General features: G+C 57.7%; 81 protein-coding genes, 1 tRNA gene and 4 pseudogenes (1 of these 86 only partly in view). 38 read left to right on the plus strand and 48 right to left on the minus strand.

Annotated features, from left to right (window positions below):
* Both CWM58_RS23400 and CWM58_RS23405 read right to left on the minus strand, forming a co-directional pair.
* A protein-coding gene (locus CWM58_RS23400) for a lytic transglycosylase F (RefSeq protein WP_100681902.1) crosses the window boundary here: on the minus strand, positions 1–989 show its 5' portion. The gene continues 589 nt to the left of window position 1, outside the view; the window shows 989 of its 1578 coding nt (coding positions 1–989); its start codon is at positions 987–989; the stop codon falls past the left edge of the window.
* A gap of 293 nt (positions 990–1282) precedes the next feature.
* Positions 1283–2449 carry an SMP-30/gluconolactonase/LRE family protein gene (locus tag CWM58_RS23405; protein WP_100681903.1) on the minus strand — a complete coding sequence of 389 codons (1167 nt, stop codon included), beginning with the start codon at positions 2447–2449 and terminating at the stop codon, positions 1283–1285.
* A 130-nt stretch (positions 2450–2579) separates the two neighbouring features.
* Between CWM58_RS23405 and CWM58_RS23410 the strand changes: the two genes are divergently transcribed.
* Both CWM58_RS23410 and iraM read left to right on the plus strand, forming a co-directional pair.
* Positions 2580–3527 (plus strand): LysR family transcriptional regulator, encoded by a 948-nt coding sequence (locus CWM58_RS23410; RefSeq protein ID WP_100681904.1) that lies wholly within the window; start codon positions 2580–2582, stop codon positions 3525–3527.
* A 270-nt stretch (positions 3528–3797) separates the two neighbouring features.
* The gene (gene iraM, locus CWM58_RS23415) at positions 3798–4151 is read left to right on the plus strand and encodes an anti-adapter protein IraM (RefSeq protein WP_061156114.1); all 354 of its coding nucleotides are present in this window, start codon (positions 3798–3800) and stop codon (positions 4149–4151) included.
* Positions 4152–4189: 38 nt separating this feature from the next.
* Here the strand turns inward: iraM and CWM58_RS23420 are convergent, their stop codons facing one another.
* From CWM58_RS23420 to CWM58_RS23430, 3 genes are read right to left on the minus strand one after another with little or no spacing between them, the layout of a single operon-like run.
* Complete coding sequence (locus tag CWM58_RS23420) at positions 4190–4951, minus strand: inositol monophosphatase family protein (RefSeq protein ID WP_012969157.1); 762 nt, start codon at positions 4949–4951, stop codon at positions 4190–4192.
* A gap of 10 nt (positions 4952–4961) precedes the next feature.
* A complete protein-coding gene (locus tag CWM58_RS23425) occupies positions 4962–5975 on the minus strand; it encodes a LacI family DNA-binding transcriptional regulator (RefSeq protein WP_100681905.1) in 1014 nt (337 codons plus the stop codon).
* Positions 5972–6742, minus strand: a complete 771-nt coding sequence (locus CWM58_RS23430; protein ID WP_012543176.1) for an MBL fold metallo-hydrolase — start codon at positions 6740–6742, stop codon at positions 5972–5974. Before CWM58_RS23430 ends, CWM58_RS23425 begins: the two co-directional genes overlap by 4 nt.
* A gap of 162 nt (positions 6743–6904) precedes the next feature.
* Here CWM58_RS23430 and CWM58_RS23435 point away from each other — a divergent pair, with 162 nt between their 5' ends.
* Genes CWM58_RS23435 through CWM58_RS23450 form a run of 4 tightly spaced genes read left to right on the plus strand, consistent with a single transcriptional unit; the run spans position 6905 to position 10853 of the window.
* Complete coding sequence (locus tag CWM58_RS23435; RefSeq protein ID WP_100681947.1) at positions 6905–7936, plus strand: ABC transporter ATP-binding protein; 1032 nt, start codon at positions 6905–6907, stop codon at positions 7934–7936.
* A 29-nt stretch (positions 7937–7965) separates the two neighbouring features.
* Positions 7966–9105 (plus strand): extracellular solute-binding protein, encoded by a 1140-nt coding sequence (locus CWM58_RS23440; protein WP_100681906.1) that lies wholly within the window; start codon positions 7966–7968, stop codon positions 9103–9105.
* Positions 9106–9165: 60 nt separating this feature from the next.
* Entirely contained in the window at positions 9166–9999 is an 834-nt protein-coding gene (locus tag CWM58_RS23445; RefSeq protein WP_008807277.1) for an ABC transporter permease, read from the plus strand.
* On the plus strand, positions 9996–10853 hold the full coding sequence (locus CWM58_RS23450) for an ABC transporter permease (RefSeq protein WP_100681907.1): 858 nt from the start codon (positions 9996–9998) through the stop codon (positions 10851–10853). The genes CWM58_RS23445 and CWM58_RS23450 overlap by 4 nt, the downstream gene beginning before the upstream one ends.
* Positions 10854–10899: 46 nt before the next feature.
* Here the strand turns inward: CWM58_RS23450 and CWM58_RS23455 are convergent, their stop codons facing one another.
* Complete coding sequence (locus tag CWM58_RS23455; protein WP_100681908.1) at positions 10900–11178, minus strand: YjcB family protein; 279 nt, start codon at positions 11176–11178, stop codon at positions 10900–10902.
* Between the two features lie 507 nt (positions 11179–11685).
* Between CWM58_RS23455 and CWM58_RS23460 the strand changes: the two genes are divergently transcribed.
* Positions 11686–13290, plus strand: a complete 1605-nt coding sequence (locus CWM58_RS23460) for an EAL domain-containing protein (RefSeq protein WP_100681909.1) — start codon at positions 11686–11688, stop codon at positions 13288–13290.
* Here CWM58_RS23460 and soxS read toward each other — a convergent pair.
* Entirely contained in the window at positions 13275–13604 is a 330-nt protein-coding gene (gene soxS, locus CWM58_RS23465) for a superoxide response transcriptional regulator SoxS (RefSeq protein WP_004151738.1), read from the minus strand. The two genes, CWM58_RS23460 and soxS, sit on opposite strands and share 16 nt — an antisense overlap.
* An 84-nt stretch (positions 13605–13688) precedes the next feature.
* On the opposite strand from soxS, the gene soxR reads away from it, so the two are divergent.
* The 4 genes from soxR to CWM58_RS23490 all read left to right on the plus strand — a co-directional run bounded on the left by soxR (position 13689) and on the right by CWM58_RS23490 (position 18609).
* On the plus strand, positions 13689–14147 hold the full coding sequence (gene soxR / locus CWM58_RS23470; protein WP_004206331.1) for a redox-sensitive transcriptional activator SoxR: 459 nt from the start codon (positions 13689–13691) through the stop codon (positions 14145–14147).
* Between the two features lie 259 nt (positions 14148–14406).
* Positions 14407–15075 (plus strand): glutathione S-transferase family protein, encoded by a 669-nt coding sequence (locus tag CWM58_RS23480; protein ID WP_100681910.1) that lies wholly within the window; start codon positions 14407–14409, stop codon positions 15073–15075.
* Between the two features lie 390 nt (positions 15076–15465).
* Positions 15466–16815 carry an NCS2 family permease gene (locus tag CWM58_RS23485; protein WP_061156104.1) on the plus strand — a complete coding sequence of 450 codons (1350 nt, stop codon included), beginning with the start codon at positions 15466–15468 and terminating at the stop codon, positions 16813–16815.
* Between the two features lie 147 nt (positions 16816–16962).
* Positions 16963–18609: a Na+/H+ antiporter gene (locus CWM58_RS23490; RefSeq protein WP_012543172.1), complete on the plus strand. Its 1647-nt coding sequence runs from the start codon at positions 16963–16965 to the stop codon at positions 18607–18609.
* 162 nt (positions 18610–18771) lie between these two features.
* On the opposite strand, the gene CWM58_RS23495 is transcribed toward CWM58_RS23490, so the two are convergent.
* Positions 18772–19653 (minus strand): LysR family transcriptional regulator, encoded by an 882-nt coding sequence (locus tag CWM58_RS23495; protein WP_061156103.1) that lies wholly within the window; start codon positions 19651–19653, stop codon positions 18772–18774.
* Between the two features lie 104 nt (positions 19654–19757).
* On the opposite strand from CWM58_RS23495, the gene CWM58_RS23500 reads away from it, so the two are divergent.
* The 7 genes from CWM58_RS23500 to CWM58_RS23530 all read left to right on the plus strand — a co-directional run bounded on the left by CWM58_RS23500 (position 19758) and on the right by CWM58_RS23530 (position 26907).
* The gene (locus tag CWM58_RS23500) at positions 19758–20165 is read left to right on the plus strand and encodes a CidA/LrgA family protein (protein WP_100681911.1); all 408 of its coding nucleotides are present in this window, start codon (positions 19758–19760) and stop codon (positions 20163–20165) included.
* Positions 20162–20851: an LrgB family protein gene (locus CWM58_RS23505; protein ID WP_061156101.1), complete on the plus strand. Its 690-nt coding sequence runs from the start codon at positions 20162–20164 to the stop codon at positions 20849–20851. Before CWM58_RS23500 ends, CWM58_RS23505 begins: the two co-directional genes overlap by 4 nt.
* A 510-nt stretch (positions 20852–21361) precedes the next feature.
* The gene (locus CWM58_RS23510) at positions 21362–21919 is read left to right on the plus strand and encodes a fimbrial protein (protein ID WP_162678155.1); all 558 of its coding nucleotides are present in this window, start codon (positions 21362–21364) and stop codon (positions 21917–21919) included.
* Positions 21920–21979: 60 nt separating this feature from the next.
* On the plus strand, positions 21980–22669 hold the full coding sequence (locus tag CWM58_RS23515; RefSeq protein ID WP_100681913.1) for a fimbrial assembly chaperone: 690 nt from the start codon (positions 21980–21982) through the stop codon (positions 22667–22669).
* Positions 22623–25202 (plus strand): fimbria/pilus outer membrane usher protein, encoded by a 2580-nt coding sequence (locus CWM58_RS23520; RefSeq protein WP_100681914.1) that lies wholly within the window; start codon positions 22623–22625, stop codon positions 25200–25202. Before CWM58_RS23515 ends, CWM58_RS23520 begins: the two co-directional genes overlap by 47 nt.
* A 36-nt stretch (positions 25203–25238) precedes the next feature.
* Positions 25239–25790 (plus strand): fimbrial protein, encoded by a 552-nt coding sequence (locus CWM58_RS23525; protein WP_100681948.1) that lies wholly within the window; start codon positions 25239–25241, stop codon positions 25788–25790.
* A 19-nt stretch (positions 25791–25809) separates the two neighbouring features.
* Entirely contained in the window at positions 25810–26907 is a 1098-nt protein-coding gene (locus CWM58_RS23530; RefSeq protein WP_100681915.1) for a type 1 fimbrial protein, read from the plus strand.
* Positions 26908–26958: 51 nt separating this feature from the next.
* Here CWM58_RS23530 and actP read toward each other — a convergent pair whose 3' ends face one another.
* From actP to acs, 3 genes are all read right to left on the minus strand, one after another.
* Positions 26959–28614, minus strand: coding sequence for a cation/acetate symporter ActP (gene actP, locus CWM58_RS23535; RefSeq protein ID WP_100681916.1), 1656 nt, complete (start codon positions 28612–28614; stop codon positions 26959–26961).
* Positions 28611–28922, minus strand: a complete 312-nt coding sequence (locus tag CWM58_RS23540; RefSeq protein WP_061156094.1) for a DUF485 domain-containing protein — start codon at positions 28920–28922, stop codon at positions 28611–28613. Before CWM58_RS23540 ends, actP begins: the two co-directional genes overlap by 4 nt.
* A gap of 183 nt (positions 28923–29105) precedes the next feature.
* Complete coding sequence (gene acs, locus CWM58_RS23550) at positions 29106–31064, minus strand: acetate--CoA ligase (RefSeq protein ID WP_061156092.1); 1959 nt, start codon at positions 31062–31064, stop codon at positions 29106–29108.
* Positions 31065–31167: 103 nt separating this feature from the next.
* Between acs and CWM58_RS23555 the strand changes: the two are divergent.
* Together CWM58_RS23555 and gltP are read left to right on the plus strand one after the other, a co-directional pair.
* A pseudogene (locus CWM58_RS23555) lies at positions 31168–31368 on the plus strand (hypothetical protein).
* A gap of 111 nt (positions 31369–31479) precedes the next feature.
* Positions 31480–32793 (plus strand): glutamate/aspartate:proton symporter GltP, encoded by a 1314-nt coding sequence (gltP, locus tag CWM58_RS23560; protein WP_061156091.1) that lies wholly within the window; start codon positions 31480–31482, stop codon positions 32791–32793.
* Between the two features lie 34 nt (positions 32794–32827).
* Here gltP and CWM58_RS23565 read toward each other — a convergent pair whose 3' ends face one another.
* Together CWM58_RS23565 and fdhF are read right to left on the minus strand one after the other, a co-directional pair.
* Positions 32828–33514 carry a tetratricopeptide repeat protein gene (locus tag CWM58_RS23565; protein WP_100681917.1) on the minus strand — a complete coding sequence of 229 codons (687 nt, stop codon included), beginning with the start codon at positions 33512–33514 and terminating at the stop codon, positions 32828–32830.
* A 353-nt stretch (positions 33515–33867) separates the two neighbouring features.
* Positions 33868–36015: a formate dehydrogenase subunit alpha gene (gene fdhF / locus CWM58_RS23570; protein WP_077625462.1), complete on the minus strand. Its 2148-nt coding sequence runs from the start codon at positions 36013–36015 to the stop codon at positions 33868–33870.
* Between the two features lie 272 nt (positions 36016–36287).
* Between fdhF and CWM58_RS23575 the strand changes: the two genes are divergently transcribed.
* The 3 genes from CWM58_RS23575 (at position 36288) to CWM58_RS23585 (ending at position 38782) form a co-directional block, all read left to right on the plus strand.
* Positions 36288–37016: a response regulator transcription factor gene (locus tag CWM58_RS23575; protein ID WP_100681918.1), complete on the plus strand. Its 729-nt coding sequence runs from the start codon at positions 36288–36290 to the stop codon at positions 37014–37016.
* A gap of 84 nt (positions 37017–37100) precedes the next feature.
* Positions 37101–37859: a type IV toxin-antitoxin system AbiEi family antitoxin gene (locus tag CWM58_RS23580; protein WP_100681919.1), complete on the plus strand. Its 759-nt coding sequence runs from the start codon at positions 37101–37103 to the stop codon at positions 37857–37859.
* Between the two features lie 5 nt (positions 37860–37864).
* Positions 37865–38782 (plus strand): nucleotidyl transferase AbiEii/AbiGii toxin family protein, encoded by a 918-nt coding sequence (locus CWM58_RS23585; RefSeq protein ID WP_100681920.1) that lies wholly within the window; start codon positions 37865–37867, stop codon positions 38780–38782.
* Positions 38783–38906: 124 nt separating this feature from the next.
* Here the strand turns inward: CWM58_RS23585 and CWM58_RS23590 are convergent, their stop codons facing one another.
* From CWM58_RS23590 to CWM58_RS23605, 4 genes are all read right to left on the minus strand, one after another.
* A complete protein-coding gene (locus CWM58_RS23590; protein ID WP_100681921.1) occupies positions 38907–39914 on the minus strand; it encodes a carbohydrate kinase family protein in 1008 nt (335 codons plus the stop codon).
* A gap of 74 nt (positions 39915–39988) precedes the next feature.
* Positions 39989–40930, minus strand: coding sequence for an ABC transporter substrate-binding protein (locus CWM58_RS23595; RefSeq protein WP_012543155.1), 942 nt, complete (start codon positions 40928–40930; stop codon positions 39989–39991).
* A 30-nt stretch (positions 40931–40960) separates the two neighbouring features.
* The gene (locus CWM58_RS23600; RefSeq protein ID WP_004206363.1) at positions 40961–41959 is read right to left on the minus strand and encodes an ABC transporter permease subunit; all 999 of its coding nucleotides are present in this window, start codon (positions 41957–41959) and stop codon (positions 40961–40963) included.
* The gene (locus CWM58_RS23605) at positions 41956–43476 is read right to left on the minus strand and encodes a sugar ABC transporter ATP-binding protein (protein WP_100681922.1); all 1521 of its coding nucleotides are present in this window, start codon (positions 43474–43476) and stop codon (positions 41956–41958) included. Before CWM58_RS23605 ends, CWM58_RS23600 begins: the two co-directional genes overlap by 4 nt.
* A 179-nt stretch (positions 43477–43655) precedes the next feature.
* On the opposite strand from CWM58_RS23605, the gene CWM58_RS23610 reads away from it, so the two are divergent.
* Together CWM58_RS23610 and yjdP are read left to right on the plus strand one after the other, a co-directional pair.
* A complete protein-coding gene (locus CWM58_RS23610) occupies positions 43656–45941 on the plus strand; it encodes an ATP-binding protein (RefSeq protein WP_061156084.1) in 2286 nt (761 codons plus the stop codon).
* A gap of 70 nt (positions 45942–46011) precedes the next feature.
* Positions 46012–46350 carry a DDRRRQL repeat protein YjdP gene (gene yjdP, locus CWM58_RS23615; protein ID WP_100681923.1) on the plus strand — a complete coding sequence of 113 codons (339 nt, stop codon included), beginning with the start codon at positions 46012–46014 and terminating at the stop codon, positions 46348–46350.
* 22 nt (positions 46351–46372) lie between these two features.
* Here yjdP and phnP read toward each other — a convergent pair whose 3' ends face one another.
* The 12 genes from phnP to CWM58_RS23675 all read right to left on the minus strand — a co-directional run bounded on the left by phnP (position 46373) and on the right by CWM58_RS23675 (position 55213).
* Complete coding sequence (phnP, locus tag CWM58_RS23620; RefSeq protein WP_061156082.1) at positions 46373–47131, minus strand: phosphonate metabolism protein PhnP; 759 nt, start codon at positions 47129–47131, stop codon at positions 46373–46375.
* Positions 47132–47146: 15 nt separating this feature from the next.
* The gene (gene phnN / locus CWM58_RS23625; protein WP_100681924.1) at positions 47147–47710 is read right to left on the minus strand and encodes a ribose 1,5-bisphosphokinase; all 564 of its coding nucleotides are present in this window, start codon (positions 47708–47710) and stop codon (positions 47147–47149) included.
* The gene (gene phnM / locus CWM58_RS23630; protein ID WP_100681925.1) at positions 47710–48846 is read right to left on the minus strand and encodes an alpha-D-ribose 1-methylphosphonate 5-triphosphate diphosphatase; all 1137 of its coding nucleotides are present in this window, start codon (positions 48844–48846) and stop codon (positions 47710–47712) included. Before phnM ends, phnN begins: the two co-directional genes overlap by 1 nt.
* Complete coding sequence (gene phnL, locus CWM58_RS23635; protein WP_100681926.1) at positions 48843–49529, minus strand: phosphonate C-P lyase system protein PhnL; 687 nt, start codon at positions 49527–49529, stop codon at positions 48843–48845. The genes phnM and phnL overlap by 4 nt, the downstream gene beginning before the upstream one ends.
* A 108-nt stretch (positions 49530–49637) precedes the next feature.
* Positions 49638–50396 carry a phosphonate C-P lyase system protein PhnK gene (gene phnK, locus CWM58_RS23640; RefSeq protein WP_100681927.1) on the minus strand — a complete coding sequence of 253 codons (759 nt, stop codon included), beginning with the start codon at positions 50394–50396 and terminating at the stop codon, positions 49638–49640.
* A complete protein-coding gene (locus CWM58_RS23645; RefSeq protein ID WP_100681928.1) occupies positions 50393–51241 on the minus strand; it encodes an alpha-D-ribose 1-methylphosphonate 5-phosphate C-P-lyase PhnJ in 849 nt (282 codons plus the stop codon). Before CWM58_RS23645 ends, phnK begins: the two co-directional genes overlap by 4 nt.
* Positions 51234–52298 (minus strand): carbon-phosphorus lyase complex subunit PhnI, encoded by a 1065-nt coding sequence (locus tag CWM58_RS23650; protein ID WP_100681929.1) that lies wholly within the window; start codon positions 52296–52298, stop codon positions 51234–51236. The genes CWM58_RS23645 and CWM58_RS23650 overlap by 8 nt, the downstream gene beginning before the upstream one ends.
* Complete coding sequence (gene phnH, locus CWM58_RS23655) at positions 52299–52883, minus strand: phosphonate C-P lyase system protein PhnH (protein ID WP_100681930.1); 585 nt, start codon at positions 52881–52883, stop codon at positions 52299–52301. It lies immediately after the preceding gene.
* Entirely contained in the window at positions 52880–53332 is a 453-nt protein-coding gene (gene phnG / locus CWM58_RS23660; RefSeq protein ID WP_100681931.1) for a phosphonate C-P lyase system protein PhnG, read from the minus strand. Before phnG ends, phnH begins: the two co-directional genes overlap by 4 nt.
* Positions 53333–54058 (minus strand): phosphonate metabolism transcriptional regulator PhnF, encoded by a 726-nt coding sequence (gene phnF / locus CWM58_RS23665; RefSeq protein ID WP_061156076.1) that lies wholly within the window; start codon positions 54056–54058, stop codon positions 53333–53335.
* 155 nt (positions 54059–54213) lie between these two features.
* A complete protein-coding gene (yjdN, locus tag CWM58_RS23670; RefSeq protein ID WP_100681932.1) occupies positions 54214–54648 on the minus strand; it encodes a VOC family metalloprotein YjdN in 435 nt (144 codons plus the stop codon).
* A gap of 229 nt (positions 54649–54877) precedes the next feature.
* Positions 54878–55213, minus strand: a complete 336-nt coding sequence (locus CWM58_RS23675) for a zinc ribbon domain-containing protein YjdM (RefSeq protein WP_061156074.1) — start codon at positions 55211–55213, stop codon at positions 54878–54880.
* A 544-nt stretch (positions 55214–55757) separates the two neighbouring features.
* Here CWM58_RS23675 and proP point away from each other — a divergent pair.
* Entirely contained in the window at positions 55758–57260 is a 1503-nt protein-coding gene (proP, locus tag CWM58_RS23685; protein WP_061156073.1) for a glycine betaine/L-proline transporter ProP, read from the plus strand.
* A gap of 50 nt (positions 57261–57310) precedes the next feature.
* Here the strand turns inward: proP and melR are convergent, their stop codons facing one another.
* Entirely contained in the window at positions 57311–58249 is a 939-nt protein-coding gene (gene melR, locus CWM58_RS23690) for a transcriptional regulator MelR (protein WP_061156430.1), read from the minus strand.
* A 239-nt stretch (positions 58250–58488) separates the two neighbouring features.
* On the opposite strand from melR, the gene CWM58_RS23700 reads away from it, so the two are divergent.
* From CWM58_RS23700 to CWM58_RS23720, 5 genes and pseudogenes are all read left to right on the plus strand, one after another.
* Entirely contained in the window at positions 58489–59841 is a 1353-nt protein-coding gene (locus CWM58_RS23700; protein WP_100681933.1) for an alpha-glucosidase/alpha-galactosidase, read from the plus strand.
* Between the two features lie 93 nt (positions 59842–59934).
* Positions 59935–61350 (plus strand): melibiose:sodium transporter MelB, encoded by a 1416-nt coding sequence (gene melB, locus CWM58_RS23705; protein WP_100681934.1) that lies wholly within the window; start codon positions 59935–59937, stop codon positions 61348–61350.
* 5 nt (positions 61351–61355) lie between these two features.
* Positions 61356–61475 (plus strand): annotated as a pseudogene (locus CWM58_RS28870) (hypothetical protein); the annotation flags it as partial.
* A gap of 150 nt (positions 61476–61625) precedes the next feature.
* Entirely contained in the window at positions 61626–62582 is a 957-nt protein-coding gene (parM, locus tag CWM58_RS23715; RefSeq protein ID WP_061156070.1) for a plasmid segregation protein ParM domain-containing protein, read from the plus strand.
* Positions 62583–62591: 9 nt separating this feature from the next.
* Positions 62592–62963: a plasmid partitioning/stability family protein gene (locus CWM58_RS23720; RefSeq protein ID WP_061156069.1), complete on the plus strand. Its 372-nt coding sequence runs from the start codon at positions 62592–62594 to the stop codon at positions 62961–62963.
* A gap of 632 nt (positions 62964–63595) precedes the next feature.
* On the opposite strand, the gene cbpM is transcribed toward CWM58_RS23720, so the two are convergent.
* The 3 genes from cbpM to CWM58_RS23735 form a co-directional block, all read right to left on the minus strand.
* Positions 63596–63901, minus strand: coding sequence for a chaperone modulator CbpM (cbpM, locus tag CWM58_RS23725; RefSeq protein ID WP_100681936.1), 306 nt, complete (start codon positions 63899–63901; stop codon positions 63596–63598).
* Entirely contained in the window at positions 63901–64818 is a 918-nt protein-coding gene (gene cbpA / locus CWM58_RS23730; protein ID WP_074387310.1) for a curved DNA-binding protein, read from the minus strand. The genes cbpM and cbpA overlap by 1 nt, the downstream gene beginning before the upstream one ends.
* Before the next feature lie 145 nt (positions 64819–64963).
* Positions 64964–65647 carry a TerC family protein gene (locus tag CWM58_RS23735; RefSeq protein ID WP_100681937.1) on the minus strand — a complete coding sequence of 228 codons (684 nt, stop codon included), beginning with the start codon at positions 65645–65647 and terminating at the stop codon, positions 64964–64966.
* 223 nt (positions 65648–65870) lie between these two features.
* Between CWM58_RS23735 and CWM58_RS23745 the strand changes: the two genes are divergently transcribed.
* On the plus strand, positions 65871–66656 hold the full coding sequence (locus tag CWM58_RS23745) for a DsbA family protein (protein WP_100681938.1): 786 nt from the start codon (positions 65871–65873) through the stop codon (positions 66654–66656).
* A gap of 47 nt (positions 66657–66703) precedes the next feature.
* Here the strand turns inward: CWM58_RS23745 and pgaD are convergent, their stop codons facing one another.
* Genes pgaD through pgaA form a run of 4 tightly spaced genes read right to left on the minus strand, consistent with a single transcriptional unit; the run spans position 66704 to position 72942 of the window.
* Positions 66704–67153: a poly-beta-1,6-N-acetyl-D-glucosamine biosynthesis protein PgaD gene (gene pgaD, locus CWM58_RS23750; RefSeq protein ID WP_008807231.1), complete on the minus strand. Its 450-nt coding sequence runs from the start codon at positions 67151–67153 to the stop codon at positions 66704–66706.
* The gene (gene pgaC / locus CWM58_RS23755; RefSeq protein ID WP_008807230.1) at positions 67153–68481 is read right to left on the minus strand and encodes a poly-beta-1,6-N-acetyl-D-glucosamine synthase; all 1329 of its coding nucleotides are present in this window, start codon (positions 68479–68481) and stop codon (positions 67153–67155) included. Before pgaC ends, pgaD begins: the two co-directional genes overlap by 1 nt.
* Positions 68474–70489 carry a poly-beta-1,6-N-acetyl-D-glucosamine N-deacetylase PgaB gene (pgaB, locus tag CWM58_RS23760; RefSeq protein ID WP_100681939.1) on the minus strand — a complete coding sequence of 672 codons (2016 nt, stop codon included), beginning with the start codon at positions 70487–70489 and terminating at the stop codon, positions 68474–68476. The genes pgaC and pgaB overlap by 8 nt, the downstream gene beginning before the upstream one ends.
* Positions 70490–70497: 8 nt before the next feature.
* Positions 70498–72942 carry a poly-beta-1,6 N-acetyl-D-glucosamine export porin PgaA gene (gene pgaA / locus CWM58_RS23765; RefSeq protein WP_165785842.1) on the minus strand — a complete coding sequence of 815 codons (2445 nt, stop codon included), beginning with the start codon at positions 72940–72942 and terminating at the stop codon, positions 70498–70500.
* A gap of 632 nt (positions 72943–73574) precedes the next feature.
* On the opposite strand from pgaA, the gene CWM58_RS23770 reads away from it, so the two are divergent.
* On the plus strand, positions 73575–74141 hold the full coding sequence (locus CWM58_RS23770) for a helix-turn-helix transcriptional regulator (protein ID WP_100681941.1): 567 nt from the start codon (positions 73575–73577) through the stop codon (positions 74139–74141).
* On the opposite strand, the pseudogene CWM58_RS28875 reads toward CWM58_RS23770, so the two are convergent.
* A pseudogene (locus tag CWM58_RS28875) lies at positions 74139–74258 on the minus strand (hypothetical protein); the annotation flags it as partial. The gene CWM58_RS23770 and the pseudogene CWM58_RS28875 overlap by 3 nt on opposite strands.
* Positions 74259–74452: 194 nt before the next feature.
* On the opposite strand from CWM58_RS28875, the gene CWM58_RS23775 reads away from it, so the two are divergent.
* On the plus strand, positions 74453–74743 hold the full coding sequence (locus CWM58_RS23775) for a PerC family transcriptional regulator (protein ID WP_061156062.1): 291 nt from the start codon (positions 74453–74455) through the stop codon (positions 74741–74743).
* A 796-nt stretch (positions 74744–75539) separates the two neighbouring features.
* On the opposite strand, the gene CWM58_RS23780 is transcribed toward CWM58_RS23775, so the two are convergent.
* The 7 genes from CWM58_RS23780 to aspA all read right to left on the minus strand — a co-directional run bounded on the left by CWM58_RS23780 (position 75540) and on the right by aspA (position 83571).
* A tRNA-Phe gene (locus CWM58_RS23780) sits at positions 75540–75615 on the minus strand.
* A gap of 115 nt (positions 75616–75730) precedes the next feature.
* Positions 75731–77818 carry a DUF1176 domain-containing protein gene (locus CWM58_RS23785; RefSeq protein ID WP_100681942.1) on the minus strand — a complete coding sequence of 696 codons (2088 nt, stop codon included), beginning with the start codon at positions 77816–77818 and terminating at the stop codon, positions 75731–75733.
* Between the two features lie 67 nt (positions 77819–77885).
* Positions 77886–78461: a transcriptional regulator gene (locus tag CWM58_RS23790; RefSeq protein WP_100681949.1), complete on the minus strand. Its 576-nt coding sequence runs from the start codon at positions 78459–78461 to the stop codon at positions 77886–77888.
* Between the two features lie 35 nt (positions 78462–78496).
* Positions 78497–80293 carry a protein-disulfide reductase DsbD gene (locus CWM58_RS23795; RefSeq protein WP_100681943.1) on the minus strand — a complete coding sequence of 599 codons (1797 nt, stop codon included), beginning with the start codon at positions 80291–80293 and terminating at the stop codon, positions 78497–78499.
* Positions 80269–80592 carry a divalent cation tolerance protein CutA gene (cutA, locus tag CWM58_RS23800; RefSeq protein WP_008807222.1) on the minus strand — a complete coding sequence of 108 codons (324 nt, stop codon included), beginning with the start codon at positions 80590–80592 and terminating at the stop codon, positions 80269–80271. The genes CWM58_RS23795 and cutA overlap by 25 nt, the downstream gene beginning before the upstream one ends.
* Positions 80593–80717: 125 nt before the next feature.
* On the minus strand, positions 80718–82019 hold the full coding sequence (locus CWM58_RS23805) for an anaerobic C4-dicarboxylate transporter (RefSeq protein WP_008807221.1): 1302 nt from the start codon (positions 82017–82019) through the stop codon (positions 80718–80720).
* A gap of 115 nt (positions 82020–82134) precedes the next feature.
* On the minus strand, positions 82135–83571 hold the full coding sequence (aspA, locus tag CWM58_RS23810) for an aspartate ammonia-lyase (RefSeq protein WP_002885424.1): 1437 nt from the start codon (positions 83569–83571) through the stop codon (positions 82135–82137).
* 337 nt (positions 83572–83908) lie between these two features.
* On the opposite strand from aspA, the gene CWM58_RS23820 reads away from it, so the two are divergent.
* The gene (locus CWM58_RS23820) at positions 83909–84385 is read left to right on the plus strand and encodes an FxsA family protein (protein ID WP_061156057.1); all 477 of its coding nucleotides are present in this window, start codon (positions 83909–83911) and stop codon (positions 84383–84385) included.
* A gap of 51 nt (positions 84386–84436) precedes the next feature.
* Here the strand turns inward: CWM58_RS23820 and yjeH are convergent, their stop codons facing one another.
* Entirely contained in the window at positions 84437–85687 is a 1251-nt protein-coding gene (gene yjeH / locus CWM58_RS23825) for an L-methionine/branched-chain amino acid transporter (RefSeq protein ID WP_100681944.1), read from the minus strand.
* 231 nt (positions 85688–85918) lie between these two features.
* Between yjeH and CWM58_RS23830 the strand changes: the two genes are divergently transcribed.
* From CWM58_RS23830 to CWM58_RS23840, 3 genes are all read left to right on the plus strand, one after another.
* Positions 85919–86212, plus strand: a complete 294-nt coding sequence (locus CWM58_RS23830) for a co-chaperone GroES (protein ID WP_003855929.1) — start codon at positions 85919–85921, stop codon at positions 86210–86212.
* Positions 86213–86249: 37 nt separating this feature from the next.
* Positions 86250–87896 (plus strand): chaperonin GroEL, encoded by a 1647-nt coding sequence (gene groL / locus CWM58_RS23835; RefSeq protein ID WP_100681945.1) that lies wholly within the window; start codon positions 86250–86252, stop codon positions 87894–87896.
* Positions 87897–88156: 260 nt separating this feature from the next.
* Positions 88157–88510, plus strand: coding sequence for a DUF4156 domain-containing protein (locus tag CWM58_RS23840; RefSeq protein ID WP_023313845.1), 354 nt, complete (start codon positions 88157–88159; stop codon positions 88508–88510).
* A gap of 53 nt (positions 88511–88563) precedes the next feature.
* Here CWM58_RS23840 and yjeJ read toward each other — a convergent pair whose 3' ends face one another.
* Positions 88564–89427: a YjeJ family protein gene (yjeJ, locus tag CWM58_RS23845; protein ID WP_100681946.1), complete on the minus strand. Its 864-nt coding sequence runs from the start codon at positions 89425–89427 to the stop codon at positions 88564–88566.
* A 12-nt stretch (positions 89428–89439) separates the two neighbouring features.
* Positions 89440–89991: pseudogene (locus CWM58_RS23850) on the minus strand (ATP-binding cassette domain-containing protein); the annotation flags it as partial.
* Positions 89992–90119 lie beyond the last annotated feature (128 nt).

Consider the following 90119-nt stretch of genomic DNA (forward strand, 5'->3'; position numbering starts at 1 on the left):
AGGAACTTGCGCCGTTCCTTACTCGCGGCGGCATTTTTGACATATTTGGCATTTTTCAGGTAACGCAGCAGGAGGGTATTACCCAGCGTGGTGCCCTGACGATTCTTTTTGACGAAGTTGTTTAGCACTGCCAGCAGCTGCGGGCTGTCTTTGCGTACCGCCCAGGCAATGTTGCCGCCGTCGCGCAGCACCACGTTGTCATGGACCTGAATTTTCGGAAACACCTGTTTCCAGAAAACGGCTTTGTGTTGATCGACGACGTTCAGCGGAATCAGCCCGGCGTTGAGCATTTCCAGCAGATCTTCATCCTCCAGCGCCTCCGGCGCTGCCTCCAGGACAACCGGCGGCCGCGACTCACTGGCAAATCGGGCATTCAGCGCCTGCAGACTCTCGTAATAGCTGGAGGAGCGACGAACAAAGACGGTTTGACCAGAGAGCTGCTCCAGGCTGTCGACCTTCGGCGATGCCGGGCCGGAGATCAGTAATTCTTTCACGTTGCTGTAGAGCGGTTGGGCGAAATCGACCTGGGCTTCCCGCGAGGGCGTGATGGTCAGATTGGCAGCCGCAATATCGCCTTTACCTTCATTAAGCGCGGTAAAGAGATTATCCCGACTGACCGGCACAAAAACGATATGTAGCTTCAGGTGGCGCTGTTTGAACTTTTTATCCTTCGCCAGCTGCTTATTAAGATCTTTTTCCAGCGCCATAAAGATGTCGTGCGTTGCGCCACGCTGGGTGCCTTTATCAATAAAAAAGAAGGTTTTACTGTAGGTGGTTAATACCCGAATGGTGCGCCGGTCGGTCATGCCGGGCAGATCGCCTTTCCACGGCTGCAGCATATCGTCGATGTGGATCGACAGCGTATTGTCTTCGGTTGCTACTGGCGGCGCTTTTTCCGCCTCCGCCGCAAGCAGAAGAGGGGCGAATAACAGCGCCGCGAGGCAGGTGAGCCAGGTGATAAACAGGCGTGATAGCAAGTTGGCGTTCATGGAGGAACACTCCGCAGGGGGATGTGATTATTTTAGCAGAACGGCTGTCGTTAGCCGGGCTCAGGGCCAGGGAAATAGCGCGAATAAAACCGGAAGTGCAGGCCATGGATCGTTTGGCCGATTATTATTATTTGGCTATGCAGATAAGTAAAAATATCGCTGGGCGCGTGGTTGATTCTATTTTGAGTCCGGTCGCGGCTATTTCGTCCGCGCGGGCTGTCATTTATCATCGACAGTCTCATTGAGTTTAAATAAAACGCAGGCAGGTCCAACGGGCCTGCCTGCCGTGTGGATCAGGGCTGCACCACTTTCCAGATGGTATATTTCTCTTCTCCCGGTTTTACCGCCTGAGCGAAGTGCTGGTTTAAATGGCTGGCGGTGAACATTACCGCGCCATCCGGGCCGATAGTCGGCGTATCGGGCCAGAACACGCGGTCGTCAGCGGCCAGCAGGGTGAACCGCCCGCTCTGCGGGCGATAACGGACAATACCGTTATGGGTCACATCGGTGATATAGAGTGCGCCATGCTTATCGACCACGATCCCATCGCTATTCCCGCCGACCTCACCCGCGGTACGGATGGCCGCGGCGAGCTGGCGTTCGTTCATCGCGGGATCGCGCAGCGCGGCGGTGGCGATGGTCCGCGCCGTGGTACCGGTGGTGACCGTCCAGTAGAGGGTTTCCTGGTCCGGTGACAGCGCAATACCGTTGATACCAAGCATAATCGGGTTGCCCGGCCAGACCGTTTCCCCATGTGAAACCACCTGCAGGCCGGCAACCGGCATCAGCGCCGGGTGCTGGTTCAGTACCCGGCGGACCGTCCCGCGGTTAGCATCCACGACGATCAGTCCGGCCTGATTGTCCGGCGCGCTGCGCAGGCCGCTGTCGGCGATATATGCCACCCGGCGCGCCTCATCGACCACAATATCGTTGAGGAAGCTTCCTTCCCGGTCGGCGACGCTGTCGAGTGGAATGCGCTGCACCAGATGACCGTCGCTGAGCGCATAGATCATGATTTTTTGCGCCCCCGGCGGCGCCGTCTTTTCGCCTGCGACAAAGCCCTGATCTAACGCCCATAGCCAGCCGTTGCGGTTATCGACGTAAAAGCCCAGCACATTGCGCAGGTGCGTGCGGGGATCGGCGCTGATGCTGTTGGCCGCGGTGGACGGAAAGGCAGTGAGTCGTGCCGGGCCGCTCAGGGACTCGGTATCGAGCAGACTGAGCGTGGCGGGCGCCTGGGTCGAAATCAGACGTGGGGTGCTGACAAACGCCCGACCGGCGGCGTCAAAGTGCAATCCTGCGATGGGCGCATTGACGGAATGCGCATCGACGCGCTGCTGCCAGGTGACCCCGGTATAGCTGCGCCATAGCGCCAGATGGGCAGGGGCGTCAGGCCCGGCCGCCAGTGCGGTCTGCCCCAGGGACAGCAGGCCGAGAACGAAGAGTGAAAAACGATGCATCATGGTCTCCAGAAAGCAGTAAAAAAAGAGGGGCAGATAGCCCGGTTAAGCCTCGGTAAACGATTTTATTAAATCCCTTCGGGAAGATAAGATGCCTGGAATGACAATCATTTGTTCTCTGGAGAACCAAATGGCCCGGCGGTTTGATTATCTTGCGGATGTGGAAGTCTTTCTGGCGGTGGCCGAGCGCGGGTCGTTTACCGCCGGCGCGGTGGCGCTGTCGTCGACGCCGTCGGTGTTGAGCCGGGCTGTCACCCGTCTTGAAGCGCGCCTGGGGTGCCAGCTGCTGCGTCGCTCCACCCGGCGGATCAGCCTGACCGAGGCCGGAAGCGCCTATCTGAGTCAGGTCCGCCAGGCGTTTGAGGTGCTGGATAATGCCGAACGGGAGACGCAGGGGCAAAAAGGGGCGTTATCCGGGCGCGTTAAATTGAGCGCTCCCACCACCTGGGGACACTATCGTTTGCCCGCCCGGCTGGCGTTGTACCGTCAGCTGCACCCCGACGTACAGATTGAGCTGAATATTACCAACCGTAATGTCGATATTATCGCTGAGGGCTTCGATCTGGTGGTGCGCCAGGGACATTTACCCGACAGCGGCCTGGTGGCAAAAAAGCTGGAAGATGCGGCGCTATGTCTGGTGGCCTCGCCGGCCTATTTACGCTCGACAGCGAGACCGCTGAGTAAAATAGCCGATTTGCGCCACCATTCATGCCTGACATTTATTATGCCGGCAACGGGAAAAGTCGCCGAATGGGTATTTCGTGAGGATGGCCAGGATATCAGCTGGCTGCCAACGTCATCTCTGCATGTTTCCGATGATGTGCTCGGGGTGGTCTCGCTGGCCCTGCAGGGGGCGGGGATCTGTCAGAGCTATGCGTTTATTGTGCAGGAGGCGATCGCGCGCGGGGAGCTGGTTCCTGTTCTTCCGGCGTTCGCCGGACGTTCACGGCCTTTCTCGGTGCTTTACCCGCCGCATAAAAGCCAGTCAGCCGCTGCCCGGGCATTAATTACCCTGCTGACCATGCCAGTCGAGGCGCTGGCGACGCTGCGCGCGACATTGCCTGATACCCATGACTGAGAGCTCATCCACAAGGACTAAGACGTTTTGTCAATTATGTTTATATTATCTTATTTTTTATTATATTTTCTTTTCTGTGGTTAATTTATTTCTTTTTTTATAGAGGCTAATCATTAATCTCTTAATGAAGAATTAAGGTTACCGATAATGGGTTATGTTGTTAGGGATTGTCTTAAGTCACATAATTGTCAGGTGTGCTTGCAGTTTATAATAATGGATGCTATCACTATATAAGCTAATAATTTGTAACATCTGTTATAAGGAAGGAATATGAAATGGACTATTCTTAATACTCTCATCTGCCCACAATCCGGCATCGCCTTTTCGGCAATATCCAGCCTGCGTTTCTTAAAGTTTATTATGTGGTACGAGGCCGATGTGATACTGCTGCCCGGCGAGTCGATGAAGCTCTATTCCTCGAGAGTTTTAATTAATGACCAGTATCATTCATTAAAAATCTACAATATTGCGGTGTATGACGAGGCGCAGTGGGAGAAATTACGCGAACGGCCATCATGCCCGTATCAGGCTGGCGGCAAGCGGTCTGACTCCTGTTTTTTCCAGTCCTTTTGCGCGATTAAGCGCTGCCCGAATAATATTCCCCGCGGTGAACCCTGGCGTTAGCCCGAGAACGCCGCCGGTCGGCTACCGGCGGCGCGATGTTATTTGACCAGCAGGGCGGCCATTCGTGGCTGGACGCTTGCGCAGCCGGCGAGGACGAGGTTGCCTTGCCGCAGCCCTTCATTGGCGAGAAATGCATTGCACGTTCCCCCCGCCTCCTCAATCAACAGCATCCCCGCCAGCGCGTCCCAGCTGTTCATATGCGCTTCAAAATAGCCATGGATCTGACCGGCAGCGACATGCGCCAGCATCAGGGCGCCCGCGCCAAAACGGCGATACTCCAGGCCGGCGTCGAGCAGCGTGTCGATGGCCCGGGCATAGTCGCTGGCCGGGGCGCGGCTTGAGCGCCCCATGCCGATCACCACCGCGTCGGGATCCGGCTCGCGCAGCGTCAGGCGACGACCGTTGAGAAATGCCCCTTCGCCGCGGCCGGCGAAGAAAAACTCATTGCGATCGGGGGCGTAGATGATGCCGAGCGAGAGTTCGCCCTGGCACACTCTCGCCAGTGAGATACACCAGTAATCCATGCCAAGGATAAAGTTGGTGGTGCCATCCACGGGGTCAAGCACCCAGACGGTGTGCTCATCGCCTTCGAAACCGCTCTCTTCACCGAGGAAACCCTCCTGCGGAAAGTGCGCCTTCAGCCACCCTTTAATCTCCTGTTCTACCGCGAGATCCGCTTGCGACACAAAGTCCTGGCGCGATTTTTTATCGACCTGCAATCCCGCATCGCGCAGCGCCTGGGCGTGGGCGCCTGCCTGGCGAATCAAGGCGCATAATGACTCTCGTTGTGCTTCCGTCATGGTCCTGCTCTCAGATAACAAAGGGCGACGTGCGCCGGTGAATTAACGTCACCTCCACCCAGGTGGTGCGTGAAGGTTGTAAAGGGTCGACGGTGCGCTCCTGCAGCCGGGCGAGCGCCTGGCGGGAGATCGCCGCCACATCCTGATGTAGCGTGGTGAGCTGGTAGCTATATTGCGCGGTCGGCGGCGTGTTATCAAAACCAATTAGCTGGTAATCCTCAGGCGCCTGTTTGCCGCGCTGGCGCATTCCATCGAGAAAGCCGCAGGCAAGCTGGGCGTTGGCGCAGAAGATCCCCTCCAGCGCCTCGTCGGCGAGCGCTGCGGCCTGAAACCCGCCCGTATAGCCCTCTTCCGGGCAGGTGAGGATCGCCAGATCGCGTTCGACGTCCGCTCCGCGCGCCTGCAGTGCCCGGCTGAATGCTTCCCCACGCATGCGCCCGGCCCAGGTGGAAGGAGAGTGGTTGAGCCAGCCAAACCGCCGGCAGCCGCTGCGCAGCAGCTGGTCGGCCGCCAGTTCGGCTCCCGCGACGTTATCAGAGCAGACGTAATCCACCCCGGGGATCGTCGGCTGGCGGTTTATGCCCACTACCGGGATATGCTGCTGGACGCACTCGTTCACCAACGCCTCCGGCGGCTGGCCGGAGGTGACGATAACGCCGGAGACGCGAAACTGCGTGAAACGGCGCAGGGTGTGCGCCAGGTCCTGCTCGCTGTGGATCTCGCTCACCAGCGCCTGAAAGCCCTGGCGCTGGATCTCGTTGAGCAGCGCATCAAGCAGAGCGCTGCGAAAAGGATCGCTGATGCGCGAGACGACCACGCCGATTAAGTGGCTGCGCTGGCGATTGAGCCCCTGGGCAAGGAAGTTAACCTGGTACCCCAGCTCTTCGGCGGCGCGCAGTACCCGCGCCCGGGCGTCGGGAGAGATGCTACCGTTGCTGCTCAGCGCGCGTGACACCACCGCCCGGGAGACGCCGGCCAGTCTGGCAACGTCCTGGGCGGTGACGCTGGGTTTACGTGGGCTCATAGGGCATGCGCCTCATCGGCGAATGCGGGACGCGGCAGCGTAAAGTGGTCCCCATCCTGCGACACGAATAATCCCTGCCACGGCTGACAGGCTTGCTTCAGCGCCGACAGGGCGGCGTCCTCGCAGTGATAGAGCCCCAGCGCCGGGAGCTGCAGCGTTCTGAACAGCATCAGGCAGGAGGGGAAATCGCCATGAGAAGCATCGTCGTCAAGGGCCGCCACTGAGGCACATTCCTGAAACGCCAGCCCGGCGCCGGCCATCAGGGCTATCGAGTCGGCGGTTGGCCGGCCATCGCCGCTGTAAAACAGCGTCTGCCCGGCAATGGTGATGCGGATGGCGCGATTACTCAGCTCATGCTGGGTGGCGGCGGTGCGGATCTGCCAGTCCTGCCACGTCCAGGCTTCGCGGCATTCCTGCCAGTCGATGGTGAAACCAGGGTCCGCCTGAGGCCAGTTCGCCAGCGCGGCCAGCTGCATGAGCACCGGCTGCTGCGCTGGCTGGCAGTAGATAATCAGCGGCTTCTGACGGGAGCCACTTTTCCAGTAATTCAGCAGCGCCGTCAGACCGGTACAGTGATCCGGATGGACGTGGGTGAAGTAGATTGCGTCAATATCATTGACCCCACCGCCGCGCTGCCAGAGTGCGCGGGGAACGGTGGGGCCGCAGTCGATTAACCACTGTTTGTTGTCCGCGTCGATCACCCGCAGCGCGGAGGTATTTTGCGTGCAGGAAAAGGCGCTCCCGCAGCCAAGCACATCTATTTTCATTGACCCTCGCCAAAATTTTTTGCCGCTTAATTAAATTGTCATAAATACCCGACAAAGTAGGCTCACATCATGTCGAGTTAACGTTGCATTTTTTTTACAGCCAAATGAACACGTGTTCACCTTGCTAAAAAAATGCCGCAGCAGCGCTTTCAGGTAGCGAATATGAGTTATTTACAGATCACCGGCCTTAAAATTAGTTATGGCGATAACGTGGTTTTACATAATATTGATCTGGCGGTCGAGCAAGGGGAAATGATTGCCCTGCTGGGCCCATCGGGATGCGGAAAAACCACGCTGCTGAACGCGCTCTGCGGCTTTATTCCGGTGCAAAGCGGCGAGATGGCTATTGCCAGTCGAACGATCACCCATCTTGCGCCGGAGCAGCGCAATATCACCATGGTGTTTCAAAGCTACGCCCTGTGGCCGCACCTGACGGTAGCGCGCAATATCGGCTATGGCCTGAAGCTGCGCAAGTGGCGCGGGGCGGATATCGCGCGGCGTGTGGCGGAGCTGCTGCGAATAGTCAATCTCGAAGGGCTTGGCGAGGTGAAAGTGACCGAACTGTCGGGCGGTCAGCGGCAGCGGGTGGCGCTGGCGAGAGCCCTGGCCATAGAGCCCCAGGTGCTGGTGCTGGATGAGCCGTTATCTAATCTGGATGCCAAAGTGCGCCTGAATGTGCGCCATGAAATTAAATCTCTGCAAAAGAGATTGGGTTTCACGTCATTAATTGTCACCCACGATCAGCAGGAAGCCTTAGTGATGGCGGACCGCATTGCGGTATTAAATCAGGGGCGTATTGAGCAAACTGGCACCCCGGAACAAATATATCAACATCCCGCGACGCCCTTCGTCGCTGATTTTATGGGCGCCGATAATAAAATAACCTCCGGTGAATTATCCGCTGCCGCAATATCCGGTTTATCCGCCGCTCAGCAGGGTGAAAAAGTTATTTATTTTCGCAGCGCCGATGCCGCGCTCGGTGAATTAACGCAGCCTGCGCCGCAGGAGGGACTTGCTCTGGAGGGCGTGGTGGAGCAAAGCGCGTTTCTGGGCAATCTGTATCGCCACAGCGTGCGCTGCCATGACCGCCTACTGCTGGCCGATGCCGCGCAATGCTGGCCGACGAGAAGCCGCGTCCGACTCCATGTGCCAACGCCGGCTCTGCATATTTTTCCTTTACCACTATCACAGTGATATCAGCGTGTTCATTCTGGGGACAATCCATGTTGACTAAGACGAAAGCAGCGATCGTAACGACCCTCTTCCTGAGCGTTGGCGCACAGGCCGACACCATTCTTAACGTCGCCACCGCGGGCGATCAGAATATGGTGGATTATGTAAAAACCTGGCTGGGGCCAAAATTTGAAGCCGCTCATCCCGGCGTCAAGGTGCGGGTGATCGGTACCGGCCCCGGCGACGCCGGGTCGAATAAAATCAGCGAGAAGCTGACGGCCCAGCAGGAGAGCGGCGCGCAGCAGTGGGATATCGACGTCGCGGTGGTGCACCAGAAGGCGGGCGGTGAGCAGGTGGAAAAGGGATTACTGCAAAAATACCGTCAGGATATTCAGACCGGCGGCATGGTGAGTTCGCCGAGCGCCACTCAGGCGCTGGGCGTTAACGTCGACGGATACGTCATGCCGATGTTCTTAAGCCAGACCGCTATCGCCTGGAACAGCGATCTGGTCAGTACCCCACCGGCGTCGTATGACGAGCTGGTGGCCTGGACGCAGAAACATCCGCAGGCTTTTGGCTATAACGGCATCAAAAACGGCATGTCCGGCGTCAGCTTTGTGGTGGGCTGGATCTACGCCTACGGGACCGACGCCCAGCGTCTCTCCGCCGGGCCCTATGATAAAAGCGTCGAAAAAGGCTGGCAGCAAGCCTATGAAAAGCTGAAGGCATTCAATAAAAATGTGACTTTCACTCCGGGCAACGCCGGGACGCTCGACATGCTGAGCCGGGGGGAAATCGCCATGGGCCCGGTGTGGGTCGATATGTTCTATAGCTGGAAAGATCAGGGCAAGCTGCCGCCCTCGATCAAGCTTGCTTTACTGGCGCCGGGTATGCCGGGTCAGCCGATGTATTACGTCATCCCGGCGAAGGCGGCGAATCCGCAGCTGGCGCGCGACTTTATCACGCTGGCCACCAGTCCGGAAGTGCAGGCGCAGGGGATCGTTAAGCAGTTTAACTGGTATCCGGGCATCGACGCCGGGCAGGTGAAGCCGAAGCTGGATACGGCGACCTGGCAAAAGCTGTTTGCCGAAATCTCGCCGGAAGCGCTGGCAAAGTATGGCAAAAGCTTCCCGATCGCTCCCTATTTTGACGACATCAAAGAGGGTTACGAAAGCCAGGTGGCCAACTAACGCCTTCTCCCGCCCGGGTTGTCGGCCCGGGCGCTTTCTTGTGCTGACGCCAGGTGCATTATGTCCAGTTCATTAAAATATCTGCTGCTGGTTGCTCCGGCGGCGCTGATGATCGCGATCCTGTTTTTGTATCCGCTGGGTTTTTCGCTGGTCTCGGCGTTTACCGCGCCGGGACAGCCGTTCACGCTCGATCACTTCCGCAAGGTCTATGCGCTTTACGCCAGTGATGTGCTCTTTTCGCTGATTATCGTACTGGTCTCAGTGGCGCTGTTAGCGCTGATCGCCATTACCCTGTCGGCAGTGATTGCGCTGTCACCGTGCCGACCCGTTGTTCGTCTGCTGGGTTTTTTGTATCGCTTACCGCTGTTTATTCCGTTTATTGTCGTCGCCCAGATGATGCGCACTTTTCTCGCCAAAAATGGCCTGATGAACAATGCGCTGGTGGCGGCTGACCTGGTCACGCCGCTGGAGACGCTCTCCTGGCTGGGATGGAAAGGGATAGTGATCACCTTTGTCTGGAAGCAACTGGCCTTTGCCACGCTGCTGATCTGCGGGGCGATGGCGGCGCTGGAGTCGTCGCAGATCCTTGCTGCGCGTAACCTTGGCGCCTCCCGGCCGCGGATCCTGTTCGATATTATGCTGCCGCAGGTTCTGCCGACCATCGGCGTGGCGCTGGTGCTGTCGACGGTGACCATGATGTCGGTGCTGTCGGTACCGTTGATGATCGGCGTAGGGACGCCGACGATGCTGACGGTGGATATGGCGTTTCGCGTGAATTCCTATGGCGATTACGCAGTGGCGAATGCGCTTGGCGTGGTGTCGCTGGCGATCTGCGGCGCGCTGTCGTGGTTTTACCTGCGCCACAGCCTGCAGCAAAAAGGAGGGGAATCATGAAAGCGCTGACCCTCGCCTCATCCCCGTCATGGTGGATGAAAGGGCGCCGTAAAGTGCGCGCCAGCCTGGCGCTGCAGACCCTGCTGCTGCTGTTTATGCTGCTGGCGATGTTTGGCCCGCTGCTGAACCTGTTGATCTGGACCGTAGCGGAAAGCTGGTATTTTCCCCATTCGCTGCCCAGTCAGTGGGGGCTGAAGTACTGGTATCAGGTTTTCAACCCATACAGCGATGTGTCCGGTTCGCTGTTAACCAGCGTGTTGATCGCCCTGTTGTCGGTGGGGGTCTGTTTACTGATTTCCGTACCCGCCGGCTATGCACTTTCCCGGCGGAAAATGCCGCTGCGGGTGCTGTTTATGCTGCTGTTTCTCACCCCGCAGGCCTTTCCCAACCTGACGGTATACATGAATGTTGCCCGATTGTTTTATCAGTGGGGATTGAACGGCAGTATCGCGGGGGTGGTGCTGGTGCATAGCGTCCACGGCCTGATGTATTCGGTGTGGATCTGTGTGGCCGCCTTCTCATCCATCGACCCGCTGCTGGCGCGGGCGTCGCGTAACCTTGGCGCCGGACCGGTGTATACCTTCTGGCACATTGTGCTGCCGCAGGCGGCGCCGGGGATCGTTGCCGCCAGCATCTTCGTTTTTCTGGAATCGCTGGATGAATTTACCGGCACCTTCTTTGTCGGTGCGCCGGATATCACCACGCTGCCGCTACTGCTCTATAACGCCAGCATGTCGGGTAACTATCAGGTCTCGTCGATTACGGCGCTGATTTTGCTGGTGCCATCGCTGCTCTTTATGGTGGTGATCCATAAATTTATGCGTCCGGAGATGATGGCGAAACTGGGGAAATAAGGACGGTAGAAAACAAAAAAGCTTCCCGGTGGGAAGCTTTTTAACATCAGGTCATCATCATTGGCCATTCTGGCGGCGTCTGACTCATGACCTCAATCATCACATCTTTGATATTACCCCAGATTTTTGCGATATCGATCAGGGTGATCCCCAGCAAACCGGTGGCGAACCAGCAGGCGGCGGCAAGGCCGAGGCAGCTGCAGATCACTGCCAGACCGGCATAATCGCTTTTCCGTAGCTGGATATTCAACGAGCTGGCGAGAAACATCAGTACCGCGCTCACCAGGGGCCAGCGCAACAAAACGACACTGGTAGTAATGGCCATTAACCTATCCTCAAAGAAAGTCGGGGAGCCGTAGATGACCTGGCGCGACTGACGATGGCATAGCGCTCTGGTCTCGACTGGCAAACTAGAGAGTGATGAAACGTCATTCCTGTTTCATCAACTTGTGTGAACTATATCACACTTGGCGCTTTATTCACCAGTCAAAAAATGAGCTTTCGCCGCGCTTAATAAGCCTGATATTTATGTGGATATGGGTGAGCGATGGTCATTAATTATTTTCATTCTGCGGCTAATGATTATTATTCTGCGGGTTTTATTACCTGTTCTTGTTTATTACACGGAGAAACCGAGTCAGATGCACGTCTATTCTTAATCTGACGAGAATATCTTTCGAATACCTGATAAATAAGTATTATTCAACACTACCCGCTGGAATGATGGCGCCTGTGAAGGGCCTGCCACTTACTCCGGGTGTCTATCGCAGTCGCGATTGCTAACGTGTTCGGGCTACCTTAATTAAGGCATATCGCATGGATGAAAGCGTAAATGGGTGACAGTGCGCCGCATAAGGCGCTCAGACTCGTCGGGATCGGTGTCGTTATTTTATTGCCGGTGGTGTTGGCATTGTGGTTTGCCCAGCTGCGGGCCAAAGCCGAAACTATTGATCAATTACACTCATTTTCGCAGCTGGCGCTGCAAAAAACGGAAATGGTTATCCGGGAAGCGGATCAGGCTCGGGCGAAAGCTAGCCAGTATCGCGGGGAACTGTGCTCAGCGGAGCACCAGCGTTATTTACTGCATATTGTTCGCGGTCTGCTGTATGTGGAAGATATGATCTACGCTCAGGGCCAGCGCTTTATCTGTTCAACGTCTGTCCATCCCGCGACCGGCTGGCGGATGCCGGCGGCGAATTATACTAAAAAGCCGGATGTGGCGATTTACTACTACCGGGATACGCCGTTTTACCCGGGCTTTGCCATGAATTATATGCAGAAGGGGCCCTATGTAGTGGTGGTCAACCCCTACTCGTTCAGCTCGGTGATTGCCAGCGACCGCGATTTAGCCTATGGCGTTTTCGATACCAAAACTCACCTCTTTTTCTCGCTGAGTGATAATGTCGAACCCGCCGAACTCCAGGCGTTAATTCGCGAAGGCGATGCTTTTTTTAATCAGAATGGTCGGGTGTATACGATAGCCCGCTCTGCTATCCGGCCGATCGCGGTCATCATGTCCACCTCACGGGCCAGCTACTACCACAACTTCTGTGACCAGGCGAGCCTGACCCTGCCGCTGGGGCTGATTTGCAGTATTTTACTGGTGCTGGTGTGGACACGAACCCGTCGGCAGTATCATTCGCCGCGCAATATGCTGCAGCGGGCTCTGAGCTGCCGCCAGCTGCGGCTGCACTACCAGCCGATTATTGATATTAAAAATAACCGCTGCGTTGGGGCGGAAGCGCTACTGCGCTGGCCGGGGTTTGACGGCCCGGTGATGAATCCGGCGGAGTTTATTCCGCTGGCGGAAAATGAAGGCATGATTGCCCAGATCACGGACTACGTGGTGGACGAGCTGTTTTATGAAATGGGTGAGTTTCTTGCCAGCCATCCGCAGCTGTATGTGGCGATCAATCTCTCTGCGTCCGATTTCCACTCGGCGCGGCTTATTTCCCAGATCAGCGAGAAAGCGCACAGCTATGCGGTCTGCATTGGGCAGATCAAAATCGAAGTGACCGAACGCGGGTTTATCGACGTGGCGAAAACGACGCCGGTGATCCAGGCGTTCCGCGAAGCAGGCTATGAGATTGCGATCGATGATTTCGGTACCGGCTACTCGAATCTGCATAATCTGCACGCGCTGAACGTCGATATCCTCAAAATCGATAAAACCTTCGTTGATACGCTGACCACCAACAACACCAGCCATCTGATCGCTGAGCACATCATCGAGATGGCGCGCGGGCTGCGTTTAAAAACTATCGCGGAAGGGGTGGAGACCCCGGAGCAGGTAAGCTGGCTCTACAAGCGCGGCGTGCAATTTTGTCAGGGCTGGCTGTTTGCGAAAGCCATGCCGGCGCGGGAGTTTATGCAGTGGTTAGCGAATGCTCCCACGCCTATAAGCAGGCCTCAGCCGCCGCGTCACGCGGAGATCTGATGGCGGTAGTCGCTGGGAGTGCGGTCGAACTCGCGGCGGAACACCCGGGAGAAGGTTTGCTGCGAGACGTAGCCCAGATCCATCGCGATATCAAAGATAGGTCGCTGAGTGGTTCGCAACGCTTCCGCCGCCAGCAGCAGGCGGCGCTGACGAATATAATCACCCAGCGTCTGATGCATTACGGTACGGAACATCCGCTGCAGATACCATTTCGAGTATCCTGACTTTCTGGCGACTATATCAATGTTAAGTGGTTGATCGATATGTTCATCAATCCATTCAATCAATGTTTGAATAATATCCTGATGGGACATAAAGCGGCCTCTCTCAATTCTCGATTCGTCGTTTTGTCTGCGGGCGAGTATAATTCCTCAAGTTAACTTGAGGTAAAGCGCTTTATGGAAAAGAAATCACCCCGCATCAAAATGCTGCTGACGCCCGGGGAAGTGGCAAAACGAACCGGCGTGGCGGTCTCGGCCCTTCATTTTTATGAGAGTAAAGGCTTGATCCACAGCCAGCGGAATGCCGGCAACCAGCGGCGCTACCGGCGCGATGTCCTGCGCGCGGTGGCGATAATCAAAATTGCGCAACGCATCGGCATCCCGCTGGCGACCATCGGCGACGCGTTTGGCGTACTGCCGGAAGGGCATAATCTGAGCGCAAAAGAGTGGAAGATGCTGTCATCGCAGTGGCGTGAGGAGCTGGACCGGCGTATTCATACCCTGACGGCGCTACGCGACCAGCTCGACGGCTGCATCGGTTGCGGCTGTTTATCACGGCGCGACTGCCCGCTGCGCAACCCAGGCGATAAGCTGGGGGAAGAGGGGACCGGCGCCCGGCTGCTGGAAGAGGAGTAATAAAACTAAAGCGCCACAACTGGGCGCTTTAGTTGTTTTCCGGTCTTTGTCTTTCGCATTATCTCGCTGGTTCACGAGAGGGTTTCCCCCGACATCGACGTCCCTCAGTATTGCGCAATCTGTTGATGGAGGTTCCGGTTTGCGTCGACACTTTAACTATGGCATCTGCCGCCATTTTTTCCTCACTATTTTGCCGAAATTTTCCCGGCAATGAGCGCCAGTTCCTATAGTTAATTCGAACAAACCACGGGAGAGGCCCATGCTGACAGTACACCATCTTAATCAATCACGATCGCAACGCGTACTGTGGGCACTGGAAGAGCTGCAGCTGCCTTATCAGATAGTCCGCTATCAGCGGGAAAAGTCGATGCTGGCGCCGGCGGCGCTGAAGAAAATCCATCCGTTGGGGAAATCGCCGGTGCTGGAAGACAACGGCTATGTGCTGGCGGAGTCCGGGGCCATTCTCGAGTATTTGCAGGAGACCTGGGACAGCGGCGGGCTGCTGAAGCCGCAGGCGATAGAGGACAAACTGCAGTACCGCTTCTGGCTGCACTATGCCGAAGGCTCGCTGATGCCGCTGCTGTTAATGAAGCTGGTGTTCGCCAGCCTGGGTAAACCCCCTGTGCCCTTTGGCGTCCGCTCGCTGGGCGCCCTGCTGGGCAAGGGCATTCAAAAAGCGTGGCTGGATCCCCAGCTGGCCACCCATACGCGGTTTATTGACGACCATCTTTCCACGCGGCCATGGTTTGCCGGCGAGCGACTGAGTATGGCCGATATCCAGATGAGCTTCCCGGTGATGGCGCTGTTGGCGCGCGGTGGCGTGCATGACCTTGTCCATATCGAGGCCTGGCGACAGCGGGTGGAGCAGCGCCCGGCCTGGCAGCGGGCCATCGAGCGCGGCGGCCCCTTTTCCTTACCTGGCGCCTGAGGTATCAGCGGATCCGATGACGCTGATAAATGAAAGCAACTCACTAAAAATTTGTTAGCGGATTGCGCATAGACGATAACGTTTGCGCATCGTCTGGTTATTTTCTGCTCGTCATAAGCGAAATTTAGCGAAATACGATAAACATCGGTTGAAAAGGGTTATCTAAAGGCCGGATAATCGTTTGCCTTTCTGTTTTGCTCCCTCTTTTTTCTGCTATCCAGAGGGAGGAGATAAGGTTGACACACCGTAGTGTATGCGCGGAGTTAAACGTTTGCTTTTTTGCAGCCCCCCTGGCGCTGCGATTCGGTACAAGGAGATCGCGTTTAACTGGCAGTGGAGGGTCCACCACGCATATCAACGAACAATAAAAATTTTCAGGGGAAGTTTTCTATGTCTACGCCTTCAGCGCGTACCGGCGGTTCATTAGACGCCTGGTTTAAAATTTCGGCGCGCGGTAGCACCGTGCGTCAGGAGATTGTTGCAGGTCTTACTACCTTTCTGGCGATGGTTTACTCCGTCATCGTGGTGCCGGGCATGCTCGGTAAAGCGGGCTTCCCGCCGGCCGCGGTGTTTGTCTCGACCTGTCTGGTGGCGGGCGTTGGCTCGCTGGTGATGGGGTTATGGGCAAATCTGCCGATGGCTATCGGCTGCGCCATTTCGTTGACTGCCTTTACCGCCTTCAGCCTGGTGCTGGGGCAGCAGATCAGTATTCCGGTGGCCCTCGGCGCGGTATTCCTGATGGGTGTCCTGTTTACGGTGATCTCGGCGACCGGCATCCGCAGCTGGATCTTGCGCAACCTGCCGCAGGGCGTGGCGCACGGTACCGGGATCGGGATTGGCCTGTTTCTGCTGCTGATTGCCGCCAACGGCGTTGGCCTGGTGATCAAAAACCCGCTGGACGGTCTGCCGGTGGCGCTGGGCAAATTTGACAGCTTCCCGGTAGTGATGTCGCTGATTGGCCTTGCGGTGATCATTGGTCTGGAAAAAATGAAGGTGCCGGGCGGCATTCTGCTGACCATTATTGGCGTGTCGATTGTGGGGCTTATTTTCGATCCGAACGTCCATTTCTCCGGTATTTTCGCCATGCCATCCCTGAGTGATGATAAAGGCAACTCGCTGATTGGCAGCCTCGACATCGTCGGCGCGCTGAACCCGGTTGTGCTGCCAAGCGTGCTGGCGCTGGTGATGACGGCGGTGTTTGACGCCACCGGTACTATCCGCGCGGTGGCCGGCCAGGCGAACCTGCTGGACAAAGACGGGCAGATCATCAACGGCGGTAAAGCGTTGACCACCGACTCCCTGAGCAGCGTCTTCTCCGGTTTAGTCGGGGCGGCGCCGGCGGCGGTGTATATTGAATCGGCGGCGGGTACCGCGGCCGGCGGTAAAACCGGTCTGACCGCGGTGACGGTCGGTGTCCTGTTCCTGCTGATCCTGTTCCTCTCTCCGCTCTCTTATCTGGTTCCGGCCTACGCGACCGCGCCGGCGCTGATGTACGTCGGCCTGCTGATGCTGAGCAACGTGGCGAAAATCGATTTCAATGACTTCGTTGACGCGATGGCTGGCCTGATCACCGCGGTGTTTATCGTGCTGACCTGTAACATCGTGACCGGCATCATGATCGGTTTTGCTACCCTGGTGATTGGCCGTCTGGTCTCCGGCGAGTGGCGCAAGCTGAACCTCGGTACGGTGATTATCGCCGTGGCGCTGGTGGCGTTCTACGCGGGCGGTTGGGCGATTTAAACCCTTCGTGCTCCTCACGGGCGGCTCAGGCCGCCCGTTTTATTTTTAAGCCACATCCTGTTTCCATTTGCGTTAATCTGGGTGGCGTATGATTCACCGGCACGACGCCTCACAGGTATAAAAGAAAACGCAGCAAACAGGGAACACATGGAAATATTCTTTACCATCCTCATCATGACCCTCGTGGTCTCACTGTCCGGGGTAGTGACACGTGTACTGCCCTTTCAGGTTCCACTCCCACTGATGCAAATCGCCATTGGCGCGCTTCTGGCATGGCCGACCTTCGGTTTGCACGTTGAATTTGATCCAGAGCTGTTTCTGGTCCTGTTTATCCCGCCGCTGCTGTTCGCCGACGGTTGGAAAACGCCGACCCGTGAATTTATTGAACACGGGCGGGAGATCCTTGGCCTGGCGCTGGCGCTGGTGGTCGTGACGGTAGTCGGCATCGGCTTTCTGATCTACTGGATTGTGCCTGGCATTCCGCTGATCCCGGCGTTCGCGCTGGCGGCCGTGCTCTCGCCGACCGATGCCGTGGCGCTCTCCGGTATCGTCGGGGAAGGGCGGATACCGAAAAAAATCATGGGTATTCTGCAGGGCGAGGCGTTAATGAACGATGCCTCTGGCCTGGTCTCACTCAAGTTTGCCGTCGCGGTGGCGATGGGCACCATGGTCTTCACCGTTGGCGGCGCGACCGTAGAGTTTCTGAAGGTGGCGATCGGCGGCGTGCTGGCCGGGTTTGTGGTGAGCTGGTCGTATGGCCGTTCGATGCGTTTCCTCAGCCGCTGGGGCGGGGATGAACCCGCCACGCAGATTGTCCTGCTGTTCCTGCTGCCGTTTGCCTCCTATCTGATTGCCGAACATATCGGTGTCTCCGGCATCCTGGCGGCGGTGGCGGCGGGGATGACCATCACCCGTTCCGGCGTGATGCGTACCGCGCCGTTGGCCATGCGCCTGCGCGCCAACAGCACCTGGGCGATGCTGGAGTTTGTCTTTAACGGCATGGTCTTCCTGCTGTTGGGCCTGCAGCTGCCGGATATCCTCTCCAGCTCGCTGGTGGCGGCGGAAGCTGACCCCAACGTCGAGACCTGGATGCTGTTTACCGACATTATCCTGATCTATGCCGCGCTGATGCTGGTGCGTTTTGGCTGGCTGTGGTCGATGCGTAAGCTTAGCCAGCGCTTCCTGAAGAAGAAACCGATGGAGTTTGGCTCCTGGACCACCCGCGAGCTGCTGATCTCCTCTGTGGCCGGGGTGCGTGGGGCGATTACCCTCGCCGGTGTGCTCTCGATCCCGCTGCTGCTGCCGGACGGGAATGTTTTCCCGGCGCGCTATGAGCTGATTTTCCTCGCCGCCGGGGTGATCCTGTTCTCGCTGTTCGTCGGGGTGATTGCGCTGCCGATCCTGCTGCGCCACATTGAATCGAGTGACAACGTGCAGCAGCGGAAAGAGGAACGACTGGCGCGCGCAGCGACGGCAGACGTGGCGATTGTGGCGATCCAGAAGATGGAAGAGCGGCTGGCGGCGGATACCAAAGAGAATATCGATAACCAGCTGCTGACCGAAGTCAGTTCGCGGGTAATCGGTAACCTGCGCCGCCGCGTCGATGGTCGTAACGACGTGGAAACCTCTATGCTGGAGGAGAGTCTGGAGCGTCGCTTCCGTCTGGCGGCGCTGCGCTCTGAACGCGGAGAGCTATATCATCTGCGCGCCACCCGGCAGATCAGTAACGAGACGCTGCAGAAGCTGCTGCACGATCTCGACCTGCTGGAAGCGCTGTTAATCGAAGATCAATAACCTGTAATCCGGATAGCGCGACGCTTATTCGGGCTACTGGCGAGACTGCAGTAAATGTGTCGCCCCGGTAAGCGTTAGCGCGACCGGGGGAAGCCCGGGCAGCGGCGCAAGCGCCTGACCCGGGCTACCCATTCCTCTGCGAAACGCGTTGTCACCAGGGGATTATTCCAGCCAGAACGCTTTACTGCACGCCAGCCAGGCCTCAGCGCTGCGCGACATATACACGCCCTCCCGCCAAATCATCCCCAGCTCCCAGCGCAGCTCGCTTTGCAATGGGATCCAGCAAAAGTTCTGCGGGTCGAGACGCTGGCAAATCGGCTCGGGCAGGATCGCCACGCCAATGCCGGCCTGCACCATCGCGGCGAGAAAATCCCACTGGCCGCTGCGCACCGCGATACGCGGCTTCACGTCATGCTCGGTAAACAGGCGCATCAGCTGCTGGCTGAGGGCAAATTCTTCGTTGTAGATGACCAGCGGATACGCCGCCAGCTCTGCCGGCGAGAGGGCAGTCACGCCCTCCCACGGCGCGGTTCTTGGCGTCAGGACGCACAGCGGGTGGTTGAACAACGGCAGCGTGGTGAGATGGCTACCCTCTTCGATGGGCAGGGCGGTCATTGCCATATCGAGCTCGCCGTTGCTGACCGCCTGCTGGACCGTCAGGCCGCCAAACTCGGCGATTTTCAGCTCGACGCCCGGGTAGCGCTCGCGGAAGCGGCTGATCGGCTCCGCCATCAGCATTCCGACCATCGGTGGAATGCCAAGCCGCAGCACCCCTTTATGCAGGTGGTTGATATCGCTCAGTTCTGACTCCAGCTGGCTGAACTCGCCAAGGATGGCCTGGCCGCGTTCAAAAACGACGCGCCCGGTATCGGTGAGCAGCAGTTTACGACCATCGCGGATCAACAGTGTGCAGTTCAGTTCATCTTCGAGATTTTTGAGCATCTTGCTGATGGTGGGCTGTGTGACGAACAGCTTTTCCGCCGCGCGAGTAAAACTCTGCTGACGAACCACTTCAACGAAATAGCGCAGCGTTCGGATATCCATAATTATTCCCTGAGACTATACCTGCGATGATTTTAATTCATTTCTGTCGGCTTCGGCGGCTCTCTATACTGCTTGCCTGACTTCTTTTTTCAGGAATCTCGCTCATGGCCTTCGCGCCAGCTCGCGTTGCCCCCGCCGTGGCGCAGCGACTTCAGATCCCGGCGCAGGTGCTCCTCTATGTCGGGTTATTTATTTTTGCGCAATATCTGGTGAATACGTGGCAGGTGCCGTTGCCGCCTAATCTGGTCGGCATGGTGATGCTCCTGCTGCTGATCGTCTGCCGGGTGATCCCCCTGAACTGGGTTCGCGCCGGCGCCCGCTGGTTGCTGGCGGAGATGCTGCTATTTTTCGTCCCGGCGGTGGTCGCGGTGGTCAACTATGCGCAGCTGCTGATGGTTGATGGCTGGCGGATTTTCCTGGTGATTGCCTTAAGCACGCTGATGGTGCTGGGCGCCACGGCCTGGGTCGTCGACAGGGTTTACCGTTACGAAGTGAGCCGGCTAAAAAAATGAATGATGTCATGCTGAGCATTCTGTGTCTGGTGGCGACGCTGGGTCTCTATTACGCCAATAAAAGACTGTATCGCCGTTTTCATAAACTGCCGCTGATGCCACTGGTGTTCACGCCGATCCTGCTGGTGCTGATCCTGGTGCTGGGCCATATCTCTTATCAGAGCTATATGGGAGAGACCCACTGGCTGCTGTGGCTGCTGGGCCCGGCGACTATCGCCTTTGCCGTCCCGGTCTATGAAAATGTCGCGGTGATCAAACGCCACTGGATGTCGCTCAGCGCCGGGGTGGTGACGGCGGTGGTGGTGGCGGTGACCAGCTCCGTATGGCTGGCACGCGGATTGATGTTGTCTGATGAAATCCAGCGCAGCCTGGCGGTGCGCTCGGTGACCACGCCCTTTGCGCTGGCGGCGGCAAAACCGCTCGGTGGCCAGCCCGATCTGGTGGCGCTGTTTGTGGTGATCACCGGCGTCTTTGGCATGGCGGTAGGGGATATGCTGTTTTTACGCCTTGCTATTCGGGAAGGGATGGCGAAAGGGGCCGGGTTTGGCGCGGCGTCCCACGGGGCGGGGACCGCGCGATCCTATGAGCTGGGCCAGCAGGAGGGCGTGGTGGCCAGCCTGGTGATGATGCTGTCCGGCGTAGTGGTGGTGCTGGCAGCGCCGTTAGTGCGCTGGCTGCTGTTTTAACGTTATCCCGTAGCCTGATGTTATGAAATATTGAGGGGGGGAATAGTTATGAACTATTTTCGCCCCTTTTTGTTTATGCCCGTTATTGGTCATCAGAAAAGATTAAGTCAATTCTTATTACTATCCTCTCTTTGTAACTAAATATTACACAGCCAGTGGTGATCTAATTACATCACGAATGATGTATAGATTTTTTATTATCTCCGCGAATTTTATAAGTTTGTATCTCAATGATTTTAAAGGTGGTTTATTTTATTTTGCTAATTCTTTAAGGCGATTTGTTAAAAAATCAATTTTTACATTAATAATTGAGATTTTACCCTCTGTTCGTTATTCTTTTTACGCGGGCTTGTATTATTGAATGGATTCAAATGCTGGTCATTTATTTATGTATAATATTAATTATCATAAATCATATGTCACGTAAATGTGTATGTGACGCTGCGCGGATGCAAATTCATTCTCTAATATATCTGCATAAAACAATTGACGGACTGATTGTCTTTTATAATGGATATGGGAATAAATATGAAGATGAGTAAAAAATTTCTGGCGGGTGCCCTGATTTTCTCTGCCTGCAGCGCGCTGTCTACTGTTGCCCAGGCTGATAACACCATTATCTTTAAAGGTATTGTTTCAGATACCACCTGTACGGCGACCATTGATGGCGGTGTGACTACCATTGATATGGGCACCACCTCAGTGGCGGATCTGAAAGCGTATGAATTCGGTGCAGCCAAGAACTTCTCCTTTAGCTTAGCCGATTGCCCGACCACGGAAGACGGTGGCAACAGCATCGCCCGCGTCACTTTTGGTGGCGTTTCGGATACCGCGAATAGCGATTACTTTAAAAACCAGGCGACAGTTGACGCGGCAACGGGGGTCGCTGTGGCGCTTTATGACGAAGCTGGCAGCCTGATGAAGAATAACGAAGAAGGTTCGGATGTCGATATTTCTTCCGGCGCCGCAACCATTCCGTTCACCGTTAAAATGGTAAAAGCGGGTGCTGCCGACCCGACGAAAGGTACCGTTCAGACAACTGTAACTTATAACGTGACCTATTATTAATTCGGCGTTTTGTTGAATGGAGAAAGGGGAATCGTCTGTTATTCCCCTTTAATTAAACGTATGAGATATCTTTTTTTTGTGGTCGGTTTTTTGCTGTCATCCTCTATTGCGCAAGCCAGCGTGGTCGTGGGCGGCACGCGTCTGGTGTTTGATGGTGCGAAAAACAACGCCGTCATTACGGTTGAGAATAAAGATCAGAGCAGCAATATCGTACAGTCCTGGCTCTCGGTGGTGGATGCCGCTTCGCCAGCCAAAGACGCGTTTATTATTACGCCGCCGCTGTTCCGTCTCAAAGCCGGAGAGAAAGGATTCGTGCGCGTTGTCCGCTCAGGAAAAAAACTACCCGACGATCGCGAGTCGATGTTTTGGCTCAATATCAAAGGGATCCCGGCAACGGAATATGTCCCGGATAAAAATGTGGTGCAGTTTGCCATCAACTCGAAAATAAAATTGATTTATCGACCTGCCGCGTTAAAAGGCAATACACCGGAATCGTATGCCGAAAAATTACAGTGGGCAAAAGAGGGGGCATCGGTGACGGTAAAAAACAACTCACCGCTGTATATGAATTTTTCCCAGGTTAGCCTTAACGGAAAAAATATTTCTGGCGCATGGTTTGCTGCCCCCTTTTCTACCTTAAAAATACCCGTGCAGAGTACCCTGTCCGCGACAGGGAAAAAAGAGATCACATGGAGCGTGATTAATGATTATGGTATGTCAGGGAAGAAATATACCGCTATCATTCAGTAGCGTTGAGCTACTGTTTTCAACCAAAAGTATCTGCGTCGCTATTGTTTTGTGCCTGAGTACCTTATCTTCTCGCGCTGAGGCCGGTGAATATTTCAACCCGAATTTACTCGAAGTCGCCGAGGATCCTGTGGCTTCGGTTGATCTGTCCTATTTTTCGCATGATGGCGTACCGCCGGGTACCTATCACCTGGATGTTTACATCAATGATAAGTACGTCAGTTCAGAATCACTGACCTTTCAGGAAGTTGGCCATGATGCAGGCGCGACCGCTTCTCCCTGTCTTTCCACGGAATATCTGAATTCGTGGTTGATTAATACCACCGCCTATCCGCAGCTATTTGAAGCAGGGGAAACCTGCGCCCGGCTGTCGGCGATCCCCGGGATGACGTTCTCGGTGACTCTTGCCCAGCAGCGAATCGATTTTACCGTCCCGCAGGCCGCGATGCTGAATCGCCCAAGAGACTATATACCGGAGAGCCAGTGGCAGCAGGGGATCAACGCCGGTCTTCTCAACTATAGTGTCACCGGGCAGCGCAATGCGCCGCGGCATAATGGCGCGACCGTAGACAGCCAGTTTGTTAGCCTGCAGCCTGGGGTGAATCTGGGGCCATGGCGTCTGCGCAACTACAGTACCTATAGCCACAGCGACAACAACAGCCGCTGGGAGTCGGTTTACTCGTACCTTGCCCGCGATATTCATACCCTGCGCAGCCAGATGGTGGTGGGCAGCACTTATACGTCGTCCGGTATTTTCGACAGCCTGAGCTTTACCGGTCTGCAGCTCAGTTCGGACAAAGAGATGCTGCCGGATAGTCTGCATGGCTTTGCACCAACGATTCGAGGGATCGCGCGTACCACCGCAGAGGTTTCGGTTTATCAGAATGGTTACAGCATTTATAAAACCACCGTCGCCCCCGGCGCGTTTGAGATTAACGATCTGTATGCCACCGGCAGCGCCGGCGATCTGTACGTCACCGTTAAAGAGTCTGACGGCAGCGAGCAAAACTTTGTGGTGCCTTTTGCCTCGCTGGCGGTCCTGCAGCGCGAGGGCCAGCTGGACTATGCGCTGAGCAGCGGCAGGACGCGCTCAGGCAGCTCCGACGATAAAGAATACAACTTTATTCAGTCTTCCCTGGCCTATGGCGCCACCAGTAACTTCACCCTCTATACCGGCTTCCAGCAGGCGGAAGATAAATACACCAACCTGCTGTTAGGCGCCGGCTTTAACCTTGGCACCATCGGCGCGCTGTCATTCGATGGCTCTCAGTCGTGGGCCGACGTGAAAACCAGCGATACGGCCTCGTCAACCAGCAAAGAACAGGGGCAATCGTATCGCGTCCGCTTCAGTAAAAGCTTTCTGCAGACGGGCACCAACTTTTCCGTGGCCGGCTATCGCTATTCCACCTCGGGATACTATTCGTTTCAGGATTTTGTCGATAACGCCTCCACGCAGCGCGACTGCTGTACGCAGAGCGGCAGGACAAAAGGCCGGTTTGACGCTTCGCTGTCGCAGACGCTGTTCGGCTATGGCTCGCTCTCCCTCTCACTGGTCAATGAAACCTACTGGGACAGCTCGCGCATGGAGTCGGTGGGCGTGGGCTATAGCGGGTCGATCGGCAAGGCTTCCTACTTTATTAACTATTCCTATAACCGCAATGTGCAAAGTACCGATGACAGCGGCAATAACCGGCCGGCCAGCGATACTATCGTCTCCCTGACGCTAAGCATCCCACTTGGCGAGACGCTCTCGGCGAATTACAGCATGAACCATGGTCGGCATAACGACACCACGCACAACGTGGGGCTCAACGGCTCGGCGTTCGAGGATCGCTCTCTCAACTGGAGCCTCCAGGAGGGTTACAACACCCAGGATAAGAGCACCTCCGGCAACCTCAGCGTCAATTATCAGGGAGCAAAAGGCGATGTCGCCGGCGGCTATGGCTACGACCACTACAGCAATCACTACAATTATTCGCTGCGTGGCGGCATGGTCGCCCATGCGGGCGGACTCACGCTGTCACGCTTTCTGGGCGAGAGTTCTGCGCTGGTTGAAACGCCCGGCGTCAGCGATGTGCGGGTTCAGGGCCAGACCAACGTGACAACGGATGGCGCCGGGTATGCCGTCGTACCGTATGTTCGCCCTTACCATCGCAACAGCCTGGCGCTGGATGAACAGCAGGTGGCTGGCGCCGAGGTGGATAACGTCGCCAGAACGGTGGTCCCAACGCGCAACGCGATCGTCAAAGTGCAGTATGACACCCGAATCGGCTACAAGGCGATGCTCACCCTGCGTACCCGCAGCGGTGTGGTGCCTTTCGGCGCGTTGGTGACCCTTGATAATGATCGCGCCAGCGCGGCGCGCAGCAATATTGTCGGCGATGAGGGGCAGGTGTATCTCACAGGGCTGCAGAAAAAAGGCCAGCTGTTAGCGCGCTGGGGGGAGAAAAGCAGTGAGCAGTGTACCGTTCATTATGATTTCTCCAGCACCACATTGAGCGACGATATTCTGTTTTATCAGGCCGAATGCCGGTAATGGACGCACGTTTTCAACATGGAAGAAGAGGTTGATATGAATATGCGAAACAGCAGCACAGTGGGCATCCTGGTGGCCAGCCTTTTGCTGCTCTCCCTTCCGGCGCTGGCTTATGATGGCAGCAGCACGATCAATTTTAACGTCACGGGCACCATCGAGGCGCCTTCCTGCGAGGTGGTGGTGGAACCGTCGAACAGTATCGATTTAGGCACTGTCTCCTTGCAGACGTTCTCCGGGCATGCCGGGGCGAGCGGAGCCAACGTACCGGTTAAGCTGGTCTTTTCCAGCTGTTCCGCCGATGCGTCGGCGGTGACCATCGCATTTAGCGGTACCAGCTTCGATAGCACCCACGCCTCGGTGTATAAAAATCTCCAGACAGGCAGCAACGGAGCCAGCGGCGTTGGTTTACAGCTGATGGGCATGGCCAACCAGCAGCCCCTCGGGCCTGGCGACCAGTATCTTTATACCTTTGGTGGCCGTGCCGACGTCCATACCTTCAATATGGTAGCACGCATGTTTTCGCCCTATGGCCAGGTGAGCCCCGGTATCGTCGGCTTCACTGCCACGTTTGATGTGGCTTACAAATAACGTTTCGACAGGGATAGGTATGAAAAAACTGATCTTCTTGTTCATGCTGGTACTGTGTCCCCTCTATAGCTGGGCGACCTGCGGCGGAATCAACTTTGGCGATGTCTCGATGACCAACCTGCCGGAAAAGATCCTGGTCAACGCCGGGAGCTACACCGCGGGCACCGTGTTGTATGACTCGGGAAAAATCACCCGCGCGCAAACGGAGATTACTAACTGTCAGGGCAGTGTCTACGCGGTGTTTGCCTGGTCCTCGAACAATGCCGGGGCGCTGATAGGGGATAATATTTATGCCACCTCGGTGCAGGGGATCGGTCTTCGTGTCAAAGTGTGGCTCAATATTAGCGGTGAATATGATGGAGATACCGATGATTTCAGCCCTGACTCGCAGGTGCATTATATCGGGGATGTGAACTACTACCTCGGTAAGCCCACCGGTCTGTTTGATTATTATGCTTCCACTTATTACACCCCGGCATATCAGCTGCAGCTGGTGGCCACCGGCGGCGTTATCGCCAGCAATAGTCAATTATCATTTAGCGATCCGGTGGCCACGGTATCAGCAAAGGATAGTGGCGGGACGATCTCCATTTCGCGGCTGCACATCAGCGGCACGACCAGCATCCAGCTAATCCCGATGGGATGTATCGTCAGCAGCAATAATCTCAGTTTTGCCATGGGCACCATCAACGCCAGCGAATTCAACACCGCGACGAAGGTGGGGTCAGCACGGCAGACCCTGACTCTCGCCTGCGAGCAGGGGACCAACGTTTCGATGCGGGTGGCGGCGGCACAAGCGAGTGGGGATAACCCAAACAACACCGTGATGGCCTTAACGGCAGAGGCGAATGCGGCTACCGGAGTTGGGGTTCAGTTGAATATGAATGACGAAGCACTGCCGTTGAATACCGATATCAGCCTCTATACCTCGAGCCGTACCACGGTGACCAACAGCGGCGCGGATGCCAGCTACAGCTATTTCACCAACCCCGACAGCCCCGGCGGCGCAGCAGCCATGCAGACGCTTGTCTTTTCCACTAACTATTACAAGACGGGAAGCACGGTGACCGCTGGCTCGGCAAATGCCACCGGGGTGATCACCTTAACCTATAATTGAGGCCAACCGAAGAGCCCTTCCCCCGGCCATACCGGAGGAAGGGGGAGACGATCAATGCGCCTGACCTTTCTCAATACCAATCCCGGTCTGCGAACGGATAAACTGCGCGCGGAACTGCTCGCGCTCGCGCATCCCTTCCGGTGAGTTATCGGTCGCGGAGAAGACCCAAATGCCGATGAAGGCGATGGCAATGGAGAACAGCGCCGGATATTCATACGGGAACAGCGCTTTCTCATGACCGAGGATCTGCACCCAAATGGTCGGGCCGAGGATCATCAAAATCACAGCGGTCAGCAGGCCCAGCCAGCCGCCGATCATCGCGCCGCGGGTGGTCAGCTTCGACCAGTACATCGACAGCAGAATAATCGGGAAGTTACAGCTGGCGGCGATGGAGAAAGCCAGACCAACCATAAAGGCGATGTTCTGATTTTCGAACAAAATACCCAGCAGAATGGCCACTACCCCGAGGATCAGCACGGTGATCTTCGATACCTTCAGCTCCTGGCGCTCGGTCGCTCCTTTGCGGATGACGTTGGCGTACAGGTCGTGCGACACCGCTGAGGCGCCGGCGAGGGTCAGGCCAGCCACCACCGCCAGAATAGTGGCGAAAGCGACGGCGGAGATAAAGCCGAGGAAAAGATTACCGCCTACGGCATCCGCCAGATGCACCGCCGCCATGTTATTGCCGCCGATAAGCTGTCCGGCTGCGTCTTTGAACGCCGGGTTCGCGCCCACCAGCATGATGGCGCCGAAGCCGATGATAAAGGTCAGAATATAGAAATAGCCCATAAAACCGGTGGCGTAGAAGACGCTTTTACGCGCTTCTTTGGCGTCGCTCACGGTGAAGAAGCGCATCAGAATATGCGGCAAGCCAGCGGTGCCGAACATCAGACCCAGACCCAGAGAGAGCGCCGATATCGGATCTTTCACCAGCCCGCCGGGACTCATAATCGCCGCCCCTTTCGGGTGGACGGCCATCGCCTCGGTAAACAGGTTATTGAAGCTGAAGCCGACGTGCTTCATCACCATAAAGGCCATAAAGCTGGCGCCACACAGCAGCAGAACCGCTTTAATAATCTGCACCCAGGTGGTCGCCAGCATGCCGCCGAACAGGACATACAGCACCATCAGGACGCCAACCAGCACCACGGCGACATGGTAATTAAGGCCGAACAGCAGCTGGATTAACTTGCCGGCGCCCACCATCTGGGCAATCAGATACAGGGCCACCACCACCAGCGAACCGCAGGCGGAGAGAGTGCGAATCGGACCCTGCTTCAGGCGGTACGAGGCGACGTCGGCAAAGGTATAGCGGCCAAGGTTGCGCAGACGTTCGGCGATCAGAAACAGGATAATCGGCCAGCCGACGAGAAAGCCCAGCGAGTAGATCAGTCCGTCGTAGCCGGAGGTATACACCAGCGCGGAGATACCGAGGAAAGAAGCCGCTGACATAAAGTCACCGGCAATCGCCAGCCCGTTCTGGAAGCCGGTGATATTGCCGCCAGCGGTGTAGTAATCGCTGCGCGAACGTACCCGTTTTGACGCCCAGTAAGTGATGTATAAGGTGAGGGCGACGAAAATCAGGAACATGATAATCGCTTGCCAGTTGGTCGGCTGGCGCTGTACCGCGCCGGTAATGGCGTCTGCGGCGTGAGCGCCAAGGGGCAGCAGCGTGGCGGCGAGCGCCGTCAGGACTCTCTTGCTCATGCTTTTACCTCGTTCAGAACGCTTTTGGTCAAACGGTCGAATTCACCGTTGGCCCGCCAGACATAAATACCGGTCAGGACAAACGAAATGACGATCACGCCAATGCCCAGCGGGATCCCACGGGTAACGCTGGTCCCGGCGTGCAGAGGAGTACCGAGCCAGCCGGGCGCGAAGGCGATAAGCAAAATAAAGCCCACATAGATCACTAACATAATCAGTGACAGAATGGCGGCAAACCGTTGCCGTGATGCAACTAACTCCCTGAAATGCGCACTATTTTCTATCCGCTGACAAAGTTGTTCATTCATCTTAGCGTCTCCAGAGGTCTCCCTTTCGTCATCCACTCAGCGGACGCTGGCGACAGCAACCCCTCCGGCGATGGAGCCGGGATACGGTTTACTGACGGCGTTCCTGCGAGTGAAATCCTGGGGGAGGGACTTATTTTTATCCTCTCCCCGGCGGGGGAGAGGGTGTAGGGAATCGGTCCTTGCTTACGATGGCATCGTCATGGCCTGCTTCTCTTCGAGCAGTTTTTCCACGACGCCAGGATCGGCGAGAGTCGAGGTATCGCCGAGGTTGCTGGTGTCGCCCGCGGCAATCTTACGTAGAATGCGACGCATGATTTTGCCCGAGCGGGTTTTCGGTAGCGAATCGGTCCAGTGCAGCACATCCGGCGTCGCCAGCGGGCCGATCTCTTTGCGCACCCAGTTACGCACTTCCGCATACAGCTCCGGGGTAGGCTCTTCGCCGTGATTGAGCGTCACGTAGGCGTAGATGGCCTGGCCTTTGATGTTGTGCGGGATCCCCACCACCGCCGCTTCGGCGATTTTCGGGTGCGACACCAGCGCCGATTCGATCTCGGCGGTACCCAGACGGTGGCCTGAGACGTTCAGGACGTCATCCACGCGGCCGGTGATCCAGTAGTAACCATCTTCATCACGGCGTGCGCCATCGCCGCTAAAGTACATATTTTTGAAGGTGGAGAAGTAGGTTTGCTCAAAGCGCTCATGGTCGCCGAACAGGGTACGCGCCTGGCCAGGCCAGGAGTCGGCGATGGCAAGGTTGCCCTCGGTCGCGCCATCCAGCGGCAGGCCTTCGTTATCCACCAACACTGGCTGGACACCGAAGAACGGACGGGTAGCGGAGCCGGCCTTCAGTTCGATCGCGCCCGGCAGCGGAGTGATCATAAAGCCGCCGGTTTCGGTCTGCCACCAGGTGTCCATCACCGGGCACTTTTCGTTGCCGATCTTCTTCCAGTACCACTCCCAGGCTTCCGGGTTAATCGGTTCGCCGACCGAGCCGAGAATGCGCAGTGAGGAACGGTCTGTGCCTTCGATCGCCTTGTCGCCTTCCGCCATCAGGGCGCGGATAGCCGTCGGGGCGGTATAGAGAATGCTGACCTTGTGCTTATCGACGACCTGGCACATACGTGCCGGGGTTGGCCAGTTCGGCACCCCTTCGAACATCAGAGTGGTGGCACCGCAGGCCAGCGGACCATACAGCAGATAGCTGTGGCCGGTGACCCAGCCCACATCGGCGGTGCACCAGTAAATATCGCCAGGATGGTAGTCGAAAACGTATTTGAAGGTGGTGGCCGCGTAGACCAGGTAGCCGCCGGTGGTGTGCAGCACCCCTTTCGGTTTACCGGTGGAGCCAGAGGTATAGAGGATGAACAGCGGATCTTCGGCGTTCATCTCGACGGGCCGGTGTTCGGCGCTGGCGTTCGCCATCAGGTCGCTCCACCACAGATCGCGGCCTTCCTGCCAGTCGATGTTGCCGCCGGTACGTTTCAGGACCACGACGTGCTCAATGCTTTTGACGTTCGGGTTTTTCAGCGCGTCATCGACGTTTTTCTTCAGCGGGATGGCGCGACCAGCACGCAGCCCTTCGTCAGCGGTGATCACCAGGCGCGAGCTGGAGTCGATAATGCGTCCGGCCACCGCCTCCGGCGAGAAGCCGCCGAAAATCACTGAGTGGATAGCGCCGATGCGGGCGCAGGCCAGCATCGCCACCGCGGCTTCCGGCACCATCGGCATATAAATGGCGACCACGTCGCCTTTTTTAATCCCAAGGTCGAGCAGCGCATTGGCGAAGCGGCACACGTCCGCATGCAGTTCACGGTAGGTGATGTGCTTGCTCTGGCTGGCGTCGTCGCCTTCCCAGATGATGGCGGTTTGATCGCCGCGCTCGGCGAGATGACGGTCGAGGCAGTTGGCGGCGAGGTTCAGGGTGCCATCTTCATACCATTTGATGGAAATGTTACCCGGCGCGAAAGAGGTGTTCTTCACGCGGGTATACGGGCGCATCCAGTCAAGGATTTTGCCCTGCTCGCCCCAAAATGTATCAGGGTCGGTTATGGATTGTTGGTACTGCGCCTTGTACTGATCCGGGTTAATCAGGCAACGTTCCGCGATATTAGCGGGAATAGGGTGTTTGTGTATTTGGCTCATGGCTTTTTTTCTCCTTTTTTGAACTTGTTAAATATATGTCAAACAAACGTTAAGAGTAGGGGTTTTGACAGCTTTGTTTGTTAATTGGGGGGCAGATCACGCAATGATTCAACTGAATGAAATTTCATCAAATGAAACTTTGAAGTGAAATAGTTACGTAAATGAATTTATAGAAACGGAAGGTGTGAAATATTTTTTATTACAAATACTTATGCATTGTAACTGGGGAAAATTCGTGACTTTATGCAGAAAACCAGAAGAAAGCCCTATTCTTAAAGGCTTGCGCAGCATGCCGTGCAAATGATACTGATATTGCGCGTTAAATAACCCCACAAAGCAACGCAACACAATTCATACCCCCTGCAGTGGGTACCATGACGAAAAGGAATGGTGCCTTTCATTGAGGAAGTCAGTAGTGAAGAAAACGAAAAAAGTCAGTCTGGCCTGGCAAATCTTGCTAGCCCTGGTGCTGGGTATCCTTCTGGGCAGTTATCTGCATTACCACGCCGAAAGTCGCGATTGGTTGATTAGCAATTTGCTGACGCCGGCGGGCGATATCTTTATCCATCTGATTAAAATGATCGTGGTCCCGATTGTCATTTCGACCCTGGTGGTCGGGATTGCCGGCGTGGGCGATGCCAAGCAGTTAGGCCGGATCGGCGCCAAAACCATTATCTATTTCGAAGTGATCACCACGGTGGCGATTGTGCTGGGTATCACCCTGGCCAACGTTTTCCAGCCGGGAACGGGCATTGATATGTCGCAGCTGGCGGCGGTCGATATTTCGAAATACCAAAGCACCACTGCCGAGGTGCAGAGCCATGCGCATGGCCTGATGGGTACTATCCTGTCGCTGGTGCCGACCAACATCGTGGCGTCGATGGCGAAAGGCGATATGCTGCCGATTATCTTCTTCTCGGTGCTGTTTGGTCTGGGGCTCTCCTCGCTGCCGGCGACCCACCGTGAGCCGCTGGTGACGGTCTTCCGCTCCATCTCCGAGACCATGTTTAAAGTCACCCATATGGTAATGCGCTATGCGCCGATCGGGGTATTCGCCCTGATTTCGGTGACTGTCGCCACCTTTGGTTTCGCCTCGCTGTGGCCGCTGGCCAAGCTGGTGCTGCTGGTTTACTTCGCGATCCTGTTCTTCGCGCTGGTGGTGCTGGGGATTGTCGCGCGTCTGTGTGGCCTGAGTATCTGGATCCTGATCCGCATCCTGAAAGATGAGCTGATTCTGGCCTACTCCACCGCCAGCTCCGAAAGCGTGCTGCCGCGCATTATCGAGAAGATGGAAGCCTATGGCGCGCCGGCGTCGATCACCAGCTTTGTGGTGCCGACCGGTTACTCCTTCAACCTCGATGGTTCAACGCTGTATCAGAGCATCGCGGCGATCTTTATCGCCCAGCTGTACGGTATCGACCTCTCTATCTGGCAGGAGATCACCCTGGTGCTGACCTTAATGGTGACCTCGAAAGGGATCGCTGGCGTGCCGGGCGTCTCCTTCGTGGTGCTGCTGGCAACCCTGGGTAGCGTGGGGATCCCGCTGGAAGGCCTCGCCTTTATCGCCGGTGTCGACCGTATTCTCGACATGGCACGTACCGCGCTGAACGTGGTGGGCAATGCGCTGGCGGTGCTGGTTATCGCCAAATGGGAGCATAAGTTCGACCGCAAAAAAGCGCTGGCGTATGAACGCGAAGTGCTGGGCAAGTTTGATAAAACCGCCCGATAAAACACAAAGCCCGGCGCGAGCGCCGGGCTTTTTCTTAGCCTTTACTGATCCGGTCAAACTCTTCGCAGCCGGTATCAAACCCCTCCAGGCAGCTGACGTTGAGCCAGTGCAGCGCCTTCTGTTTATTCGGTTCGATAAAACCTTTCTCTCCCAGCTGGAACATCATGCCGGCCCAGTATTCGGCATAGCCGGTCCGTGAGAGCGCCGAGCTACCTTTAAAGTATTCGCTCGCTTTCACATCATCCTCCGGGCCATCCACGCCGCTGGCGTAGATCAACCCCAGCAGCATCTGGGCGTCCACCGCTGCATCGCTTTCGCTATCCTTAGCGGCATCCTGCAGGAGCTTGATGGCGTGCGGCACGTCGGTGGGGCCGGCCTGACTGTTGACCAGCACCCGCGCCAGAACGATCTCCCCGGATTTACTGCCCGCCTCGACGGCTTTTTCCGCCAGCTGGCGGGCCTGCGGATAGTCCGCCTGTTGGGAGTTGCGAATTTTGAGCTGCGCCAACAATGCCAGCGCGTCGCCATCGCCCTGTGCCGCGGCTTTCTGCGCCCAGTATTCGGCTTTCTGATAATCGCCGGAGCTGACCCAAGTATCGGCAAGGTAATATTGCGCGCGTCGATCGCCGGCTTCCGCCTGCTGTTGATACTGGCTGCCGGGTTCGGTGGCGACCGCTGCGCCGCTGGTGAAAACCAGTAAAAATAAAAAGAGGTATTTCATTTGTATTTATTATCAGCAAGGAACATAGCGCGCAGTATAAAGGGAGGCGAAAAAGAAGAAAATGGCGGGAATTAGCGGGGTGAATACCCGGAGAAGGCGCAACGCGCCGCCTCCGGAGAAAATCCCCGGTGGCGCTACCGCTTACCGGGGCTACAGCGTTGTGCGATTTGGTAGCCCGGAGAAGGCGCAATGCGCCGCCTCCGGGGAAAATCCCCGGTAGCGTTACCGCTTACCGGGGCTACAGCGTTGTGCGATTTGGTAGCCCGGAGAAGGCGCAATGCGCCGCCTCCGAGGAAAATCCCCGGTAGCGCTATCGCTTACCGGGGCTACTCAATGGTACAAAGGTTCGAACCTTAACCCATCGCGCTTTCGCGCAGGCGGGCTTTCAGCTTGTTGTACTCATCGATCACGTACTGTTCCGCCGCGCGCTGATCGGCAATCCGCTCAACGTTGACCGCGCAGTACTTGTACTCCGGCGTTTTGGTTATCGGGCTCAGGTTCTCCGACACCAGCTCGTTACAGGCACCGATCCACCACTGGTAGGTCATGTACACCGCGCCTTTATTCGGCCGATCACTGACCTGCGCGCGGGTGATGATCCGACCCTTACGCGAATTCACCCACACCAGCGCTTCATCTTCGATGCCTAACCGTTCGGCGTCGGCGGTGTTGATTTGCGCATAGCCAGGTTCATCCGCCAGCGCCGCCAGCGCCGCGCAGTTGCCGGTCATCGAACGGCATGAGTAGTGGCCGACTTCGCGCACTGTCGACAGCACCATTGGGTACTCGTCGGTGAGCTTATCGATCGGCGCGACCCAGTCGCAGGTGAAGAACTGCGCCAACCCGTTCGGGGTATCGAACTTCTCTTTAAACAGATACGACGTCCCCTGGTCGGCGTCGGACTCATCGCGGCATGGCCACATGACATAGCCAAGCTCACCCATTTTCTCATAGGTGGCGCCGTAGAAGTCCGGGCACAGATGCCGCAACTCGTCCCAGATTTCCTGGGTGTTGTTGTAGTGCATCTTGTAACCCATCCGGGTGGCGATTTCGCTGATGATCTGCCAGTCGGTTTTCAGGTCCCACTTCGGCTCCACCGCTTTAAAGAAGCGCTGGAAGCCGCGGTCCGCTGCGGTATACACGCCTTCGTGCTCGCCCCACGAGGTGGACGGCAGGATGACGTCGGCCGCGGAGGCGGTTTTGGTCATGAAAATGTCCTGGACGATAACCAGTTCCAGATCGTCGAACGCTTTGCGGACCGCCGAGAGTTCGGCATCGGTCTGCAACGGATCCTCACCCATGATGTACGCCGCCCGCACTTCGCCGTGCGCCGCGCGATGCGGCAGCTCGCTGATGCGATAGCCGGTATGTTCCGGCAGGCTGTCGACGCCCCAGGCTTTGGCGAACTTCTCGCGGTTCTCCGGGAACTTGACGTACTGATAGCCCGGATAGGTATCCGGCAGCGCGCCCATATCGCAGGCCCCCTGGACGTTGTTCTGGCCGCGTACCGGGTTGACGCCGACGCTCGGCTTGCCGAGGTTGCCGGTGAGGATCGCCAGGCTGGTCAGCGACCGGACCGTCTCCACGCCCTGATAGAACTGGGTGACACCCATGCCCCACAGGATAGCGGCGGATTTGGCGCTGGCGTACATCCGGGCGCAGGCGCGGATCTCCTGGGCGCTAACCCCGGTGATCGCTTCCACCGACTCCGGCGTATAACCTTCAACGATTTTGCGATACTCCTCGAAGCCCTCGGAACGACTGGCGACGAAGGATTTATCGTACAGATCCTCTTCAATAATGACGTGGCCAATGGCGTTGAGCAGCGCGATATTCGAGCCGTTCTTCAGCGCAATGTGCATGTCGGCGATGCGCGCGGTTTCAATTTTGCGCGGGTCGCAGACGATGATTTTCGCCCCGTTGCGTTTGGCGTTAATGACGTGATTCGCCACGATAGGGTGGGAATCCGCCGGGTTGTAACCGAAGATAAACACCAGATCGGTGTTATCAATCTCCGTGATGGCATTACTCATGGCGCCGTTACCGACCGACTGGTGCAGACCTGCAACCGAAGGGCCGTGTCAGACGCGAGCGCAGCAGTCGACGTTATTGGTACCAATAACGGCGCGCGCGAATTTTTGCATCACATAGTTGGTTTCATTACCGGTGCCGCGGGAGGAGCCGGTGGTTTGGATCGCATCCGGGCCATATTTGGCTTTAATGGCGCTGAGGCGAGTGGCGACGTAATCCAGCGCCTCATCCCAGGAGACAGCTTCCAGCTTGCCGCCGCGTTGACGACGGATCATGGGGGTTTTCAGGCGCGGCGTCAGGATCTGGGTATCGTTAATAAAGTCCCAGCCATAATAGCCCTTCAGGCACAGGGTTCCCTGGTTGGTTTTCCCCTGCGCCGCTTCAGCCCGAACGATTTTGCCGTTATCGACCACCAGGTTGATTTTGCAACCTGATGCGCAATACGGGCAAACCGTGACGACTTTTTTCATCGGTCTTGCTCCAGTTATTCAATGGGCGCGTTTGCGCTATCGCGCCGTCACTATGCATCTTCTATGCCATATTTTCATTGTGGATATTCCTTGATGATACGCGGCTTTTTTGGGCGAAATGCTGACGAAAAACAGCCTGTCGACAGATTTGACGTGTCGATACGCTGGAGATGTGACGGCGCTTGAAAAAATGCCACCGGGAGAGGAATTTGTCGGCGCAGGCTTGCAGAATCGATCAGACTGACACTAATTCCCCGCGGGCAGAGGCAAAGATGAAACCAGTCATTTTGGTGGTGGATGACGACATAGCGATGGGCGAACTGCTCAGCGATGTGCTTGGCGCGCACGCGTTTGAAGTATTGGTCTGCCAGACCGGCGGCGACGCGCTGGCGATGGTGGCGCAGCGGGCAGACATCGCGCTGGTTTTGCTGGATATGATCCTGCCGGATACCCATGGTTTGCAGGTGCTCCAGCAGCTGCAGCGTACGCGGCCTGAGCTGCCGGTGGTGATGCTGTCTGGTCTGGGCAGTGAGTCTGATGTGGTGTTGGGCCTGGAGATGGGCGCCGATGATTACATCGCCAAACCTTTCAGCTCGCGGGTGGTGGTCGCCCGGGTGAAAGCGGTACTGCGACGCAGCGGGGCGCTGGCCGGCGAGACGTCGGGCGTCGGCAGCGGCCTGACGTTTAACGGCTGGCGGCTGGATACCACGCGCTGCGAACTGTATAACCCGCAGCAGCAGGCCGTTCCTCTGACTCAGGGAGAATATGGCTTGCTGCTGGCGCTGGCGCAGAACGCGCGCCGGGTATTGAATCGCGAACAGCTGCTGGCGCTGACTCATAATGAAAGCACTGAGGTGTTCGACCGGACCATCGACGTGCTGATCATGCGCCTGCGCCGCAAAATCGAGTTAAACCCGCATCAGCCGACGTTGATTAAAACCCTGCGCGGTCTGGGCTATGTCTTTTCCGCCGACGTGACCCACAGCGAGAAGGCGGCGTAGGGCGGGGGGCTGCCAACCCGCTCTTGACTTTATTTGGCGCAGCGAGTTTACTTTTTTTATTAAAGTGACACCCTGGGTTAATCTATGCCATCAAAATTAAACTGGCTGCTGCAAAACAGTGCTCCCGGAGATGTGATCCTTCAGTCCTGGTTAAGCCGGCATGCCATCTCGCCCTCTCTGGCCTTTAAATACACGCAAAGTGGCTGGTTAAAAAAACGAGGCAACGGCGTATACGCGCGTGCGGGACGTGAGCCGGAGTGGAACGATGCATTAGCATGTTTGCAAAACCAGCTAGCCGCTCCGGTGTATGTCGCGGGGCTCAGTAGCTTAGTCTGGCAGGGTCGTTCACACTATCTACAGCTCAAACAAAACCAGTGCTGGCTGAGTATGGAAAATAAAGCGCTGCTGCCAAAATGGTTCAGGGAATTCCCGGGTGTGGAGTGGATAGTCATATCGGGGCAAAAACTACCGGTGCTGGATGATAAATACCGCGTAATGCTTGATGTAAAAGGGAAAAGACTCACCGGCAGTGCGCCGGAACTGGCTGCTTACGAGTTGTTGAGCGCGGTACCGGGGACCCTCTCATTTAACCACGCGGCAGCGCTTTTCCAGGGACTGGTTAATCTTAATCCTCGTAAAGTAGAGTATCTGCTTTCTGTCAGCCAGTCCGTGCAGACCAAGCGTTTGTATCTCTTTTTCGCCAGTTTTTACGAGCATGGTTGGCTCAGACGAATCGATAGCCAAAAAATCGATCTGGGAGCGGGTAAGCGGCAAATCGTGGTAAATGGCAAGTTCAATGCTCAATACCAAATCACTGTGCCTGAACGCTTTCAAAAGGAATAAAAAATATGGATATACAGGCGCCCTATTATCGGCAGGTTGCTCTGTTAATGCAGGTTTTACCCTATGTTGCCGTCGAACGGGAATTTGCTCTGAAAGGTGGCACGGCAATCAATCTCTTTATCCGTGATTTCCCACGATTATCGGTGGATATCGACCTCGCCTGGGTGCCCCTGGAAAGCAGAACGATCGCTTTACCTCATATAAGGGATGCGCTTGCACGTATTGCCGCCAATCTGCAACAACAGGCAGGTATGAACGCTGTATTACAAGCTAATCGTTCCGATGAGATGCGTGTCGTTGTTACTACCGATAGCGCACAAATAAAGATAGAGGTCTCACCGGTCGCACGGGGAACATTATATCCACCACAGGAGCGAGAAGTGGTGGGGGCGGTAGAGGACGTTTTTGGCTATGCCAGCCTTCCGGTGGTTTCGTTGCCCGATCTCTACGGTGGAAAATTATGCGCGGCGCTGGATCGCCAGCATCCCAGAGATTTTTATGATGTGAAATTACTTCTTGATGCGCAGGAGCTTAACCGTCCCATTTTCAATGGGTTTATCGCGTATTTACTTAGCCATAATCGGCCTCTGGCTGAAGTGCTTAGTCCTCGCTGGAAAGATATTGCTGAACCCTTTTACCGTGAATTCAGCGGGATGACATTTGAGACGATAGCCCTGAAGGAACTGACAGCAGTCCCTTACAGGATGATTGATGCGTTAAAATCCTGTTTCACGCAACAGGATGTCGATTTTTTGCTGTCATTTAAACGAGGCGAACCAGACTGGCGTTTAGCGCCGGAAACGCGTATTCAGGATTTGCCTGCCGTGCAGTGGAAATTGCGCAATATTCATCAGATGCCAGCGATAAAACGCGCTGAGTCATTAGATAAACTGGAAAAGGTGTTGGCCGAGTGGCGCAGTTAGTCATCTGGCCCGCCCTTGTTGAACTCAGCGTAAAACAGGCGTGATTTGAATAAACCGTATCCCTTTTCTCGCCATGATACGTCGTTCTCCTGTGGCATCGCCCTGATAGCGGGATCTGCCCAGTCTAACCATTCTGCAACTGAATAAACGCCTGCAGCTCAGGGAGCGTTTTGGCGCCGTCGATCGCATTGGCGGCCTGCAGGCTGGCGCGGGCGCAGGCGTGGGCCAGCTGCAGACTGTCGGTTAACGGCCAGCGTTCGTGACTGCCATACAGCAGGCCGGCGCAGAAGGCATCCCCCGCGCCGACGCTGCCGATAATCTCCTCCGGCGGCAGCCGCCATGACGGTACCCAGCGCCCGGCTTCCGTACGGGATACACCCCATGCCCCCTCCGGACAATGGATCACCACCCGCTGGCGCACGCCGGCGTCAAGTAATGCGCTGGCGGCGCGGGCGATATTGGCGACGTGCGGCTCGCCGTTGGGCAGGCGGATTTCCAGCCCGCTAAACTCGCTGGCCTCCAGCTCATTGATGGTCAGGTAGTCGAGATGCGCCAGCGCCGGCAGGACCCGCGGGCGGTAGTGCGGATCGCCTTTGCGCGACACCAGGTCGAGGGACACTTCATAGCCTCGATCGCGCATCTGCGCCAGCAGTCGCGCACTGTGGGTGCCGAACGCCTCGTCGGGCCGATCAAGGCTTTCGAGCAGCAGCAGATAGCCGAGATGGAAAATCTTCAGCGGCGTATCCAGCGGCTCAAAGGCCGGGAGGTCAAGCAGTCGGTTGGCGCCGGGAGAGTGAAAGAAGGTGCGCTGGCCGTCGGCGTCGGTCATCACCTGGGTCATCGAGGTGGGGGCGGAGCTGGTGCGCTGCACGAGCTGGCGATTGATATGGTACTGATCGAGCATGGCGGTAATGTAGTCGCCGTCGTTATCCTCGCCAATCAGGCCAACCGCCTGCAGCGGCAGTCCGGCATGCATTTTAGCCAGGGTCAGCAGGACATTCAGCGGGGCGCCGCCGGTGGCGCGTTCGCTATGGACAATTTCCACCAGCCAGCCGCGCTCCGGCCACTGCCTGATCTGATGGACATGATCGACCAGCATGTTGCCTGCGGCAATAATCCCTTTACGTTCCATGATCGCTACTCCGCGCCGTCATACTCGTTAAGCGTAGCGCACAATCGGCGGAACGATTGTGCGCCGGGTTGCGCTTATTTCACGGTCCAGCCTTTGTAAGAGCTGACGTTGTTTTTGTCGATCATCGTCACCGGGATTAGCACAGGCGCGGTCGGCGCCGGTTTGCCCTGCAGGATGTCGTAGCCAATCTCCACCGCCTTCGCCGCCATCACCTGCGGATCCTGCGCCGGCGTCGCGACGAACAGGGAGTTCTTACGCTTCAGCGCCTCTTCGCCGTCCGGGCTGCCGTCGACGCCCACGATGAAGAATTCGCTACGCTGCGCCTGTTTCGCCGCCAGATCGGCGCCAATCGCCGTCGGATCGTTGATCGCGAACACGCCGTCAATCTTCGGATTGGCCGCCAGCAGGGAGGTCATCACCTCCAGGCCGCCTTCCCGGCTGCCTTTAGCGTTCTGGTTGGAGGAGAGGATTTTTATATCTGGGTGTTTTTTGAACTCCGTTTCGCAGCCTTCGACGCGGTTTTGTACCGCAGATACCGGCGGCCCGTTGATGATCACCACGCTGCCTTTGTTGTTCAGGCGGTCGCTAATGTATTTACAGGCCAGCTCGCCCGCCTGGGTGTTATCGGAGGTAATGGTGGCGTCGGCGCCTTCGGCGGCGACGTCAACCGCCACCACCACGATCCCGGCCTCTTTGGCCCGCTTCACCGCCGGGCCAATGCCCTTCGAATCGGCGGCGTTGAGGATGATCATATCGACTTTGGCGGCGATAAAGTTATCGATCTGCGCCACCTGCTGGCCCAAATCGTAGCCGCTGGAGACCAGCGTCACTTTGACATTATCTCCCGCCAGCTTGCGGGCCTCCAGCTCCGCCCCTTTGGTGATCTGCACAAAGAACGGGTTGGCAAGGTCGCCCACTGTCACGCCAATCGCTTTCAGTTCTTTGGCCGACGCAAAGGGGGAGGCGGCCAGCAGCGCGCCAGCACACAGCGCGGTCACTATCGGTTTTAAACGCATTCGCTTTTCCTCGCAGGTAAGATGGTGTTGTTATGCACTTTGATGGTGTCGGGTACGGTATTTGTCGATCAGCACCGCAATGATGATCACCGCCCCTTTGATCACCAGTTGCCAGAAGTAGGAGACCCCCATCAGGGTCATGCCGTTATTGAGGGTGGCGATAATCAGCGCCCCCACCAGCGTACCGGTGATGGTGCCGATACCACCGACGAAGCTGGTGCCGCCGAGAATGACCGCGGCGATGGCATCCAGTTCGTAGCCGACGCCGAGGTTGCCGTTGGCGCTGTATAACCGCGAGGCGCTCATCACCCCGCCAAGACCGGAGAGCAGGCCGCTCATGCCGTAGACAAACAGCAGCACCAGCCAGACTTTGATGCCGGTCAGCCGCGCCGCCTGCATGTTGCCGCCCACCGCGTAGATATGCACCCCAAGGGTAGTGCGGCGCAGGATAAACCAGCACACCGCGATAACCGCCAGGGCGATGACCACCAGCCACGGCACCGGGCCGAGATAGTCATTGCCGATCCACTCAAAGCTGATATCGGAGTTGATCACCGTGGTGCCGTCAGCCAGCAGATAGGCGGCGCCGCGCAGCGCCGTGTAGGTGCCGAGGGTGACGATAAACGGCGGTAGCCCGGCGAAGGCGACCAGCGCGCCGTTGAACAGCCCAAGCAGCAGGCCGAGCATCAGCGCCGCCGGAATCGACAGCAACGCCAGCTCCGGGATCAGCGACACTACCATTGCCGCCACCGCGGTGGTGCCGAGAATGGAGCCGACGGAGAGGTCAATGCCGCCGGTAAGAATGATGAAGGTCATTCCCGCCGCCAGCACAATGTTGATCGAGGCCTGGCGGGTTATATTCAGCAGATTGCTTTCCGTGAAGAAGTTGGGGGCGATAAAGCCGAACACGGCGACGATCAGGATGAGGATCGGCAGAATGCCGACGGTCTGCATCAGGTCGCCCATCAACATTTTTTTCGCCGAAGCGGATTTCGCGACCGGCGCGGAGGTCTCTTTCGGTATGCTCATAGTTGCCCTGCCTTAAGGTGAGAATCGTTCACGCCGGTGGCCAGCGTCATGATGCTTTCCTGGCTGATATCGCCGGCCTGCAGCTCGCCAGCGATAGTGCCCTCGCGCATCACATAGACCCGGTCGCTCATGCCCACCACTTCGGGCAGCTCGCTGGAGATCATCAGAATGGCGACGCCCTGGCGCGCCATGTCGTTCATGATGCGGTAAATCTCGCTTTTCGCGCCGACGTCGACGCCGCGGGTGGGTTCATCGAGGATCAGAATGCGTGGGCCAATCGCCACCCAGCGTGAAATCAATAATTTCTGCTGGTTGCCGCCGGACAGCCCGCCGGCGCGCACCTGGGCGTGCGGCACGCGGATGTTAAGCAACTGGATGGCGTCATCGGAGATGGTTTGCGCCTTCCGGCGGTTGAGCATCCCCCAGTTCGCATCGCGTTCCAGCGTCGCCATGGTGATGTTTTCCTGGGCTGCCAGTTCGAGAAATAACCCCTGTTCTTTGCGGTTTTCGGTCAGAAAGCCGATCCCGAGGTCGATGGCTTCGCGCGGCGAGTGGATCACCACCGGCTCGCCGTCGATCTCAATCACCCCACCGGTGGCTTTGCGCACGCCGAAAATCAGCTGCGCCAGTTCGGACCGTCCGGCGCCGACCAGTCCGGCGAGGCCGACGATTTCGCCAGCATGCACTACCAGGCTGCTGGGCTTAACCTTGCCGCCATCGGTCAGATCCTCGACCCGCAGGCGCGGCTGGCCGCGGGGAATATCGCGCGCTTTATTGAACAGATCGCTGAGCGGACGACCGACCATCATGCGCACCAGCTCCGCCGCGTTGAGCTTGTCGCGTACCAGGCTGCCGACATACTGCCCATCGCGCAGGACGCTGACGCGGTCGGAAAGCTCATATACTTCCGCCATGCGATGGCTGATATAGATAATCGCCATCCCCTCATCGCGCAGGCGCAGGATGAGCTCGAACAGGCGCTGGGTTTCCCGCGAGGAGAGGGCGGCGGTGGGTTCATCCATCACCAGAATGCGGCTTTGACGGTGGAGTGCGCGGGCGATCTCCACTTGCTGCTGTTCGGCGATGGTCAGGGTCATCACCCGGTCGCTGGCTTTGAACTGAGCGCCGAGGCGGTCGATCACCGCCTGCGCCTGGCTGAGCATCGCTTTACGCTGCACCAGACCACCGCGCGCCAGCTCGCTGCCGAGGAAAATGTTTTCCGCGACGGTGAGGTTCGGCGCCAACTGCATCTCCTGGTAGATCAGCGTGATCCCAGCGGCCAGCGCGTCCTTGGGGCCGCGGATGGTTTGCGGTTTACCGTCGATCAGGATCTCGCCGCTGGTGGCGGTATAGGCGCCGGCAAGGATCTTCATCAGCGTGCTTTTTCCGGCGCCGTTTTCTCCCATCAGGGCATGGATCTCCCCTGGCCAGACCGTCAGGTCTACGCCTTTCAGCGCGTAGAATTTGCCAAAGACTTTGGCAATATGGCGCATTTCCAGTACCGGGGTGGCGGTCATCGCGGCGCTCCTGTCTGTGAGAACAATAGCTGCAGTCCACCACCGGAAAATAAATGCAGAATGTCAGAATCCATTCATATTTGTCATAGTGATAAATAGTTAACCGCGATCACAGTTACGCGGCGTCATTTTCTGCACCGTCACGCTTATCTGCCGACCGATCCTTCACTGGAGTTGCTATGACCGCTCGCCGACACCCGTTTTTCACCAGCGCCCGTGGCCGCCTGCTCTCCTTTAATCTGCTGATGGGCGTGGTCACCCTGCTGGTCAGCGGCGTGGCGGTGTTTGGCTTTCACCACGCCAGCCAGCTGCAGGAGCAGGTGCAGCGCCAGACTCTCAACGACATGCGCGGCAGTATGGATCTGGCGCGGGACACGGCGAATGTCGCCACGGCGGCGGTGCGCCTGTCGCAGGTGGTGGGGGCGCTGGAGTACAAAAGCGAAGCGGAACGGCTGCTGGCGACGCAGCAGGCGCTGAAGCACTCGCTGGCCCAGCTGGCGGCGGCCCCGCTGGCGCAGCAGGAACAGGCGCGGGTGGCCAATATTATTCGCCGCAGCAACGCGCTGCAGCAGAGCGTGGCGGAGATGCTGGAGCGCGGCCAGCGCCGCCATCTGCAGCGCAATGCGCTGCTGAGTTCGCTTTACCAGAATCAGAGCAACCTGCGCCATCTCGCCGATCTTAACGATCGCGGCGGGGATAAGGCGATCGATCCGCGCCGCCTGGCCGAGATGGACCGGCTGATCGTGGCCGCGATCCATACCGTTACGCCGCGGTCGATCGTCCTGCAGCTCGACCAGCTGCGCGGAGACCTGCCTGCAGGCAGCGCCGATCCCGCGCTGGCGTTTTTTCTTCCCGACGTCACCGGGGAGCTGGCGAAGCTGGCCCCGCTGTCGGCCCAGCTGGAGGAGAGTGACCTGACGATCAGCTGGTACATGTACCACATCAAAGCGCTGGTCGCGTTGCTTAACGAGGATATCAATCAGTACGTGACCCGGGTGGCGGAAGCCTCAGAGCAGCGGGCGGCGCAGAGCCATCGGGAGCTGCGCTCCATCAGCATGTTTATTCTGCTTTCCGCGCTGCTGGCGCTGGCGATCACCGGCTGCGCCGGGTGGTATATCTACCGTAACCTCGGCTCGAACCTGACCGCCATCTCCCTGGCGATGTCACGGCTGGCTCAGGGAGAGCCGAACGTCTCGGTGCCGGCCCTGCAGCGGCGTGATGAGCTGGGCGAGCTGGCGCGGGCCTTTAACGTTTTCGCCCGCAATACGGCGTCGCTGGAACACACCACCCGGCTGCTGAAAGAGAAGACCACCCAGATGGAGATCGATCGGATTAAGCGCCAGGAGCTGGAAGAGGCGCTGCTGCACAGCCAGAAGATGAAGGCCGTCGGCCAGTTGACCGGGGGGCTGGCGCATGACTTTAACAACCTGCTGGCGGTGATCATCGGCAGCCTCGAGCTGGTGGAACCGGACGCACGCGATGCGCCGCGACTCTCCAGGGCGCTGAAGGCGGCGGAGCGTGGGGCGCTTCTGACCCAGCGGCTGCTGGCCTTTTCGCGCAAACAGGCGCTGCATCCCCAGGCGGTGGCGATGGCGCCGCTGCTGGAGAACCTCAGCGAGCTGATGCGTCACTCCCTGCCAGCGACCTTAAGCCTGGAAATTGAGGCGCAGTCGCCGGCGTGGCCGGCATGGATAGACGTTGGCCAGCTGGAAAACGCCCTGATCAATCTGGTGATGAACGCCCGCGACGCCATGGCCGGGCGCGACGGGGTTATCAAAATACGCACCTGGAATCAGCGGGTCACCCGCAGCAGCGGCCAGCGGCAGGATATGGTGGCGCTGGAGGTAATCGATCATGGCAGTGGGATGTCGCAGGCGGTGAAAGCCCGGGTGTTTGAACCGTTCTTCACCACTAAAGCCACCGGCAGCGGCAGCGGTCTGGGGCTGTCGATGGTGTATGGTTTTGTGCGCCAGTCGGGCGGTAGGGTGGCGCTGGAGAGCGCGCCGGGGCAGGGGACGACGGTGCGGCTGCAGCTGCCGCGGGCGATGACCGAGGTTGAGACGACGGTGGCGCCAGCGGAGGACGAGCCGCTGCCGGCGGGAGAACGGCTGGCGCTGGTGCTGGAAGATGAAGAGGATGTCCGCCAGACGCTGTGTGAACAGCTGCATCAGCTGGGCTGGCTGACGCTGGAGACGCCGAGTGGCGAAGAGGCGCTGCAGCTGCTGGAGGCGTCGCCAGATATTGCGCTGTTGATTAGCGATCTGATGCTGCCCGGCGCACTGAGCGGTGCCGACGTGATCCATACCGCCCGACGCCGCTTTCCGGCGCTGCCGGTGCTGCTGATTAGCGGCCAGGATTTGCGTCCGGCGCAGAACCCGGCCCTGCCGGAAGTGGAGTGGCTGCGTAAGCCGTTTACCCGCGCCCAGCTGGCGCAGGCGCTGAGCGCGGCGTACGCGAGGATTTGAGATTCCTCCGCTACTCGGGTGGCGTTCGCTTGATTAAGGTAGCGGCAGGACTCTGACGAGATTGGCCCCGATGAAACGTTACGCAACCGCACTGTTCTTTTGCACCCTGTCGCTGACCAGCCTGGCCGCTCGCGCCGATATTATCGACGACGCGATCGGCAATATTCAGCAAGCCATTAACGACGCCTATAACCCGGGCAGCAGCCGTTCCAGTGACGACGACGGGCGCTACGATGACGGTAGCTATCAGGGGAGCCGTCAGCAGAGCCGCGACAGCCAGCGTCAGTATGACGATCGACAACGGCAACTGGACGATCGCCGCCGCCAGCTTGACGAACGCCAGCGCCAGCTCGATCAGGATCGTCGCCAGTTAGAAAGCGACCAGCGTCGCCTGGATGATAGCTACTGATCGCCCTGCGGCAGACCCGCGCTTAATCCAGCACGATTTCCATCCCGTCATATCCCGCTTCGAAACCTGTCGGCAGCGGGTTATCCATCATCCAGACATCTAACTGGTGGCTGATATGGGTGAGGATCACTCGCGGACAGCCAATCACCTGATTAAGGTGGCGGACGGTGTTCAGATCGTTATGGTTACGCGGGGTCTGCGCGCGCGGCTCATGACTGCAATCGATGATCATCGCCTGCGGGCGGTTGTTGAGTAAAAACTTCAGCGTCTTGTCCGGCAGTCCGGCGGTATCCGAGAGCCAGGCCACCCGGCTGTGGGCCGACTCCAGCAGATAACCGAAGGTCAGCTTCGAGTGGTTGAGCGGCAGGGGCGTCACCCGCAGCCCCTGCAGGTCAAACACCACAAATGGCGTGACGGTATGGCTAAAATCGAGCAGGCCGGGGTGCTTGAGCAGATCGTCGCAGCCAGCGTCGTCCGGCGGGCCATAGACCGGGATCGGCGCGCCGACTCCCCAGCGCAGCGGAAACAGCCCCTGCACATGATCCAGATGATAGTGGGTCAGCAGCACCTGCTGAAAACTACCGGCGGGATGATGTTCCATCAGTTCCGGCCTCCCGGCATCCAGCAACGTCACGGCGCTGTTGAACGTCACCACTCCGCTACAGGGGCGGCGGCGGTGATTTTCCTCGCGGCGGGCGCGGCGGCAGGCCGCGCAGTCGCAACCGAAGACGGGTACCAGCTGGGCGCCGCCGGTGCCGGTTAAGCGGATTGTCAGGCTCATCGTGTCACCTTTCACTCATACCGGTTGATTCTCTATGCGAGCCACGTGGCTGCGCAGCAGGCGGAAGAAATCGTCAACCGATTGTCTGAGACTCCCGTCATTATTCAACGTCAGGCAATTGTCTGGCTTATAGCGCGCGGCACGATCCAGACGCTGGGCGATTTCTACTGCATTTTCCCGGCCGCGCTGCTCCAGCCGCTGGCGCAGCACCGGCGGCGAGACGGCGAGACAGATCGGCACCAATACCTCACCGTAGCGTTCCCGCGCCAGCGCCAGATGGGCGCGGGAGCCGTTGGCCACCACGTCGAAGCCGGCGTGCAGCCACAGGTCGATCTCCACGCCAATGCCATAGTAAGTATTGTTGGCGTGCCAACTGAGAGCAAAAAGATGCTGCTCGGCGCGGGTAAAAAATTCATGTTCGCTGAGGGCGATATGATTCTCGCTGCCCGCGTTAAACGGACGGGTAATGTAACGATGGGCCACCAGCAACTGCGGGTGCTCGCGTTCGCGCAGTGCCGCCAGCAGGCTGTCTTTACCGGAGCCGGAGGGGCCCACCAGCCAAATCAGTTTTCCCGGCATTAAAAGACCCTCGTTCCCTGGCGCCAGACGTGGTCGATGTGCACATGCTCGCCGCGACGGTGCGCCAGCACCAGGTCGGCGCGTTTCCCCTCGGCGATGACGCCGCGATCGTCGAGGCCCAGCGCCAGCGCCGGATGCTTGCTGACCAGACGGATCGCCTGTGCCAGGGTGAAGGCGTTATCCTCGGCGTCGGCGATGCGGAACGCCGCATCCAGCAGGCTGGCCGGATAGTAGTCAGACGAGAGAATATCCAGCAAACCACTGCTCGCCAGCTGGTGCGCCGCGATGTTGCCGGAGTGCGAACCGCCGCGCACGATATTGGGCGCCCCCATCAGGACGTGGAGGCCGTGCTGGCGGGAGGCCCGGGCGGCGGCCAGCGTAGTGGGAAACTCGGCGATCACGCTCCCCAGCTGATGGGATTCGGCCACGTGCTCCTCGGTGGCGTCGTCGTGGCTGGCAAGGGCGATATGGCGTGAGCGGCACATGGCGGCGATGGTCTGGCGATTCGGCTGCGACCAGGTGGCGGCCAGGGCCATCTGCTCGGCTTCAAAACGGTCCATCTCGTCATGCGTCAGATGATATTTGCCCTGATAATAATCGCGGTACTTGCTGCGATCGGCGTACTGACGCTGGCCTGGCGAGTGGTCCATCAGAGAGACCATGCTCACTGACTCGCGGTCAATCAGCTTTTCGAACAGCGGTAGCGTGGTGTGATGCGGCAGCTCGCAGCGCAGGTGCAGGCGGTGCTCGGCGCGGTTGAGGCCGCGCTTTTGCGTCTCTTCCACCGCATTGACCATCTTCTCCAGATTCTCAAGACGATCGCCGCCATCGCGCACGTCGCCAATCGCCACGGCGTCCAGCACGGTGGTGATGCCGCTGGCGACCATCATGGCGTCATGGCTGCTCATCGCCGAGTGGGCTGGCCAGTCCACTTTTGGCCGCGGCGTAAAGAATTTGTCGAGGTTATCGGTATGCAGCTCGATAAGGCCCGGCAGCAGCCAGCCGCCTTCTCCATCCAGCGCCTGTGGCAGCCGGCTCTGGCTTTCGGCAAAGGCGAGGATGCGACCGTGCTGGACTTCCAGTGAGCCGTGGACCACGTCGTGGTCGAGAACCAGTTTTACGTTATTGATAATCATGCTGTCATTCCCATGGAGTGCAGTCGGTCGGCGACCTGACGGCGTACCCCTTCGTCATGGAAAATCCCCACGATGGCCGCGCCGCGCGCTTTGGCATCGTGGATCAGGTTGACCACGGCAGCACTGTTTTTGGCATCCAGTGAGGCGGTGGGTTCATCAAGGAGTAGGATCGGATAGTCGACCGCAAAACCGCGGGCGATGTTGACCCGCTGCTGCTCGCCGCCGGAAAAGGTCGACGGCGCAAGGTGCCACAGGCGTTCCGGAACGTTGAGGCGGGTCAGGAGCTGGGCGGCTTTCGCGGCGCTCGCTTCACGCGGCGTCCCAAGGTCGAGCAGCGGCTGCATCACCACCTCCAGTGCTGAAATGCGCGGGATCACCCGCAGAAACTGGCTGACCCAGCCGATGGTGGTTTTGCGCACTTCCAGTACTTTGCGTGGGGTGGCGGTGACCAGATCCACCCATTCCTCGCCGTGGCGGATGTGGATATGGCCGCTGTCCGGCAGATAATTGGCATACAGCGAACGCAGCAACGTCGATTTGCCGCTGCCGGAGTGACCGTGGAGTACCACGCACTCCCCGGCGTTAACGGTCAGCGAGGCGTCGGCCAGCACCGGCAGGCGCACGCCGTGCTGTTGGTGCAGAACAAAGGTTTTATGGATGTTTTCAACGCGTATGGCGTTCATTTTTAGCCTCATTAGCATTTGAGCCTCCCCGGCGTCGCGTTGCTCGGCCGGGCTACTCTGAATTTGTAGCCCGGCCAAGCGCAGCGCCGCCGGGAATGGCACCGAGGGTTAGTTCTGCAACACCGACGACACCAGCAGCTGGGTGTAAGGGTGGTGCGGATCGTCGAGCACCCGGTCGGTTAAGCCACTCTCGACTACCTGGCCCTGCTTCATCACCAGCAGACGGTTCGCCAGCAGGCGGGCGACGCCGAGATCGTGGGTAACAATCACCACCGCCAGATTCAGTTCCACCGCGAGGCCGCGCAGCAGGTCAAGCAGCCTCGCCTGCACGGACACATCCAGCCCGCCGGTGGGTTCATCCATAAACACCAGCTTCGGCTGGGTGACGAGGTTGCGGGCGATCTGCAGACGCTGCTGCATGCCGCCGGAAAAGGTGGTGGGCAGGTCGTCGATGCGCGAGGGCGGGATCTCCACCTCTTGCAGCCACTTTTCGGCGGTGGCGCGAATGTTGCCGTAGTGGCGGGGGCCGGTGGCCATCAGCCGTTCGCCGATGTTGCCCCCGGCGGAGACCTGGCGACGCAGGCCGTCCATCGGGTGCTGATGCACCACGCCCCATTCGGTACGTAGCAGGCGGCGGCGTTCGGCTTCGCTCATGGCATACAGCGAGCGCTGCTGGTACAGCACCTCGCCCTGCTGCGGCGTCAGACGGGCGGAAATCGCCTTCAGCAGGGTGGTTTTACCGGAGCCGGATTCCCCGACGATGCCGAGTACTTCTCCCGGCCACAGTTCAAAGGAGACATCGCGAAAACCTTTGTCCGGGGCGTAGAGATGGGTCAGGTTATTCACAGCAAGTAATGGCTGGCTCATTTTTTCTGCCCCTCGCTCTGCTGGCGGCAATAGTCGGTATCGGAGCAGACAAACATCCGCTGGCCGCTGTCATCCAGTACCACTTCGTCGAGGTAGCTGTGGCGCGAGCCGCAGATGGCGCAGGGCTCATCCCACTCCTGCACGGTAAATGGATGGTCGTCGAAATCGAGACTCTCCACCGGGGTATAGGGCGGCACCGCGTAGATCCGCTTTTCGCGCCCGGCGCCGAACAGCTGCAGCGCCGGCATCATGTGCATTTTCGGGTTATCGAATTTTGGGAGCGGCGAAGGGTCCATCACGTAGCGGCCATTGACCTTCACCGGGTAGGCGTAGGTGGTGGCGATATGGCCGAAGCGGGCGATATCTTCATACAGTTTCACCTGCATGACGCCGTACTCTTCCAGCGCGTGCATGGTGCGGGTTTCGGTTTCGCGCGGCTCGATAAAGCGCAGCGGCTCCGGGATCGGCACTTGATAGATCAGGATCTGATCCTCCACCAGCGGCGTCTCCGGGATCCGGTGGCGGGTCTGGATCAGGGTGGCGTCTTCGGTACGCTCGGTGGTGGCGACACCGGTGACGCGCTTAAAGAACTGACGAATCGACACCGCGTTGGTGGTGTCATCGGCGCCCTGGTCAATCACCTTCAGCACGTCGTTCTCGCCGATGACGCTGGCGGTCAGCTGGATGCCGCCGGTGCCCCAACCGTAGGGCATTGGCATTTCGCGACCGCCGAACGGCACCTGGTAGCCGGGAATCGCTACCGCTTTGAGGATCGCCCGGCGGATCATGCGCTTGGTTTGCTCGTCGAGATAAGCAAAGTTATAGCCAGTCAGTGGGTTAGCCACGTTCGTTCTCCCGTTGCAGGCGTTTCAACAGCGCCAGTTCGGCCTGGAAATCGACATAGTGCGGTAGTTTCAGATGCGAGACGAAGCCGGCCGCTTCGACGTTATCGGCATGGGCCAGCACAAACTCTTCATCCTGAGCCGGGCCAGCAATCTCTTCGTCGTAGTCCGGCGCCTGCAGGGCGCGGTCGACGAGGGCCATCGCCATTGCTTTGCGCTCGCTCATGCCGAAGGTCAGACCGTAGCCGCGGGTGAAGTGCGGCGGCTCATCCTGCGGGGCGACGAAGCCGTTGACCATCTCACACTCGGTCAGCAGCAGCTCGCCAATATTGACGCTAAAGCCCAGCTCTTCCGGGACGATTTCCACCTGCACGTAACCGCTGCGGATCTCGCCGGCAAACGGATGGTTGCGGCCATAGCCGCGCTGGGTCGAGTAGGCCAGCGCCAGCAGGTAGCCTTCATCGCCGCGCATCAGCTGCTGTAGACGCGAGGAACGCGAACAGGGGTAGACCGGTGGAGTGCGGGTAATATCATCGGGCGGCGTGCCGTGGTCCTGCTCCGCTTTTGCCAGCCGCTGCTGCGCCAGCAGGTGGAAGACGTGCGGCGTCGGCTCTGCTTCGCCATCGGCTTGCTGCACAGACGGCGCTTCGCCGTTGGCCAGCAGGGTAAAATCGAGCAGGCGATGGGTGTAGTCGTAGGTGGGGCCCAGCAGCTGGCCGCCGGGAATGTCTTTGTACACTGCGGAGATGCGGCGTTCGAGGCGCATCTCCGCAGTGTTAATCGGTTCGCTGACCGCCAGCCGCGGTAGGGTGGTGCGGTAGGCGCGCAGCAGGAAGATCGCTTCGACGTTATCACCGCTGGCCTGCTTGAGCGCCAGTGCCGCCAGTTTGCGGTCGGCGATGCCACCCTCGGTCATCACCCGGTCCACCGCCAGGTTGAGCTGTTCGCCTATCTGATCAACGCTCAGTTCGGGAAGCCGTCCATCGCCCCGCCGTTTCTGTTCCTGTAAGGCGTGAGCGGCGAGGATCGCCTTCTCGCCGCCCTTGACGGCTACATACATTTAGCAAACCTCCACGTGGGTGGTGCGCGGGATCGCCAGCAGGCGCTCGCCGCAGGTGAGGATCAGGTCGATGCCCAGCGGGAACGGGTGCGGGCGTTCGGTTAATTCGTCGATGATGCAGTCCGGCAGTTGGGGCGCAATCATTCGCTCTTCGGCAATGCCTGCCCCGGTCAGGCGCAGCATGCGTCCGCCGCTGAGGCTGGCGAGCTGAACAATCAGCGTGACGCCGGTTTCCGGAGCGGTGACGGTGCCAGCGGAAAGGACGTTGAGCTGCTCGGCGCTGATACCGTCATTGGCGACGGCAAAGACCGCCTGCTGCGGCTGGTCCACCAGCGGCGCGCCGGTATGAAAGCGCAGATTCTGTCCCACCAGATCGTTATGCAGGGCGCTGGTGAGCCAGACCGGCGTTTCATGATCGGCAAGGGTCAGCAGCAGGCTGGTGGAGGCCACGTTCAATGGCTGCCAGCCGTGCTGAAGCTGCTGCAGGGAGACAATCACCCCCGGCTCGCTCATCGCTTTCAGCAAGCGACGAAAACTGTGTTGGGCATCCTGCACAGCCAGGGTAAAAGCGGGTTGTAAGGTCATGCGTTATCTCCGCGAACCAGGGTAAAGAAGTCGACCCGGCTGGCGTTGACTTCGGCGCGTCGGGCTTCAATGCGCGCGCTGCGTAGCGCTTCCAGCGGGGTTATCAGGGTTTCCATTAACGTGTGAAAATGGCGGGGCGACTGCAGCAGGGCGTCGATGACCGCGCAGCGTTCGGCATGCGGGCGGTCGCGGCCTAAGATCCAGCTGTAACCGAGCGTCCCGTCGGCCAGACGTACCGCCGCGCGGGTGAGCGTGGCGTCGCCGGCAAAGAAACGGTCGCCGATGCCACCCATGCGGGCCTGGAGCTGTACCAGCCCGGTTTCCGGGGTGCGAATCAATTCATACGCCGGCGCCAGCTGCAGGGACTGCATGCGCGCCAGAAGATCTTGCGGTTCACTGTGGGCCAGGATGGACATCCAGCGCTGGCGGGTGGCGGTATCGAAGTGCATTCAGTGCTCCATGGTAAATTCAATCATGTCGGCGCGGGTCAGGCTGACGGAGTATTCGATGGGGGTCTGCTCGCCCTGGCGGCTGTTAAGGGTGCGCACGCAGAGCAGCGGCGCCATGTTGGGGATCTCCAGCAGCTTGCTCTCTTTTGCCTGCGCGCGGCGGGCGCTGATTTTGGTGCGCGCCCGGGTCAGTTCGACGGCGAGCCGATCGCGCAGCAGGTCGTGCAGCGAGCCGTGGCTGAAGGTTTGCAATACCTGCCAGAAGCGCAGGTCGGCGAAGTAGTGGTCGATCAGGCACAGGGCGACGCCATTGACCCGGCGCAGAGTGCGCAAGTGGATGACGTTATCGCCCTCATTGATGCCAAAGGCCTCGGCAACATGCGCGCTGGCGGGGCGCAGCACCGACAGCAGCTTTTCGCTGGTGGGATCGCTGCCCTGTTCCAGCAGGTTCTGACTGAAACGCGCCTGGGCATTGAGCGGGTAATCGATGGGTCGCATCAGCACCAGCACGCCCACGCCCTGACGGCGCTGGACCCAGCCACGTTCAACCAGCTGGTCAATGGCCCGGCGCAGGGTATGGCGGTTAACGTCGAAGCGCGTCGCCAGCTGCTGTTCGGCGGGCAGATAGTCGCCGCAGCGATAGTGATGGCGCAGCTCCTGCTCAAGTCGGGCGGCGATTTCCTGATAGCGCGTGGGATAACTGGTCGGATGTCTGGACAGGTGCATAGTCATCAAGCCTCACACAGCATAGGCGAGGAAGTCCCTCGCGTTGTGGGCCGATCCTGACCGGTTTATGTTGCATTTCGGTTAAGTGATGATGACTAAAGGATGAAGAGTTGGTGCCAGAAGGATGACAGGGCGGCAGGACCGCCCTGCCGGGGTCAGCCCTGTTTGACCACGTTGATCATCCAGGGGACGCCAAAGCGGTCGACGACCTGGCCGAAACCGTGGGCCCAGAAGGTTTCCTGCCAGGGCATCTCAATGCGCCCGCCGACGGCCAGCGCTTCGAACCAGCGCTGACCTTCAGCGACATCGCTGGGATCGAGGACGAGGGTGAAGCCGGCGTAATGCACATCGGGCCCGAAGGCGCTGTCGCTCAGCATCAGCTCGCCATTATTGATGCGCAGGCTGGCGTGGGCGATGGCATCATCTGCCATCTTCTGGCCAGACGGGCAGCCGTCTGACGCTTCTTGCGCCGGGGGCGGCATTTCGCCAAAGGTCATTTTAAACATCAGCTCCGCGCCCAGCGTCTGCTGATAGAAGGCGATTGCCTCGGCGCAGTTGCCCGCAAAGGCAAGGTAGGGACTTAAGGACATGGTGAATACCTCAGTGACCGTAACCCGTAAAGCGTAGTCGCCGGGGACGCTGTTGAGCCAGACGGCAGCGCGAAAATGTGTAGCGGCATACCGGCGCAATGGCCCAGTGAAAATAGCGAGTGCTGAGGCGGAAAATAACAGGTTGCACAGGGAGCAGGTGGCACACGAGGATATCAGAAGCGGCGACGGCAGTGCAGGAAAATAATGACGTCGCCCTCCCGGAAATAAATCAGTTCTTTTTGACGAATTCCGACTTGAGCTTCATCGGGCCAAAACCGTCAATTTTGCAGTCAATATTGTGATCGCCTTCGACCAGACGGATATTCTTCACTTTGGTGCCGATTTTCAGCATCGAAGAGCTGCCTTTAACCTTCAGATCTTTCACGACGGTAACGCTATCGCCATCGGCCAGTAAATTGCCATTGGCATCTTTAACGATCAGCGCGTCGTTTTCTTCTGTCGCCTCGGCAGGGTTCCACTCATGGGCGCATTCCGGGCAGATATACATGCCGTTATCTTCATAAGTGTAAGTCGAATCGCATTTTGGGCAGTGTGGCAGTTGCATGACGTTCCTCGTGATGTCGTCGAAAAACAGGACGTTGGTCCTTTAAACAGCGGCTGATAGCCGAAAGTATGGCTGATTATAGCGCAATTACCCACTTTTGTCGGGTGTTTTTTTAGTAAAAATAACCCATCACCATATTCTGTTGAAAGTAGAATAACCGACAAAATTATCCATACGGGACCGAGGGGAAATGAGGAAATAATTTCCGCAAGATCGCCGCAAAATGAACTTATTTATTTTCGGACACTCTGTAATAAGGCGGTAAATTTATGTGAAGTTGATCGCAGATATAAACACTGTTAGGGTAAAAAAGGGGAGCAGGTCAATTTCATCGGTTATCACGATCGGCCGCTCTATTTATTCACCAGTAGCCAGAGCAGGCGTCAACAGGTTCGGTTGTACATTCTGTCAGCAGACAGTGCAGGCAAACCTGCTACGCTTGAAATGAGGAGCACAGCAATTCACCGCTCCTGACGCACGATGCGAATGGCATTGCCATTCGGCGATGATGCGTGTACTCAAGGCGGAGTAGCAGAGGAAAAATATGCTTAAAAGGAAAAAAATAAAGCCCATCACCCTTAAGGATGTGACCATCATCGATGATGGTAAACTGAAAAAGGCGATCACCGCGGCCTCCCTGGGTAACGCGATGGAGTGGTTCGATTTCGGCGTCTATGGCTTTGTGGCCTACGCCTTAGGTAAAGTCTTCTTCCCCGATGCCAACCCAAGCGTGCAGATGATTGCCGCACTGGGTACCTTCTCCGTTCCATTTTTAATTCGTCCGTTAGGCGGCCTGTTTTTCGGGATGCTGGGCGATAAATATGGTCGGCAGAAAATCCTCGCAATAACCATCGTGATCATGTCGATAAGTACTTTCTGTATCGGCCTGATTCCGTCGTATGCCACGATAGGTATCTGGGCGCCGATCCTGCTGCTGCTGTGTAAAATGGCGCAAGGCTTCTCGGTCGGTGGCGAATATACCGGGGCGTCGATCTTCGTCGCGGAATATTCCCCTGACCGTAAACGCGGGTTTATGGGCAGCTGGCTGGACTTTGGCTCCATCGCCGGGTTTGTGATGGGGGCCGGCGTGGTGGTCCTGATTTCCAGCGTGGTGGGCGAAGAGAACTTCCTCGACTGGGGTTGGCGTATCCCGTTCTTCCTGGCGCTGCCGTTAGGCATTATCGGCCTCTATCTGCGCCATGCGCTGGAAGAGACCCCGGCGTTCCAGCAGCATGTGGATACCATGGAACAGGGCGACCGTGAAGGGCTGCAGGAAGGGCCGAAGGTCTCTTTTAAAGAGATTGCCACCAAGCACTGGCGTAGCCTGCTGACCTGTATTGGTCTGGTGATTTCCACCAACGTGACCTATTACATGCTGCTGACCTATATGCCGAGCTACCTGTCGCATAACCTGCACTACTCGGAAGATCATGGGGTACTGATCATCATCGCCATCATGGTCGGGATGCTGTTTGTACAGCCGGTTATCGGTATGCTCAGCGACCGCTTTGGCCGTCGTCCGTTTATCCTGATTGGTAGTGTGGCGCTGTTTGCCCTGGCGATCCCGGCCTTCATTATGATCAACAGCAACGTGATTGGCCTGATTTTCGCCGGTTTGCTGCTGCTGGCGGTCGTGCTGAACTGCTTTATCGGGGTGATGGCCTCCTCGCTGCCGGCGATGTTCCCGACGCATATTCGCTTCAGCGCCCTGGCCAGCGCCTTTAATATCTCGGTGCTGATTGCCGGTCTGACGCCAACGCTGGCGGCGTGGCTGGTAGAAACCACCCAGAACCTGATGATGCCTGCTTACTATCTGATGGTGATTGCGGTGATTGGCCTGATTACCGGCCTGTCAATGAAAGAGACGGCTAACCGCCCGCTGAAAGGAGCGACGCCAGCGGCGTCGGATATCCAGGAAGCGAAAGAAATACTTGGCGAGCACTACGATAACATCGAGCAAAAAATCGAAGATATCGATCAGGAGATCTCCGATCTGCAGGCAAAACGGTCACGTCTGGTGCAGCAGCACCCTCGTATTAACGACTAATCCTTTTGGCTGTTGCAACATGCCGCCGCGGGCTTCCCCGGCGGCATTTTTTATGTCTCCTGCAAGGCCAGGCCGTGTCGACGCTGTTGGCTGAGTTTACGATACTGCTGCGGCGGCATGCCCACGTAGCGGGTAAAGGTGCTGTAGAAGCGGCTGCTGGAACGGAAACCGGCGGTGAGGGCAATATCCAGGATGGTCTTGTCGGTATCGCTCAGCAGCGCCCGCACGTGATTGATACGCATAGCGGTAATGTACTGCTTCATGGTCTGCTGCATCACCCGCTGAAAGACCCCCATCGCGTAGTTCGGGTTGAGCTTAACGTGCTCGGCGACGGCGTCGACGGTCAGCGCCTGATCGTAGTGGGCGGCGATAAACTCCAGCATCTGGCTGACATAAAACTGGGCGTGGCGCGAGACGCTGTTCTTGTGGGTGCGCGAGGTTTTGTTGACCAGAATCGGCTGCCAGCCGGAGAGGCTCAGCCGCTTGAGCATCAGGGCGATTTCATCGATCGCCAGCTGGCGAATCTGTTCATTGTCGTGGTTCAGCTCCTGCTGCCAGCGGCGCACTTCAAAGGCGCTTAACTGCTGCGCGGCGAGGGACTTAATCACCATCCCATGGGTGACGTGGTTGATCAGTTCGCGGTCCAGCGGCCATGAGAGAAACAGATGCATTGGCAGGTTGAATATCGCCATCTGCTGGCAGTCGCCAGGGCGGGTCAGCTGATGCGGCGTACAGGCCCAAAACAGGGTGATATAGCCTTTTTCAATACGCACCACTTCGTTATTAATCAAATACTCTACATCGCCGTCGAATGGCACGTTGACCTCCACCTGGCCGTGCCAGTGGCTGGTGGGCATGGCGTGCGGCGGGCGCAGTTCGATATCCATACGCTGATACTCGGAGTAGAGCGCCAGCGGGCTGCGGCTCTGCTTTTCGTCGCTGCTGCACATGAAGGGATCGGGGGGCAGGGAAGTAAAGCGGTGTTCCATCATTAACGTGTTCCTGGATTGTCAGAGTGGCTGCATTTTTCACCAAAACTGACTACAGCTTAGCGGAATAACTGGCCCGTTTTCTCTCCTTTTAAGTCGATCTATTCCCAAAAGCTCAGATTTTGTGGCGCTTAATGGCCGATCTGAGTTTCCGGGAATGCTCCGGCGGGAACGGGGCAGCGCAGCGGGGAGCGGCGTGCCACTCTGAAAGCGTTCAATGATCTGATGGAGAGAGTGCAATGTCTGCCCCAAAAATTACTTTTATCGGTGCCGGTTCGACGGTGTTCGTCAAAAATATTCTCGGTGATGTTTTCCAGCGCCAGGCGCTGAAATCGGCGCATATCGCGCTGATGGATATCGATGAAACCCGGCTGGAAGAGTCGCATATCGTGGTGCGCAAGCTGATGGATTCGGTGGGCGCGAACGGCGAAATCAGCTGCCATCGCGATCGTAAAACCGCCCTGCAGGGCGCCGATTTTGTCGTCGTCGCTTTCCAGATTGGCGGCTATGAGCCCTGTACCGTCACCGATTTTGAAGTCTGCAAACGCCACGGCCTGGAGCAAACCATCGCCGATACGCTGGGGCCGGGGGGCATTATGCGCGCGCTGCGGACCATTCCCCACCTGTGGGCTATCTGCGACGATATGACCGAGGTCTGCCCGGACGCCACCCTGCTTAACTACGTCAACCCGATGGCGATGAACACCTGGGCCATGTACGCGCGCTACCCGCATATCAAGCAGGTTGGCCTGTGCCATTCGGTACAGGGGACAGCGGAAGAGCTGGCGCGCGACCTCGATCTCGATCCGGCGGATTTACGCTACCGCTGCGCGGGAATCAACCATATGGCGTTCTATCTGTCGCTGGAGAAAAAGCTCGCTGACGGCAGCTACGTCAGTCTCTATCCCGACCTGCTGCAGGCCTACGCCGAGGGCCGGGCGCCGAAGCCGAACCTGCACGGCAACCCGCGCTGCGAAAACATCGTCCGCTATGAGATGTTCAAAAAGCTGGGCTACTTTGTCACCGAATCGTCGGAGCATTTCGCGGAATATACGCCATGGTTTATCAAGCCGGGCCGCGATGACCTTATCGCTCGCTATAAAGTGCCGCTGGATGAATACCCTAAACGCTGCGTCGAGCAACTGGCCAACTGGCATAAAGAGCTGGAGAGCTATAAGCGCGGTGAGCGCATCGACGTTAAACCCTCGCGCGAGTATGCCAGCACCATCATGAACGCCATCTGGACCGGCGAGCCAAGCGTGGTGTACGGCAACGTGCGCAACGATAATCTCATCGACAACCTGCCGCAGGGCTGCTGTGTGGAAGTGGCTTGCCTGGTGGACGCCAACGGTATTCAACCGACGAAAGTGGGCGCGCTGCCGGCGCATCTGGCGGCGCTGATGCAGTCCAACATCAACGTGCAGACGCTGCTAACGGAGGCCATTCTGACGGAAAATCGCGACTATGTTTATTACGCCACGATGATGGATCCGCACACCGCCGCGGTGCTGGGGATCGAAGAGATCTACGCGCTGGTGGACGATCTGATCGCCAGCCACGGCGACTGGCTGCCGGCCTGGCTGCACCGTTAATCCTCTCATGCCGCCGGGGGGATCTGGCCCGGCGGCGCCTGGCACGCTCTATCAAACACTGAAGGAGGCGCTGGCGACAGCGACCTGTACCCTATGAGTATTTCAATGACAACAAAGCTCAGCTACGGATTTGGTGCCTTTGGTAAAGATTTCGCTATCGGTATCGTCTACATGTACCTGATGTATTACTACACCGATATTGTTGGCCTATCGGTTGGGGTGGTTGGCACCTTGTTCCTGGTGGCGCGGATCCTCGATGCGATAGCCGATCCGATCATGGGATGGATCGTCAACTGCACGCGATCGCGATGGGGGAAGTTCAAACCGTGGATCCTGATCGGCACGATAACCAACTCGGCGGTGCTGTATATGCTGTTCAGCGCCCATCACTTCAGCGGCGGGGCGCTACTGGCGTGGGTGTGGCTGACCTATCTGCTGTGGGGCTTCACCTACACCATCATGGATGTGCCGTTCTGGTCGCTGGTGCCGACCATTACCCTCGATAAACGTGAACGCGAACAGCTGGTACCTTATCCGCGTTTTTTCGCCAGTCTGGCGGGATTTGTGACGGCCGGTGTCACGCTGCCGTTTGTCAGCGCCGTGGGCGGCGCCGACCGCGGTTTTGGTTTTCAGATGTTCACTCTGGTGCTGATCGCCTTCTTTGTGGTTTCCACCCTCGTCACCCTGCGCAATGTCCATGAGGTTTACTCCTCCGACAGCGGCGTGAGCGAGGATTCCAGCCATCTTTCACTGCGCCAGATGGTGGCGCTTATCTATAAAAACGATCAGCTGGCCTGTCTGTTAGGCATGGCGCTGGCCTATAACACGGCGGCGAATATTATCGCTGGCTTTGCGATTTACTACTTTACCTACGTCATTGGCAGTGCGGAGATGTTTCCGTATTACATGTCCTACGCGGGGGCGGCGAATTTGCTGACGCTGATCCTGTTCCCACGGCTGGTAAAAGGGCTGTCGCGGCGCATTCTGTGGGCGGGAGCATCAATCATGCCGGTGCTGGGCTGTGGCGTGCTGTTGCTGATGGCGCTGAGCGGGGTCTACAACATCGCGCTGATTTCGCTGGCTGGTGTGCTGTTGAATATCGGCACCGCGCTGTTCTGGGTGCTGCAGGTCATTATGGTGGCCGATACCGTCGACTACGGCGAATATACGATGAATATCCGCTGCGAAAGCATCGCCTACTCGGTACAGACGCTGGTGGTCAAAGCCGGTTCGGCGTTTGCGGCCTGGTTTATCGCTGTGGTGCTGAGTATCATCGGCTACGTGCCGAATGTTGTTCAATCTGCACAGACGAAACTGGGGATGCAGGCGATTATGATTGCGCTGCCGACGCTCTTTTTTGCCCTGACGTTGTTTCTCTATTTTCGTTATTACAAACTGAATGGCGATATGCTGCGTCGTATTCAGATTCACCTGCTGGATAAATATCGCCGGGCACCGGAAAATGTCGTCGAGCCGGAACGGCCGATTGTGGTACCCAACCAGGTATAAAAAGCGTGCGAAAACCGCTGACGAAAGAGGGGAGGGATGCTCTCTTTTTGTACAAAAAACAGCGTCTGAAACAGACAGAGAGAGGAAACTATAGTTCTCTATTTTGTCTCAATAATTTCTCTTTTCGGGCTCAGGGAGTTGTTTGTTTCTCCCATTATTCTCAAATAAAACTCGGAATTGTCTCTTTTTCGTGCTCTTGCGCTGCTTTTTAACTCTTGCTACTCTTTTTGGGTCTTACATTTTTCTCTTATTTGTCTCAGTGATGGAGCAATGCGATGCGCATTTTTATCGATGATGGTTCAACCAATATCAAAATGCTGTGGGAGCAAGATGGCGAAACTTTCACCCATATCAGCCCCAACAGTTTCAAGCGAGGCTGGTCTGCCACCTTCGGTTCCGGGAAGCCATTTAACTACACCGTGGATGATGAAAAGTACTCATTCGACCTGATCACCCCCGATGCGCTGCCGACCAATAACATTGACTGGCAATATAGCCCGTTGAACTCCATCGCCGTCCATCACGCGCTGCTGACCAGTGGTCTGGAGCCGCAGGATGTTGAAATTGTGGTCACGCTGCCGCTGACCGAATTTTATGACGAAGATGCGCAATATCGCCTCGACAACATTGAGCGCAAGAAAAAGAGCCTGCTGCGCGACGTTAAACTGAATAAAGGCGTGGTGTTCAATATCACCAAAGTCACCGTGCGTCCGGAATCCATTCCGGCGGGTATTAGCCTGTGTGATGAACTGAAACCGTCGCATTCAGTGCTCATTGTCGACCTCGGCGGCACCACGCTGGATATTTCGATGGTGGCCGGGCAGATGACCTCGGTTTCGCGTATTTACGGCGACCCGAAGCTGGGCGTATCGCTGGTGACCGACGCCGTTAAGCTGGCGCTGGCGCGGGCGAATACCGACACCTCCAGCTATAACGTTGACCAGATTATTATCAATCGCCATGACGAAGCGTATCTGACCGACAACATCAACGATCCGGATGCGGTATCTGAGGTGAAGAAGGTCATCGCGAACAGTATTGAACGCCTGACCACCCGTGTCCTGACAGCCATCGATAGCTTTAAAGGCTATTCGCACGCCATCGTGATTGGCGGCGGCGCGCCGCTGGTTGCCGATGCGATTCGTGAACGTATGGGCCTGCGCGAAGATCGTTTCGTGGTGGCTGAAGAGCCGCAGTTCGCCCTGGTGCGTGGTCTGAAAATTATTGGCTAAGGAGCGTCTATGACTCTGGATCGCAGAAAGGTTCTGATATACCTGCGCCCGGATATCAGCGCCAGCGAGCGCTTTGCGGACGCGAAAATTGAGGCCCATCACCGCGGCGACCGCGGCGATATGTCGCGTACGGCGCTGTTGGCGGGGTTGGCGTTAGGGGAAGTCGATAGCCGCTTGCCGTCAATGCTGGCGGCGCTGCTGGCGGAAGACACTAAACCGGAAACGCTGCGTAAGATGCTGGCCTCGTTCCTTGAGATCCAGCCGGCCTCTTCCGCCCCGGCCACTGCGCCAGCGGCCGCCCCGGTTAAGGCGCCGGAGCCGCCCGCGCCGGTGAGTGAGAGCGTTTCTGCGCGTAATCTCGCCGGTTCTTTACCGGATTAAGCGCTATTCCCGGTTTGCGCTATCCGGGAAACTCCCCGGCTTGCGCTGCGCTTAGCCGGGCTACCGTTTGCACCGTCCGGTAGCCCGGGTAAGGCGGAACGCCGCGACCCGGGAAATTCCCCGGCTTTCGCTGCGCTTAGCCGGGCTACTGTTTGCACCGTCCGGTAGCCCGGCTAAGGCGGAACGCCGCGACCCGGGAAACTTCCCGGCTTGCGCTGTGCTTAGCCGGGCTACTGTTTGCACTGCCCGGTAGCCCGGGTAAGGCGGAACGCCGCGACCCGGGGAACTCCCCGGCTTTCGCTGCGCTTAGCCGGGCTACCGTTTGCACCGTCCGGTAGCCCGGGTAAGGCGGAACGCCGCGACCCGGGAAACTCCCCGGCTTGCGCTGCGCTTAGCCGGGCTACCGTTTGCACCGTCCGGTAGCCCGGGTAAGGCGGAACGCCGCGACCCGGGGAACTCCCCGGCTTTCGCTGCGCTTAGCCGGGCTACTGTTTACACCGTCCGGTAGCCCGGGTAAGGCGGAACGCCGCGACCCGGGAAATTCCCCGGCTTTCGCTGCGCTTAGCCGGGCTACTGTTTGCACCGTCCGGTAGCCCGGGTAAGGCGGAACGCCGCGACCCGGGAAATTCCGCTTAGCTGTGGGTTAAAAAGCGGGCCAGGCGCTGCTGCAGCAGGCGATTTTCGCGGGTCAGCCGCGCGTTCTCATCCAGCAGCGTCAGCGCCACTGCAATCCCCGGCCAGTCCAGCTCCAGCTCATTACGCAGGCGCACCGCGCGATGGACAATCGTCACCGCGCTGTCGTCGAACAGCCAGGTTTCCGCCTGCGGCTGGTGCGGTTCAATCATCCCTAAGCCGACGATCTCCGCCAGCTCCTCTTCCGATACCCCGGTACGCAGGCACAATTCGGTAATGGTAAACGTCACTGTTACTGTAGCCATCAGGCTTTCCCCCATGTCTTACGCGGATCGAAGCTGGCTTCGGCGGCGGCCAATTGTTGCCAGAGCTCACGCGCTTTTTCATCTGGTTTTGGCGGCATGACAATTTTGATGACGGCGAACAAATCGCCAGTGTGGGTTTTGCTCACCAGCCCTTTGCCCTTGATGCGCAGGCGCTGTCCTGCCTGACTGCCCGGCGGCACCGTTAGCAGGATGCTCTCTTTCAGGGTGGGCACCGTCACTTTCGCGCCCAGCGCGGCCTCCCATGGCGACAGCGGCAGGACGATCTCCAGATTATGGCCCACGATGTCGAACAGCGGATGCGGGGCGATGTGGATAACCAGCCACAGATCGCCGTTCGGGCCGCCGTTTTCGCCCGGCGTCCCCTGGCCTTTCAGGCGGATACGCTGACCATCGACTACCCCGGCGGGGATCTTCACATTCAGCGTTTTCGGCGTTTCACTTTCGATCATGCCAAACACGTTGTACACCGGCAGGTTATAGCTGATGGTGCGGGTCTGCTCGGCCAGCGTCTCTTCAAGGAACACCGCCACTTCGATCTCCAGATCGTGGCCGCGTGCGGCATGCTGACGGCGACGCTGATGCGCCTGCTGGCCAAACATGGAGGAGAAGATGTCGTCGAAATCTTGCTGGCTGTAGCTCTGCTCGTGTGTCTGCTGCTGGCGACCGAAGCCGGGATCGTTGCGATGCTGCCAGAGCTGATCGTATTCGGCGCGCCGCTGCTCATCTTTCAGGACTTCCCAGGCTTCGGCGAGATCCTTGAATTTGGCTTCGGCATCGCTTTCTTTACTGACGTCGGGGTGATATTTGCGTGCCAGGCGGCGGTAGGCGGTCTTGATGGTTTTCAGATCGTCGGTTGGTTGTACCCCGAGAATGGCATAATAATCCTTCAATTCCATGATTTTATCTCATCTATGCTCAGTGCGGTGGTTACATATTCCCTGGAACAGGCGTCAGTATAAAGCGTAGGGCAAATGCGCCCTGAAGGGGAAGAAAAGTGGCGGAAACTTGACGCCGTCGGGGTCAACGGCGTCATGGGCGAGGCTAGTCTTTCGCCTGCGGGCGTGGGCGACGGCGCCATCCTTCAAACAGCACCAGCAGCGCGCCGACGGCGCCGGCCACGCGTGCGGTGCCGTCTCCGGCGTCGGGAAACAGCTGCTGAATGGTGGGATCGCTGACCAGCATCGACCCGGCAATCCAGCCGATGAGCATTCCGCCCAACAGCACCACGGCGGGAAAGCGGGTGAGCAGGACCTGGACCAGTTTGCTGCCCGCGACGATAATCGGAATGCTGATCGCCACGCCGAGGGCGACCAGCGCAATGTGCCCTTTCCCCGCCGCAGCGACCGCCAGCACGTTATCCAGCGACATGATCATATCGGCGACGGTGATGGTGATCGCGGTGCGCCACAGGCTCGCGGAGCTGCCGACCTCGCTCTCTTCCTCCTCATTACTCACCAGCTTCATGCCAATCCACAGCAGGAGCAACGCGCCGACTATTTTCAGCCACGGTAGCGACAGGAGGTACAGGGCGATCGCCAGCAACAGCACGCGCGCCAGGATCGCCCCCACGGTACCGATGATGATCGCTTTGGTGCGTTTTTGTGGCGGCAGTTTGCGGCAGGCCATGGCTATCACCACGGCGTTATCGCCGCCCAGCAGTAAATCGATGGCGACAATCTGCAGCATAATCACCGCCATGTCCCATTGTTGGAGTAATGCATTCATTTCGAGAGAAACCACCTGAAAAAGAGCAAGAAAAACCGCTGCGCAGGGTACTCCGCCTGGGGCGCATTGACCACTGACGCAGACCCGCGCCGTCGCGCGGGAAAAGCGAGCCTGAAAAATAAAGTTACGAATCAACGCGCCGTTGGGCAAGGCTTCGGCGAAAAAGGGTGATATTTTGTCACCCAGACTCACCTGCCGTTCACTTATCGCAAGGATCCCCACTATGTCTGGCCACAAGAAATACCTCTCTGTCGCCCTGCTGAGCGCTGTCTTACTGCCGGCGATGGCCTCTGCCGCTGACGCGCCGGCGACCTTCACCCCGGAACAGGAGGCGAAAATCGGCAAAATCGCCGCCGACTACCTGGTCGCCCACCCGGAAGTCCTCCTGCAGGCGAGCCAGAAATTGCAGCAAATACAGGCTGAACAGCAGGCCAGCGCGGCCACCCAGGCAGTGCTGAAAAAAGCGGCTGTATTGACCCAGGATAAAAATACCCCGACCTACGGTCCGGCCAACGGCAAAGTCACGGTGATCGAATTCTTCGACTACCAGTGCGTCTACTGCAGCCGTCTGGCGCCGGTGATGGAGCAGGTGATTAAAGCGCACCCGCAGACCCGCTTCGCCTTTAAAGAGTGGCCGATTTTCGGCGGCCGCTGGGAAAGCTCGCTGGAGGCGGCAAAAACCGGCCTGCAGATCTATCAGCAGAAAGGGGCGGATGCCTATCTGGCCTACCATAACGGGATTTACGCTACCGGCCATAACGAAGGTAAGCTGACGACGGCGGATATCCAGCAGCAGGCGAAGAAAGCCGGCTTTGATGCGAAGAAGGCCACCGACGTCGAACCGGTGCTGCAGAGCATTAACGACCTGGCGCAGGAGATTGGTCTGAGCGGCACGCCGGGCGTGATCGTGATGCCGACCACCGGCGCCACGGAAGCCAGCATCACCGTCTTCCCGGGGCTGGCGGATCAGGCCTCGCTGGAAGCCGCCATCAAAAAAGCCGGCGGCTGATCCCCCGGCGTTATTACCTATCCAGGCCGCCGACGGCGGCCTTGCTCTCATGCGCGCTCGCTCTCTTCCTGCGGCGGCGGTAACGCGTGGCTTTTTAAATCAATAATCTGCCCGATTTGATCGTGGTAAACGGTGAGCAAATTATAGCGGCTCATCTCCGAGATAATTTGCGGCGCAACGTTAAAGCTGCTCGCCAGCTCATCATGTCGCAGGGTGAGCACCGCGGTATGATGTCGGGTGCGGGCGCGGCGCCGGTTGTAGTGGTACCAGAGGATCAACAGCCAGCCGTTCAGCGCGGCAATCAGCAGATACACCAGCGCCGTATTCAGTGAAGCCATCAACGACTCCCAGCGCGGAGAGGGCGGCGCGATGAACTGCATCAGCAAATTGGCGTACAGAAAGAACAGAAAACCGAGCCAGGCCAGCAACGTTAAACCGGCGTCGACCAGCCGGGGCAGCACACGGTGTTCGGTTAAGATGAGCGTATTTTCATTCATCACAGGCTTCCTTTTCCCCGGTCCGGACTCACCCAGCGCGCGCGGGAACGTTGACGTTTCACCATCACTTTCGGAAAAGCGACCAGCGTGGTCAGCAGGCCGATCATCCAGTAAACCATCGGGAACCAGATCACCCAGAACAGCGATTTGGCGACCTTTTTCTCGTAGCGCCGCTCGATATACAGACTGGCGACGAACTGCAGCAGGCACATCACGCCAAGCAGCATGCCGGTGAATTCCGGCGGAAACAGGCTGTGCACCGCCAGATTGTCAGGCAGCGGCATCAGGCGGCTGAGGATAAACAGCAGAATGGTAACCGCGTAGGCAAAGGCCCACAGCGTGGAGCAGGCATACTCCAGAAACAGCGGCCACATCCGATGATGCTCCCAGTGAAACAGGCGACGGAGGTTGACCAGAAAAACCTCCGCGCCGCCTTGCGCCCAGCGCAGACGCTGCTTCCATAACCCTTTGAGGGTCTCCGGCATCAGGATCCAGCACAGCGCCCGCGGCTCGAAAAAGATGTCCCAGTGGCGGAGCTGAAGCTTCCAGCTGATATCAATATCTTCGGTGATCATATCCGGGCTCCAGTAGCCGACGTCCGCCAGCGCCTGGCGCCGGAAGGCGGCAATCACACCGGAGACGGTAAAGACCCGGCCATAGATCCGCTGCGTCCGCTTGATAAGCCCAATGATCGACGAGAATTCTCCCACCTGAATGCGACCGATCAGCGTGGATCGGGTGCGGATCCGCGGGTTGCCGGTGACCGCCCCGACGTGCGGATAGTGGATCAACGGCGCGACCAACCAGGCCGCGGTATCCCGGTCCAGCAGGGCGTCGCCATCGATGCAGACCAGCAGATCGCCGCGGGCGGCGGCGGCGCCTGCTTTGAGCGCTACCGCTTTTCCCTGATTGGCGGCCAGATGGATCACCCGCAGCCTCGGTTCCTCCTGCGCCAGCTGCTGGAGCACCTGGGCGGTGTTGTCCGAAGAGCCGTCGTTAATGGCGATCACTTCGAGATTGGCGTAACGCTGGGCCAGCGCCGCGCTGATGGTTTCCCGGGCGTTTTTCTCCTCGTTAAAACACGGGATCAGGATCGAAATCAGCGGATTGCCCGGCAGCGTCGGCGGCGGGGTATCCTCCCCCCACGGCCAGTGGCGTTCCAGCTGAAACCAGAAGTAAAGGCCCCCGGTGATCCACAGCACTGACATAAACAGCGGCCAGAAAAAGACAAAGTCGAGGATGAGCTCGCCGGTAAATACCGCTGCGACACCTAACGGCAGCCCGAATACGAGGCATAAAATGCACAATGCGATGATGCGATCAGTCATGGTCAGGGTACCACCAGGAAGAAAATTGCGGCCTGATACGGGAGATATCAGGCTGGTTGTTAATAAAATCGTCAGGGTAGTAGCCGTAATTTTTGACGCCGTTCAGCCGCAGCAAACGCATCCAGTCCGCCAGCTGCTGGTCGGGAATGGCGTTTTGCTGGCGTCGGTTCCAGTCTCTGGCTTGCAGTTCAAAGATGGTTTTCTTCAGCGCGCCCGGGTGGCTGGCGACGGCCTGGACCAGCCGCGTCAGCCAGGCCTGGCTGGCGTCAATCGGTACGGACTCCATCAGCGGCATCGCCATGGGTACCGTCCAGTCATAGGCGGCAAGGAAGTCATCCAGATTCTGCGCGAACCAGGCTTCGCTCTGTGGCTCCAGGATCGGCAGGGCGAAGAGATTACGCGCCGTTTTCACCTGCGGGCCGCGGATGGCCTGCACCGCCTGGCGTAGATCCAGAGTGAAGCGGGTCAGGGTTTGGCTTTTGAAACGCATCCATGCCTGGCGCTCTTGCGGGCTTTGGGGCACCGGGCCGGCATCGTGCCCCAGACCCGTCTGCCGCCAGGCGGCGACCGCCTCCGGGCTCACGTCTTCAAAATCGGTCAGCACGGCGTCATCGTGAAACAGAATCCCGCTGAAGCTGGCGTGCCGGGCCAGATCTTCGTAGATGTCGGTGATCTGCTGGCGAACCCGGGGATCCCAGGGCGACAGGCGAACGTACGGCTGGCGGGCAAGTAATGCCTTGCCGGTTTGCGGATCCCAGCGCTGAACGCGCGGCAGATCGGACGAGAGATCGAAGGCCAGCACCGGCATCCAGGCATACACCTTCACCCCGCCGCGGGTCTGCAACTGCCAGGAGACGAAGTTAAACAGGTCGGCGCGCATCGGCAGCCAGCGGTTAGGGAAATAGAGCGACTTGACCGTGCCGTCGCCCTGCGGGTCGGAAAAGGCCTGCAGAAAGACATGGCTGATTTTCATGTCATAGACGCGCTGCACCAGCTTATCGATATTCTTCGCCTGCTGGACGGGATTGGGATCATAGACATAGTCCAGATCCACATGCATCACCCGAACAGGATCGGCTTCCTGGATCTGGGTTACGGCGTTGGCAAACGCCTTGATCGACGGATTCCCGGCGATCAGCAGGCGCGGAATATTGTCCAGGTCCTTCACGTTGCCCAGGCCGTCGTTCAGCGTAAACGCCAGCTGATAGCCCTGCTGTTTGGCGATAGCCAGGGTACTGCCGCTGGCGGCGCCATAGGGCCACACCCAGGCGCGCGGTGCTTTCCCGGCGACCTCGTGGATTTTCGCCGTCACTTTCTGCACGTCATCGGCCATGCGCCGGGTAAACTGCGCGTCGCTTTCATAACGACCGGTGGTTTTATCCCAGCCGCGGTTGGCGGCGGCGGGCTCGCGGCTGCCCTGCGGATTGGCCGGTAGGCCGTAGTGAGAGGCCCAGGTGTGCGCGCCGATTTCCACCAGCGGCGAGCGGCTGAGCTCGCGCACCATCTCCCAGGTAGCGAAGCGATCGCGCGGCGTCATCAGGCCGCCAAAATTAACGGGCTGGCCGGCGGGAGTGTCCACCCAACTGCCCACCGGCGCCCAGAGCGCCGGAACATTCCAGGCTTTAAGCAGCGGCCAGACGCGGGTGTAAAAGCTGCTATAGCCATCGTCGAAGCTGAGAAGAAAAGCCTTGGCCGGCAGCGGCTTAACGCCATGGTGCGCGTCAAGAATGTCCTGGACGCTCACCGCATGGTAGCCGTGATGCAGCAGCCAGGCGATCTGCTCGTTGAGCGCGCTGGTGCGCACTGAAAGATAACGCTGGTCGGCGGCGTCGTCTTCGACATCATGGTAGGCCAGCACCAGAAAGCGATCCGCCGGCCAGGGTTGATTGGCCTCCAGTTGGGGGCGCTGCTGCGGGGCGAGGAAGGGGATTTCCTCAGCACGCACGCTGAAGATAAGGCACAGCCAGACGAGAAGCATCAGGCCGTTGCGCAGGGTCGTGTTCCGCATGGTCATCCTTAAAACCGTATATTTGCATCAAGAGTGATGGCGAGGTTGTTTTCGCGTTTACCGTCGTAGGGGCGTTTGTCCCAGTTCAGCATCACCCCGGTGTCGACGACGTTGTTCCAGCGCAGGCGCTGCCCATAACCCAGCACCGTGATCGCGCCGGCGGCGTGATTTTTTTGCCAGTAGCTGCCGCCGCCGGCGAGCAGCTGCTGGCTCCAGACGGTGTCATAGCGCTGGTAAAGCGTGTGATCGACGGCCAGCGCCGCGGTGGCGGCGAGGTCCCGTGCCGGACTGTAGTAGGCGGTGTCGGTGCGGCTATTGGCGCAGGCCGACAGACCGGGCTGCAGATCCAGCGTTAACCACGGCGTCTGCCAAAGGCGCTCTTTACCGGAGAGGGTGTACTCCTGGCGGCGGTTGTGGTCGGTAAACCGGCTGGTGGCCACGCTGACGCGGTACTCCCGGCGTTCGTTTTGATACCAGCGCAGCCAGCCTTCGCCGCGGTTGGCGCTGACGCCGTTGCGTAACGCGCGCAGCGGGGTCTGCTGCGAAATCCGCTCCACTTCGCCGCCCAGCTGCCAGCGATCGTTGATGTCGTGGGCGGCGGAAAGGCGGACGCCGGGCTTGTTCTCGCCGTGAAAATTGACGCTTGAGAGCTCAAGCTCGCCCCAGTAGTCGCGCGGGCGCCATTCAACGCCGGCGAACAGCTGGCGACGGCTGCCTTTTCCCTCCTCAAAATTGCCTTCAGCGAAGCGGTGCCCGCCGAACAATCGCCAGCTGTCGGCTAGCGGCGGACTGTAGATCGCCGTCTCAAAACTGAGGTCGTGCGTGCCGCTGACCGGGTTATCGGAGTGCAATCCTTTGCCAACACTCAGGCGAAGTTCGGAAAGATGATGGACCTCACGGGCTCTGGCTAAGCGTTGGGTATTCAGATCTCGTGGCGAGCGGGCGATGACATCGTCAGCCAGCAGTTCCATTTGCCGCCACTCCTGCAGATCGAGGGCGACCCAGGCCTGCTGGCGCTCCAGCTGCAGGCTGGTGGGATCCATAGATTCCGCTGCTTTTAGCTGGTGTTCGGCGGCTCGTGGCAATCCTCGGTCCTGCAGAAGGGCGGCATAATCTATCTGCAGGCCCTGGTTGCCGGGGGCCGTCTCCGCCAGGCGCCGCATTCGGGATTCGGCCTGCGGCAGGGCGTTGGTGGCGGATAAATAGTGCACGTTAAGCGACTGTGCGGTGAGCCAGTCGTCATTCGGCTGCGGCGTCGGCGAGCCGTAGAGACGACGGATGTAGGGCGCATTCCGGGTGAGGCGGGCGACATACTGTTGCGCCGCCGGGTACTGACCGGTGTCCAGCAGGGCGTAGAAAAGCTCGTGTTCCTCATTCTGTTGGCTCGTTAGCCACGAGGGATGCTGGTGAATAAGCGTCAGCGCAGGCTCAATTTGCTTAAGGGCGATATAAGAGGAGATGACCCAGCCGATGGCCCAGTCGGGAACGGTCTGCTGCTGCGCGATGAGATTTTGGTATTCGCGGATGACCTGCGCGTAATCTGCATTGGCGTACAGGGCGCCAAGACGATCAATGCGCGCCCGGATGATGTCGGGCGCAGCCTGTGGGTCGGGGTGCCAGGCGGCGATCATCGCGTCATACTGCGTTAGCGCCGTGCTGGCCAGCGCGTAACGCGCGTTTTCTTCGCGGGAAGGCGTATCAGCAAGGCGCACCAGTTCGGCAGCGGCGTTCAACTGCAGATTGCGCTTTTCCGCAGGCGTCAGTTCGACACTATCCGCCAGGCCGAGAGCAGGGGAATCGATCCGGTTGCGGGTCAGGGTCGCCATCAGGCTGGTCAGCGCGGCTTTGTTTTGCGGCTCACGATCGAGGATCTGCGTGTCCACCAGCAGCTGGTCCCAGCTTTTGCCAAGCCGCAGGTAGACATATGAGAGCGTTTGCAGGTGCGCGGTGCTCGCCTGCTCCGCCACCAGGCGACGCGCTTCACTGAGTGCCTCGCCGTCCTTGCGGGCATCGGCCAGCGTTTTGATATAGCCGATACGATAATCGTCGTCGGGTGCCTGGCTTAGGGCTTGCTGCCAGAGGGTGAGCGAGGCTTGCCACTGTTTCTGGTTGCGCAGGGCCTGCGCCGCCGCGGCGGTACCGCGTGCGGGAAGCGGCATATAGACCTGGTAGCGTCGCCAGACTTTCACCACTTCATCGTCCTGGCCGGCCCAGAGAGCTACCTGAAGCCAGTCCGCCACTTGAGAAGGGGTTAAGGCATGCCGCAACTGGTACTGCTGAAGATAAGAGAGAAAGGGGGCATACTGGCCTTGACGCGCTTGCAGGATCTGCTGGTCATAGAGCGAATCCGCTCCCTGAACCAGCGCCGGGAAGAGCAAAAGTAAGCCGATTGATAGCGAGAGTTTCGTGTTGCGATTAAACAATAACGTATTTGAATAAGGTGATCTTTCCATTTCTATTTGCCATATGTTCATCAAGAATCCATTGCACAACACGACCGTCCTTTGACGGTGAGTTAAAGGATGAGGATGGTCCCATTTAGCTGACTGGCACTGCGGGTGAATGACTTATTGCAAAGTAATAAACATATCTCCTGTCGATAATTGGATGGATAATTTATACCCGATATGGCAGCGGATAAATATGGGTAAATGATGAACTGCGTTTTAAGATAAATCTGTAAAATCGGCTTTGATTGAACATTGGCGTTGAGGGGCTGTTCTTTAACTAACTGAAATAAATAAAAAAGAGCGCTAGATGAAATTTTGTTTCAAAAATGAGCAATGAGATATATTGGCGAGTATGTGATGTTTTTTGTGGATATTTAAGATGATTTCTGACAAAAATTCTCAATAGCAGAAAAAGCATCTTTTCTGTGGTATTTTTTTATTTATAATTAATCTGTTTATTTCCCGTCAGAACGCAAGGAGGTTTTTCACAGCCAGATTTAGATGCCGCGCTAATGATAAATCACAGGTCTCGTTATTTTTACCGCCATGCGAAGCGTTTCACAGGGGGAGGGAAAACGTCTGGTTGACGAGAATTTGTTGATTAAATGTTAAAGGGACGATTTGTGGCAACTTCAATGATATTGGTTACCCAGGATTACTATCTCTTTCAAGGTGTTAAGAATTTCTTTCCTGATATCATTCAGTTAGATTCTAGCGGAAAAGCGATTTTAGATAATGAGGTTGATGAGGTCTCTCTGCTGGTTGATAGCCGTTCGCCGCTTTGTCATTACGATTACCTGGTGATGGAGGCGGCACAATCCAGAAAGCGAATATGTTGTATTGTCCTCGACATGCGCCATCGGGAAGAGCATTTACTGAGTCTGAAATCGTTTTTAAACATGTCATTATCACCCGCCGATATGGCGACATTATTTGGGCTTTTTCTGGAGATGAAGAGCAAGCGGCTGACCAAAGAGTGGTTTGACGATCTGCGCTTAAGTTTGACTGAACAGTTAATGCTTCGTTTGCTTGGGGCGGGTATGACCATGGAGGAGGTGGCGGTGAATCTGAATACCTCGGTAAAAAGCCTTTACCGGAAGCGCACTGCGCTTTATGAGCGACTGGGGTTAGATAATTTCAATGAGGCTTGCTTATTTATCTTTAGAAATAAACTGCTGGAGCACGCCGGTAGCTCGCCATGAGGCTTCGCTGTACAGAGAGTGGATAACATCGCAAGGTATTGGATAACGGAAATATAATAAATTAAATAGCTATTGATAGGTACAACCGTCGATACCGTCCGGTATCCATGGCGGCATTCGACATATAATTCCGGAGCTCTTTGGAAGTAATTACCGCGAATGCGGTTTGCTATGCACAGCGATTATTATAATGAATATATTCCTTGCGCTGCACAGGAATAGTTTTGTCATAAATTAACTCTACCATGGTATTCCGGTTCAGGTGTCGGAATACCATGGGATATCGTGAAAGCATCAGAGGAGCGAGGTGGATGAGAATAAGGGACAGTATTGCTGAACGGTTAGAGGCGTGTGGGCTCTACCGTCGGGCGGCATCCAGATGGATTGAGGTGATGCAGCGCTGCCTGAACGATGATGACAGAGAGTGGATCCGTCACCACCGTAATCAGTGTCTGAAAAAGGCGCAACGTCCGCCAGCGCCGAAAGAGGAGTTTGCCGACCTCCACCAGGCGGCCAAAGAGACGCAGTATCGCATGGGTATTGCGAAGCCCTATGGCGAAGCGTTCAGGCTACCCGGCAAAGGGAAAACGGCCGCCGAGTAATATACCTTTCTTCATGGCGTTTGCCTGACGGCTTCGCCTTATCCGGCCTACGGGTCCCTCGCAGGTTCAAACAGCGTAGGCCCGCGCAAGCGCAGCGCCGCCGGGCGATACACATCAGACACTGTACCCGCGGTTGTGCCGGATGGCGGCATAAATGCCTTATCCGGCCTACGGGTCCTCCACAGGTTCAAACAGCGTAGGCCCGCGCAAGCGCAGCGCCGCCGGGCGATACACATCAGACGCCGTACCCACGGTTGTGCCGGATGGCGGCATAAATGCCTTATCCGGCCTACGGGTCCCCCCGCAGGCTCAAACAGCGCAGATCCGCGCAAGCGCAGCGCCGCCGGGCGATACACATCAGACACTGTACCCGCGGTTGTGCCGGATGGCGGCATAAATGCCTTATCCGGCCTACGGGTTCCCCCGCAGGCTCAAACAGCGCAGACCCGCACAAGCGCAGCGCCGCCGGGCGATACACATCAGACACTGTACCCGTGGTTGTGCCGGATGGCGGCATAAATGCCTTATCCGGCCTACGGGTCCCCCGCAGGCTCAAACAGCGCAGGCCCGCGCAAGCGCAGCGCCGCCGGGCGATACACATCAGACACTGTCCCCGCGGTTGTGCCGGATGGCGGCATAAATGCCTTATCCGGCCTACAGGTCCCCCCGCAGGTTCAAACAGCGTAGGCCCGCGCAAGCGCAACGCTGCCGGGCAGGGGATCATAGAATAGAGTTAGATGGAGAGTCCGGATGCAGAAAAGCAAAAACCCGCCTTTTGGGCGGGTTCTTTAAATAGTGGTGCCCGGACTCGGAATCGAACCAAGGACACGGGGATTTTCAATCCCCTGCTCTACCGACTGAGCTATCCGGGCAACGGGGCGCATTAAACCGTAATCCGCCCAGCCCGTCAACCAAATTTCTTAAATTACGTATCGATTGCTTATCTTTGCGGCAATTCTGCGTTCAAAGGCGCGTTTTGGCTTAACTTCACTGCATGCCGTTATCGCCCTCGCGGGTTTTCCAGCCGCTGGTAATGGCGATAACGTGGCGCAACCCGGAGATAATATAATCGCCAATGACCTCTTCATCCTCACGTGGCGAGCTCAGCGTAATTTCCGCATCCACGCCGTGGCGATAGGCGCCATGGTGGCTGAAAATAGTGCCGATATAACACTTCCCGTTCAGCCAGACCGGAATATAGGCCACTGTCTCATAGATATAGTTGACGGCGACGCCGCTGTAGTAGTTATCCGCCTCGTCGGCGGAGGTGCCCGGTGGGATGGGGCAGATCGGCGCATCGTTGTCGCTGGCGGGTTTGTCTTTCAGCAGGCTGCCCTGCATGACTTCCAGCGAACGCAGCAGGTCCGCTTTATCACCGTCGCTGAGGGGTGGGGTTAACGGCTGGTCTTTCTCCGGGGAGCGGATGCTGTTCAGCGTATAGCGATAGCGAACCGTCACCGCGGGCGTCTGGCTCGCGGTGCTGAACGGGCGCAGCAGGTAGAGATTATCTTCGCCAAACTGGCCGTTGTACCACAGGGCATATACCTGACCGTTGATTTTGACCCAGTGGTTCCACTGGTTAGCCCCGCGGCCATTGATGGAAAAGAGGGCGCCGGGCACCCCGGCATCGAAATCATCGCCGTTATCACTGTCGCTGCCGTCGACGGCGGCAAAGTCATTATCGCCGCGCCGGAGCACCCCGGTGTAGCTGAAGAGCCCGGTGCCGCCCACGTAGCTGTCGATGATCAGATCGCGTTTGCCGTCGCCATCGAGATCGATCAGGGTAAAGCTGACTTTACCGTTTTCTGAATCTGCGCTGATCGAGGAGCGCAGAAACGCCTGCCATTCGTCATCGCTGATATCCGGGGAAGGTTTGCTGGTCGAAACCAGGGTGTCATCGGCGTAAGTGAGCGTGAAGTCGGTAATATGGCCGGTTAACGGAAACTGCTCGGCGACCTTATTCAGCGCCAGTTCTGGATCGCTTTTTTGCGCTTTCAGCACTGCGTTATACAGCGTTCGCAGGGCGAGGTTATCCGCCTCTTTCTGCTGCCTGGGGATCACCTGGCTGACGAAGGTCGGTAACATCCAGGTGCCGCCGGGGGTGATTTCCCGACACATACCGGTGCTGTACTTTAGGCTGGGGGTAAAGGTTTTACCCTCCCAGACGCGCGTCTCGCCAGTTAGGCAGTCGGCAATGCCCCGTTCTTTGCGCAAAAAGATGATAGTACCGTTGGCGTAGCTGGAGGCCTCGGTGGTCAGCAACCGTGGCTTGTTCAGCTGGGCGTTATCGACCAGCCACAGCGCATAGCCATCGTTATAGGGCGCTCGCCAGCAGAGCGCCTGCACCAGAGAATGGGTTTTATCCAGCGCGGTGAGCGTGATCTGGCGCTCTGCCGCCGGGATGGCCGGGTTCTGCCAGTCGTCACAGCGCTGGTTCAGCAGCGGCGTCAGGGAGGGCAGTAGCTTCTGGCGCTGGAGTATGCTCAGCGCCACCGGCTGCGCGTTATGGATCACCGGGGCGGCGATAATCTCCGGGGCGGGAGTGGCTGGCAAAATGGCATCGTCGCCGGCATCGCCTTTATCCAGCAGCGCGTCGGCGGTGCCGGTGCGTCGCTGAAACGCATCCATTTTACCCAGCACCTCGCGGCTGCCGGCGCTGGAAAGCGGCAGGTGCTGGCCGTTAAGGGTGAATTCGATTTTACGCTGATTCGTCAATGCCTGTAGCAGGGCGGTAGTCTGATCGCTGTCCAGACGGAAATGGCTGTCGTCCTGGGCGTCCAGCGCGCCGAGATCCTGATCGTCGATCAGCAGGCTGGCGGTGGAGTCGGCGGGGATATCGTGTTCGATTTGCGCAAAGGTGGCCGTGGCGGCGAGGCGCTGTTCACTGCCCGCATTGCGGGTTAACAGCACGCTGACCTCGCCCATGCGGACGCCATAGCCCGCCGCCCGGCAGGTACCGGTGTTATCGCAGGCGAGCTCCCAGTCCTTTTGCGCAAAGGAAAAACCTTGCAGGGGAGCCGCCAGCAATGACGTAGAGCAGAGGCCCAGCCAGGCAGCCCAGAAGAACGCGCGCATATCAATCCCTGTCAGCAATCAGTGAGGGGGAAATTATAGGCGCGACGTGGCGGTTAGGATATCAGAATCAGGTTAAGGCGCCGCCCATACGGCACTGAGCGAAGCGCAGAATATCTTCAGCCAGTCGCCGGGCGGTATCCACATCCGTCTGGCTACGCTTGATCAGCAGGCGGCTCAGGCAGCCCTCGACAATCAGCTCCATCTGTTTGGCGACCATTTCCGGATCATCCACCTCTAACTGCGTCAGCAGCTCGTGAGTGTAGGCCAGCGAAGCCTGCTTCTGCTGTTCCGCCAACTGGTGAATCGGGTGCTGGGGATCGGGATAGAAGGTGCAGGCGGCGATAAACAGACAGCCGGGGTAGCGGTGGTTGCTGACGCAGGTGGTGAGCGCCGCATAGCGTGCCAGCAGCTTTTGCTCTGCGCCTAAGGTTTCATCGAGCAGGAGCTGACGACGCCAGGCATCCACCTGCTGGCTCAGATAGCGAAGCGCATCGTACAGCAGCGCTTCGCGGTCAGGCCAGAAGCGTTTCAGGTCGCTCGTCGGACAGGACACGCGCTCAGCGACCATCTCCAGCGACGTGTTGGCGATACCTTCAATTTCAAGAATTTTAATGGCTTCTGCCAGGACGTCTTCACGTAGCACGGTGTTCTCCTCCATCTTTCCTCCTAAAGTGTCGCTCACGCTTGCCAATCGCGCAAATGGGCGCTGAATGCCGCGGCATCCATAAAGCCGGTGACTCGCCGGTCAGGCTGTTCCTGACCCTCAGCGTTGAAGAACAGGATCGTCGGCAGACCGAGCACCTGCAGGTGTTTCAGCAGCGCGACGTCTTGCGGGCTGTTCTTCGTGACATCAACCTGCAATAACACGGTACCTTTCAGCGCCTGCTGCACGTCAGGTGAGCTAAAGGTGTATTTTTCAAACTCTTTGCACGCCACGCACCAGTCGGCGTAAAGATCGAGCATCACCGGTTGGCCTTTTGCCTGGACCAGCGCCTGGTCAAGCTCGGCCACCGAGCTGACGCGGGTGAAGGCCAGATGCGCCTGCTGCTCGACTGCCGGGGCGCCAAATGCCCAGTCCTGCAGGGGCCGCACGCTGACCAGCGCGGCAGCAAGCAGGATGATTTGTACCAGCCGCATCCACGGCCGGGTAGCGCCCAGCGAGGTGATAAACGCCCAGCTGAAGAAGGCGACGCCAAGCATTGACCACAGACGTAATCCCCACGGGTCGCCGACAATGCGCTCCAGCAGGAAAACGGGCAGAGCCAGGATCACGAACCCGAAGGCGGTCTTCACATGGCTCATCCACGGGCCGCTCTTCGGCAGCAGACGGTTGCCAAATACGGTGACGAGGATCAATGGCAGGCCCATGCCCAGCGCGTAAAGGTACAGCGTGCCGCCGCCCAGCCACAGATTACCGCTCTGGGCGATATATAACAGGATGGCGCTCAGCGGCGCGGTGGTGCAGGGGGAGCAGATCAGCCCGGCAATGGCGCCCATCGCAAAGACCCCGCCGGGCGAGCCGCCCTGACGCTTATTGCTGAGCAGCGCCAGCCGCGTCTGCAGCGACGAGGGCAGCTGGAGCGTGAACAGGCCGAACATGGAAAGCGCCAGCAGAATAAACACCGCTGACAGTCCTGCCAGGACATACGGGTGCTGCAGGGCCGCCTGGAACTGCAGACCGGCGGCGGCCACCACCAGCCCCAGCGCGGTGTAGGTTAAGGCCATCCCCTGGACGTAAATAAAGGCCAGCAGCAGGGCGCGCGCGGTGGAAAGCCGCTGCTTTCCGCCCAGCACAATGCCGGAAATCAGCGGGTACATCGGCAGCACGCAGGGGGTGAAGGCGATACCAATACCTATCAGCAGCGCCCACAGCGCCGTAAAGGGCAGGCGGGCAGGCGTGTCTGCAGGCGGCACTGCGGCAGGCGCAGGTGATGTGGCGAGCTCCGGGGCCGGTCGCGGCTCAACCGGCAGCGGCGGGTTGAACGCCGGACGGCTGCTCGTCGACGGCATGGGCTCGATGGCGGTTGCCTGGCCGTCGGATGAAGCCGCCAGCACGGCGCTCAGCGGGATCACTTTGGTTTCCGGTGGATAACAGAATCCGGCATCGGCGCAGCCCTGCCAGGTGACGGTGAGGGTGGCGTCTTTCTCCGCCTGCTTCACCGTGACCGGCACGGTCAGGCGCTGGCGGAAAATCTCGCTTTTGCCGTAAAACTCATCTTGATGCCACTCTCCTGCCGGGAGCGCCGGTTCGTCGATCGTCGCCCCGGCGGCGCGAAAGGTAAACTGTTGACGATAAAGATAGTAACCATCCTTGATTTGCCAGCTCAGGTTGACATCGTGCTGTTGCTGCTGAAAGTCAAAGGCGAAGGCCTGGTCAGCAGGCACGAAGTTCGAGCGCCCCGGCGCGTCGAATAACCCGGCGGTGGCTGACGTGCTGCACAGCAGCAGGATCAGCGTAATGATGCGGTAAGCCATGAGAGGTAATCGTTGTCTCCATGAATGACGGGTAGAACCAGCAGTTCAGGGGTTTGATACGGGTGGTGAGACTTCAGGCAATCCAGCAGCGCCTGCTGATGGGCAAGGTCGGTTTTGAGCAGCATCTGAACTTCATACTCCTGCTCGAGTTTCCCTTCCCAGTAATAGAGCGAGGTGGCGCCCGGCAGCAGCGTGGCACAGGCGGCCAGCTTGTCCGCCAGCGCTTTTGCCGCCAGATCCTGGGCGGTCGCTTCATCCGGCGCGGTACAGAGCACAACAACAGCATCAGGCGTAGTCATCATGAACCTCGTATCAGCGAAAAGAGGCACTATAGCACGCAAGATGCGGGGATATTAGCGTCACGATCGGGGGTAGGGGAGGGAAACGGGCAGCGGGCCCGCGCGGGGCCCGCTGCCAGCGGTATTTACAGCATAATCCCGCCAAAGATAAAGCCCAGGATCACGCACAGCGTGATAGCGATAACGCCGGGGATCAGGAAGGCGTGGTTAAAGACGTATTTGCCGATGCGCGTCGAGCCGGTGTCGTCCATCTCCACCGCCGCCAGCAGGGTCGGATAGGTTGGCAGGACGAACAGTGCCGAGACGGCGGCAAACGAGGCGATCGCCGTCAGCGGGCTGACGCCGAGCAGCAGCGCGGCGGGCATCAGCGCCTTGGTGGTGGCTGCCTGTGAGTAGAGCAGCGTGGCGGCGAAGAACAGCACCACCGCCAGCAGCCATGGGTAATTGTGCAGCAGGTCGCCGGCCACGGCCTGGATATCGCTGATGTGCGCTTTAACGAAGGTATCGCCCAGCCAGGCGACGCCGAGGACGCAGACGCAGGCGCTCATCCCGGATTTAAAGGTGCTGGCGTTGAGCACTTCGCCAGTGTCGATTTTGCAGGTGATGCTAATCAGGGTGGCGATGGTCAGCATAAACACCACGATCGCTTCGTTACGCGGCAGCACCGGGTTCTTAATCAGGCCGACGGTATCGCTGATGGCCGTGGCGTAGAACATCACCGCCACGATGCCGATCAAAAACAGGAGGACAGAGCGTTTGGCGTGCGGCTTCAGCTCAAACACCTGGCTGCCGCGCAGTCTAACTTCCCCCTTGGCCAGCCGCTCCTGGTAAATGGGATCGTCTTTCAGTTCGCAGCCGAGGAAGTTGCAAACAATCGCGGTGAGCATTACCGCCAGCAGGGTGACCGGAATACAGATGGCCAGCAGCGTCAGGTAGCTAACGCCCAGCGGCTCAAGGATCCCGGCAAAGAACACCACCGCCGCGGAGATAGGCGAGGCGGTGATCGCTATCTGAGAGGCCACGACCGCAATCGACAGCGGACGAGATGGGCGAATGCCTTGCTCTTTGGCCACTTCGGTGATCACCGGCAGCGTGGAGAAGGCGGTATGGCCGGTGCCGGCGAGTACGGTCATAAACCAGGTCACCAGCGGGGCAAGGAAGGTAATGTACTTCGGGTGGCGGCGCAGCATCCGTTCGGCAAGGCTGACCAGGTAATCCATCCCGCCGGCGACCTGCATGGCGGCGATAGCGGCGATGACCGCCATGATGATTTCAATAACGTCGAAGGGGATCGCACCCGGTTTGATTTGAAAAATAAGCGTCAGGACAAGGACGCCAAGGCCACCGGCAAAGCCGATACCAATGCCGCCGAGCCTGGCGCCGAGATAAATCGCCAGCAGGACAATAACCAGTTCTGCACCAAACATATATGCCTTCCTTGTTTTTTAACAAGTTGATATTGAATTGTTGTATTTTAGTAAAACTAAAAAGCAAAAAAGGCATGTCATCGCTGACATGCCTTTCAATGACTAACCGGAAAGATTACTGTTCGCTTTCATCGGTATAACGCTTCGCTTTATAAGCAGGATGCATCAGGTTTTGCGCGGAGAAAATATCATCCAGCTCCGCCGCCGTCAGCAGCCCACGCTCCAGCACCACTTCCCGCACGCTCTTGCCGGTTTCGGCGCAGATCTTGCCGACGATATCGCCATTGTGGTGGCCGATAAACGGGTTGAGGTAGGTGACGATGCCGATGGAGTTGTAGACGTAGCCTTCACATACCGCTTTATTGGCGGTGATGCCGTTGACGCATTTCTCCAGCAGGTTGTAGCAGGCGTTGGTCAGGATATGTATGGATTCGAACATCGCCTGGCCGATCACCGGCTCCATCACGTTCAGCTGCAACTGCCCGGCTTCGGAGGCCATGGTCACCGTGGTGTCGTTGCCGATCACTTTAAAGCAGACCTGGTTGACCACCTCCGGCACTACCGGGTTAACCTTCGCCGGCATAATAGAGGAACCCGCCTGCAGCTCCGGCAGGTTGATTTCGTTGAGGCCCGCGCGTGGACCGGAAGAGAGCAGGCGCAGGTCGTTACAGATCTTGGACAGTTTCACCGCCAGTCGTTTCAGCGAGCTGTGAACCATGACGTACGCCCCGCAGTCCGAGGTGGCTTCAATCAGATCTTCCGCCGGGACGACCGGTAAGTTGCTCACTTCCGCCAGCTTCTGCACCGCCAGCTGTTGATAGCCGTCCGGGGTGTTGAGGCGTGTACCGATGGCGGTTGCGCCGAGGTTCACCTCCAGCAGCAGCTCCGCGGTGCGCAGAATGCTTTTGGTCTCTTCATTAAGCAGCACATTGAAGGCATGGAACTCCTGGCCGAGGGTCATCGGCACCGCGTCCTGCAGCTGGGTGCGCCCCATTTTGAGGATGTCCTGGAACTCCACGGCTTTCGCCTGGAAGCCTTCACCCAGCTGTTTAATCGCATCGATTAACTTCAGGATGGAGGCATACACCGCGATGCGGAACCCGGTCGGGTAGGCATCGTTGGTGGACTGGCATTTGTTGACGTGATCGTTTGGGTTCAGGTACTGGTATTCGCCTTTCTGATGGCCCATCAGCTCAAGGCCGATGTTCGCCAGGACTTCGTTGGTGTTCATGTTTACGGAGGTGCCGGCCCCGCCCTGGAAGACATCGACCGGGAACTGGTCCATGCATTTGCCGTTATTCAGGACTTCGTCACAGGCGGCGATAATCGCATTTGCCGCGCTTTTGGGAATGGTCTGCAGCTCCTTGTTCGCCAGCGCGGCGGCTTTCTTCACCATCACCATGCCGCGCACGAATTCTGGTATGTCGCTGATTTTGCTGTTGCTAATGTAGAAGTTTTCAATCGCTCGCAGAGTATGAACGCCGTAGTAAGCGTCCGCGGGAACTTCCCTGGTGCCCAACAGATCTTCTTCGATACGAATGTTGTTTAACATGTGAACCTTCTTTTCAAGCTGCCAATGAATTCACCAAATACACAGAATATCCAGGATTCAGTATATTTTCTGGCCGACGATTATTTCCTTAACCGGCCTGGTGCCCAAGATCATATGCTGATGATAGCGAATATCAGTAAGCTTGATCACTTATTACGTCGTGGGCGGGATAAGATTTATTAATCTGTGAAATGGGTCACCGCTTTCCTATTCCTGGAGAAAATAAGCATTTCCGCTGATTGAAAAGCCGCGCAGCATCCCCATCTTAGTAGGATGCGATCAGCAAATTGATGACTACGGGCGCTGAACGCAGCGCCCGTTGATGAAGGAGACGCCGGTGCGTTGGATTCCGTTTATTGCCTTTTTTCTTTACGTTTACATTGAGATATCGATCTTTATCCAGGTAGCGCACGTGCTGGGCGTCTTTATGACGCTGATCCTGGTGATCTTTAGCTCGGTGGTGGGGATGTCGCTGGTGCGTAACCAGGGCTTCAAAAACTTCCTGCTGATGCAGCAGAAGATGGCCGCGGGCGAGAGCCCGGCGGCGGAGATGATCAAGAGCGTTTCACTGATTATCGCCGGTCTGCTGCTGTTGCTCCCGGGGTTCTTTACCGACTTCCTCGGCCTGCTGCTGTTGCTGCCTCCAGTGCAGAAGCACCTGACGATGAAGCTGATGCCGCATCTGCGCTTCAGTCGGATGCCGGGCGGTGGCTTTAGCGCCGGAACTGGCGCTGGAGAGACCTTCGAAGGGGAATTCCAGCGCAAGGATGAACAGCGCGACCGTCTGGACCATAAGGACGATCGCCGCGATTAATACACGCCCGGCCCGGTCAGCAGATGCGACCGGGCCGCTTTCTTTCCAGGCTTACACGCTGCCTGTCGCCAGCTTGCGCCTGGGTAAAAACAGCCACAGTCCCGCCAGCATCACCAGCGCGTACAGACTCTTCCAGCCGACCATCGCCAGCAGCAGCAGACAAAGAATGCTGCCCACCACCGCCAATAGCCGATAGCGCCCGCGCAGCAAACGACATCCCGCCAGCATGCACAGCAGATAGATCATGATGAAAATGCCGTTGGCATAGACGATCAGCGCGTCCAGATTGATATCGAGCAAATAGATACACAAGGTGCTGACTACGCAGGAGCCCAGCACGGTGTTGAGGGCGTTGCGCGGGATCTGCCGCGGCGACAGCCGTGCGAGGTAGCTCTGTGGCTTATGCTGCGCCTGCGACCAGACCAGGCGGGCGAAACTTTGAATATAGATGTTGAGGCTGGCGAAACAGGCGAGATAGCCGATGACGCAGGCCACCCACAGCGCTTCGACGCCGAACAGACGGACAACGATGTTCGGTAGTGACGCGGCCGCCGCCATCTCCTCGCCAAAGGCGTGGAAGTGCAACACCAGCACGGTACAGGCCCAGTAGACCGAGCCGGCAAGCAGCAGGCCTATCATCAGCGCGCGGGGAAAATCGCGCTCGGGATGCTTGAATTCCGAGGCCAGGTGGGCAAAAGCTTCCAGACCGACGAAGCACCAGAACATGACCGACAGCGCGGAGAAGAGCTGGCCGCGGTCGATCTCCGTCAGGGCGGGGAAGGGGATCTGCGCCGGACTTATTCCACCGCGCCACCAGACGGCGGCGATCAGCGCCACTATCAGTATGGCAACCAGCGTCTGCAGGTTGGCGCTGGAGCTGGCGCCACGCGAACCAACCCACCAGACGATGGCCAGGGTGCCCAGCTCCGCCAGCAGTAGCTGCGCATCATGCCAGCCGAACAGCGCCTGGCCAAAGCCGGTGGCGATGTGTAGCGCGGCGGGGAGTCCTACCGGGATAACCGATAAAAACAACCAACCGGTCACGCTGGCCAGACGTGGGCCAAACGCCATATCGACAAAATGGGCCACGCCGCCCGCGCTGGGAAAATGGCGGCCCAGCAGGGCAAAGACGATGGCAATCGGGAAAACAAGAAGAATGAGCAGCGGCCATGCCCACAGACTGTTATCGCCAGCGACCAGCGCCGCCAGCGCCGGAACGGCGAAGACGCCGGTGCCCAGCAATGAGGTGGAAAGCAACCCGACTCCCTGTCCCAGCCCCAACTCCTGTTTTAAATCACTCATGATTCCATCCTGCGCCAGTGAAAAAAAGAGAGTATCACAATCGCTTTTCCTTATGACGCGTTGGCCGATAGCGCCGCTTTTTGCGCGCTAGCGCAAAGGAAAAAATTTTTTTTGATTTTGCCCTTGAAGCGGGAAATGGCCACCCCCATCTCTCTCAGCACTAGCCGGTAAACCTCGTTCGGCCCGGCGTCACCCATAACTGATAATGACTTTCTCGAAGGAGAGCTATCAATGAGTATTCGTCCGTTACATGATCGTGTGATCGTCAAACGTAAAGAAGTTGAAACCAAATCTGCAGGCGGCATCGTTCTGACCGGTTCTGCGGCAGCTAAATCAACTCGTGGCGAAATCATCGCTGTCGGTAAAGGCCGCATCCTGGAAAACGGAACTGTGCAGCCGCTGGACGTTAAAGTTGGTGACATCGTGATTTTCAACGATGGCTACGGCGTGAAGTCTGAGAAGATCGACAACGAAGAAGTGCTGATCATGTCCGAAAGCGACATCCTGGCAATTGTTGAAGCGTAATTCGCACGACCCTGAACGAATTTGAGGAATAAAAGAAATGGCAGCAAAAGACGTAAAATTCGGTAACGACGCTCGTGTAAAAATGCTGCGCGGCGTAAACGTACTGGCAGATGCAGTTAAAGTGACCCTGGGCCCGAAAGGCCGTAACGTGGTTCTGGACAAATCCTTCGGCGCGCCGACCATCACTAAAGATGGCGTTTCCGTTGCTCGTGAAATCGAACTGGAAGACAAGTTCGAAAACATGGGCGCACAGATGGTGAAAGAAGTTGCCTCTAAAGCGAACGACGCGGCAGGCGACGGTACCACCACTGCAACCGTACTGGCTCAGGCTATCATCGCAGAAGGCCTGAAAGCCGTTGCGGCGGGCATGAATCCGATGGATCTGAAACGTGGTATCGACAAAGCTGTCGTTGCCGCCGTTGAAGAACTGAAAGCGCTGTCCGTACCGTGCTCTGACTCTAAAGCCATTGCTCAGGTTGGTACCATCTCCGCTAACTCCGACGAAACCGTAGGTAAACTGATCGCGGAAGCGATGGATAAAGTCGGTAAAGAAGGCGTTATCACCGTTGAAGACGGTACCGGTCTGGAAGACGAACTGGACGTGGTTGAAGGTATGCAGTTCGACCGCGGCTACCTGTCTCCGTACTTCATCAACAAACCGGACACCGGTGCTGTTGAGCTGGAAAGCCCGTTCATCCTGCTGGCTGACAAAAAAATCTCCAACATCCGCGAAATGCTGCCGGTTCTGGAAGCCGTAGCGAAAGCTGGCAAACCGCTGGTTATCATCGCTGAAGACGTTGAAGGTGAAGCGCTGGCGACTCTGGTGGTTAACACCATGCGCGGTATCGTTAAAGTGGCTGCGGTGAAAGCACCTGGCTTCGGCGACCGTCGTAAAGCTATGCTGCAAGACATCGCGACGCTGACTGGCGGTACCGTTATCTCTGAAGAGATCGGTATGGAGCTGGAAAAAGCGACTCTGGAAGACCTGGGTCAGGCGAAACGCGTGGTTATCAACAAAGACACCACCACCATCATCGATGGCGTTGGCGAAGAATCCGCAATTCAGGGCCGCGTAGCTCAGATCCGCAAGCAGATCGAAGAAGCAACCTCCGATTACGACCGTGAAAAACTGCAGGAGCGCGTAGCTAAACTGGCTGGCGGCGTGGCAGTAATCAAAGTCGGTGCGGCTACCGAAGTTGAAATGAAAGAGAAAAAAGCACGCGTTGACGACGCCCTGCACGCGACCCGTGCTGCGGTTGAAGAAGGCGTGGTTGCTGGCGGCGGCGTAGCGCTGGTTCGCGTTGCAGCGAAACTCACTGGCCTGACCGGTCAGAACGAAGATCAGAACGTCGGTATCAAAGTTGCGTTGCGCGCAATGGAAGCACCGCTGCGTCAGATCGTGTCCAACGCCGGTGAAGAGCCGTCTGTTGTGGCAAACAACGTGAAAGCAGGCGACGGTAACTACGGTTACAACGCGGCAACTGAAGAATACGGCAACATGATCGACTTCGGTATCCTGGACCCAACCAAAGTGACCCGTTCTGCTCTGCAGTACGCGGCATCCGTTGCTGGCCTGATGATTACCACCGAGTGCATGGTGACCGACCTGCCGAAAGGCGACGCGCCTGACTTAGGTGCTGCCGGCGGTATGGGTGGCATGGGCGGTATGGGCGGCATGATGTAATCGTGCGCTCTACAGCTTAAAAAAGCAGAAACCCCTGGCCAGCAATGGCTGGGGGTTTTTCTTTTGGCGCGCTTTTTAGTATAAGGCTTATACATAAAAATCATTTAAGCTGCATCAGAGCGGCAAGCACCTCCGTTTCGGGCGTGAAATGACAAGCGCGACCGGGGAGGGAATGAACGCGGCTCATGCCGACGCAGTTTGAAGGATGACAGATTTACATCCGGGCCAGTGCGTCCAGCTCATCGATCATGGGGAATAACATGCAGGTAAAATATTTAGCAGGGATTGTCGGCGCAGCCTTACTGTTGGCAGGTTGCAGTTCCAGCAATGAATTAACCTCTGCCGGCCAGAATGTGCGTTTCGTGCAGGAGAAGCCGGGCGCAGATTGTCAGCTGTTAGGGACCGCGACGGGTAAACAGAGCAACTGGCTCTCCGGCCAGAATGGTGATGAGGGTGGTTCCATGCGCGGTGCGGCAAACGCCCTGCGCAACCAGGCGGCAGCGATGGGCGGCAACGTGATTTACGGCGTCAGCAGCCCGACGCAAAACCTGCTGTCGAGCTTTGTACCTACCGACAGCGAAATGAACGGCCAGGTTTATAAGTGCCCGAACTGATGCGTGATGCCTCTCTCTGCGAGCGCGGAGAGAGGTGTAGTTGAAGATGCGGATCAGGCGCTAAGTTCTGCTTTCTTCTCAAGGTAGAACGCGTGCAGGGGACGCAGGCACTCTTCCAGACTGAGCATTCTTCCTGGCTGGGAAGGGATAATGTTACTGAAGATCTGGCATGGCGCCAGCTCCGCGTGCATCGCCTTGAGCTTGGGGCTTTTCTCGATAAGCTGCATCACGACGTTATTTTCCAGTTCAGACAGATGCGGCGCGCTGGTTTTGATCACAGCTCCGGAGACAATTTTCTTCCCTTCGTCCGTCTCACAGCAGTACAGCACGCCCAGATAATGTGAAAACAGGTTCAGCTTCCATTCTTCGTGGGAATATTGCTGGTAATCGATATTAGGCTGAGTAGTTAAGTCCACGGTGTAGCTCATTAAAAAATCCATATTTGAACTTAAGTACTGAATAACCTCCTGGTCATCCGCTATTTTTAATGATTGTTGTATCCCGAGAATCATTGCTTCTACCTGATTGTCTTCGATACAGAAAGTGCAAATCTGTTCATTCTGTAGTACCAGAATCAGGGTCGTGTCGGTTTCCCCAAGTTTAGGGGTGATTGACATAATGCGTCTTTCCGGATCGGGCTGCTCGATTTCAGCCATCTCAACCTCTGGGATGTTGGCCATTAATGATTCATTGCAGGCAATCAGTTCTTCTTTATAGCTATCGCCTTGCACCTGTAGGCGATGGAGGGTCATAAGCAGTCTGTACTGTAATATAAGAAGAAGATCGGCCAGCACTGGTGTCTGCATATAATAGGTCTGATAGAGGCCATTCTTGTGCTTAATTTTCAATAGCAGAGCCAGAAATCGTTCTTCAAAGGTGATGCCGGCAGTATTAAAACTAATAAATTTTCCTTGCATAAGTTTCTCCTTTTAAGCTGTCGCAAGCGTTTTCGATTGCGACAGGTCAATAACACGATCGGCAGAAGCGATTGTGGATGGCCGGTGGGCGACGATAATCCGGGTAATACTTAACGCCGAGATTGACTGGTTGATAACGGATTCATTTTTTAGGTCAAGATGGCTGGTGGCTTCATCCATAAATAGTATGCTTGGTTTACGATACAACGCACGGGCGATGAGGATACGCTGCTTTTGCCCACCGGAAATACCTAGTCCCAGTTCACCGACGATGGTTTCATAGCCCATCGGCATCTTCATAATTTCGTCATGAATGTTGCAGCGTTTGGCGCATTCCATAACAAAATCGAGGTCGGCGTTATCTTCAAAGCCGCTAATATTATCGATAAGCGATCCGGAGAAAAGGCGGTCCTCCTGCAGTACGCAGGCGGTACCAAGGCGATAATTATTAAGACCAATTTTAGTGATATCGAGATTATCCGCTAACACATCACCACTGGTCGGCGAAAGCAGACCACACATCACTTTTAACAGCGTGGTTTTACCGACGCCTGAAGGGCCGACATGACCTGCCCCCAGGATTAGATACAACCGTCAGTTAGTAAGGTCGGTTTGTTTACCTTCACATTTTCCATTTCGCCACCGTGCTGCAAACTCTGATGGCGTCTGATAATTCAGTGCTGAATGTGGAC

This window comes from Klebsiella sp. H-Nf2 (genome assembly GCF_002806645.1).
GTDB lineage: Bacteria > Pseudomonadota > Gammaproteobacteria > Enterobacterales > Enterobacteriaceae > Klebsiella > Klebsiella variicola.

Excerpts from the sequence above, each read along its gene's own strand:
- CWM58_RS23405 (WP_100681903.1), bottom strand. The coding sequence starts at position 2,449 with ATGCATCGTTTTTCACTCTTCGTTCTCGGCCTGCTGTCCCTGGGGCAG.
- CWM58_RS23410 (WP_100681904.1), top strand. The coding sequence starts at position 2,580 with ATGGCCCGGCGGTTTGATTATCTTGCGGATGTGGAAGTCTTTCTGGCG.
- iraM (WP_061156114.1), top strand. The coding sequence starts at position 3,798 with ATGAAATGGACTATTCTTAATACTCTCATCTGCCCACAATCCGGCATC.
- CWM58_RS23420 (WP_012969157.1), bottom strand. The coding sequence starts at position 4,951 with ATGACGGAAGCACAACGAGAGTCATTATGCGCCTTGATTCGCCAGGCA.
- CWM58_RS23425 (WP_100681905.1), bottom strand. The coding sequence starts at position 5,975 with ATGAGCCCACGTAAACCCAGCGTCACCGCCCAGGACGTTGCCAGACTG.
- CWM58_RS23430 (WP_012543176.1), bottom strand. The coding sequence starts at position 6,742 with ATGAAAATAGATGTGCTTGGCTGCGGGAGCGCCTTTTCCTGCACGCAA.
- CWM58_RS23435 (WP_100681947.1), top strand. The coding sequence starts at position 6,905 with ATGAGTTATTTACAGATCACCGGCCTTAAAATTAGTTATGGCGATAAC.
- CWM58_RS23440 (WP_100681906.1), top strand. The coding sequence starts at position 7,966 with ATGTTGACTAAGACGAAAGCAGCGATCGTAACGACCCTCTTCCTGAGC.
- CWM58_RS23445 (WP_008807277.1), top strand. The coding sequence starts at position 9,166 with ATGTCCAGTTCATTAAAATATCTGCTGCTGGTTGCTCCGGCGGCGCTG.
- CWM58_RS23450 (WP_100681907.1), top strand. The coding sequence starts at position 9,996 with ATGAAAGCGCTGACCCTCGCCTCATCCCCGTCATGGTGGATGAAAGGG.
- CWM58_RS23455 (WP_100681908.1), bottom strand. The coding sequence starts at position 11,178 with ATGGCCATTACTACCAGTGTCGTTTTGTTGCGCTGGCCCCTGGTGAGC.
- CWM58_RS23460 (WP_100681909.1), top strand. The coding sequence starts at position 11,686 with ATGGGTGACAGTGCGCCGCATAAGGCGCTCAGACTCGTCGGGATCGGT.
- soxS (WP_004151738.1), bottom strand. The coding sequence starts at position 13,604 with ATGTCCCATCAGGATATTATTCAAACATTGATTGAATGGATTGATGAA.
- soxR (WP_004206331.1), top strand. The coding sequence starts at position 13,689 with ATGGAAAAGAAATCACCCCGCATCAAAATGCTGCTGACGCCCGGGGAA.
- CWM58_RS23480 (WP_100681910.1), top strand. The coding sequence starts at position 14,407 with ATGCTGACAGTACACCATCTTAATCAATCACGATCGCAACGCGTACTG.
- CWM58_RS23485 (WP_061156104.1), top strand. The coding sequence starts at position 15,466 with ATGTCTACGCCTTCAGCGCGTACCGGCGGTTCATTAGACGCCTGGTTT.
- CWM58_RS23490 (WP_012543172.1), top strand. The coding sequence starts at position 16,963 with ATGGAAATATTCTTTACCATCCTCATCATGACCCTCGTGGTCTCACTG.
- CWM58_RS23495 (WP_061156103.1), bottom strand. The coding sequence starts at position 19,653 with ATGGATATCCGAACGCTGCGCTATTTCGTTGAAGTGGTTCGTCAGCAG.
- CWM58_RS23500 (WP_100681911.1), top strand. The coding sequence starts at position 19,758 with ATGGCCTTCGCGCCAGCTCGCGTTGCCCCCGCCGTGGCGCAGCGACTT.
- CWM58_RS23505 (WP_061156101.1), top strand. The coding sequence starts at position 20,162 with ATGAATGATGTCATGCTGAGCATTCTGTGTCTGGTGGCGACGCTGGGT.
- CWM58_RS23510 (WP_162678155.1), top strand. The coding sequence starts at position 21,362 with ATGGATATGGGAATAAATATGAAGATGAGTAAAAAATTTCTGGCGGGT.
- CWM58_RS23515 (WP_100681913.1), top strand. The coding sequence starts at position 21,980 with ATGAGATATCTTTTTTTTGTGGTCGGTTTTTTGCTGTCATCCTCTATT.
- CWM58_RS23520 (WP_100681914.1), top strand. The coding sequence starts at position 22,623 with ATGATTATGGTATGTCAGGGAAGAAATATACCGCTATCATTCAGTAGC.
- CWM58_RS23525 (WP_100681948.1), top strand. The coding sequence starts at position 25,239 with ATGAATATGCGAAACAGCAGCACAGTGGGCATCCTGGTGGCCAGCCTT.
- CWM58_RS23530 (WP_100681915.1), top strand. The coding sequence starts at position 25,810 with ATGAAAAAACTGATCTTCTTGTTCATGCTGGTACTGTGTCCCCTCTAT.
- actP (WP_100681916.1), bottom strand. The coding sequence starts at position 28,614 with ATGAGCAAGAGAGTCCTGACGGCGCTCGCCGCCACGCTGCTGCCCCTT.
- CWM58_RS23540 (WP_061156094.1), bottom strand. The coding sequence starts at position 28,922 with ATGAATGAACAACTTTGTCAGCGGATAGAAAATAGTGCGCATTTCAGG.
- acs (WP_061156092.1), bottom strand. The coding sequence starts at position 31,064 with ATGAGCCAAATACACAAACACCCTATTCCCGCTAATATCGCGGAACGT.
- CWM58_RS23565 (WP_100681917.1), bottom strand. The coding sequence starts at position 33,514 with ATGAAATACCTCTTTTTATTTTTACTGGTTTTCACCAGCGGCGCAGCG.
- CWM58_RS23575 (WP_100681918.1), top strand. The coding sequence starts at position 36,288 with ATGAAACCAGTCATTTTGGTGGTGGATGACGACATAGCGATGGGCGAA.
- CWM58_RS23580 (WP_100681919.1), top strand. The coding sequence starts at position 37,101 with ATGCCATCAAAATTAAACTGGCTGCTGCAAAACAGTGCTCCCGGAGAT.
- CWM58_RS23585 (WP_100681920.1), top strand. The coding sequence starts at position 37,865 with ATGGATATACAGGCGCCCTATTATCGGCAGGTTGCTCTGTTAATGCAG.
- CWM58_RS23590 (WP_100681921.1), bottom strand. The coding sequence starts at position 39,914 with ATGGAACGTAAAGGGATTATTGCCGCAGGCAACATGCTGGTCGATCAT.
- CWM58_RS23595 (WP_012543155.1), bottom strand. The coding sequence starts at position 40,930 with ATGCGTTTAAAACCGATAGTGACCGCGCTGTGTGCTGGCGCGCTGCTG.
- CWM58_RS23600 (WP_004206363.1), bottom strand. The coding sequence starts at position 41,959 with ATGAGCATACCGAAAGAGACCTCCGCGCCGGTCGCGAAATCCGCTTCG.
- CWM58_RS23605 (WP_100681922.1), bottom strand. The coding sequence starts at position 43,476 with ATGACCGCCACCCCGGTACTGGAAATGCGCCATATTGCCAAAGTCTTT.
- CWM58_RS23610 (WP_061156084.1), top strand. The coding sequence starts at position 43,656 with ATGACCGCTCGCCGACACCCGTTTTTCACCAGCGCCCGTGGCCGCCTG.
- yjdP (WP_100681923.1), top strand. The coding sequence starts at position 46,012 with ATGAAACGTTACGCAACCGCACTGTTCTTTTGCACCCTGTCGCTGACC.
- phnP (WP_061156082.1), bottom strand. The coding sequence starts at position 47,131 with ATGAGCCTGACAATCCGCTTAACCGGCACCGGCGGCGCCCAGCTGGTA.
- phnN (WP_100681924.1), bottom strand. The coding sequence starts at position 47,710 with ATGCCGGGAAAACTGATTTGGCTGGTGGGCCCCTCCGGCTCCGGTAAA.
- phnM (WP_100681925.1), bottom strand. The coding sequence starts at position 48,846 with ATGATTATCAATAACGTAAAACTGGTTCTCGACCACGACGTGGTCCAC.
- phnL (WP_100681926.1), bottom strand. The coding sequence starts at position 49,529 with ATGAACGCCATACGCGTTGAAAACATCCATAAAACCTTTGTTCTGCAC.
- phnK (WP_100681927.1), bottom strand. The coding sequence starts at position 50,396 with ATGAGCCAGCCATTACTTGCTGTGAATAACCTGACCCATCTCTACGCC.
- CWM58_RS23650 (WP_100681929.1), bottom strand. The coding sequence starts at position 52,298 with ATGTATGTAGCCGTCAAGGGCGGCGAGAAGGCGATCCTCGCCGCTCAC.
- phnH (WP_100681930.1), bottom strand. The coding sequence starts at position 52,883 with ATGACCTTACAACCCGCTTTTACCCTGGCTGTGCAGGATGCCCAACAC.
- phnG (WP_100681931.1), bottom strand. The coding sequence starts at position 53,332 with ATGCACTTCGATACCGCCACCCGCCAGCGCTGGATGTCCATCCTGGCC.
- phnF (WP_061156076.1), bottom strand. The coding sequence starts at position 54,058 with ATGCACCTGTCCAGACATCCGACCAGTTATCCCACGCGCTATCAGGAA.
- yjdN (WP_100681932.1), bottom strand. The coding sequence starts at position 54,648 with ATGTCCTTAAGTCCCTACCTTGCCTTTGCGGGCAACTGCGCCGAGGCA.
- CWM58_RS23675 (WP_061156074.1), bottom strand. The coding sequence starts at position 55,213 with ATGCAACTGCCACACTGCCCAAAATGCGATTCGACTTACACTTATGAA.
- proP (WP_061156073.1), top strand. The coding sequence starts at position 55,758 with ATGCTTAAAAGGAAAAAAATAAAGCCCATCACCCTTAAGGATGTGACC.
- melR (WP_061156430.1), bottom strand. The coding sequence starts at position 58,249 with ATGGAACACCGCTTTACTTCCCTGCCCCCCGATCCCTTCATGTGCAGC.
- CWM58_RS23700 (WP_100681933.1), top strand. The coding sequence starts at position 58,489 with ATGTCTGCCCCAAAAATTACTTTTATCGGTGCCGGTTCGACGGTGTTC.
- melB (WP_100681934.1), top strand. The coding sequence starts at position 59,935 with ATGAGTATTTCAATGACAACAAAGCTCAGCTACGGATTTGGTGCCTTT.
- parM (WP_061156070.1), top strand. The coding sequence starts at position 61,626 with ATGCGCATTTTTATCGATGATGGTTCAACCAATATCAAAATGCTGTGG.
- CWM58_RS23720 (WP_061156069.1), top strand. The coding sequence starts at position 62,592 with ATGACTCTGGATCGCAGAAAGGTTCTGATATACCTGCGCCCGGATATC.
- cbpM (WP_100681936.1), bottom strand. The coding sequence starts at position 63,901 with ATGGCTACAGTAACAGTGACGTTTACCATTACCGAATTGTGCCTGCGT.
- cbpA (WP_074387310.1), bottom strand. The coding sequence starts at position 64,818 with ATGGAATTGAAGGATTATTATGCCATTCTCGGGGTACAACCAACCGAC.
- CWM58_RS23735 (WP_100681937.1), bottom strand. The coding sequence starts at position 65,647 with ATGAATGCATTACTCCAACAATGGGACATGGCGGTGATTATGCTGCAG.
- CWM58_RS23745 (WP_100681938.1), top strand. The coding sequence starts at position 65,871 with ATGTCTGGCCACAAGAAATACCTCTCTGTCGCCCTGCTGAGCGCTGTC.
- pgaD (WP_008807231.1), bottom strand. The coding sequence starts at position 67,153 with ATGAATGAAAATACGCTCATCTTAACCGAACACCGTGTGCTGCCCCGG.
- pgaC (WP_008807230.1), bottom strand. The coding sequence starts at position 68,481 with ATGACTGATCGCATCATCGCATTGTGCATTTTATGCCTCGTATTCGGG.
- pgaB (WP_100681939.1), bottom strand. The coding sequence starts at position 70,489 with ATGCGGAACACGACCCTGCGCAACGGCCTGATGCTTCTCGTCTGGCTG.
- pgaA (WP_165785842.1), bottom strand. The coding sequence starts at position 72,942 with ATGGAAAGATCACCTTATTCAAATACGTTATTGTTTAATCGCAACACG.
- CWM58_RS23770 (WP_100681941.1), top strand. The coding sequence starts at position 73,575 with ATGATATTGGTTACCCAGGATTACTATCTCTTTCAAGGTGTTAAGAAT.
- CWM58_RS23775 (WP_061156062.1), top strand. The coding sequence starts at position 74,453 with ATGAGAATAAGGGACAGTATTGCTGAACGGTTAGAGGCGTGTGGGCTC.
- CWM58_RS23785 (WP_100681942.1), bottom strand. The coding sequence starts at position 77,818 with ATGCGCGCGTTCTTCTGGGCTGCCTGGCTGGGCCTCTGCTCTACGTCA.
- CWM58_RS23795 (WP_100681943.1), bottom strand. The coding sequence starts at position 80,293 with ATGGCTTACCGCATCATTACGCTGATCCTGCTGCTGTGCAGCACGTCA.
- cutA (WP_008807222.1), bottom strand. The coding sequence starts at position 80,592 with ATGACTACGCCTGATGCTGTTGTTGTGCTCTGTACCGCGCCGGATGAA.
- CWM58_RS23805 (WP_008807221.1), bottom strand. The coding sequence starts at position 82,019 with ATGTTTGGTGCAGAACTGGTTATTGTCCTGCTGGCGATTTATCTCGGC.
- aspA (WP_002885424.1), bottom strand. The coding sequence starts at position 83,571 with ATGTTAAACAACATTCGTATCGAAGAAGATCTGTTGGGCACCAGGGAA.
- yjeH (WP_100681944.1), bottom strand. The coding sequence starts at position 85,687 with ATGAGTGATTTAAAACAGGAGTTGGGGCTGGGACAGGGAGTCGGGTTG.
- CWM58_RS23830 (WP_003855929.1), top strand. The coding sequence starts at position 85,919 with ATGAGTATTCGTCCGTTACATGATCGTGTGATCGTCAAACGTAAAGAA.
- groL (WP_100681945.1), top strand. The coding sequence starts at position 86,250 with ATGGCAGCAAAAGACGTAAAATTCGGTAACGACGCTCGTGTAAAAATG.
- CWM58_RS23840 (WP_023313845.1), top strand. The coding sequence starts at position 88,157 with ATGCAGGTAAAATATTTAGCAGGGATTGTCGGCGCAGCCTTACTGTTG.
- yjeJ (WP_100681946.1), bottom strand. The coding sequence starts at position 89,427 with ATGCAAGGAAAATTTATTAGTTTTAATACTGCCGGCATCACCTTTGAA.